This is a genomic window from Natrinema sp. HArc-T2 (assembly GCF_041821085.1).
Taxonomy (GTDB): Archaea; Halobacteriota; Halobacteria; order Halobacteriales; family Natrialbaceae; genus Natrinema.
Map to the genome: position 1 here is coordinate 284,645 of NZ_JBGUAZ010000003.1, position 115,343 is coordinate 399,987.

97 protein-coding genes and 2 pseudogenes (1 of these 99 cut by a window edge) are annotated in these 115,343 nt (G+C 61.7%); 46 read left to right on the top strand and 53 right to left on the bottom strand.

Annotated features, from left to right (window positions below; genetic code table 11):
* The first annotated feature begins 142 nt into the window (after window positions 1-142).
* Window positions 143-439, top strand: coding sequence for a hypothetical protein (locus tag ACERI1_RS09060; protein ID WP_373617795.1), 297 nt, complete (start codon window positions 143-145; stop codon window positions 437-439).
* A 203-nt stretch (window positions 440-642) separates the two neighbouring features.
* Window positions 643-1,395 carry a peptidase M10A and M12B matrixin and adamalysin gene (locus ACERI1_RS09065; RefSeq protein ID WP_373618157.1) on the top strand — a complete coding sequence of 251 codons (753 nt, stop codon included), beginning with the start codon at window positions 643-645 and terminating at the stop codon, window positions 1,393-1,395.
* 214 nt (window positions 1,396-1,609) lie between these two features.
* Here ACERI1_RS09065 and ACERI1_RS09070 read toward each other — a convergent pair whose 3' ends face one another.
* From ACERI1_RS09070 to ACERI1_RS09080, 3 genes are all read right to left on the bottom strand, one after another.
* Window positions 1,610-1,960: a winged helix-turn-helix domain-containing protein gene (locus ACERI1_RS09070; protein WP_373617796.1), complete on the bottom strand. Its 351-nt coding sequence runs from the start codon at window positions 1,958-1,960 to the stop codon at window positions 1,610-1,612.
* A gap of 177 nt (window positions 1,961-2,137) precedes the next feature.
* Window positions 2,138-2,953 carry a trehalose-phosphatase gene (gene otsB / locus ACERI1_RS09075; protein WP_373617797.1) on the bottom strand — a complete coding sequence of 272 codons (816 nt, stop codon included), beginning with the start codon at window positions 2,951-2,953 and terminating at the stop codon, window positions 2,138-2,140.
* 3 nt (window positions 2,954-2,956) lie between these two features.
* Window positions 2,957-4,663, bottom strand: a complete 1,707-nt coding sequence (locus ACERI1_RS09080) for a trehalose-6-phosphate synthase (RefSeq protein ID WP_373617799.1) — start codon at window positions 4,661-4,663, stop codon at window positions 2,957-2,959.
* 208 nt (window positions 4,664-4,871) lie between these two features.
* On the opposite strand from ACERI1_RS09080, the gene ACERI1_RS09085 reads away from it, so the two are divergent.
* Both ACERI1_RS09085 and ACERI1_RS09090 read left to right on the top strand, forming a co-directional pair.
* Window positions 4,872-6,017: a M24 family metallopeptidase gene (locus tag ACERI1_RS09085; protein WP_373617800.1), complete on the top strand. Its 1,146-nt coding sequence runs from the start codon at window positions 4,872-4,874 to the stop codon at window positions 6,015-6,017.
* Window positions 6,018-6,274: 257 nt separating this feature from the next.
* The gene (locus ACERI1_RS09090) at window positions 6,275-6,694 is read left to right on the top strand and encodes an ester cyclase (RefSeq protein WP_373617802.1); all 420 of its coding nucleotides are present in this window, start codon (window positions 6,275-6,277) and stop codon (window positions 6,692-6,694) included.
* 113 nt (window positions 6,695-6,807) lie between these two features.
* On the opposite strand, the gene ACERI1_RS09095 is transcribed toward ACERI1_RS09090, so the two are convergent.
* The 3 genes from ACERI1_RS09095 to ACERI1_RS09105 all read right to left on the bottom strand — a co-directional run bounded on the left by ACERI1_RS09095 (window position 6,808) and on the right by ACERI1_RS09105 (window position 10,650).
* On the bottom strand, window positions 6,808-8,013 hold the full coding sequence (locus ACERI1_RS09095; protein ID WP_373617803.1) for a Cdc6/Cdc18 family protein: 1,206 nt from the start codon (window positions 8,011-8,013) through the stop codon (window positions 6,808-6,810).
* A gap of 1,248 nt (window positions 8,014-9,261) precedes the next feature.
* Window positions 9,262-9,438, bottom strand: a complete 177-nt coding sequence (locus ACERI1_RS09100; protein ID WP_373618163.1) for a hypothetical protein — start codon at window positions 9,436-9,438, stop codon at window positions 9,262-9,264.
* A 108-nt stretch (window positions 9,439-9,546) separates the two neighbouring features.
* Entirely contained in the window at window positions 9,547-10,650 is a 1,104-nt protein-coding gene (locus tag ACERI1_RS09105) for an iron transporter (RefSeq protein ID WP_373617804.1), read from the bottom strand.
* A 203-nt stretch (window positions 10,651-10,853) separates the two neighbouring features.
* On the opposite strand from ACERI1_RS09105, the gene ACERI1_RS09110 reads away from it, so the two are divergent.
* The 6 genes from ACERI1_RS09110 (at window position 10,854) to ACERI1_RS09135 (ending at window position 17,878) form a co-directional block, all read left to right on the top strand.
* Window positions 10,854-11,567 carry an SCO family protein gene (locus tag ACERI1_RS09110; protein WP_373617805.1) on the top strand — a complete coding sequence of 238 codons (714 nt, stop codon included), beginning with the start codon at window positions 10,854-10,856 and terminating at the stop codon, window positions 11,565-11,567.
* Window positions 11,568-12,137: a redoxin family protein gene (locus ACERI1_RS09115; protein ID WP_373617806.1), complete on the top strand. Its 570-nt coding sequence runs from the start codon at window positions 11,568-11,570 to the stop codon at window positions 12,135-12,137. It begins immediately after the preceding gene.
* Between the two features lie 2 nt (window positions 12,138-12,139).
* Window positions 12,140-12,823, top strand: coding sequence for a cytochrome c biogenesis CcdA family protein (locus ACERI1_RS09120; RefSeq protein ID WP_373617807.1), 684 nt, complete (start codon window positions 12,140-12,142; stop codon window positions 12,821-12,823).
* Between the two features lie 186 nt (window positions 12,824-13,009).
* Window positions 13,010-13,432 carry a universal stress protein gene (locus ACERI1_RS09125; RefSeq protein ID WP_373617808.1) on the top strand — a complete coding sequence of 141 codons (423 nt, stop codon included), beginning with the start codon at window positions 13,010-13,012 and terminating at the stop codon, window positions 13,430-13,432.
* A gap of 199 nt (window positions 13,433-13,631) precedes the next feature.
* Complete coding sequence (locus ACERI1_RS09130; RefSeq protein WP_373617809.1) at window positions 13,632-16,844, top strand: bacterio-opsin activator domain-containing protein; 3,213 nt, start codon at window positions 13,632-13,634, stop codon at window positions 16,842-16,844.
* Window positions 16,845-17,134: 290 nt separating this feature from the next.
* Window positions 17,135-17,878, top strand: a complete 744-nt coding sequence (locus tag ACERI1_RS09135; protein ID WP_373617810.1) for a helix-turn-helix domain-containing protein — start codon at window positions 17,135-17,137, stop codon at window positions 17,876-17,878.
* A 102-nt stretch (window positions 17,879-17,980) separates the two neighbouring features.
* Here the strand turns inward: ACERI1_RS09135 and ACERI1_RS09140 are convergent, their stop codons facing one another.
* Window positions 17,981-18,163, bottom strand: a complete 183-nt coding sequence (locus tag ACERI1_RS09140) for a DUF5786 family protein (protein WP_008011878.1) — start codon at window positions 18,161-18,163, stop codon at window positions 17,981-17,983.
* Window positions 18,164-18,868: 705 nt separating this feature from the next.
* Here ACERI1_RS09140 and glmS point away from each other — a divergent pair.
* Together glmS and ACERI1_RS09150 are read left to right on the top strand one after the other, a co-directional pair.
* Window positions 18,869-20,680 (top strand): glutamine--fructose-6-phosphate transaminase (isomerizing), encoded by a 1,812-nt coding sequence (gene glmS / locus ACERI1_RS09145; RefSeq protein ID WP_373617811.1) that lies wholly within the window; start codon window positions 18,869-18,871, stop codon window positions 20,678-20,680.
* Window positions 20,681-21,300: 620 nt separating this feature from the next.
* Window positions 21,301-21,507, top strand: coding sequence for a hypothetical protein (locus tag ACERI1_RS09150; RefSeq protein ID WP_373617812.1), 207 nt, complete (start codon window positions 21,301-21,303; stop codon window positions 21,505-21,507).
* Window positions 21,508-21,583: 76 nt separating this feature from the next.
* Here ACERI1_RS09150 and glmM read toward each other — a convergent pair whose 3' ends face one another.
* Window positions 21,584-22,909, bottom strand: coding sequence for a phosphoglucosamine mutase (glmM, locus tag ACERI1_RS09155; RefSeq protein ID WP_373617813.1), 1,326 nt, complete (start codon window positions 22,907-22,909; stop codon window positions 21,584-21,586).
* Window positions 22,910-23,183: 274 nt separating this feature from the next.
* On the opposite strand from glmM, the gene ACERI1_RS09160 reads away from it, so the two are divergent.
* Window positions 23,184-23,468 carry a MarR family transcriptional regulator gene (locus ACERI1_RS09160; RefSeq protein ID WP_373617814.1) on the top strand — a complete coding sequence of 95 codons (285 nt, stop codon included), beginning with the start codon at window positions 23,184-23,186 and terminating at the stop codon, window positions 23,466-23,468.
* A 45-nt stretch (window positions 23,469-23,513) separates the two neighbouring features.
* Here the strand turns inward: ACERI1_RS09160 and ACERI1_RS09165 are convergent, their stop codons facing one another.
* Both ACERI1_RS09165 and ACERI1_RS09170 read right to left on the bottom strand, forming a co-directional pair.
* On the bottom strand, window positions 23,514-24,524 hold the full coding sequence (locus ACERI1_RS09165) for a lipid II:glycine glycyltransferase FemX (protein WP_373617815.1): 1,011 nt from the start codon (window positions 24,522-24,524) through the stop codon (window positions 23,514-23,516).
* Complete coding sequence (locus ACERI1_RS09170; protein WP_373617816.1) at window positions 24,521-26,149, bottom strand: alkaline phosphatase family protein; 1,629 nt, start codon at window positions 26,147-26,149, stop codon at window positions 24,521-24,523. Before ACERI1_RS09170 ends, ACERI1_RS09165 begins: the two co-directional genes overlap by 4 nt.
* A 233-nt stretch (window positions 26,150-26,382) precedes the next feature.
* Between ACERI1_RS09170 and ACERI1_RS09175 the strand changes: the two genes are divergently transcribed.
* Window positions 26,383-27,498: a DegT/DnrJ/EryC1/StrS family aminotransferase gene (locus ACERI1_RS09175; RefSeq protein WP_373617817.1), complete on the top strand. Its 1,116-nt coding sequence runs from the start codon at window positions 26,383-26,385 to the stop codon at window positions 27,496-27,498.
* Between the two features lie 39 nt (window positions 27,499-27,537).
* On the opposite strand, the gene ACERI1_RS09180 is transcribed toward ACERI1_RS09175, so the two are convergent.
* Together ACERI1_RS09180 and ACERI1_RS09185 are read right to left on the bottom strand one after the other, a co-directional pair.
* Entirely contained in the window at window positions 27,538-29,235 is a 1,698-nt protein-coding gene (locus tag ACERI1_RS09180) for a helicase HerA domain-containing protein (protein ID WP_373617818.1), read from the bottom strand.
* Between the two features lie 107 nt (window positions 29,236-29,342).
* Window positions 29,343-31,259: a DEAD/DEAH box helicase gene (locus ACERI1_RS09185; protein WP_373617819.1), complete on the bottom strand. Its 1,917-nt coding sequence runs from the start codon at window positions 31,257-31,259 to the stop codon at window positions 29,343-29,345.
* A 112-nt stretch (window positions 31,260-31,371) separates the two neighbouring features.
* Between ACERI1_RS09185 and ACERI1_RS09190 the strand changes: the two genes are divergently transcribed.
* Window positions 31,372-31,548: a hypothetical protein gene (locus ACERI1_RS09190; RefSeq protein ID WP_373617820.1), complete on the top strand. Its 177-nt coding sequence runs from the start codon at window positions 31,372-31,374 to the stop codon at window positions 31,546-31,548.
* Here ACERI1_RS09190 and ACERI1_RS09195 read toward each other — a convergent pair.
* Window positions 31,541-32,500, bottom strand: coding sequence for a transcription initiation factor IIB family protein (locus ACERI1_RS09195; RefSeq protein ID WP_373617821.1), 960 nt, complete (start codon window positions 32,498-32,500; stop codon window positions 31,541-31,543). The genes ACERI1_RS09190 and ACERI1_RS09195 overlap by 8 nt on opposite strands.
* A gap of 719 nt (window positions 32,501-33,219) precedes the next feature.
* On the opposite strand from ACERI1_RS09195, the gene ACERI1_RS09200 reads away from it, so the two are divergent.
* Both ACERI1_RS09200 and ACERI1_RS09205 read left to right on the top strand, forming a co-directional pair.
* A complete protein-coding gene (locus tag ACERI1_RS09200; RefSeq protein ID WP_373617822.1) occupies window positions 33,220-33,813 on the top strand; it encodes an ArsR family transcriptional regulator in 594 nt (197 codons plus the stop codon).
* A 407-nt stretch (window positions 33,814-34,220) separates the two neighbouring features.
* The gene (locus tag ACERI1_RS09205; protein WP_373617823.1) at window positions 34,221-36,047 is read left to right on the top strand and encodes an asparagine synthase-related protein; all 1,827 of its coding nucleotides are present in this window, start codon (window positions 34,221-34,223) and stop codon (window positions 36,045-36,047) included.
* 290 nt (window positions 36,048-36,337) lie between these two features.
* Here the strand turns inward: ACERI1_RS09205 and ACERI1_RS09210 are convergent, their stop codons facing one another.
* The 4 genes from ACERI1_RS09210 to ACERI1_RS09225 all read right to left on the bottom strand — a co-directional run bounded on the left by ACERI1_RS09210 (window position 36,338) and on the right by ACERI1_RS09225 (window position 42,578).
* Window positions 36,338-38,101, bottom strand: a complete 1,764-nt coding sequence (locus ACERI1_RS09210; protein WP_373617824.1) for a hypothetical protein — start codon at window positions 38,099-38,101, stop codon at window positions 36,338-36,340.
* Window positions 38,102-38,678: 577 nt separating this feature from the next.
* Window positions 38,679-40,487, bottom strand: a complete 1,809-nt coding sequence (locus ACERI1_RS09215) for a hypothetical protein (protein ID WP_373617825.1) — start codon at window positions 40,485-40,487, stop codon at window positions 38,679-38,681.
* Window positions 40,488-40,995: 508 nt separating this feature from the next.
* On the bottom strand, window positions 40,996-41,946 hold the full coding sequence (locus ACERI1_RS09220) for a hypothetical protein (RefSeq protein WP_373617826.1): 951 nt from the start codon (window positions 41,944-41,946) through the stop codon (window positions 40,996-40,998).
* A 491-nt stretch (window positions 41,947-42,437) separates the two neighbouring features.
* Window positions 42,438-42,578: a hypothetical protein gene (locus tag ACERI1_RS09225; protein WP_171052344.1), complete on the bottom strand. Its 141-nt coding sequence runs from the start codon at window positions 42,576-42,578 to the stop codon at window positions 42,438-42,440.
* A gap of 56 nt (window positions 42,579-42,634) precedes the next feature.
* On the opposite strand from ACERI1_RS09225, the pseudogene ACERI1_RS09230 reads away from it, so the two are divergent.
* A pseudogene (locus tag ACERI1_RS09230) lies at window positions 42,635-43,914 on the top strand (RNA-guided endonuclease InsQ/TnpB family protein).
* A 49-nt stretch (window positions 43,915-43,963) separates the two neighbouring features.
* On the opposite strand, the gene ACERI1_RS09235 reads toward ACERI1_RS09230, so the two are convergent.
* Window positions 43,964-45,799 (bottom strand): hypothetical protein, encoded by a 1,836-nt coding sequence (locus tag ACERI1_RS09235; protein WP_373617827.1) that lies wholly within the window; start codon window positions 45,797-45,799, stop codon window positions 43,964-43,966.
* A gap of 361 nt (window positions 45,800-46,160) precedes the next feature.
* Between ACERI1_RS09235 and ACERI1_RS09240 the strand changes: the two genes are divergently transcribed.
* A complete protein-coding gene (locus ACERI1_RS09240) occupies window positions 46,161-47,468 on the top strand; it encodes a hypothetical protein (RefSeq protein WP_373617828.1) in 1,308 nt (435 codons plus the stop codon).
* Window positions 47,469-47,485: 17 nt separating this feature from the next.
* On the opposite strand, the gene ACERI1_RS09245 is transcribed toward ACERI1_RS09240, so the two are convergent.
* The 3 genes from ACERI1_RS09245 to ACERI1_RS09255 form a co-directional block, all read right to left on the bottom strand.
* On the bottom strand, window positions 47,486-49,102 hold the full coding sequence (locus ACERI1_RS09245) for an alkaline phosphatase family protein (protein WP_373617830.1): 1,617 nt from the start codon (window positions 49,100-49,102) through the stop codon (window positions 47,486-47,488).
* A gap of 251 nt (window positions 49,103-49,353) precedes the next feature.
* Window positions 49,354-50,364, bottom strand: coding sequence for a lipid II:glycine glycyltransferase FemX (locus ACERI1_RS09250; RefSeq protein ID WP_373617831.1), 1,011 nt, complete (start codon window positions 50,362-50,364; stop codon window positions 49,354-49,356).
* 254 nt (window positions 50,365-50,618) lie between these two features.
* Window positions 50,619-51,203: a metal-dependent hydrolase gene (locus ACERI1_RS09255; RefSeq protein WP_373617832.1), complete on the bottom strand. Its 585-nt coding sequence runs from the start codon at window positions 51,201-51,203 to the stop codon at window positions 50,619-50,621.
* 118 nt (window positions 51,204-51,321) lie between these two features.
* Here ACERI1_RS09255 and ACERI1_RS09260 point away from each other — a divergent pair, with 118 nt between their 5' ends.
* The 4 genes from ACERI1_RS09260 (at window position 51,322) to ACERI1_RS09275 (ending at window position 54,378) form a co-directional block, all read left to right on the top strand.
* Window positions 51,322-52,608, top strand: a complete 1,287-nt coding sequence (locus ACERI1_RS09260; protein WP_373617833.1) for a DUF1616 domain-containing protein — start codon at window positions 51,322-51,324, stop codon at window positions 52,606-52,608.
* 170 nt (window positions 52,609-52,778) lie between these two features.
* Window positions 52,779-53,006 (top strand): DUF1616 domain-containing protein, encoded by a 228-nt coding sequence (locus ACERI1_RS09265; RefSeq protein ID WP_373617834.1) that lies wholly within the window; start codon window positions 52,779-52,781, stop codon window positions 53,004-53,006.
* On the top strand, window positions 52,946-53,179 hold the full coding sequence (locus ACERI1_RS09270; RefSeq protein ID WP_373617835.1) for a DUF1616 domain-containing protein: 234 nt from the start codon (window positions 52,946-52,948) through the stop codon (window positions 53,177-53,179). The genes ACERI1_RS09265 and ACERI1_RS09270 overlap by 61 nt, the downstream gene beginning before the upstream one ends.
* 107 nt (window positions 53,180-53,286) lie before the next feature.
* The gene (locus ACERI1_RS09275) at window positions 53,287-54,378 is read left to right on the top strand and encodes a glycosyltransferase family 4 protein (RefSeq protein ID WP_373617836.1); all 1,092 of its coding nucleotides are present in this window, start codon (window positions 53,287-53,289) and stop codon (window positions 54,376-54,378) included.
* A 381-nt stretch (window positions 54,379-54,759) separates the two neighbouring features.
* Here the strand turns inward: ACERI1_RS09275 and ACERI1_RS09280 are convergent, their stop codons facing one another.
* From ACERI1_RS09280 to ACERI1_RS09300, 5 genes are all read right to left on the bottom strand, one after another.
* Window positions 54,760-56,985 carry a right-handed parallel beta-helix repeat-containing protein gene (locus ACERI1_RS09280; protein ID WP_373617837.1) on the bottom strand — a complete coding sequence of 742 codons (2,226 nt, stop codon included), beginning with the start codon at window positions 56,983-56,985 and terminating at the stop codon, window positions 54,760-54,762.
* Between the two features lie 481 nt (window positions 56,986-57,466).
* Entirely contained in the window at window positions 57,467-58,612 is a 1,146-nt protein-coding gene (locus tag ACERI1_RS09285; protein ID WP_373617838.1) for a hypothetical protein, read from the bottom strand.
* A 293-nt stretch (window positions 58,613-58,905) separates the two neighbouring features.
* Window positions 58,906-60,378 carry a flippase gene (locus ACERI1_RS09290; RefSeq protein ID WP_373617839.1) on the bottom strand — a complete coding sequence of 491 codons (1,473 nt, stop codon included), beginning with the start codon at window positions 60,376-60,378 and terminating at the stop codon, window positions 58,906-58,908.
* A gap of 4 nt (window positions 60,379-60,382) precedes the next feature.
* Window positions 60,383-62,218: an MFS transporter gene (locus tag ACERI1_RS09295; RefSeq protein WP_373617840.1), complete on the bottom strand. Its 1,836-nt coding sequence runs from the start codon at window positions 62,216-62,218 to the stop codon at window positions 60,383-60,385.
* A 120-nt stretch (window positions 62,219-62,338) separates the two neighbouring features.
* A complete protein-coding gene (locus ACERI1_RS09300; RefSeq protein ID WP_373617841.1) occupies window positions 62,339-63,331 on the bottom strand; it encodes a sugar phosphate nucleotidyltransferase in 993 nt (330 codons plus the stop codon).
* A 363-nt stretch (window positions 63,332-63,694) separates the two neighbouring features.
* Here ACERI1_RS09300 and ACERI1_RS09305 point away from each other — a divergent pair, with 363 nt between their 5' ends.
* Window positions 63,695-64,825: a WD40/YVTN/BNR-like repeat-containing protein gene (locus ACERI1_RS09305; RefSeq protein ID WP_373617842.1), complete on the top strand. Its 1,131-nt coding sequence runs from the start codon at window positions 63,695-63,697 to the stop codon at window positions 64,823-64,825.
* A 22-nt stretch (window positions 64,826-64,847) separates the two neighbouring features.
* Here the strand turns inward: ACERI1_RS09305 and ACERI1_RS09310 are convergent, their stop codons facing one another.
* The 3 genes from ACERI1_RS09310 to ACERI1_RS09320 all read right to left on the bottom strand — a co-directional run bounded on the left by ACERI1_RS09310 (window position 64,848) and on the right by ACERI1_RS09320 (window position 68,843).
* Window positions 64,848-66,206, bottom strand: a complete 1,359-nt coding sequence (locus ACERI1_RS09310) for a sulfatase (protein ID WP_373617843.1) — start codon at window positions 66,204-66,206, stop codon at window positions 64,848-64,850.
* A 129-nt stretch (window positions 66,207-66,335) separates the two neighbouring features.
* Window positions 66,336-67,349, bottom strand: a complete 1,014-nt coding sequence (locus ACERI1_RS09315) for a GNAT family N-acetyltransferase (protein ID WP_373617844.1) — start codon at window positions 67,347-67,349, stop codon at window positions 66,336-66,338.
* Window positions 67,350-67,526: 177 nt separating this feature from the next.
* Entirely contained in the window at window positions 67,527-68,843 is a 1,317-nt protein-coding gene (locus ACERI1_RS09320) for an antibiotic ABC transporter permease (protein ID WP_373617845.1), read from the bottom strand.
* A 253-nt stretch (window positions 68,844-69,096) separates the two neighbouring features.
* On the opposite strand from ACERI1_RS09320, the gene ACERI1_RS09325 reads away from it, so the two are divergent.
* Entirely contained in the window at window positions 69,097-70,215 is a 1,119-nt protein-coding gene (locus ACERI1_RS09325; protein ID WP_373617846.1) for a DUF354 domain-containing protein, read from the top strand.
* A 93-nt stretch (window positions 70,216-70,308) separates the two neighbouring features.
* On the opposite strand, the gene ACERI1_RS09330 is transcribed toward ACERI1_RS09325, so the two are convergent.
* From ACERI1_RS09330 to ACERI1_RS09355, 6 genes are all read right to left on the bottom strand, one after another.
* A complete protein-coding gene (locus ACERI1_RS09330) occupies window positions 70,309-70,437 on the bottom strand; it encodes a hypothetical protein (protein ID WP_373617847.1) in 129 nt (42 codons plus the stop codon).
* Window positions 70,438-70,537: 100 nt separating this feature from the next.
* On the bottom strand, window positions 70,538-71,863 hold the full coding sequence (locus tag ACERI1_RS09335) for a PGF-pre-PGF domain-containing protein (RefSeq protein WP_373617848.1): 1,326 nt from the start codon (window positions 71,861-71,863) through the stop codon (window positions 70,538-70,540).
* Window positions 71,864-71,867: 4 nt separating this feature from the next.
* Entirely contained in the window at window positions 71,868-72,917 is a 1,050-nt protein-coding gene (locus ACERI1_RS09340; protein WP_373617849.1) for a polysaccharide deacetylase family protein, read from the bottom strand.
* A 1-nt stretch (window position 72,918) separates the two neighbouring features.
* Complete coding sequence (gene wecB, locus ACERI1_RS09345; RefSeq protein WP_373617850.1) at window positions 72,919-73,974, bottom strand: non-hydrolyzing UDP-N-acetylglucosamine 2-epimerase; 1,056 nt, start codon at window positions 73,972-73,974, stop codon at window positions 72,919-72,921.
* Between the two features lie 178 nt (window positions 73,975-74,152).
* Window positions 74,153-74,386, bottom strand: coding sequence for a hypothetical protein (locus ACERI1_RS09350; protein WP_373617851.1), 234 nt, complete (start codon window positions 74,384-74,386; stop codon window positions 74,153-74,155).
* Between the two features lie 403 nt (window positions 74,387-74,789).
* The gene (locus ACERI1_RS09355; RefSeq protein WP_373617852.1) at window positions 74,790-76,382 is read right to left on the bottom strand and encodes an alkaline phosphatase family protein; all 1,593 of its coding nucleotides are present in this window, start codon (window positions 76,380-76,382) and stop codon (window positions 74,790-74,792) included.
* Between the two features lie 268 nt (window positions 76,383-76,650).
* Between ACERI1_RS09355 and ACERI1_RS09360 the strand changes: the two genes are divergently transcribed.
* From ACERI1_RS09360 to ACERI1_RS09375, 4 genes are all read left to right on the top strand, one after another.
* Window positions 76,651-77,589 (top strand): polysaccharide deacetylase family protein, encoded by a 939-nt coding sequence (locus ACERI1_RS09360; RefSeq protein ID WP_373617853.1) that lies wholly within the window; start codon window positions 76,651-76,653, stop codon window positions 77,587-77,589.
* Between the two features lie 181 nt (window positions 77,590-77,770).
* Window positions 77,771-78,883, top strand: coding sequence for a Gfo/Idh/MocA family protein (locus tag ACERI1_RS09365; RefSeq protein WP_373617854.1), 1,113 nt, complete (start codon window positions 77,771-77,773; stop codon window positions 78,881-78,883).
* Window positions 78,880-79,809, top strand: a complete 930-nt coding sequence (locus tag ACERI1_RS09370) for a DUF362 domain-containing protein (protein WP_373617856.1) — start codon at window positions 78,880-78,882, stop codon at window positions 79,807-79,809. Before ACERI1_RS09365 ends, ACERI1_RS09370 begins: the two co-directional genes overlap by 4 nt.
* Before the next feature lie 5 nt (window positions 79,810-79,814).
* Complete coding sequence (locus tag ACERI1_RS09375) at window positions 79,815-80,786, top strand: NAD-dependent epimerase/dehydratase family protein (RefSeq protein WP_373617858.1); 972 nt, start codon at window positions 79,815-79,817, stop codon at window positions 80,784-80,786.
* Between the two features lie 42 nt (window positions 80,787-80,828).
* Here ACERI1_RS09375 and ACERI1_RS09380 read toward each other — a convergent pair whose 3' ends face one another.
* Window positions 80,829-81,818: a glycosyltransferase gene (locus tag ACERI1_RS09380; protein ID WP_373617859.1), complete on the bottom strand. Its 990-nt coding sequence runs from the start codon at window positions 81,816-81,818 to the stop codon at window positions 80,829-80,831.
* A gap of 228 nt (window positions 81,819-82,046) precedes the next feature.
* Here ACERI1_RS09380 and ACERI1_RS09385 point away from each other — a divergent pair, with 228 nt between their 5' ends.
* Together ACERI1_RS09385 and ACERI1_RS09390 are read left to right on the top strand one after the other, a co-directional pair.
* Entirely contained in the window at window positions 82,047-83,147 is a 1,101-nt protein-coding gene (locus tag ACERI1_RS09385) for a DUF354 domain-containing protein (protein WP_373617860.1), read from the top strand.
* Between the two features lie 117 nt (window positions 83,148-83,264).
* Complete coding sequence (locus ACERI1_RS09390) at window positions 83,265-83,477, top strand: hypothetical protein (RefSeq protein WP_373617861.1); 213 nt, start codon at window positions 83,265-83,267, stop codon at window positions 83,475-83,477.
* Here the strand turns inward: ACERI1_RS09390 and ACERI1_RS09395 are convergent.
* The 5 genes from ACERI1_RS09395 to ACERI1_RS09415 are packed head-to-tail and all read right to left on the bottom strand — an operon-like array spanning window position 83,462 to window position 88,820.
* Entirely contained in the window at window positions 83,462-84,526 is a 1,065-nt protein-coding gene (locus tag ACERI1_RS09395) for a glycosyltransferase family 2 protein (protein ID WP_373617862.1), read from the bottom strand. The two genes, ACERI1_RS09390 and ACERI1_RS09395, sit on opposite strands and share 16 nt — an antisense overlap.
* A complete protein-coding gene (locus ACERI1_RS09400) occupies window positions 84,519-86,003 on the bottom strand; it encodes a nucleotide sugar dehydrogenase (protein WP_373617863.1) in 1,485 nt (494 codons plus the stop codon). The genes ACERI1_RS09395 and ACERI1_RS09400 overlap by 8 nt, the downstream gene beginning before the upstream one ends.
* Window positions 86,003-87,028, bottom strand: a complete 1,026-nt coding sequence (locus ACERI1_RS09405) for a Gfo/Idh/MocA family oxidoreductase (protein WP_373617864.1) — start codon at window positions 87,026-87,028, stop codon at window positions 86,003-86,005. Before ACERI1_RS09405 ends, ACERI1_RS09400 begins: the two co-directional genes overlap by 1 nt.
* Entirely contained in the window at window positions 87,025-88,233 is a 1,209-nt protein-coding gene (locus ACERI1_RS09410; RefSeq protein ID WP_373617865.1) for a DegT/DnrJ/EryC1/StrS family aminotransferase, read from the bottom strand. Before ACERI1_RS09410 ends, ACERI1_RS09405 begins: the two co-directional genes overlap by 4 nt.
* Window positions 88,230-88,820 (bottom strand): acyltransferase, encoded by a 591-nt coding sequence (locus tag ACERI1_RS09415; RefSeq protein WP_373617866.1) that lies wholly within the window; start codon window positions 88,818-88,820, stop codon window positions 88,230-88,232. Before ACERI1_RS09415 ends, ACERI1_RS09410 begins: the two co-directional genes overlap by 4 nt.
* A gap of 469 nt (window positions 88,821-89,289) precedes the next feature.
* On the opposite strand from ACERI1_RS09415, the gene ACERI1_RS09420 reads away from it, so the two are divergent.
* Window positions 89,290-89,826, top strand: a complete 537-nt coding sequence (locus tag ACERI1_RS09420) for a hypothetical protein (RefSeq protein WP_373617867.1) — start codon at window positions 89,290-89,292, stop codon at window positions 89,824-89,826.
* A gap of 108 nt (window positions 89,827-89,934) precedes the next feature.
* Here the strand turns inward: ACERI1_RS09420 and ACERI1_RS09425 are convergent, their stop codons facing one another.
* The 3 genes from ACERI1_RS09425 to ACERI1_RS09435 all read right to left on the bottom strand — a co-directional run bounded on the left by ACERI1_RS09425 (window position 89,935) and on the right by ACERI1_RS09435 (window position 92,043).
* Window positions 89,935-90,915 carry a DUF1616 domain-containing protein gene (locus ACERI1_RS09425; protein ID WP_373617868.1) on the bottom strand — a complete coding sequence of 327 codons (981 nt, stop codon included), beginning with the start codon at window positions 90,913-90,915 and terminating at the stop codon, window positions 89,935-89,937.
* 286 nt (window positions 90,916-91,201) lie between these two features.
* Window positions 91,202-91,477 carry a PadR family transcriptional regulator gene (locus tag ACERI1_RS09430; RefSeq protein ID WP_373617869.1) on the bottom strand — a complete coding sequence of 92 codons (276 nt, stop codon included), beginning with the start codon at window positions 91,475-91,477 and terminating at the stop codon, window positions 91,202-91,204.
* Between the two features lie 233 nt (window positions 91,478-91,710).
* A complete protein-coding gene (locus ACERI1_RS09435; protein WP_373617870.1) occupies window positions 91,711-92,043 on the bottom strand; it encodes a helix-turn-helix domain-containing protein in 333 nt (110 codons plus the stop codon).
* A 1,280-nt stretch (window positions 92,044-93,323) separates the two neighbouring features.
* Between ACERI1_RS09435 and ACERI1_RS09440 the strand changes: the two genes are divergently transcribed.
* Window positions 93,324-93,827, top strand: coding sequence for an ArsR family transcriptional regulator (locus ACERI1_RS09440; protein ID WP_373617871.1), 504 nt, complete (start codon window positions 93,324-93,326; stop codon window positions 93,825-93,827).
* Window positions 93,828-94,047: 220 nt separating this feature from the next.
* On the opposite strand, the gene ACERI1_RS09445 is transcribed toward ACERI1_RS09440, so the two are convergent.
* The 3 genes from ACERI1_RS09445 to ACERI1_RS09455 form a co-directional block, all read right to left on the bottom strand.
* Complete coding sequence (locus tag ACERI1_RS09445) at window positions 94,048-95,844, bottom strand: hypothetical protein (protein ID WP_373617872.1); 1,797 nt, start codon at window positions 95,842-95,844, stop codon at window positions 94,048-94,050.
* A gap of 153 nt (window positions 95,845-95,997) precedes the next feature.
* On the bottom strand, window positions 95,998-96,498 hold the full coding sequence (locus ACERI1_RS09450) for a helix-turn-helix transcriptional regulator (RefSeq protein ID WP_373617873.1): 501 nt from the start codon (window positions 96,496-96,498) through the stop codon (window positions 95,998-96,000).
* 473 nt (window positions 96,499-96,971) lie between these two features.
* Entirely contained in the window at window positions 96,972-97,955 is a 984-nt protein-coding gene (locus ACERI1_RS09455) for an NAD-dependent epimerase/dehydratase family protein (RefSeq protein WP_373617875.1), read from the bottom strand.
* Between the two features lie 297 nt (window positions 97,956-98,252).
* On the opposite strand from ACERI1_RS09455, the gene allB reads away from it, so the two are divergent.
* The 3 genes and pseudogenes from allB to ACERI1_RS09470 all read left to right on the top strand — a co-directional run.
* Window positions 98,253-99,623: an allantoinase AllB gene (gene allB / locus ACERI1_RS09460; RefSeq protein ID WP_373617876.1), complete on the top strand. Its 1,371-nt coding sequence runs from the start codon at window positions 98,253-98,255 to the stop codon at window positions 99,621-99,623.
* A 295-nt stretch (window positions 99,624-99,918) separates the two neighbouring features.
* Window positions 99,919-101,256, top strand: a complete 1,338-nt coding sequence (locus ACERI1_RS09465; protein WP_373617877.1) for a SipW-dependent-type signal peptide-containing protein — start codon at window positions 99,919-99,921, stop codon at window positions 101,254-101,256.
* A 264-nt stretch (window positions 101,257-101,520) separates the two neighbouring features.
* Window positions 101,521-102,158, top strand: a pseudogene (locus ACERI1_RS09470) (IS1595 family transposase); the annotation flags it as partial.
* 65 nt (window positions 102,159-102,223) lie between these two features.
* On the opposite strand, the gene ACERI1_RS09475 reads toward ACERI1_RS09470, so the two are convergent.
* The 4 genes from ACERI1_RS09475 to ACERI1_RS09490 all read right to left on the bottom strand — a co-directional run bounded on the left by ACERI1_RS09475 (window position 102,224) and on the right by ACERI1_RS09490 (window position 105,310).
* Entirely contained in the window at window positions 102,224-102,706 is a 483-nt protein-coding gene (locus tag ACERI1_RS09475) for a hypothetical protein (protein WP_373617878.1), read from the bottom strand.
* Window positions 102,703-103,383 carry a signal peptidase I gene (locus ACERI1_RS09480; protein WP_373617879.1) on the bottom strand — a complete coding sequence of 227 codons (681 nt, stop codon included), beginning with the start codon at window positions 103,381-103,383 and terminating at the stop codon, window positions 102,703-102,705. Before ACERI1_RS09480 ends, ACERI1_RS09475 begins: the two co-directional genes overlap by 4 nt.
* Window positions 103,374-103,979: a hypothetical protein gene (locus ACERI1_RS09485; RefSeq protein ID WP_373617880.1), complete on the bottom strand. Its 606-nt coding sequence runs from the start codon at window positions 103,977-103,979 to the stop codon at window positions 103,374-103,376. The genes ACERI1_RS09480 and ACERI1_RS09485 overlap by 10 nt, the downstream gene beginning before the upstream one ends.
* Before the next feature lie 257 nt (window positions 103,980-104,236).
* Complete coding sequence (locus ACERI1_RS09490) at window positions 104,237-105,310, bottom strand: quinone-dependent dihydroorotate dehydrogenase (protein ID WP_373617881.1); 1,074 nt, start codon at window positions 105,308-105,310, stop codon at window positions 104,237-104,239.
* A gap of 210 nt (window positions 105,311-105,520) precedes the next feature.
* Between ACERI1_RS09490 and ACERI1_RS09495 the strand changes: the two genes are divergently transcribed.
* On the top strand, window positions 105,521-105,685 hold the full coding sequence (locus tag ACERI1_RS09495; protein ID WP_373617882.1) for a hypothetical protein: 165 nt from the start codon (window positions 105,521-105,523) through the stop codon (window positions 105,683-105,685).
* 42 nt (window positions 105,686-105,727) lie between these two features.
* Here ACERI1_RS09495 and ACERI1_RS09500 read toward each other — a convergent pair whose 3' ends face one another.
* Entirely contained in the window at window positions 105,728-106,060 is a 333-nt protein-coding gene (locus tag ACERI1_RS09500; protein WP_373617883.1) for a ferredoxin, read from the bottom strand.
* Between the two features lie 311 nt (window positions 106,061-106,371).
* On the opposite strand from ACERI1_RS09500, the gene ACERI1_RS09505 reads away from it, so the two are divergent.
* Genes ACERI1_RS09505 through ACERI1_RS09545 form a run of 9 tightly spaced genes read left to right on the top strand, consistent with a single transcriptional unit; the run spans window position 106,372 to window position 114,796 of the window.
* Window positions 106,372-107,439, top strand: a complete 1,068-nt coding sequence (locus ACERI1_RS09505; RefSeq protein ID WP_373617884.1) for a monovalent cation/H+ antiporter subunit E — start codon at window positions 106,372-106,374, stop codon at window positions 107,437-107,439.
* Entirely contained in the window at window positions 107,439-107,717 is a 279-nt protein-coding gene (locus tag ACERI1_RS09510; RefSeq protein ID WP_373617885.1) for a cation:proton antiporter, read from the top strand. Before ACERI1_RS09505 ends, ACERI1_RS09510 begins: the two co-directional genes overlap by 1 nt.
* The gene (mnhG, locus tag ACERI1_RS09515) at window positions 107,714-108,070 is read left to right on the top strand and encodes a monovalent cation/H(+) antiporter subunit G (protein ID WP_373617886.1); all 357 of its coding nucleotides are present in this window, start codon (window positions 107,714-107,716) and stop codon (window positions 108,068-108,070) included. Before ACERI1_RS09510 ends, mnhG begins: the two co-directional genes overlap by 4 nt.
* Complete coding sequence (locus tag ACERI1_RS09520) at window positions 108,067-108,606, top strand: DUF4040 domain-containing protein (RefSeq protein ID WP_373617887.1); 540 nt, start codon at window positions 108,067-108,069, stop codon at window positions 108,604-108,606. Before mnhG ends, ACERI1_RS09520 begins: the two co-directional genes overlap by 4 nt.
* Window positions 108,607-109,116, top strand: a complete 510-nt coding sequence (locus ACERI1_RS09525) for an MnhB domain-containing protein (RefSeq protein WP_138780925.1) — start codon at window positions 108,607-108,609, stop codon at window positions 109,114-109,116. It begins immediately after the preceding gene.
* Window positions 109,109-109,480, top strand: a complete 372-nt coding sequence (locus tag ACERI1_RS09530) for a cation:proton antiporter subunit C (protein WP_373617888.1) — start codon at window positions 109,109-109,111, stop codon at window positions 109,478-109,480. Before ACERI1_RS09525 ends, ACERI1_RS09530 begins: the two co-directional genes overlap by 8 nt.
* Window positions 109,473-110,987 (top strand): proton-conducting transporter membrane subunit, encoded by a 1,515-nt coding sequence (locus tag ACERI1_RS09535; protein ID WP_373617889.1) that lies wholly within the window; start codon window positions 109,473-109,475, stop codon window positions 110,985-110,987. The genes ACERI1_RS09530 and ACERI1_RS09535 overlap by 8 nt, the downstream gene beginning before the upstream one ends.
* Window positions 110,988-112,943 carry a proton-conducting transporter membrane subunit gene (locus tag ACERI1_RS09540; protein ID WP_373617890.1) on the top strand — a complete coding sequence of 652 codons (1,956 nt, stop codon included), beginning with the start codon at window positions 110,988-110,990 and terminating at the stop codon, window positions 112,941-112,943. It begins immediately after the preceding gene.
* A complete protein-coding gene (locus ACERI1_RS09545; RefSeq protein WP_373617891.1) occupies window positions 112,943-114,796 on the top strand; it encodes a Na(+)/H(+) antiporter subunit D in 1,854 nt (617 codons plus the stop codon). Before ACERI1_RS09540 ends, ACERI1_RS09545 begins: the two co-directional genes overlap by 1 nt.
* Before the next feature lie 33 nt (window positions 114,797-114,829).
* Here the strand turns inward: ACERI1_RS09545 and ACERI1_RS09550 are convergent, their stop codons facing one another.
* On the bottom strand, window positions 114,830-115,343 hold the 3' end of the coding sequence (locus ACERI1_RS09550) for a tyrosine-type recombinase/integrase (RefSeq protein ID WP_373617892.1). Its footprint extends 596 nt past the window's final position; the window shows 514 of its 1,110 coding nt (coding positions 597-1,110); its start codon lies beyond the right edge, outside the window — the gene reads right to left on this strand; its stop codon occupies window positions 114,830-114,832.

Genomic DNA, 115,343 nt, shown 5'->3' on the forward strand with positions numbered 1-115,343 from the left:
CTGACGGTCACGCGAACTCGAGTCCCAGTCTTCGAAGACCGTCACGGATTCTTAAACGTCGTCGATATGAACCCGAGCGCCAATACGCGTGACAGTCAGTCGATCGAGTAGTAATGATCGAGACGACAGTCGCCGCCCGATCGTGGGGGACGGGGTGGCCGTGGTAGCGCTGCCGTTCGAGACCGTGTTCGAAGGCTCGGACGGTCGGTACTATACCGACTGGCAGGTTCGCCACCGGCTTCGGACCGGCGAGTGGACGTTTTGCATGCAACAGCGAACGCCGCACCGACGACTGGTCGAAACCGACGACGATGCGTTACTCCTGTTGGTCCCGATCGATCCAGAGAAGTTGCCGACAGGACGCGAGATCCGCGTTACCGGACGCTGCTCCCGTGTCGTCGATACCCGGCGCGTGCCGTCTGATTATACTAGCCACTGAACGTCACTGCACACCAGATCGCACGACGGGAGCGCGGTTCGAAGCGACGACGTGAGCGAGACCCGCAGACTATGCGGTCGATGTGTAACTCGGTTCTGTTGTTACGATAGCCCTGTGAGGCGGCGGCCACCCACACCGCGATGATTTAATGCACGTTCATGTTCACCCACAGGAACTGGGTGTCTGCTGCAAGAGTCGCGCTCGTGAATCGGCGCGCGTTCCTCGGCACGGTCGGATCGACACTCTCGCTCGGAACGTTGGCGTATACGACACGCGGAGCCACCGACACGCTCGAGGTGTGCGTCTGGCTTTCCGAGCAAGCCGCCACCTACGACGGCGTCGCCGAGCGAATCCGCGAGTATCTCACCGCGACTCTCTCGCTCGAGTCGTGGACGCTTGCGGTCTCGATCGGTGGGGCCGTTTCGGTCTCGAGTGAAGACGCCGCTCGACTCACCAGCCGCGGCGAGTGGCCGATGGCCGTCGCGGAGGGGGCTCTCGGCGGGCGCGACATCGAACCGGCGTCGGACGTCAACCTGCTGGTCACGGACGGGAGTATGGAAACGGCACCCACCGGGTACGGCCTCCCGCACGTCGCATCGGTCGGCGGAGCGAGACATATCGCCGCCCTCGAGCTGTTCGCGACGCTCGTTGATGACGGGCCGCGATCGATCGCGCCGAATACGACGCCGGCACACACGATGCACGTCCTCTTGCACGAAGTCGGCCATGCGCTCGGCCTCGGCCACGAACACGGCACCGCGTTCGTCGCCGACGACGCCGTCGTCGCGACGCCGATGCTCAGTAGCTATGCGTGGGATCCCGAGTACGATCGCGAGCGCTCACAGTGTGGGACGACGATTCCAGATACGACGGGGCGCCACCGAACACTCAGCTTCAGCTTTTCGTCGTGCGCTCGTCGTCGGCTCGCAGCCTACGATGGCGAGGTCTCTCTCTGATCGAGCAGTCAGGCGAAATCGAACGCTGAATCGAGTTGTGATCTCTCGAGGCGGTCGAATTCGGCGCGGCGACCGACCAGAGACCGCAGCGGCTCGTCATACGACCACGTTGGAAGTCATACGGTCTGCTGTAACGAGTTACCAGTGCAACCGCGAGTTGCCCTGCGGTTGCACTGGAACTGACTGACAGGAGTCCGTATCAGTCCCGACGGTATCACTCGTCGTCGTCGGTGTCCGTGTCACCACGGGCGAAACTCGTCTGCGCTTCCCCGTCCGTGTTGGCGCTGGCATTTGGCCCCTGGATGAGCGCTTCGAAGTCGTCGGCTTCGTCGTACTGGTCCTGGTAGACCAGCGCCGCTTTGCCCATCGAGGTGATCTCGTAGAGCCCGGAGCGCTCTGCGGGGCCGATCTTGCGGACGAGCCCGTAGTCCTCGAGCACTGGAAGTCTCGTGTTGATGTTCTTCCGGCTTTTCCCCGTGTGCGAAGCCAGATTCGTTGCGACGTTGCGGCCCTTGTCCTCGAGCGCCTCGAGGATCAGGAAATCAGTTGGTTGACGGAGTTTCACGTGTGTTCACTCTCGTACCGCACTATATTTCCAGTGGTAACTAATACTTTCGGCTCAGATATGTTAATTGGTATTAGTAACCGCCATCAGTATCCATGTGTGCTGAGCCGATGACTGCCGTGTCTTCGGGAGCGACAGTCCCGCCAGTTTCGCCCTATCGAAGGTCGACAGTACGGCTCACTCGAGTAAGTCGACGCCGGTCGAGCCGAGCCACGAGAGAAAGTCCGCGACATCCGCCGGCGACTCGACGCGGGCGGACGCGCTCGAAGGCTCGTCGCCGCCGACCCTGATTCCGAGTCCGTCCGGTTCGACGGCTCGGAACGCCGACTCGTCAGTGACGTCATCACCGACGTAGATGACGGTCGTCTCGGAGGGTTCGTCGGCAGCGATCACCTCGACCGCGTCGCCTTTCCCCCACGTCAGATCCGGTCCGGTCTCGAGGATCTGCTTGCCGGGGGAGAGCTCGAGGGTGTCGCCACCAAATCTGTCGACGATGTCGTGAGTGAGCCGACGGACAGTCGGGACGGCTGCCGACGGAACGGCTCTGAAGTGGACCGTCCCGGTCAGGCGCTTGTTTTCGACCCGACAGTTCGGAACGGGCGCGAGGGCGACCTCGAGGACGGCACAGAGACGTTCGATGCGGGCGGCGTGCTCGCGTGCGACCGGGTGGACGGAGATGTCTCCATCACGGGCGAGCTCGAGCCCGTGATTGCCGGCGTAGATCGACGGCCCCTCGAGACGCTGGCGGACGTCCGACAGGGCCCGACCGCTGATGACGGCGGTCGTTATCTCGGGCGTGTCCACGAGCGTGGCTACTGCCTCTCGATTGCGCTCGGTCGGCATCGCTGCGTCGGGATCCTCGACGATCGGTGCGAGCGTGCCGTCGAAGTCCAGGCAGACGAGGATGCCGGTGGCGTCGGCGATCGTCGCCCGAATCCGTGGCCACTGCTCCTCGAGCGGTCGCGGTGGTGATGGTGCGTTAGGCGCTCCCATCGGTCACACTGGCGGCGTGGGCTCTCGGGAGTCGGACTCCGAGTCCGTGTGCCTGCTGGTTCGGCCAGACTCGTCGGAACTCCCGGCGTCGTCATGTACGCGACGGATCCAGTCGAACTGTGTCGCCATCCACGACTGAATGTCACCGCTGAAGACGCGCTGGCGGAGCGTGTTCAGCCGGCGCTGGCGCTCGTAGGTCGACATCGAGAGCGCGTACTCGAGCTGAGCTGCAACCCCGTCTGCGTTGGCGGGATCGATCGTCAGGGCGTGCGAGCCGAGCCGCTCGTGAGCCCCGACTCGGTTGCTCAGCAGTAACGCGCCATCGCTATCGATGCTCGCTGCAACGTACTCCTGGGCGACCAGGTTCATCCCGTCGACTAGCGAACTCACGAGCATCACGTCGGCGTGGCGATAGAGCGTACAGATGTCGTCCCGTGGCAGGACGTCCTCCGTGTAGACGATTGGCTGCCAGTCGGCAGTCCCGAAGCGGCGGTTGATCCGCTGGACCTCGCTGCGGACGAACTCGCCGTATTGCTGGTAGGTCCCGATTTCGGTCCGTGAGGGCGTCGCCTTCTGGAGGAACGTGAACGCGCCGCGCCAGCCGGGATTGCGCTCGAAGAATCGCTCGAGCGCCGCCAGACGTTCCGGAATCCCTTTCGTGTAGTCGAGGCGATCGAGTCCCAGTCCGAGTGTCGTTCCCTGTGGAATCCCGTACTCGTCGAACAGTGCAGTGAGGCGGTCGCGGTCGGTCGAGCGCGCGTCACGGTCGTACCCCTCGGCGTCGACACCCATCGGGGTCGCGACGACGCGGGTCGTTCGCCCGTCGTAGCGAATCGTCCGCTGGGTGCGATCGACGGTGGCAGCCGGGAGGAACCGGTCGACACAGTCGAGAAAGCGGTCGGCGTACCCCTCGACGTGGAAGCCGAGCAGGTCGTTGCCGAGCAGTCCTTCGAGAACGTGGCCGCCGGCAGGACAGTGCCGAAACGTCGACGGCGTCGGCCACGGGATGTGCCAGAAGTGGGCGACGGTCGCACCGTCGGGGACTGAGTCCTGAATCAGCCGCGGCGCGAGCGCGAGGTGGTAGTCCTGCAGCCAGACCACCGCGTCCTCGTCGGCGTGGTCGCTGACCGCCTCGGCAAACTGCTCGTTGACCGTCTGGTACCACTCGAAATCCGTCGGTCGATTCTCGATCAGATCCGGAAAGCCATGACAGAGCGGCCAGAGCACGCGGTTGCTAAAGCCGTAGTAGTAGGAATCGACCGCCTCCTCCGAGAGGTCGAGTCGCCGCAGCGTGTAGGCCTCCTCGTCCGGTGGGACGGCCACGCAGTTACGGTCGTCCGTGACGGCAAAGTCCGCGTCGCCGTCGCCCCAGGCGATCCAGGTTCCGTCGGTTTCCTGCACGACGGGGTCGAGGCCGGCGGTCAGTCCGCCGGTCGGCTCGTCGACCGTGATCGATCGTTGGCGCTCTGCTCGAGCGAGACCGCCGTCGGCTCCAAATGACGGGGTCCCGTCGCTGCTGGAGGGATCCGAGACTGACTCGTCTTCGTACTCGTGGCGGTACGGCTGGCGGTTCGAAACGACGATCAGCGACCCGGGACAGTTCGGGCCGTCACCCCCGGACGCGTCGTCCGTTCGTCCGCGGTCGCTGCCTCGAGTTCGATACTGTCGATCGGACACAGTCGTCGTCGGCAACCGCTCTGGAACTCGCATTCGCTGAAACAGCACAGCCTCTCCACTGGTTGCTTCGCGGCCTGCACTCGCTGGTGGGTTAATAGGTTCCCACTAGTCCCCACGGATAGCAGACTGTCCGCTCGCGGAGACAGTCTGCCGAAACATGGATCGCTGGCGCAATCTGATGACCGCGCTCGTAACCGAGGGTACCCAAACGTTGATTGGTCGGTCGAGCGAACCCGTCGCCATGACGCCGTTCGAGCGCCGGATAGCCGCCTGTCAGGACCGGCTCGCAGACGTCGGAGCCGACCTGCTGGTCTGCTTTCCGAGCCCGAACTTGACCTATCTGACCGGCTTTGCGGAATCGCCGTCCGAACGTCACCTGTTGCTGTTCGTCCCCCGAGACGGCGAGCCCGCGATCGTCGCGCCGGCGATGTACGAGACACAGCTCGCTTCGCTGCCGATCGCGGAGCTACAACTGCGCTGCTGGACCGATTCGGACGACCCGCTCGATGATGTCGAGCGCGTGTTGGCGGATTACTCGCTCGAGGAGGCAAACGAAGCGACCGTTCTCGTCGATGACCGGATGTGGGCGACGTTTACGCAGGATCTCCGAGACCTGCTGCCGGACGCCGCGTTCGGACTCGCAAGTACCGTCCTCGAGTCGCTCCGCATCTGCAAGGACGAGGTCGAACTTGCGGCGCTTCGGCGGGCCGGCGAGTTGGCGGACCGCGTCGCACTCGAGATTCGCGAGCGTGGCGACGAACTGCTCGGCATGACGGAATCGGAACTCGCAAGCGAGATCGACCGGCTGCTCGCCGCAGAAGGCGGCGACGAGCCAGCCTTCGACACGATCGTCGCTGCCGGACCGAACGGGGCCCGCCCACACCACCACAGCGGCTCGCGACAGATCGAAGCTGGCGATCCCATTGTGCTGGACTTCGGTGCGTTCGTCTCAGCCGACCTCGAGGCTGGCACGGGTCGCTATCCGGGCGACCAGACGCGCACGATCGTCGTCGGCGAGCCACCGGCGGAGTACGAGCGCGTCCACGACATCGTCAGGGAGGCCCAGCAGGCTGCGATCGACGCCGTCGAACCGGGGGTCACGGCAGGGTCGATCGATCGTGCAGCCAGATCGGTCATCGAATCGGCGGGCTACGGCGACGCCTTCGTTCACCGGACCGGTCACGGCGTCGGCCTCGAAGTCCACGAACCGCCCTACATCACCGCAGGCAACGACCGCGAACTCGAGCCCGGCATGGTCTTCAGCGTCGAACCGGGAATCTACCCCGAGGGCGAGTTCGGTGTCCGGATCGAGGACCTCGTGGTGGTTACCGAAGACGGCGCCGAACGATTGAACGACACGCCGCGTGGCTGGGAGACCGGTCTGTGAGTCGACGGGCCTCGCTCGAGTCGATCGAGACACCGTGTTTCCGGTGAAATGGAGGCTATGGAAGCCGTGATCCGACGGCTCTGTCGGCTTTCCAAAATCAGGGAGGCGAGCAACAGGGAGTTCAGAAAAGGGAGACGGGTGCGGCGGTACAGGCGAATCAGTCGGCACCGGTCGATACCCGGTCTGCGCTCACCGTGAATTGACAAGGCATATAGTTATGTTAACAAACATTATAGAATAACTTGGGGTGGGAGACAGTGGCAGAAACCACGGAAGATGCGGCACAGCTCGCCACCGAGTACGTAGAGATCTGGAACGAGCAGGAGTTCTCGAGATTGCCCGATGTCGTCGCGGAATCGTTTACGTTCACGTCTCCGACCAGTGGCACGATACAGGGCCGTGAGGACTTCGAAGCGTACGCTCGGGAAGTCGTCGACGCGTTTTCCGACTTCCAAATAGCCGTCCACGAGATGCTCGCGGACGAGCAACTGGTCATGGCAGAAGGAACGCTTTCGGGCACCCACGACAGTGAGTTCGACGGGATTCCGCCGACCCACGAAACGTTCGAGGTCCGGGATATGGCGAAGTTTGTGGTCGAAGACGGCAAACTCCAAGAGGAGCGCGCGTTCTTCGATCAGCACGACTTCCTCGGTCAGCTCGGGCTCCTTGAGGAGTAACGCTCGCCCCCTCTTTTCGGTTATTTATACTATCAGCCGTGACGTATCTCGGTCTCTCACGATCGGTTCTCGTTGTTACTGAAATGGGTATCAGTGGCGAGACAAGCGCAGACTCAGGCGTCGTCAGTTTCGACGAGGACCGTCCGGACGACCTCGGGGTCCTCGAGCAACTGGTGTTCGGTATAGCTGCCTTCGGCGCTGCCGCCGCTTCGGCGAGCCTGCTCGAGTATGTCGAGGAAGGCGTGTTCCTTGAGGAGGTCTCGAACCCGCCGCAGGGAGAGCGGCTCGGACCGTTCCTGCCGGCAGATCTCCTCGTAGACGTCGTAGATTTTCGTCGTCCGGAACCCGTCTTCCTCGGGCGTGTTGAGCGAGAGGACCGCAAGCGCCTGCAGGACGTACCGCGAGTGTGGCGTCGAACCGCGGATGAGTTCCCGAAACCGATCCGTTTCGGCCCGCTCGCGGGCCTGAACGACGAACTCTTCCTGCACGGTCTCGTTGCCGTTCGATTGGGCGATTTCGCCGGCGTACCGGAGAATGTCGATCGCCTTGCGGGCGTCGCCGTGTTCGCGCGCTGCAAGCGCCGCAGCGCGAGGGATAACGGAGGGCTCGAGGACGTCGTCTTTGAACGCGTCGCTGCGGGCCTGCATGATCTCGCGGAGCTGGTTCGCGTCGTAGGGGGGAAAGACGAACTCGCGTTCACAGAGACTGGACTTGACCCGCTCGTCCAGTCGGTCCTTGTATTTGATCTTGTTACTGATCCCGATGACGCCGATCTTGCACGACTCGAGCTTGCCGGCCTCGCCCGCGCGCGAAAGTTGCATAAGAATGTCGTCGTCGTCGAGCTTGTCGACCTCGTCGAGAATGACGAGGACCACGTCGTACTGGGTATCTAACACCGTCCAGAGGCGCTTGTAGTACGTCGAGGTACTGAGACCTTTGTCGGGAATCCTGATATCGGTGACTGCTGGTTCATTGAGCGTGTGGGCGATCGTCTGGACGGCCTGGGTTTCCGTGTTGTCCTGTGCGCAGTCGACGTAGGCAAACGCCGACGTGACGCCTTCTTCTCCCGCAACACGGACCAGCCGCTCCGAAATGTACTTCGCACAGAGGGACTTCCCCGTCCCAGTTTTTCCATAGATCAGCAGGTTACTCGGGCTCTGGCCGAAGATTGCGGGGTTGACCGCGTTTGCAAGTTCCGAAATCTCGTCATCGCGACCGACGATCCGACCCTCTTCGGGAAGGTGGTTGATCTCGAGGAGTTCTTTGTTCTCGAAGATCGGATCGTCGCGGGTGAACAGGTCATCGCCGGAACTCGACATAGAGGGACACCGTGTTTCCGGTGAAATAGCTGTTCCGTTTGTCGGCGACGAGCCGGTGCCGAGGATGAACCGCTTTCAGACGCTTCGAGCAGGCCGAACGCGGTCAATCGACCAATTTGATCGACGCGATACGCCCCCCGTTCGGTGACCGCGAGGGTCGGTCGATGGCTGACGACACACACACCGGGTTTCCGGTGAAACGGTGAAAATCCGTGTAGGGGTGCAGTCGAAGCGGAGGGGCCACCGTCACTGTTTCACCGGAAACACGGTGTATGATGTGCAGAAGTATGCGAGATTTCGTGGCAACAGACGGTATCGTCTTGATCGCCGTCGTGACCTCGAGGCTGTCGCCGTACCGACAATCGCAGCCGAACTACTCAGTGACCGCACTCGAAGTGAATCGTCAACTGGAGGGCATCGGTTCGGTTGCAGCAATGTCTAATCGACATTTGAATTACATTATTAATTTACTTAGTGAACTATACTCACATACGTTACTTATATATTTCTCTCTTGGATAGATGTGAAAATCAGATGGCCAACACCAAGCGAAGATCACGGCTTTCTCACGCCGTTACGGGTCGAAGTCTCGTGTCGTTGGCTGGTTTCTGCTTCTGGTGGGTATTCGTCCGACGTTTCGACGTGTTTCTACTCGTTTCACCGGAAACCCGGTGTGTGTTCGTCAGTGTGGCTGAGTACGACTGTCGGCTGTTCGTCCCGTTTCACCGGAAATCCGGTGTGTGTCCGCTCGAGCATGGTACCTCGAACCGTGTGCGTGACACTCGTGAGAATCACTGTTCCAGTCACGGCGGTCAGCCGGTACTCTCGTTGGCGACACGAGATCGGCTCTCGAACTGACGCAGTCGAGCCGCTCGGTTCTTGATTCGTCAAAGTCGGTCACAGCCACTCACCGACGAACCAAATTCACCGGAAACACGGTGTGATTGCTTGATGTCGGCTCTGGAGACGGACACGATCTCGTTCACCGGAAACCCGGTGTGTGCCAGCCACGGGACGGCACCGCCGTGTTTCGGTTGGCGGAGCACTCGCCGATCGCTCGAGGATGCTTCTGTGCTCACGACGATTTCACCGGAAACCCGGTGTGTGGGTTACAGCCACGGTATGTGGGCCCCCGTTACATCGAGACGATGGCGGTGCCGTCGATTCAGACGGACGCCTGTCAGTAGGTGCTGGTGGGCCCGCGACCAGCCATACGGGTTCGCTGGGACACCATGACAACAGCTCGTCTCAGTAGTAGTAGAGCTCGAGTTCGTGGCCACAGTTCCGACAGTGAGTCTCTTTTCCGAGTAGTCGGTTCGAATCGCTTTCCCTGTGAATCCCCGGGCCTGGCGGGATGGATGTCGCGATCGTCGCATCGCACTCCGGACAGCCGATATCCATGTCTGCATTTCCTGTCCGAGACATACCGTAGACGTATTCGATCGTCCCCGATAGTTATCGCAATCGTACGGTGCAGACAGGGACTCGTTTCATTCCGTTCACTCGCGGTACGGTGCGCTTTACACGTCCGCTTCACACAGTATAGGTCACGTCGTCGAAGTCGAAAAACGCCGTCTCGTAGCCGTCGTGTCGTGACACCTGCGGCGGTGAGTCGACGGTCACCGTCACGCGGTCGCCGGATGCAAGCGTGTCGAGTGCGACGCCGTAGTGGTGGCCGATCTCGTGATCGAGCGCCTCTGTAAGCTGCCCGTCGTAGATGGTCTCCCCATCCCGCTCGACGGTCGCGGACAGGGACGTGAACGGAAGAATGATACCGTTGTACGGGGTCCTTGGGCAGATCGCCAGATACGAGCCACCGTCCGTGAGCCGGTCGGCGTCGGCGACGAGCGCGGCGAGCGTTGCGTCACCGCTGTGCTGGGCCTCGAGTGACTCCCCGGGCAACTCCTCGAGTGGCGTGGCTTGCCCCATCGGCGTGTGCCCGCCATCATCACCACCGTGTTCCATTTTCATGAGTGACAACGCCTCGCGGTTCCCCCGCTGTGATTCGGGGATCGTCTCGAACGAGAGGTCGTGAATATCTGACCGGACGTACTCGAAGTCGATCTCGAGCGTTCCAATCGATTCCAGTCGGCCCTCGAACGAGCCGGTTCGCTCGAGGCTGACCGGACCGGCTTGAATCCGGGCCGTGTATGTTCCTTCGCCCGGGAGCTGGATGTTATCTCCGTAATGAAAGCCCATCCGCTGGGAGATCATCGGCCACAGCGAGGAGGTGCCGATATCGACGAAGTCGCCGTCCTGTCGAATTTCGAGGCGCGTGTCCACCGGAAGGACGGTGTGTGTCTCGCGGTCCCAGACAGTGGTCATAAGATGGAGACTGTCGTCGGCGGTGATCTCGACGAGCTCTTTTCCTTCCTCGGTGGCTTCGACGGTCCAGAACCGGTGGGGAAAGGTATACGAGAGCATGGCGGCGTAGTCGCCGTCGGTCGCCATCCCATACATCCCCATCCCGTCGCGTGAGGAGGGCAAGTAGACGGCGTCGGGTCGGTTCTCGACGAGCGGCGGGTTGGCAAAGGCAGATTCTTCTTCGAACCCGAGTTGCTCGAGACAGCCGGCGAGACCGGCGGTTCCGGCGGCTCCGGCTGCGGCTGTACCACGGAGGAAAGCCCGGCGATTCATTACCCGGTGGTTGGAAACCCCCGACAAAACGCCTGTTGGTTCACTGGTCGAACGTGATACTCGAGTTGTCGCTGCCGGCACGTGTTTTCCTTGGGTTCAGCTCCCGTGTCTTTCAGGATCGATTTCAGTAACTGACTGCTACACGGCCCCCGTTCGTGGGGCGAACCAATGAACCTTTCATCGACCGCTTCTAGAACCCGGATATGGACCGGCGGACGTATCTCGGCACAGTCGGAATCGCAGGGCTTACCAGTGTTGCCGGCTGCCTCGACGGAACGGTCGGCGGCGGGGATACCGGAAACGGAAACTCCAATACTGGAAGCCCCAATGCCGTTCTCGAGCCGCCGGAGACGGATTTAAGCGAGGCGTCACATCCGAGCTACGGTGACGAGTTCCCGGCGGTCAGCGTTCCTGATCCGCTGACCGGCGAGACTATCTCGACCGACCAGTTCGAAGACGAGCGGGTCATGCTGCTGACGTTCTTTTATACGAACTGTCCTGACGGTGTCTGTCCCCTGCTGATAGAACGCTTGCGATATGTCCAGAGCGCCGCAGCCGAGAACGGATACAGTGACGAGGCAGCGTTCCTTGCGATGACGTTCGATCCGGAACGAGACTCACCGGATGCGATTCGGACGTTCGGGACCCAACGAGGGGTCGACCTCGATGCCGGAAACTTCCATTTCCTGCGACCGGAATCGTACGAGACCGCCAAACAGATCGTCGCCGACACGTACGGCCTACCACTCAAGAAAGAGTACGATCACGACTACGACAACCTCGAGTACAAGTTCCCACATCTCCCCTACATTTTCCTCGTCAACAAGCGAGGGTATCTCGAGCGTGTCTACCTGCAGGGATCGAGGATGGATATGACACGGCTCGCCAACGATTTCGAAACGGTGGTGAACGGATAGATGCGCAGGCGAGAGGTCCTGGCTGGCATTGGGAGTCTGGGCGTCATTGGAGGCGGCGCAGCGGTGGCGATGAACGGTCTCCCAGCACCATCCTCCGGCGATGAAACGAACGAGACGGAGACGACGAGTGACGCGATTAGGATAACGGACCCGATTTCGATCCAGACACTCGACGCACCGGGCAGTACGGCTGGTGAAGTCGACCTGCCAGCAACGGACCAGCCGACGTTTATCGATTTCTTCGCGACGTGGTGTGATCCCTGTAAAAAGCAGATGCCGGCACTTGCCGAGGCACACGAACGAATCGGCGACGACGTGCTATTTATCTCGGTTACAAATCAAGATATGAAGGCGAGCAAAGTCGTCGAATGGTGGCAAAACAACAATGGGAATTGGTTGCTTGGTATGGACCCGGATCAGCAACTGACGAGTAAACTTCTCAGAGGCTTCTTCCCTTACGCCGTCGCGATTGACGCGTCCGGAACCGTTCAGTGGTCGGATCAGGGTCGCAAGAATGCGGATCAACTCGTCGCGGGAATCGAGCAGGCACTCGAGGGAGGAGCCGAATAAGGATGGTCGACGCTGCGCTGACCACGTCGATCGTGTTCGGGCTCTCGACCGGAGTTGCAACGTTCTTTTCCCCGTGTGCGTACCCGCTGTTGCCGGGCTACGTCGGCTTTTACGTGAGCCAGACCGACGGCGAGCAGGCGTCGCTCGGCGGTGCGTTGAGTCGCGGGCTGTTCGCCGGCCTCGGCGTCCTCGTCACGTTCACTGCGCTGCTCGGAGCGACGTTCTGGGTTGGCCAGTCGATGATCTCGTCGATCAAGTGGTTCGAAGCCGCTGCCGGCCTCGTCCTGGTCGTCCTCGGCGCGTTGATCGTTGCCGGTCGCGCACCGTCGTTTTCCGTTACCCTCCCGAAACGCCGCTCGAGCGTGTTCGGCTTTTCGATCTTTGGCGTCGGCTATGCGCTCGCGTCGGCCGGCTGTGTCGCGCCACTGTTTATCAGTGTCGTCACCCGTGCGCTTTCGCTGTCGATGGCCGATGCGCTGGTCCTGCTTGGCACTTATGTCGGCAGCGTCGTCGTGTTGATGGTCTCGTTGACCGTCGCAACAGGGATGGGTCTGATCGCCGGTGCTGGCCGATTGACGGCCTACTCCGGCCTGTTGAAGCGAATCGCGGGCGTCGTGATGATCGTCGCCGGGATCGGGCAATTGTATCTCGCCCTCGTCGTCTTCGATTACTTCAATCTGTTCTGAGCGGCGGTTGGACAGTTCGATTCACGCCCAATCGCGTGCGACCGTCATCGACGCCGGTGGCAACGCGCTGTCGATCGTAACCGAACCACAGCGGTCTGGCGGTGACGTGACGGGGAGAGACTGACGCCCGCTGGGCAGGCAACGGCAGGTCCGGGATGTAAACCGCAGTCGCTCGAACGGACGACCATGTATCAGGAGCTGCTCCTCGCAACAGACGGAAGCGACGCCGCTCACCGGGCGACCGAGCAAGGGGTCGAGCTCGCGGCCCAACTCGATGCGACCCTGCACGTGCTGTCGGTTTCGGAGGACGGCCCACAGGCGGAGACCAAACAGGACCAGCTACGTACCGATCCGGAGGAAGAAGCCGCCACAGCCGCCGAGGAGGCAAACGAAGCGGCGGCTCGAGAGGGAATCGACGCGACCACGGACATCCGTCACGGGGTCCCACAGGAACAGATCGTCGACTACGCGGAGACGAATCCGGTCGATATGGTGATCGTCGGGACAGCCGGTCGCTCCGGGCTCGATCACCTGCTCTCGGGCAGTGTCGCCGAAGAAATCGTGCGAAACGCCCCGGTTCCTGTTCTCACGGTCCGGGACCAGTCCTAGCGATTTGCAATACGGTTGTACCGCCCTCTAATCCACCGCTACGTCCGGGTACGGCACTGATACTTAACCGATACGGGAGTGACGCAGCCGCTATCGTGGCCGGTCAGGTAGCTCGCTGTGCTGTTCGCGTCCCATGTCCGAGAGCCGTGTCGACACTGAGCACCGGCACACAGTGGGGCTTGTTCGGGGTGGTCGGCGAGTGAGCGAGCGGACCGCGACCGTCGTCGGCGACACACCCAGCGTGCTTGTCGTCGGCGATGATCCTACTGCCGACGATGCGCGGGATGCACTCGCTGCACGATTCACGGACGCATCGATCCTCCGAGAGCGGACGCTCGAGGGAGCTCGCGAGCGACTCGCCGATCGCGACGTCCACTGTTTGCTCTGTCCGTTCGATGCGGCTGCGGTCGATCGATTGGAGGGGGAATCGATGCTCGAGCGACTCGCCGCCGAATCGGACGAGCGGCCAATCGTGGCCATCACCAACGGTACGGATGCAGATCACGCGCTCGCCGCCGGCGCGAGCGATGTCGTGGCTCGCGACGAGTCGCCGACGGTGCTGACCGCGCGGGTTCGAACTGCAGCCGAGCGAGAGCAATATCGGCTGGCCGCCGCGGCCTCGGACCGCCGCCAGCAGTCGATCCTCGAGAGCGCTGCTGCCGTCGTCTGGGTGCTCGATGCCGACAGCGAGATCGAATACGCGACGCCGGCAGTCGAGTCACAGCTGGGGTATACGCCAGCCGAACTCGAGCGGACGCCGATCGACCGGATCGTCCATCCCGACGACCGCACGGCGATCCGCGAGACGCTCGCAACCGTCATCGACGCGCCGGTCGGCGCGACCGAACGCGTCACCCTGCGGCTGGGCGACGTCGACGGCACGTGGCACGTCTCGGAGCTGACCTGCACGAACCGACTTGCGGATCCAACCGTCGAGGGCGTCATCGTGACTCGAACCGGAGTCGGCGCGATGACCGACGTGGCCGCCCCCTCGGCCCTGCGCGTGGGCGTCGACCAGCTCACGGACGCGTTTTTCGTCCTCGGCCCACAGGACGAGCTGCAGTATGTCAACGACGCGGCGACCGCGCTGTTTACCGGCCCCGACGGTCGCACGCCGGATCGCACCGAGCTGACTGGAACCGTCGTCTGGGAACTCCTTCCGGACGAACTGGGCGAGGCGCTGTTCGACCACGCGCGTGCCGCCCAGACGACGGGCTCGGTCGAAACGTTCAACACGACCGTTCCGTCTCTCGAGGGTCAACTCGTCGTGCGCGTCCACCCCGACGACGACGGCGTTTCGGTCTATGCGAGCGAAGGGGCCGTCGACGCTGCGACCGCGCCGGACCAGGAGCGACTCGAGTTACTCGAGGCTGTCGTTGACGCACTCGACGATGGAATCGCCGTCCTCGAGGGGTCGACGATTCGGCTGGCGAATCCGGCACTTCGAGACCTCGCCGACGCGGACGCGCTCGTCGGTCAGGACCTCGAGACTGTAGTCGACGATGACCTCGCGTCGGCGATTCGAACGCGAGCCCGCTCACCGGTCGTCAGGTGGATGGAGCCGATCACGGGCACGCTCGCGACCGACGAGGCTCCGCCGGTCGACGTCTTCGTCGTGCCGCTGTCGATCTCCGATCGAACGCTCTGTGTCGTCCGCGACAGACGCGACTCTCGCGCGGCCACCCTGTCGAGAGTCCACGATACCGTCGCGACCATCCGCCGTGCCGAGACGCCGTCAGTCGTTCGCGACGCCGCGACGGATGCCATTCGTGAGCATGCGGGCGCTGACGTGGCCGTCTGGTATCGCGTCGCCGACGATCGGCTGCATCCGGCAGCGCTAGCAGCAGCCGACCACGTCGGTGCCGACCACCGCTCGATCGAACCACCGCCGATCGACCTCGACGACACACCGCTGGCAGCCAGCTTCGAGGAGGAAGCGGCGACCGTCTACGAGCGCGCGGACCTCGAGGCCGTTCTCGCTCAAACCGGACTCCGCGCCGAACGGGGCCTGTCCGTCCCAATCACGACGCAGGCCGTCGTCCTCGCGACCAGCACCGACCCGATGGCGTTCGACGGACTCGAGCCGGACCCGATCGAGACGGTGTCGGACGCCGCCGCAGTCGCCCTCGAGTCGCTCGAGCGTGCCGACAGCCTCCGGACGTGTCGGCACGACCGCTCGCGTCTCGAAGCTACCGCCACACAGACCGAACGGGTGTTGGACGCTGGCGGGGCGATGCTGACAGCTGAGACGCGCGACGCGGTCGAACAGCGCCTCTGCGAGGCAGTCTCCTCCGTGTCGTCGCCCGAGACGACCGGTGGTGACGGAATCACACTTGCGTGGGTCGGCCACGCGGATGACGGTCGCGAGACAGTCGTGCCGACGGCCTGGGCCGGACGAGATGGCGAGTTCCTCGAGTCGGCGACGGTTCCTATGGGAGCGGACGCCGACACGCCGACGGGGACAGCAGCGGCAACCGGGAAACTGGTCGTCGTCGACGACCTCTCGAGCGACCGGGAGACACACAGCGACGACGGGCGATCGTGGCGACGACGGCTCCTCGAGCGAGGAATTCAGTCCGCGCTCAGCGTGGCGCTGACGGCTGACGGGGTCCGCTATGGGACGCTCACCGCCTACGCGGCGGAGCCGTCGGCGTTCGACGACCATACCCGGCGTGCGTGCCAGCATCTCGCTGCGATCGCCGGTGCTGTGATCGGTGCGATCGAGACGAAACGCGCACTGCTCGCCGACCGGATCACCGAACTCGAGGTCGTACTACGAGACGACACCGAACCGCTCTCGGCGATCGCCAGCCGACTCGAGCAGCGACTGACGGTGCGCGCGATCGTACCGCGGACGTCCGGCGGATCGACGGCCTTCTGTGCCGTCGATGGCGGTGTCGACGACGCGACTCGCGAGACAGTCGAATCGCTGTCGGCGGTCGATTCGGTCTCGATCGTCGAGCGGGGCGATGACGGCGTCCTCGAAATCGGCGTCGCCGAGCCCACCGTCGCGGAGACGGTCGCAGACCACGGTGGCGTTCTCCGGTCGCTGACGCCGGTCGACGATCGAACTCGACTCGTGATCGAACTCGGCGAGCCGGTCGATGTCCGCTCGTTCGTCCAGCACCTCGAGCGAATCCATCCGGGAACGGAACTCGTCGCTCGCCGACAGCGCGACCGACCGCTTCGCTCGCCCCGTCCGTTCGACGAGTTACACGACCACCTGTCCGACCGCCAGCGTCGGACGCTCGAGGCGGCCTACTACGGCGGCTTCTTCGAGTGGCCCCGCGAACACACCGGTGAAGAGGTCGCTGAATCGCTCGGCGTCTCCCAGCCGACGTTCAGTCGGCATCTTCGGCTGGCCCAGCGGAAACTGTTCGCGCTGCTGTTCGACGAGCCGACGGCAGACTGAGTCGCGACTGTGTCTGGACCCCGTCGACTGTCGAGCCGCTCTCGAGCGAAGATGGGCCGTAGATCGGCAGCGACGCGCGGTATAAGTACCTTACCTCGACCGGAACGGTCAGTAATACCGTGTTTCTTCATGCTTCCTGACTGATCACGAAATCTAGCGATGAATCAGTATTGAGTGCTGGGACGGAACTGATTCCGTGTATAGCGCCTACGATCATGTCCCCAGCATCTAATAAGCTATTCAATGAGCGTGTTCGAGGTAAGCGATAGTTACAGCGGCCGTCTCCCCGGATGGCGGATGCATTCGTGAGCATCGATTTCGCCGACCCGAACGAGAGCCTCGAGAAGCTCTCCGATTCGCCTGACGATCGGTCCCCAGTTCGATCACAGGCTGACGGCGGGATCGTCGCGCAACTCAGACTCGATCACCCGGACCTGTTTTTGGGTTCGACGCTCCGGGACGCACCGGATGTGACGGTCGAACCCGACTACTGGACGACCGTCGAGCCGGGGCGGACACTCGTGTTCGTCACCGTCTACGGAACCGCGTTCGACCGGTTCGAAACCGGCCTCGAGACGGATCCGACAGTCACCGATCCGGTACTCGTCGATCGATATCCCGACAGACGCGTCTATCGAGTGGCGCTTACCGACCGCGCGGTGACGTTTACCGCCACCATTGCCGCCGTCGGCGGTCGACTGCTCGAACTCTCGAGTTGCCGGAACGGCTGGCAGGTCCAGCTTCGGTTCATCGATCGGGAGCAACTCGTCGCGTTCAACGACTACTGTCGCGACCGAGACATCTCCGTGACTGTCGATCACCTCCGCGTCTCCGATGACGGTGACGACGGCGTCGTCGCCCTGACGGCGAAACAGCAGGAACTGCTCACGGTCGCACACGAAGAAGGCTATTTTGACGTGCCGCGTGGGATCTCCCAGGACGAACTCGCGGACCGACTCGACGTCTCGAAGTCGGCAGTCTCACAGCGGCTGCGGCGAGCGATCGGCGAGCTCTGTGCGTCGTCGCTTTCCTGATTGGAGACACCGCTCGCGTTCGATTGATTCGACGACGAGAGGACAGCTTCGAACCCGTCACTCAGCGACGGCTGGCGGGTCGACGATGGTCGAGCAGTCGGCTTACTCGTCGGCGTCGTCGTCTTTCATCGAGCCGAGCTGCGAGACCAGTTCGTCCGTCGAGACGTCCGACTCGAAGGACATCTCTCCGTGATGATCGTTTTCGTGGACGTTGACGGCCTCTACGTCCTCATCGTTAGTCGTCTGCTCTTGCTGTTCGGACTCGTCGTAGCTTCCAAAACCCATACTTACACCTCCCGGCCTACCGCAAAAGGTGTGACGGTTCGCTCCGTCTGTCCGTCCAGACCGGCTTCCAACGCGGGTCGCCCAAACTGACTGAGACGGACGCCTGTCAGTGGGTGCTGGTGGGACCGCGACCGTCCTGCGGGCTGCGGGCCCACCGGTCACTCGGGACAGCAGACCGGCTGGCTCATCGACCGCCGTTCCAGTGGTCGGTCGATCCAACTCAGTGAACTGTCATCTAATACTGACTGTTCACCGATCCTACTGACGTTGGGCGATCGCTAGCGAGGATTTGTCTTCCCGTACTCGAGCGTCGGTTCCCTGTTCGTTTGACATACTTTTGATAGGAGTTCGATAGCACGTGTGTTTTGGACGCGAGAGCGGCTCTTCTCCGACAGTTCGTCGCCGGTGTCGGCTCGAACGTCGGTGTCATGCTGTGACTGACAGTCATCACAGTCGATGGCACGTGACAGAGTACCCACTGGCTACGCCGTTCAGTAGTCCGTCTATAGTAATGGCTTCCGGAAGTCTGACTTCTGCTCATGGTTGCATACCGTTCGTCGTCTCGACCACGTATTTCGACGGGATCGGCTCCTACGGGATGGTCACCGTCGTCTGCACAGCGGAGGCTGGCTGGTGTCCCGTCCGCGAACTCTGTGATCGTCTCCGGGCCATCCGCCCAGCGGCCCACCAGGCGGTGAGCAACCGATGTGTGGAATTATCGGTCGCGTCGGAGACGGAAACGCCATCGAGCCGCTGTTGACGGGGCTGGAGAACCTCGAGTACCGGGGCTACGATTCGGCTGGCATCGCCGTCCAGAACGGCTCGGGCATCGACATCGAGAAACGCTCAGGGAAGGTCGAAGAGCTGAAAGAATCGATCGGCGACCCACCGCGGGGCGAGGTCGGCATCGGTCACACCCGCTGGAGTACCCACGGACCACCGACCGACGCCAACGCGCACCCACACACAGACGAGAGTTCGGACGTGGCCGTCGTCCATAACGGCATCATCGAGAACTACGCCGAGCTCAAGGAACGACTGGCTGCCAACGGCTACGAGTTTACGAGCGACACCGATACCGAAGTCATCCCGCATCTCATCCAGTACTACCTCGATGCGGGCTTCGACAGCGAGCGCGCGTTCCGCCAGGCGGTCAGCGAACTCGAGGGCAGTTACGCCGTCACCGCGATGGTGTCTGGCGAGCACGTCCTCTATGCGGCTCGACAGGGCTCGCCGCTGGTCGTCGGAATGGAAGACGGCGAGTACTTCCTCGCCAGTGACGTGCCCGCGTTCCTCGAGTACACCGACAGCGTGGTCTATCTCGAGGACGGCGATGTCGTCATCGTCGACGAGGACGGCGTCGAGTTCTCCGACCTCGAGGGGAACCCAGTCACGCGCACGTCCGAGACGGTCGAGTGGGACCCCGAACAGGCCGGGAAGGGCGAGTACGACCACTTTATGCTCAAAGAGATCCATGAGCAGCCGACGTCGCTGGCCCAGGCGATCGAGGGTCGGATCGACCCCCGAAACGGTCGGATCGCGCTCTCGGACTTCGAACCGGGGACGTTCGACGACGTCGAGAGCGTCCAGTTTATCGCCTGTGGAACTTCCTATCACGCTGCGCTGTACGGCTCGCTCGGGCTGAATCAGGCCGGCGTCCGATCGACTGCGCTGTTGGCCAACGAGTACAGTGTTGCCGCACCGCCGGTCGACGACGATACCCTCGTGATCGCGGTCACCCAAAGCGGTGAGACCGCAGACACCCTGAATGCGCTCCGGCAGGCTACCGCTGAAGGTGCGCGGACGCTGACGGTGACGAACGTCGTCGGTTCGACGGCCGCCCGCGAAGCCGACGATACCCTCTTCATCCGCGCCGGGCCGGAGATCGGCGTCGCTGCCACGAAGACGTTCTCCTCACAGGCTGTCATGCTCACACTGCTGTGCCAGCGCATCGCCGCCGACCAGCAGGGTGAGCCGCCGGCTGACCTCGAGTCGTTGCTGCCAGCCGTCGAGTCGATGCCGAGCGCGCTCGACGAGGTGCTCGATTCCTCCGACGCCGCGACGATTGCCAGACGGTACGACGACAGCCAGTCGTACTTCTTCATCGGCCGCGGGCTCGGGTTCCCCGTGGCGCTCGAGGGCGCGTTGAAGTTCAAGGAGATCACCTACGAGCACGCCGAGGGCTTTGCCTCCGGTGAGCTGAAACACGGGCCGCTGGCACTGGTCACGCCCGAGACCCCGGTGTTCGCGGTCTTCACCGGTCAGGAAGACGAGAAGACCCTGAAAAACGCCGAGGAGGCCCAGACCCGAGGTGCACCCGTCGTCGCGGTCTGTCCCGACGATCATCCCGCCGTTGAGGTGGCCGACGAGCACCTCGCGATTCCGGACACCGATTCCGAGCTGGCGGGGCTGCTGGCGAACGTCCAACTCCAACTCGTCTCCTATCACGCCGCCGACCTCCTCGATCGCCCGATCGACAAACCGCGAAACCTCGCCAAAAGCGTCACCGTCGAATAAGTCGGCCAGCGGTCGGCCGATCTGCTCACATTCACATTCGTGAGCGCTCCCCCGCTCCATCGTCTGGCCACGATGACCTCCTTCAGATCCCGGTGAGCGACGAGTCTGGGCCTCGAGGCCGCAGGACCGAGGCTACCCCCGTCGTCTCGAGTCCACACGGCCTCGGCAGCGATGGCCCGTACTCGGCTGTGTCGAACGCGGGTCGTCACTGTGGCGATCGACGTGCGGTGATGATCTCACCGCTTTCGTGAGTATCGATCACACTCTCAAGTTGAGATAGGTATTCGTCGATGCATAAACACACTTGATTACTCAGGGCGACCGGCGGGGCCAGCTGTGTACGGCTATCCCATAATAGCTACAGATCAGGTTGGCCGGACTGACGGGGGTCACCCGTCCCGGTTCGACGGCACCCAAATGTCGCCTGGAATACAGTACTCTGGCCCGAAATACGGTATTTCGAGAGGGTAATATTGTATTTCTCCAGAGAGCAGCCCTGATACGTCCGATATCCAGAGTGTTTCTTTCCGGTGCTAATAGTCACCAACTGCGCGACCGAGTGGCAGACTCATCGATTATGCGGTCTATAGTAAATACCGTTCTGTGGGTATGGACTGTTGATGTCGACGGACCCATCCGCGAAGTGGACGCCAATGACGTCCGGCCAGCAAACGACTGCCCCTCGGTGTGTCAACTGTGGGAACCAAGTGACTCGACAGTTCGCTCGCGTCTTCGGCGACAATCGTGACGTCGTCCACGCCTGTCCCGACTGCGCGACGTACCGTGAGATGAAGACGTCCGATTTCATTCCGAAAGACGCCCGATAACTGGTCGTGCCAGTGGTGTCTGTCTGCCAGCACTCGTCGATGATTCCCTTCACGCGGACTACCCCGAACCGGTCAGTTAAGGCCGCCTCGTGACGGTTTCGGTCACCAGTGTCTGTGCGTCCGCGAACAACGTTTCGGCGTCCGCTGCCGACCGCGCTTCTGCCGTCACGCGGATCAACGGCTGCGTGCCGCTCGCGCGAAGCAGGAACCACCCGTCCTCGGTCTCGACCCGGACGCCATCGAGCGTCTCGATGTCGTCGTAGCGGTCGTGGACCGCCTCGCTGACCTCGGCCATCACCGCCCCTTTTTCCGTTACCTCGATCGACGTGCGCCGGATGGGATAGCCCTCGATCTCGGCGACGAGTTCCGAGAGCGGCCCGCGATCGGCGACGAGTTCGACCAGCTTACACGCCGCGAGCGGGCCGTCGGGACACCGCGTTTTGTCGGGCCAGATCCACGCCCCGCTGGGCTCGCCGCCGAAGACGACGTCCGGCTCGGTCGTCCGTTCGGCGACGTAGACATCTCCCACCTGCGTTCGGGTTACCGACGCGCCGACAGCCGCCAGTGCGTCGTCGACGGCGAGGCTCGTATCGACCGGTGCCGCGACGCGATCCCCGTCGCCGGCTGCCTCGCGGGCGAACAGGGCGAGCAAGGCGTCTTTCGGGACGAACGTGCCGGTTTCGTCGACGGCGACCATCCGATCGGCGTCGCCGTCGTGGCCGATCCCCACGTCGGCATCCGTCGCCGCGACCAGCGTCTCGAGCGTCTCGAGGGTCTCCGCGTTCGGCTCGCTCGGGCGGCCCGGGAAGGCACCGTCTTCCTGGCCGTTAAGCGTCCGGACCTGACAGCCCAGCTCGTCGAGCACCGCCGCGGTGACGCCGCCGGCACCGGTGCCGAGATCGACGACGACGCTGAGCGGACGCTCGAGATCGACCGCTGCAGTGAGTGCATCGGCGTGGTAGTCCTGAACACCGTCGTGGCTCGTTCGATCGCCGACGCCGTCCCAGGCGGCCAGTTCGTAGTCGTCCTCGCGAATCCGTCGTTCGATCGCGTCGCGCTGGTCGGGGCCGAACGCCTTCCCTGAGGGGTTCCAGAGCTTGATCCCGTTGTCCGTCGCCGGGTTGTGCGAGGCCGTCACCACGACTCCCGCGTCGGCCTCGAGGCGTTCGATCGCCCGCGCGACCGTTGGTGTCGCCTCGACGCCGACCGTGACGACATCCGAGCCACACTCACACAGGCCCGCGCTGACTGCGTCGACGAGCATCGCACCGCTGTCTCGCACGTCACGACCGACGACGACCCGTTCGTACCCCTCCGAGGCGACTGCACGACCGACGGAAAGCGCCAGCCCCGCTGTCACCTCGTCGCCGACGCGACCGCGAATGCCACTAGTTCCGAACATATCGGCCCTGACACGGGCGAGTGCCTTACTATGCGCGGATTACTGGTGCTGCAGTCTCGCGGTTGGCCGTCCGCCCTCGTCAGGCCGTGTCCAACCGACGACGATCGCTGGCCCGCTCGAGCGACCGTCCGTTAGCTGTTGCCTGTTTCGGTGAACTGTCGGTGACGTATATATGACGCACGCAGATATACGCGGATGAACATGCATTGTGACTGTCTCGTGACCTCCCAGTCGAATCGGTCAACGGACGTGGTGACCACACTGAGCGATAGCCATGAGCGCAACTGAACCGGATTCCGAAGAGAGCGTCGAGGCCGACGACCAACACGGAGGATGTGACGAACTGGCGATCGGAACCGACCTACCGCCCAGCGCCAAACTGGTCTACAAGGTCCTCGAGTACGAGGCCCCGCTGACACAGGAAGAACTCGCCGCCGAATCGCGGCTCTGTCCCCGAACCGTCCGGTACGCACTGGGACGACTCGAGGAACAGGGTGTCGTGACAAGCCGCGCCTGTCTCGCGGACGCGCGACAGTCGAAGTATCGGATCGACGACTAAGCCCTCTGTCGGTAGATCGACAGTCAAACGGCTACAGCGCGTGCGCTACCGATGTTTCTGATACTGATCGACCAGTAAGTCGATCCCGAACGCGCCCGACGTGATCTCGTAGTGGGTCTCGAGCCGCGGGTTGAACTTCGCCTTGTATCGGTTGATGCTCGGAACACCGGCACCGACGAGGTCGTACTCTTCGATTCCCGCGTGGAGGCCATCGCGCATGACGTGCCAATCGAGCAAGTCGTTGATCGCGATGTCGATGTCCACGTCCGGTTTGACGCCGCCCTGCCATCGATACCGCGTCCGGTCCGATTCGACGACGAGAATCCCGCCGAGGAACTCGCCGTCGACGCGACAGACGTAGGGACGGATCGCGCCGTCGGGAAGTTGTTCGTGGACTGCCCTGGCGAAGTCGACGCTCAGCCGGAACGGCTGGCCCTGGCTCTCGTAGCGCTGGCGGACCTTCTCGACGATACGTTCGACGTCGTCGGTGTCTCCCTCCTCGATGGTGTAGCTGTCTTCGTCGGCGTTTCGGATGTTGCTTCGTGCGTCGCTACTGAACCGGTTTAGCAGGTCGTCTTCGGAGCCATCGAGGTCGACGACGTACGTGTGACTTGGCTTGACGTCGTAGTCGTTCCAGACGAACGGTCGGACGTCGTCGAGCTTGCCGGTGACGAACTTGCTATACAGCGGCGAAAGTTCGGTCTCGATCCACTCGAGACAGCCGTCGATGAACCGTTTGATCCGGCGGTCGGCCTTGCGCTGTTTGAGCTTGTCGACGTTCAACAGGGCCGGGCCGAGATACGTCGTCCACGAGTGGGGGGCAGGGGAGAACGCGCCGGTCACTGGCCCCTTGGTGTATTCGAAGATGGGAAAGATGCCGACTGCTTCCTGACCTTTGAAGCCCGCGAGCAGGTGCGCTGTCGTGTCGGTATCGACGGCCTGCAACCGGAGCGCTTCCGCCCGAAAGAACGGGTTCGAGTCGGCCGAACGCTCGACGTACCGATTCCACTCCTCGGCATCGGCGTGTGGATTGAGGGTGCGGATTTCGACGCTCATAGATACCCCAGGTCGGAGAGTCGGTCTTCGACGGCCCCATCGTCGGTCGCCGTGATCGGCTCGGGATCGTACGCCGGATACGATCGCTCAGTGCTGCTCTCGATGATCGACAGTGGATCGCCGTCCATCGCAGCGTCGATCGGAACGTCGAACAGCGAGCAGATCGTCGGCGCGATATCGAAGATCGTCGCCCCGGAGAGCGCGGCAGACTCGTCGAACGCCGACCCAGCGGCTGCGACGACGCCGGTTCGTTTGTGGTTCCACGACTCCATCGGCTCGCCGAACTGGCCGTTCCCCAGCGACGCGGCGATCGCGTTGTCGAACTCCGCCGGCACCGTCAGAATGTCGGGTGCGTTCTCGAGATAGGGTCCCTCGAAGTAGGTCTCTCTGGGTTCGACGGCATCGAACATCGGGTCGCCGTCGGGCGTCCGAACTGCCGACAGTTCGTCGATGAGCTCTTGGCGGACGAGCTCGTAGTCCGACGCCGGCACCTGGCCGTTTGGCTCGCGGCCCTCGAGGTTGATCCGGACGCCGAGTTCGCTCTTCGAACGGACGTACGCCCGAGAGTTCGGGAAGTCGACCTGCTCGCTTGCCGCCCGGATCATGTCGTTTGGCACCCGCTTGCCGATCGGCTCTTTCAGTCCGACCGTATCGAGTGTGTTCGCGACCCGCTGGGTCGTAATCCCGACGTTCGCAGCCAGGTTCATCGCCCGCTCGAGCGTGCTCGGCCCGTCGTCGCCGGCGTCCGATCCCTCGAGGAGATCGTTCTCCCAGGACTTCGACCAGTCGGGCATCCCTTCGCCCCCACTCTGGGCGCTGACATAGCCTTCGGACCGCAGGTACTCGTTGACGCGGAACTCGTCGCCGGTCACCTTCCCCATGCCGTGATCGCTGACGACCAGGACGTTCTCGGGGTCCGTTCGCTTGATCGTCTCCTCGAGTTGACGGTCGACCGCCCGATACACGGCCTCGATCGCCGCCTTGTCCCCCGGTCGCTCGTGAAACACCGAGTCGGTCTGCTGGAACTGGAGGAAGCCAAAATCCGGCGCGATCCGCCGACAGAGGTACCGAAAGGCTTTCCCCCGGAGTTCGACCGTCCGCTCGTAGCTCTCGATCGACTGGTCGGGTTCGGGGCTGTTCTGTGGATAGATCCAGTAGTCGCCGCCACAGGCCAGCTTGACGTCCTCGAGGATCCCCTCTGGGTGACAGTCCGGGTCCTCAGGGGCGGTCAGTCCCGGAATCAGGGCCCCATCGAACGCTCGAGCGGGATGGGTCACGGGCATGTTGACGACGACGCTCGCAAAGCCGTGCTCGCTCAGCAGCTCCCAGACCGGCCGTTCCCGAACGTGGGTCGCGTTGACGACATCCCAGTCGTAGCCGTCGAACGAAAGGAAATCGTAGACGCCGTGTTTGCCCGGGTTCTTTCCGGTGTACATCGACGGCCACGCGCTTGCGGTCCAGGGCGGAATCTGGGACTCGAGTGGGCCAGTCGTTCCCAGCTCGAACAGCCGCTGGATGGTCGGCACCTCGCCCGATTCGAACAGGGGCTCGAGTATCGGTCGACACCCGGCGTCGAGTCCCACGACGAGCAGACGAAGGTTTTCTTCGTCCGTCGAACTTGCCATGGGTGCGGTATGTGGTCGGTTGGGCTTTGTTATGCAACTGCTGGGTGGCTGTAACCTCGTACTGGCTGGCTGTACGGTCGGAATAGCCTTCGCGCCGGTGTCTCTCGCCGTGGCTGTAAGGGTCGATTGTCACCCGTTTCAGGCGAGTATCGTCCGCATCACTAAGGTGTCGGATGGTACCGTATTACGTCGATGATCGCCGTTACTGGTGGTCGTCGACACCGATTCGATATATGATCAGTGCCACCCCCTCCGTGTTCGACGCGTCGCTCTCACGGTCGGGGGATGCAGGAATCGACGCGTTCGTCGACCAGCACGCCCCTGACGTCGAATACACGTACTACGGTGCCGGTAAGGTCGCGCTCCGCGACGGTCTCGCTGGCCTCGTCGAGCCCGGCGAGAACGTTCTCGTCCCCGCTTATCTCTCGCCCGCAGTCGTCGAACCCTTTTGCGACCTCGGGCTCGAGCCCCGGTTCTACGCCATCGAGGAGACGCTTGCACCCGATTTCGCCGATCTCGAGAACCGGATCGACGACGACACGGTTGCCATCATGTCGGTCAACTACTTCGGCTTTCCACAGCCCGGCCTTGAGCGGCTTGCGTCGCTGACCGACGAGTATGGCTGTTACCATATCGACGATAATGCACACGGATCGATCAGCGTTGCAGATGGGACGCTCCTCGGGACTCACGGAGATCTCGGGATCACGACGTTACGGAAACTGCTTCCGGTTCCCGACGGTGCGATACTCTATCGTGTCGCCGACGAGGTCAAAGCGGAGTTCTCCCCGTCGCCGCTCGCTGGCAGGGCAGGTCAGGTTACAGCCACCGACTGTCGGTTCGTCACCACGTCTGTCGCCGAAACCGCCTTTGGCTCGCTCTATCGGTCGATCGAGTCGGTGCTCGACGATGGGGCAAACGATCCGTCGTCCGTGGATCCGGGTGGCCGATACGAAGCCACCAAAGCCCCGATGTCGAAACTCACTGCGATGGTCACCGACGCCGCCGATCCGGACGCGATCCGAACTGCCCGCCGAGAAAACTACCGGACGTGGCAACAGGTGTTGGCCGACCGCGATGACATTACGCTCTTCTACGAGCGGCTACCGGAGGGAATCAGCCCATACGAGTTTCCCGTTCGTGCGCGCGATCCGGACGCGTTTCTCACGGCGCTTCACGACTGTGGCGTCGTCGGTGCGCATACCTGGCCGATACTCCGCCAGTCCGTATTCGAGGCCGACAGCTACGACACGGCAACGCGTCTCTCACAGGAGGTTGTCACGCTGCCGGTCCATCAGGGCATCGAGCCGGCAGCGATCGAGACGGTCGGCGACCGACTGCAGCGCTGAGCCGCTCCTCGAACCGCCGTGCGTTCGGTCGTCGTGTCCCTATTCGGTGGCAGCCGGCGGCGACAGTTCCGCACGAACGTCGTCGCTTAACGCGTACCGCCGGTCAGCCGTCCGCTCGAGGACGCCTTCCGTCCGCAACTCCGAGAGCAGACCCTGGACCGCGACCCTCGACCGCTCGACTTCTGCTGCGAGGGTTGCCGCTGCGAGCGGCCCGCGCTCGTCGAGGGCGGCAAGTACCTCACGTGCCGTCTCGGCCGAACATTGTGAGCCCTCGCACGCGCGATCGACGCGGTCACGAATGTCTGTTTCCTCGAGTACCGTCTCGAGGTCGCGTTCGTCGGTGCTGGTTGGCGTCGGCTCGTCGCGTGCGGGTGTGGCTGTCTCGTCTTCCGCGTCGTCTGCAATCGATGCCGTGGCCGCGTCCCAGTCGACCGGCGTGTAGCCGAACTCGAGGTCGTCACCGCCGGCCTGCAGGATCGTCGATTCCTCGTCGGTTTCGGCTGTGGCTTCGCGCTCGTTGACGGTCTCCTGTAACCGCTCATTTCCGTCCCGGAGGTGGCGCAGTTCGTCCTCGAGGGTTTCGATCCGGTCGTCGCGCGCCTCGAGTTGCTCGCGGAGATCGTCGCGTTCGGCCTCGAGGTCGGCGATTTCCTCGTGAAGCCGGCGCAAGTCCTCGCTGCCGCCAGGCAGTTGTGACTGGACCGTCTCGGTGTTCTGCAAGGCGTCTGCCATCTGTTTCGCTGCGCTCGAGACGTCCCGCGCCGAGGAGAGTTCGTCCTCTAAGGTCTCGATGCGCGTTTTCTTCTTCTCGAGTTCGGCCTCGAGTTCCTGGATTCGATCCTGCTTGCGGTCCTTGCGCTCGGAGATCTCCTGGAGATCGCCGACCAGCGCATCTGAGACGGACTTGAGTTCGGGACGCTCGAAGTCGTCGAGCCCCGGCGTCGCGCCGGCGTCGAAGGTCCGCTTGCGGCGAAACTGGACCTTGCGCACGTCGGTTTCGGTCCAGTCGGTCTGGACGAACGCCTGCCCGTCGTCGAGTTCCGAGACGAGTTCCGAATATTCGGTGTCGATGATCCGCCCGACGACCTTGGTGTCGTTATCCCAGGTCAGCCGGTGCCAGACGAGCCAGTTAGCCTGCGTGATGAAGTCCTTCTTGACGTCGGCCGGTCGCTGGCTGATTCCCAGGATACCCAGGCCGTGTTTGCGCCCGCGTTTGCTGATCTTGATCAGTAAGTTGCCGGTCTCGCCAACGCCACCGCCCTCCGGGATGTACTCGTGGACCTCCTCGACGACCAGCAGGAACGGCTTCTTGAGCTTCTTCTCTTTGACGAACAGGTTGCGGGCGACCTCCCGGAGCAGTTCGTCGGCCACGTCCTCGTCGAGATACCCCGAGACGTCGAGGATGACGGGTACGTTCTCCTCGAGTGCGATCGTCGCCATCTGTTCGGCGTGTTCAGGCCCGATCTGGATGTCACACTCCTCGTCGGCCCCGGCGTGGAGCATCTCGTATTCCTCTTTGAGCCCGTAGTACTCCCCGTCCGTGTCGACGATCAGGAGGGGATAGCCGGCCTCGAGCAACTCCTCGGCGATGACCGACGCGGTGTTCGACTTCCCGGAGCCGCTTTTCCCGGTCGCGAACCCGCGTCCGGTGAGGATTTCGATGACGGGGAGCTTCAGATCCGCACCGCGTGCCGTCTCGCCGACGCGGATCTGTCGCTGTCTGGTGCCGTCGCTCACCGGTCGATCACCTCAGTGACGCGCGATTCGGTCATGATATCTGTACAGTCCGAACACGCGACCTTGAAGATTGGCCTCGCCGCGGTCGTCCCGAATATTGTCTTCTGTCAGTCCTCGTTTCGCTCGACCGTCTGCTCGCGGATCGTCATCCCCTTGCGACCGAGGTGCTGAAGCTGTTTTCGCGCGAAATCTTCCTCGCGCGTGCCCCGCGTCGCGAGCACGTAGACGAGTGCACCGCCGGCTGGCCGCATCGTCCGGCCCGCCCGCTGGGTTCCCTGTCGACGCGAGCCGCCCAGCCCGGAGGCGACGATCGCCAGGTCGGCCGTCGGCAGGTCGATCCCTTCGTCGCCGACCCGCGAGATGATCAGCAGATCGCGCTCGTTCCGTCGGAACTCCTCGAGCAGCCGTTGTCGTTCGTAGTGGGGCGTCTCGCCGCTGAGGAAGGGGGTCTCGAGCGCGTCGGAAAGCTCACGGCCCTGCTCGAGATAGTCCACGAAGACGATGGCCTTCGCGTCGGGGTGTGCCGACAGCAGGTATCGTACCTCGTCGATCTTCCCGCGATTCTTCGCCGCGATGCGGTACTTCTCGCGACCGTCGGCCGAACCGTAGGCGTTGGCCTGTTCGTCGTCGCCCCACGGCACGTAGCGGATCTCGAGTTCGGGTTCGGCGACGAAGCCGGCCTCGAACAGCGCCTCCCAGTCGGTCCCGATCGGTGGGCCGACGAGCGTGAAGATCTCGGTCTGGCGGTCGTCCTCGCGGATGGGACTGGCGGAAAGCCCCAGGCGGTGCTTTGACTGTAAGTGCGTACTCCGTCGATACACGTCCGAGGGGACGTGCTGGCACTCGTCGAAGATCACCAGCCCCCACTCGCGGTCGTCAAAGAGCGAGCGGTGGCGATCCATCCCCGCGATCTGGTAAGTCGCGATCGTCACCGGGCGGACCTCCTTGCGACCGCCGTGGTACTGGCCGATCTGGTGGGCCTCGAGCGAGGTGTACTCGACGATCGCGTCGGCCCACTGCTGGGCGAGGTCGCGACTCGGCACGAGGACGAGGGTTTCGCCCTCGACGTGGGCCATCGCGCCCATCGCGGCCACTGTCTTCCCGCTACCCGGTGGGCCGACGAAGACGCCCTCGCCGGCCTCGGCGAATCGGTCGACCCAGTTCTGCTGGTAGTCGCGCAGTCGAACCCCCAGTTCGATCGGTAGCTCCTCTCCGGAGGCGAGTTCGCGGTGGTCCTGGACCGGATAGCCGGCTTCGTAGAGGATTCGCTTGATCGCAGCTTCCGAGCCCTCGCGGACCCAGTCTTCCGTCTCCGAGATCGGCGCGTGGACGTGTTCCTCGTCGAGTTTCTGCCGGGCGACGTTGCCCATAATCTCGGGCGTCTGGGCCTCGAGCATGGTATACCCCTCCTCGTGGGTCACGAGCCGGAACTGGTGGGCCCGGTCCCACTGGCTTTCGACCCACTCCTCGAGTTTCTCGGAGCGCTGGCCGAGCGCCTGACGCATCGTCCGTGCCAGATCCTCGAAACTATCGTGGGGCGTACTCCAGACGTCTTCCGGGCGGACGACGTAGCGATAGCCGTCCTCGCCGTTGGCATCCGCGAGGTGGGCGAACTGGGAGAGTTGCGCGCGGGTAAACTGGTCCGGTCGGTCGACGATGATCTCGCGGCGTTTCGGGAAGACAACGACGCGCTCGCGATCCGTCAGATCCTCGAGTTCGCTGGGATACCAGACGACGGGGTCCGTGGACACGGAGAGTCGCTCAAGCGAGCCCGACTCGGCGAGCGTCTCGAGTCGGTCGCTGGCTGCTTCGTGGGGAATCTCGAGGGCACGGGAGACGGCTGCCGCGGTGAGCACCGGTCGACCGGCCTGCTGGCTGGCGTCGTGGAAGTCGGCGATGGTGAACGCCTCGCCCCCCTCGTTCTCGTCGGACTTCGCGCTGGCGTCGGCCGTCGCGTCCCTGGCCGAGTCGTGAGAGTCGCTTCGCTGCTCGTCGGAAGCCGCCGAAGAACGTTCGTCAGTCACTGCCGGGTCGTAGCGGCGGTGTGGGTAAACCCATTTCGCTCGTGGCTCGAGTACGGGACAACCGTCTCGAGCGAGAACAGCTATATTTGACGTGCTAGCGTTACAAACTCACATGTACCACGCGATCCTCCCAGAGGGACAGATCGTCTGTGAACGCTATGATCACACCGATGACGGGCTCGAGCTGTACGACGCTGATGACAACTTCCTCGCGTTCGTTCCCTATAGCAACCTCCACGCCCTGCTCGACGAGGAGATCTACGAGTCGGACGACCGCTCGGTCATGTAGCCGGCTGCTGGTCGATCGCCTCGAGTTGCTCGCGATACCGGTTGCGGACGGTGACGACGGTCGTCTGGGCGGTCTCGGCGACCGCTCGCTGTGGGATCGTCTCGTCACAGAGCAGGCCGGCGGCGTAGATGGCCGCGGCGGCGAAGCCCGTCGGTGATTTGCCCGAGTGTAGCCCCTGGTCGGTCGTCCGGTCGATGATCTCGATGGCCTTGGTCTCGACGTTCTTGCCGACATCCAGCTCCGAACAGAACCGTGGGACGAACTGTCGGGGGTTCGTCGGCTCCAAATTAATGTCCAATTCGTCCGCGATGTACCGATAGGTGCGACCGATCTCGCGCTGGTCGACGCGTGAAACGGACGTTACTTCCTCGAGACTGCGGGGAATTCCCTCCTTACGACAGGCGGTGTAAAGCGCACTGGTCGCGACGCCCTCGATCGAGCGTCCGCGGATGAGGTCTTGCTCGAGTGCCTGTCTGTAGATGACGCTTGCCGTCTCTTTGACCGGCTTCGGGACGCCTAACGCGCTTACCATCCGGTCGATCTCGGAGAGGGCGTATTTGAGGTTGCGTTCGCCTGCGTTTTTCGTTCGGATTCGTTCTTGCCAGACGCGCAGCCGATGGAGTTGGCCATGTTTGTCCGCGGACATCGAGTGGCCGTTGGCGTCCTTGTTGCGCCAGTCGATGGTCGTGGTCAGTCCCCGGTCGTGCATCGACTGGGTCAGCGGTGCGCCGACCCGCGAGAGGTCGTCGTGTTCCTGTGCGTTGAATGCCCGCCATTCCGGGCCGTAATCGATGGGATCCTCCGTAAGGACGAGGCCACATTCCTCACAGACCCGCTCGCCGCGGTCCGGATCGTGGACGATCGTCTCGGTCTCGCAATCGGGACAGCGGTCGACCTCGACCGCCTCCGACTGCGATTCGTTGCTGGCGTGTTCGATAATAGACCGCGTCATCAGTATCCGACCGAAGCCGTGCAGCCATTGTAAGGGGATACCATGGTTTCGTGGGAAACACCGATTTACTCTGCTGCCGTCAATAGACGAATAAAAGAAGGGTAGACGAACGGTCCGATCATCGGCAGTCTCGGAGACGGCGACGACAGTCGCGTCCCAGCAGTCGCGTCCGGACACAACGACTCCTGGTCGGTCGATTCGCCCCGTTGCCATTAATCGATGTATGGTACATGAAACATGCAGATCGGGATGTCGACTCGAGATGGTAAACCCTGTTTTCGCGTACGAACTGTCACTCGAGTTTATATCCGTTGAGTCGAACGGTCAGTACTGGTGCCGTGTCGTCAGACAGTCGTCCAACTCCACGTCAGTGTCCGATCTCGTTTCGGTCAAGTCGGTTGTACGCCATGGATACACGCGGACAGTCGGTTGATACCATCCAAACGATCGGGCGGTCACAATCGACTGCCATGGCGATGGAACGTCGCCGCTGTCAGCCGGTCGCGAAGTCGCTCCGTACCTACTTTGCAGCCGGTGCGAAACGTGGCTGTGCTTAAGAGTATCTATATTGGTGTACAACCTGGTGTGTCAATCGTGAGTTCGACCCGTCGTTTGAACGTACAGCGGTCGCCGCTACGCCGAGGCTTCGGTGACATCGGCCACCGGGGACAGGAGACAGCGAGTGCGAATGGGGATGCTACAGGTAGGTGGTTCAAATAATGTCCTCCATCGATCAGTCGCTGCCCGATGAAATAACGTCGGTCGCCGCAGACGAGGACGAACGACTCTCGAAGGACGTTATTTTCGAACTCTTAAAGAATCGACGTCGTCGTGAAGTGCTCGCATACTTGCTCGAAGCCGACGAAACGGTCACACTCGGTGAACTTGCAGAACAGATCGCTGCCTGGGAGAACGACACCAGCGTAAACGCGCTCAACTCCGACCAGCGCAAGCGGGTATACGTCGCCCTCTATCAGACCCATCTCCCGAAGATGGACGACGCCGGAATCGTCGAGTACGATCAAGACCGTGGGCTCATTTCGCTTGCGGACAACGCCGACCTGTTGATGATGTACCTCGATACGGATTCCCATCGCCAGGATCGGTGGGACCGATGGTATGCTGGACTCAGTGTGACTGGTGCCACCCTGCTGGGCGCAGCACTCCTCGGGGTGCCGCTGCTGTCGGCCATCCCGATACTCGCCATCTCGGGTGTCGTCATCGCTGCCTTCCTTTGTCTCTCCGCCGCACACGTCGTTCAAAACCGTCATCAGGAACGCAACGTCGACGGGAAACTCTCGCGTATCGACTGAGTGTTCGTTTCGTACCGTGGTGCCGTTTTCTAGCGCATCATTGTTTGTCAGTCATAATCTACCAGATATCGGTTTTATATATGGGTGGATGACGGAATCGGACCGCTGTACTGTGGCGGCTTCCCGCTGCCCGCCAAGAAGACTTTTTACCACTCGACTTCGTATATTCGGACGGCTCCCGACGACCGTCATCCAGTACCGGAACAGTCGCGTGCCAGCAGCTGTTCTCGGCGCGGGGGCCTTCTAATGCGAACCGATCGTCGACTCGAGCGAGTTTGTCTCGAGTGACAGCGATGCCAAGTCGGTGAACACCCCTGTCGCTGCTCGACGAGACTGGATTCTGTAGCCAGCAACTGACACTCGTAAACGCCGACATTACAATGGTGTCCACTCACACGGGTACTGCTATGGTCGGTCTCACTGGGCGAACACCTGCGACAGACGAGCAGTCGTTCGCCACCTCGCTCGAGCCACTCGTTCACACCGATCGGTACGAAGCCGACGTCGTCTTCGAATCAGCGTCGCGCTCGATCGGGACGACGGCGTATCCCGAATATCCGATCCGGATCGTCGAGAACGACGACCGGTGGGTCTGTCTCGAGGGCCGTATCTATGATCGCGACGATGAGACACTCGAGCGCGAACTGCTGACGGTCGCCGCACACGTTCTCTCGGCTGACGGCGACGACGAGTTCCTGACCGAGTGGCTTCTCGAGACCGACGGGGAGTTCCTGCTCGTTGCCGCCGACAAGGAGAGCGATCGGTTCGGGCTGCTCAACGACCCGCTCGGTCGCCTGCCGACGTACTACTTCCACGACGGGGAGACGGTGCTGTTCTCGCGTGAGCTGCGATATCTGATCAACGAAGCGCCGATCGAAGGGTTCGATCCGATGGGGGTCGCCCAGTGTCTGCTCTTTGGCTATTCGCTTGGTGACCGGATGCTCGTCCACGGTGCGAACCGACTGCGTCCGGGGACGAAACTCACTGTCGATCCGGAGCGTGGTGCGGTCACGGAGACGGCGTTACACCGATTCGACTTCGGGGAGCCGGCCTTTGCCGATCGAAGTCGAACACGAAACGCCGCCGAACTCGTCGACCGGTTCAGACAGGCCTGTCGCCAGCGGTCGGGGGATGGCACTCGCGACGTGATCTCGTTGAGTGGCGGACTCGACTCCCGATCCGTGCTGGCCGGCTACCACGCCGAGGGGATTCCGATGACGGCAGCAACGATGGCGTCCGACGACTTCGTGCCACCGTCCGACGTCGAAATCGCCCGGCAGTTAGCCGACGAGTTCGACGTCGACTGGCGTCAGTACGAGGTCGGTCCGCCGGACGGCTCGGATCTGGATCGAATCATCAAGACGAAAAACGGACAGATCGGCCTCCTGACTTCGTTTATTCTCGAGTTCTTCCGGCAACTCCGGGAGGAGTACGACGCCGGCCTCACCTACGTCACCGGCGACGGCGGGGATAAAGCCCTCCCGGATCTCACCCCCGCGAAGCCGATTTCGGACGACTCGGAGCTGGTCGACTATATTATCTCGGAGAACTCGTTTCTCTCGCTCGAACAAGTGGCTAGGATCACGGGGCTGTCAGCCGAGTCGATTCGACGGAGCGTCCGCGACCGCCTTCGCATGTATCCCGAGACGGATCCGGCATCGAAGTACGTCCACTTCCTCGTCTACGAGCGGGGCGTCAACTTCCTGTTCGAGGGCGAGGACCGCAATCGGTTCTTCTTCTGGAGTACGACCCCGTTTTACTCGATCGAGTTCTTCCGGTATGCGATGAACTGCCCGACCGACCAGAAGGCTCGCTACAACCTGTATCGGTCGTTCCTCGAGGAACTCGAACCTGCAGCCGCAGACCTGACACACCCGGATTACGGCGTGCCCGTCTCGTCGACCCGCCACGAAGTTGCGGCGTTCGCAGACGAGTTGCTCTCGCGGTATCCACGGCTGTTCGATGCAGTGCGACCGATCGTCAAATCGATCAACAGCCTCGACACGGACTCGCAGCTACAACCGGATACGGTCGACTGTATTCGCACGCAGATCAAACAGTGCGAGGCTGTCGACGACGTCCTCGTAACCGACGAACTCCGTCGCTTCCTCGATTCGTACACCGATCACGACCGGACGTCCGTGTACCGTCTCTTCGCGATTACGTCCGTCATCGACGACATCCACTCCTCACAGAGCGTACTCGAGTCGCGGTGCGATGCTGTCTTCAGCTGACCGCTTAGCCGAGCTGCTGTCACGGTGTCCAGAGCGGTCTACAGGACGGTCGCGGCCCCGCCGACACCCACTGACAGGCGTCCGTCGCAGTTCGTCGCCGATCTGCCCTCCACCCCTCGTCGGCGTGATGACGAGCTGGCCGACTGCTGGCTCAGAGAGCAGAACAGAACCACGTTCCTACAGCAGTCGGGACTCTCGAGGAATCGCAGCTACCCCACTTCGTCGGCTGGAGAACACACGAGCAAGCCGACTCGTTCGATGACGGGCGTGAAAAACGGAGTCGAGTCCGATCAGTTACTTCGGGCGTTGTATTCGATGTCGACGTTCGCGTTTCCGCTGAGTCGGAAGTCATCGATGTCGCCGTCGAACCAGTAGGCATCGAGTCCATTGTCGACCTTCCCACTGACAGAGCGACCGTCGATTTCGTCGCCAGGATTGATCGATGCGTCGCGATAACTCGAGGTGAGCACCTCGCCGTCGACGCTGAACGCATACGTGGTCCTGCCGTCGGTCTCGGTCCCGTCGATCACGATGGCGTGGGGGAGCAGTTCCTGCTCGCTGTACTGTTCGGGATCGATCCGCTGGTCGTCGACATACACGTGTGCTGAACCACCGAGGAACGTGATGTCGGTGAGCGTCCCGGAGAACCGGAACCGCTGGGCATCCCGTTCGATCGACCCTTCGACCGTATTTCCGGACGATACCGTGGCGTGCTCTTCAGAATTGTCGCCCGCGATCGTCTCGATCGTCCCGTCGACGGTGAGCTCGTAGTTCGCGGTCGTCCCGTTTCCGACCAGCGTCAGCACGTGTGGCTTTTCCTGGCCGTAGTCAGCGGGATCGACCTGCTCGCCGTTGACGAACACCCGCGCGTTGCCGTCGACGGTGAGTTCCTCGAGGTCGCCCGCAAAGCGGAAGCTATCGCGCCAGCCGGCGACGCTGCCCGTGATGTGGCCGCTCTCAATGGTGTCCCCGTCGTCCATCGTGGCTCCCTTGACCGTCGCTTTCTCGACAGCCCCGGAGACCGTAAACTCGTAGCGCGTGCCGCCCGACGTGCCAACGCCGTCGACCAGCAGCGTGTTCTCGAGGGTGTCTGTGCTCTCGTCGGCGCTCGAGGAGCCACTTGAGGGCGTACTGCCGCCGCTGGCAGCCGCTTCGGGGCTCTCGGGACAGCTATCCGGGACGAAGTGCTCGGGGCCGCTGTGGGTCCCCGTGCCGTCGTCGGTGTACACGTGGTCCATATCGATGGACGGGGAATTGTGTGTGACGATGCCGCCGCCAGCGCCGTTGGTCACGACGTGGGTGTTTTCGATCGTGGCACTGTCACCGTAGTTGCCCGACCAGACCCAGATTCCGCGGTTCGCGGCTCGCGTGCCACTCTTGTAGACGACCGAGTCGGAGATCTTACAGCCGTTGTCACCGATGCGGAACGCCGTGTGGTGGTTGTCGTAGGCATAACAGCTGTCGATGTGGATCGTCCCACCGTTGCCGTTGTACGCGGGCGCGGACCCGTAGATCCCGTTACACCCAGCATGACCGAAATGCACGTTCTTGACATCGAGGTGGCCACTGTGGTCGGGGTCGACCCACATCATCAGCGGGCGCTCGTTCGACGGTCGGTCGGGGTTGCCACGTCCCCAGAAGATGTTCTCGAGCGTGGAGGTGCCGTCGCCGGTGTCGGCGATTCCGAAGACAGTCCCGCTGTTCGGTGCCGTGCCCGTCGCGCCGAGCGTTCCGCGGAACCCGATGTTTCGAACGGTCCAGTTCGTTCCCTTGGCGATAATCGTGATCGTGTTCCCGCTTCCGAGGTCGATGAGCTTGTTCTCCCAGGTCTGGCCGGAATCGATGGTGATCGTCTGGCCACGCGCCTCGATGACCTCGTAGTCACCCTCGGCTGCGTGTGCCGCGCTCGTGCCAACGGTCGCCGCGGCAGCCGTCGCGCCGGCTAGCTTCAGGTACGACCGTCGATCCATCAGACTGGCGCCGTTCCGTTCGTCGTTACTCGCTGTCTGTGCGGCGGGACCCGTAGTGTCCCGTCCCGGTTCGTCGCGTGCCATGCGATCTGAGAGGGGACACTACCGAACTATAAACTTTCCCACCTCAGCATCAATAGAACTTCGTGATTTTAATAGAATCTGTACCAGAATATACTGCAATTACCGGTTCTATTCTTGATTTCTTATACGACAAATCGAGAGGCGGCAGCGAGACTCCGAATATGCTCCACGCCGGTCGACAGTATAAAAAGAGCATATCGATATCGCCACTATCTCCACTCGAGGAACGAACGCAAACGCCAGAATCGAGACCTGACGGTTCGACTGTCAAATAAGGCCGCTGATACGGACGCCTGTCAGTGGGTGCCGGTGGGGCCGCGACCGCCCTGCGGATTCGCCGGGATACCGCGACAGCAGCTATCTGAGAAACACAGCGGACAGTGTACTGGTCGTTCGTGAGACCGAGGGCGCCATCGTAGATGGCGCGACAACACCGACAGGAGCAGCTACCAGCCCTAAACGAAGCCGCTGATTCCTGCGGCGACACCCGTCTCCACGGCTCGATAGATGATCTTCGTCGTGCTCGAGTCTCGCCACTCGAGCGGGCAGCGACGGGAAAGCGGGAAATCAAACGCAGTTACTGATCGCGCGCGTTGTACTGGACGTCGACGTTCGCATCGCCACACAGCCGGAAGTCGGTGATATCGCCGTCGAACCAGTAGGCGTCGATCCAGTTGTAGACAGCGCCGCGAACGGTCGCCTCGTCGATCACGTCGCCGTCGTCCATCGAGGCGTCCCGATACGTCGATTTGACGACCGTGCCGTCGACATCGAACGAGTACGTACTCGGCCCGTCGGTATCAGTTCCGTCGATCACGATGGCGTGGGGAAGCAGTTCCTGGTCGCCGTACTCACTCGGATCGATCTGCTCGCCGTCGAGCGTGACGGCAGCTTCGCCGTCGATGAACGTAATGTCCGTCAGTGTCCCCGAGAACCGGAAGATCTGAGTTTCGTCGGTGAGCGAACTCTGGACGGTCGTCCCCGAGATCGTCGTCGCCTCCGCTACCGGCTCGTCGGTCGATGCGAGCTCGATCGCCCCATCAACCGTGAGTTCGTAGCTCGTCGGCGTCCCACGGCCCGTCACCTCGAGGACGTGGGGGAGCTCTTGGCCGTAGTCGGCGGGGTCGACTTCCTCGCCGTTGACGAGCACCGAGCCGGGGCCGTCGACGGTGAGTTCCTCGAGGTCGCCCGCAAAGCGGAACGCGTCTTTCCAGTCGGCAACGCTGCCCTGGACGGTCGAGCCGTCGATGGAGTCTCCATCGTCGATCGACGCGCCCTTGGCGTTGGAGTGTTCGACCTCGCCGCTGGCGGTGAACTCATATCGGGTCGCATCCGATGGACTGCCGTCGACGAGGAGGAGATTCGGCAGGTCCGGCTCGTCGCTCGAATCCGTGTTACTGGAACTGCTCGAGCCGGTGCTTCCCGATCCCGATGCAGCCTCCTCGGGCGAGGTCGGGACGCCGTCGGGGACCGAGAGGTCGGGGTTTCGAGAGACGTCGCTGCCGACCGAGACCGTCGAACCGCTCGCACGCTGGATCCGACCGCGATAGCCGCCGCTCTGGAAGTCGACGCTGCCGGGCGAGCCGTTCGCACCGGCCACGAGCGCGTACGGGTAGGGGCCGTCGGCGAAGTGCGAGTCGCGGATCGTCACGGTGCCACCGTTCCAGACCCAGACGGGGCGACCGTTGGTTTCGGTGTAGCCACCGTAGCCGCGTCCGTAGTCGGTGGTGTCGTTGTAGGCGACGCAGTTGACGATCTCGTCGTCCTCGCTGCCACACCGGAAGGTGGTGACGCCGTTGTTCTTGCCGAAACAGCTCTCGAAGCGAACGCTGCCGCCGACGGGCGTATTGGAACAGTAGAAGCCGTTGTTTGGGAATCCCTGTACGTTGCAGTGACGGAACGTGAGGTCCGCCTGACTGCCTTTGTGCATGAAGACGGCACCGGGGCCGTGTACGAAATCAGCACCTTCCTTCGTCGCGCCGTCACCGAGATAGATGTTCTCAAAGAGAATGTCGCCCTGTCCAGCGTCGATCGAGATGACGAACGAGGCACCCCGGTAGAGTCCTTTGAAGCCGATGTTCCGAATCACCGAGTTCGCGCCCTCGACGTAGATCAGGAAACTCTCACCGGTGGTGAAGTCGATCAGTTTGTTCTCGAAGGTGTCGCCTCGGCCAACCCGGATCGTCTGGCCACGGGCTTCGATGACCTCGTAGTCGTCAGCCGCAGCACTCGCAGTTCCTGTCAGCGTCGCCGCGGCGGTCGTCGCGCCGGCAAGCTTCAGATACGATCGTCGGTGCAGTAATCCGTCGTTACCACTGTCGTCGATCGTCTCGCCGTCACGAGAGAAAGACGACTCGTCATCCAGTTCCGAAAGGTCGCGTGCCATGCAATCGGGTAATTCGACACTACCGCAATAAACTTTCCCAATTACAGAGCCTAAAATTTACAGACTTTATCTATTATCTGTACCAGACATAGATGTTTGAGTGGTAAATCACTTAGAATCTTATTTCTATACTATTCCGAATTCTCTGGTGGTAAGCGTATATTACCAAGCCGTGACGCCCGAAAATCAGGTCGTGTCGACTTGGGATATCGAATAATACGATATTACCACCGGATTCAACACCGCTTCCCGCTCTCGAGTCCGATGGAAACGACAGTCCGATCCCCTGTTGCAGCCGCCCCACTCGAGGATGAGTCGGTCGGCAACGAAATCGGAGAGAAACGATGATAACCGATGGACCAGCGGAATCGTTGCTACGACGAGCGCGCACGATTCCACTGGGGAGGGGGAGTCGCGTCAGCGGGGACGGATTACGGATGGCAGTACGTCAGCGGAGCCGAATTCGGGGGCTAGAGTGTCTCTCTACCGTCCGTCAAAAGGGAGCGAATCAGTTCGACGCGCCAGATGCGGCTTCTTCCGGAGAGGTCGGGACGCCGTCCGGAATGACTGCCTCGGGGCTGGTTCCGACCTTCTGACCGAGTTTGACGTTCGAGCCGGAGTGTTCGGCGATGCCCGCCTGCTTGTCGTAGTCCGACTTCTTGACGACGACCTCGGTCGGGTTGCCGTTCGCACCGGCGACGATGGCGTTGTTCTGGCCGTTCATCTCGAGCTGGCAGTTCTCGACCTCGATCGTCCCGGGGGCCCACGCCCAGATGCCGCGGCCGACGTAGCCCTCGCTAGAGTCGACGTAGACGCTGGAGTTCGTGATCTTACTGCCCTCGGTGGCCAGTCGGAAGTGCGAGACGTAACAGTTCGCGGCGAAACTGCTGTCGATGTGGATCGTCCCGCCGCCTTTGTTGCCGGGTGCCGAGCCGTAAATCGCGTTGTCCGCGAAGCCCTGGATGTTGACGTTTTTGAAGTCGATGTGGCCGGAGTGGTCGGGAGCAACCCAGAAGGCGGTCTGGCCGTGCCCGTTGGGGTTGCCGTTGCCCGTGCTCGCACCGTCACCGAGGTAGACGTTTTCGACGGTACAGGTGCCGCCAGCGGTGTCGGAGATACCGAAGGTAGCGGTCCCGGTCGCGGACTGGTTCTCGCCCTTGAATCCGATGTTTCGGATCGTCCAGTCACTGCTGTGGGCGGTGATGACGATGTCCTGGCCGGTCGTCATGTCGATGAGCTTGTTCTCCCAGGTCTGACCGGCGTCGATGGTGATCGTCTGGCCCTGGGCTTTGATGACCTCGTAGTCGTCCTTGGCCGCAGCGGAGCCGGCCCCACCGATCGCGGTCGTCGCAGTCGCCACCGCAGCGAGCGAGCGAACGTAGTTTCGGCGGGTTAATCCGGAATTACGGCCTGTCATCGGAGCGGATTCCGTTTCGGACGTACGGGGATTCTGCGCCATACAATTCCGTAACACCACCTTACACTCATAAACTTTTTCTTGCCACTATCTCGAGGATTTCCAGACAATATTTCTAACACTGAATAAATACACACAAACTACGAGTTATCTGTCTCGAAGTTACGAACGAATCAGCAGCCGATAGCCGTCAGGAAACTACAGCGTTCCTCGAGAAATACGGGAATACATCGAACAGAGACGCTGTTGCGACGGAATTCGGCGACCGGCTGTTGGACTGTTACACAGCGGTTGGCGTTGTTTCACACGGGCAGCAATGTATTTCGCGAGTCGAAAGTAGCACTTACTGGCGGTCGAATCGGCCACACGCGTCCAACAGCTGCCTGCTCGAGCGATCGTGCGAGCTGTCTGACACCAATAGCGACGATGTGGTTCGTCACGTCGGTCGGCGGCGATCCTACCTTTCAACAGCGAGAGAGTCCTGCCGTTCACGGCGGGCGTGAATCGCGTCACTCGACGACGCGAACCACCGGTTACTCCCCGACTGGAGTCTCCAAGTCGTCGGCGGCGTGGATCAACATCCCGCGCCACGTCAGACCGTGTTCGTTTTTCACGCGTTTGATGCGCTCATACTGTTCGTCGTCGGGGACTTCGATGTTAACGTAGTTCGACACAGTATCTACGAGAATCCGTATATTTATGTTAGTTATGCTCGTGCATAGAAGTAGCGATGAAGCGCACCAACGAGTTCGAAGTAGTTCCCCAGTCCGATGCGGACGAGGAGTTGCTTCGACGGCACTTGGACGCTTCAGCCGCTCTCTGGAACGAGATCAATTATCAGCGTCGAACCAACTTCGAAGACCCGGACGGCGACGTTTGGGAGATCGACGAGTACCGCGGACAGTACGGCGGGACGCTCGGCGCGTCAACCGTTCAGCAGATCGAACGCAAGAACCGCGAAGCGTGGCGCTCGTTCTTCGCACTCCAAGAGAAGGGAGAAGCCAACGGCAAGCCCGGCTTCTGGGGCAACCAAGACGAGGGTCGCGAACTGCGGACGTACATCCGAAACACGTCGTACTCGGTCGAATGGGGCCAACACTCTCGGCTCGAGATTCTTGTCGGCCAAGACCTGAAAGAGGAATACGGTCTTGGATACGGCGAGCGTCTCCGGCTCGAAGTTCGGGGCAAACCCAACTGGAAAGAGTACGACAAACAGGGCCGATTGGAACTGTATTACGACGATGTGAGCGAGACGTTCAGAGCCTTTCAGCCAGTCACAATCGACAATTCTCGACTGGCACAACCACTGGCGGACGAAACCGCCGCTCTGGACATCGGCGCGAACAATATCGTCGCCTGTACGGTTTCAACCGGCGAGCAGTACCTGTACGAAGGGCGCGACCTGTTCGAACGGTTCCGCGACACCACGCAACGAATTGCCGATCTTCAGTCAAAACTCCGCGAAGGGCGGTATCGTTCGACTCAAATTGACTCGCTGTACCGGCGACGGACCCGACGACGCGACCATGCACAGGATTCGCTCGCCGGAATCTGATCGAACGTCTGTACGACCAAGGCGTCTCCACGGTGTATGTTGGCGATCTTACCGACGTACTTGAGACGCACTGGTCTGTTCGGACGAACGCCAAGTTGCACAACTTCTGGGCGTTCCGGCGATTCGTCGGACGGCTCGCCGATACCGCCGAGGAGTTCGGCATAACCGTCGAAGTCCGCACGGAAGTGTGGACCTCGCAGACGTGTCCAAACTGCGGCTCAACCAAGGACACAACGCGGCATCAAGACACGCTCACCTGTCGTTGCGGCTTCGAAGGCCACGCGGACCTCGGCGCAAGCGAGACGTTCCTGAAACAGCACGAAGACGTAGCACGGCCGATGGCACGGCCCGTGTGCCTCAAGTGGGACAGCCACGACTGGCTGGAGTCACCACGCTCTCCCCGTCCCAACGAGGAGCACACGAACCCGCAAGTTGCCTCCGTGGACTCGGCGTAGCCGAGACTCCCAGCGAGAGGAAACCCCGGCGTTCACGCCGGGGAGGATGTCATGCCGTGGTGGTGACTGCTGTGTCGTTGGTCGGTGTCCTGTTGACCGTCGTGCCGTTGACCGTATACATCGTGAACTCGTCGTTCGAGATGACCTTGTTCACGTCCGGTTCGGTGTCGAGTCCCTCGAGTGTGGCACGGTCGTAGTTGAGCTCGTTGTAGATCTCGATCTCTTTGGTCCGGTCCCACTCCGTGAAGACGAAGTAGTACTTGTCGGCGGGATAGGCCCCAGTGTAGTTGCCCGTCGAGAACACGCTGGCGTTGACGGTTCCAGTGATGGCCGACGCGCCGGCGTTGCTACTGCCGCCACCGAGTCCGTTGAGAGCGTGGTCGTATCGGTATGGATCGTAGCCCATCCCGGCGTAGGGAACACCCTCTGCGCCGTGATCTAACGCGTCCTCGTAGCCGCTCATCATCTCGTCAGTCACGTGTTGGCTGGGGTTGTAGATCAGCGGCGACGTAAACACCGTCAGCAGTCCGAGGACGAGACAGGCACTGAGTACGAGCGCGGTGACCGCGTTCGCACCCGGTCTCGTAATCACGCTCGAGAGGCCGCCGGCGAACTGTGCGAAGGCGATCCCGGCGAGGATCGTCAGGAGCACGTAGATAAAGCCCATCTGTCGGAACGCCATCGTCGGCGTCCCGACGAAGTAGACGACAAACATGCCCGACAGCGGGAACAGCGAGAGCGAGATGTAGTTGACGAAGGATCTGGTCTCGTCGTCGAGGCTCGACCGGCCGAGCCAGACGACCAGAATGAAAAAGCCGACGAAGATGGCGATGACCGCCTTGTCGAGGAACATTTTCACGAACAGCTCGGTGAGGCTCCCACCGATCTCGGTCAACGACGTTCCACGCTGGTTGACCGTCGAGCCACCGCCGATGTCCTGTGAGAGGAGCCCGGTGACGAGTGCGGCGACGGCCTGTCGGAACCGCTCGTTGCCGAGCGCCCAGAGGCCAAAGAGGGCACCGAGCGAGATCGTATGGACGTAGGTCGTCGGATGCTCGAGCATCGGATGGTCATCGAAGCGTCGTCGCGCGAGAAACTGAACGCCGCTGATCGCGCCGACGAGGACGACGACGTTGAACATCTGCTGGGGGTGGACCAACAGGAGTGCAAGCCCGGTGAAAAAGACGAGGGCGCTGAAGGGGGAGATGTCCAGGGGAAGCTGTTCGACCGTCGAGCGCCGACGGAGGTAGACGACGAACGCGAAGACGACTGCCGGGACGAGAAACAGCGCGTTCGAGTTGGTGTGGACGGCCATGTGTGTCGCGATGTTGTTGACTGGCAACACCATCCAGGAGATGATCGCAGCGAGGCCAACTGCCAACCCGCTGCCGGCCATCCCGCGGACGGCAAGGGGGACGAAGATGACGAACGGGACGAACAGGACGACCATGCCGATCAAGAGGCTTCGCTCGATCGAGATGCCACCGACGAAGTGAAACACCGTCGCGAGTGCGTGCAATCCGGGATAGAAGAATTGGTGAGGTGCGCTAACGCCAGTAACGATGTCTCGCGTCAAGCCCAGATGCGTGAGCGCATCGCCCATTCCGGAAAACCGATAGTTCCGAACCAATGGCAGGCTCACGAGAGCTGTCACCGTCAGTGCACCGAGGCCGATCCCGACGCCCTGGCGGCGACCACGACAGAACAGCGCCGTCCCGACCGCGATCGCGAGTGCGAGCGCGAACCCTGCCCAGGTGATCACCGGGGTCCCCACATAGATGGATGGTTCGTAGGCGGTTGCAGGGTTCGCTCTTGCCACGAGAAGGCCGATCGCAACCGAGAGAAAGCCGATCGCGACCGTCATGTCGATCGTCGACCGTCTCATACGCCGTCACCGAGCGCGGCTGGATCAGTCTCGAGACGCATGTATTGGCCGACTCGTCGGCGCTGGTGTGGATTGTTATAGGGTTCATACCCACGAACGCAGCCGACGGCGACGCTCGCGTGACTGCCGTGTAAGCCACGCCGTACCGGAGTTCTGTTGGCTTGGGCCGTTCAAGATCACGCTCGTCGCACGCCGGGTCGAGCGAGCGTCTGGGTGGTCGCTCGAGTCGAGATAGGCTGTCCCTGTCGATGGCGGGCGATCGGCTACGGATCGACTTCTCGGCAAGCGGTCGTTCAACGGTTCTGGTGGTTTTTGTAGCCGGTCGTGGTCCTGTCGGGACGACTCGAACGCGCACTTCCCTATGTCATCGATCATCATCGACGAGCTATCAGCCCACGACGACCGCCTCGAGTGTTCGGTCCGCACCTCGACCGACCTCGAGCGGTTTTTCACCGACGAACCGTTTCGCACCAGCTACGACGTGCCGATCGGGGACGTCCCTGACGGCGTGCTCGCTATCCCGGTGCTCGCACAGGTCTGTCCGGTCGCGTGGGCCAACGGGGCCGACGTCTACGTCGACGAGGTCGACGCAACGTTCGCCCGCGCACTCGAGGACGTGCAAGCGTCGCTCTGTGAGATGTACGACTTCCTCGAGGGCGGGACGCTCTATGCGCGGCGAACGATCGAGCCAGACCCCGAACCGGGCGACGAGAGCGGCCTGTTGTTTACCGGCGGCGTCGACTCGACGTGTTCGTACGTCCGCCATCGTGAGGAGTCGCCGACGCTGATCAGCATCAGGGGGTGGACGATCACGCCGGACGCAGCCGACGACAAAAAGTGGGGCGCCCTCCGCGAGCGCGTCTCGCGGTTCGCCGCCGACCACGATTGTGAGACCGCCTTTGTCGAGTCGAACATGCTCTCATTTCTCGACCATCCCATGCTGTTGGCCCACTACAAACGCTACGTCGATGGGGGCTGGTACAGCTCCGTCGGGCACGGGCTGGGACTGTTGGGCCTCTGTGCACCGATGGCCTATGCGCGCGGGATGACCGACCTCTACGTCGCCGCGACTCACTGGGAGGGCATCGACCTCGAGTGGGGCTCGCGTCCTGACATCGACGAACACGTCCGCTGGACCGGCACGGTCTGTCACCACGACGCCTACGAACTCACCCGCCAGGAACGCCTCGACGTCATCGCCGACTACGTCCGCAGCGAGGACCCGGATCTCCAGTTGCAGACCTGTAACAACCGAATGGACGGCAACTGCGGCGAATGCGAGAAGTGTTATCGCACCGCCGTTGGGCTCCGTCTCTCCGGGCTCGAGCCGACGGCCCACGGCTATTCGTTCTCGGATGCGGAGTACCACGATCTCCGGCGGGCCCTCGAGCGCGGCGACTGGGTGCTCGGTCAGGACGAACGCCACATGTGGGCCGACATTCGCGAGCGCGCACGCGAAACAGAACCTATGTCACCGACCGAACGGACCTTCTTCGAGTGGCTCGAGACCGTCGATTTAGACGAGCTGGTCTCGTCGTCCGAACCGCCGTTGACACATCGACTCTTCTGGATCGGTGCGAGAAACACCCCGAACAGCGTCTACAGTACGATGTATCCGGCGTGGCGGACGGCAAAAGCCGGCCTACAGATCGTTCGATCCGATCGATAGGCACCTCACTTCGACTGTCACTCGAGATAGCCGAGATCAGCGAGTCGTTTTTCGACGCCCTCGTCTGCCGTCTCGACCGAGCGCGCCTCCTCTAGCCGTGGATACTGGCGCGTTCTGGTCGACGCGACACACGGCAAGGGATCGCCGTCCATCCGTTCGTCGAACGGAATCCCGAGCGTCGAGAGGACAGTTGGCGCGATATCGAATAGCTGGGCATCCCCAACGCCGGCGGCGTGATCGATATCGTCGCCGTACGCTGCGACCGTTCCCTCGAGCTTGTGGTTCCAGGGCTCGCTCGGCGGGCCGAACTGTTCGTCTCGCAACGTCGCCGAGATGAAGTGCTGGAAGTCCGCCGGGACGGTGACGATGTCGACGGCATGATCGCTCTCGGGGCCGTGGAAGTACTCTTCTCGAGGCCGAACTGCCTCGAAGACGGCATCGCCGTCGGGCGTCGTGACCCCTCGTAAGGCGTCGATGATGTCGGCTCTCACTGTCTCGTATTCCGCCGGCGGGACGACGCCGTCTGGTTCTCGGCCCTCGAGATTGATCCGAACTCCGAGTTCGATCCGCGAGCGAACGTAGGCACTCGATGCGCGGAAATCGACCTGCGTTGCCCCTGCGCTGACGACCCCGGCCGGGGCGTACGCCGCAACGCGGTCATCGAGGCCGAGGCGCTCGAGGATGGCACCGAGCCGCTGGCTCGTCAGCCCGACCCTCGCGGCGGCAGCCATCGCCCGTTCGGCGATCCCGGGCTCGTATTCCGTGGCGTCCTCCCCTGCTTTGAGATTATCGTCACGAACAGTCGCCCACGTTGGCATTCCTTTTCCGCCGCGTTCGGTCTCGACGAACCCTGCCTCGCGGAGGTACTCGTTGACCCGGAGCTCGTGGCCGTCGTACGGTCCCATCCCGTGATCGCTGGCGACGATTACGTTCGCCGGCTCGTGGGTCTCGAGGATCTCGGTGAGCTGTCGATCGACCTCACGGTAGATGGCGCGGATCGCCGCGTCGTCGTCGGGTCGCTTGTGGAAGATCGAATCGGTCGCCTGGAACTCGACGAACCCGAATTCGGGATCGAACTGGTCGGCGAGATACCGAAACGCTTCGCCTCGCATGCGCACGCAATCACTATATCTAGTACTGAGATCGGCAGTATCGTCGTCGTCAGGATAGACCCGATACTCCCCGATCGCATCTCGAACGTCCTCGAGCACGCCGTCAGGATGACAGTCCGGATCCTCCGGCGCGGTGTAGCCCGGTATCAGTGCGCCGTCGAACGCCCGTGGCGGATACGTGACTGGGACGTTGACGACCACGCTCGTCACACCGTGACGATCGAGCAGTTCCCAGAGGGTTCGCTCGCGAACGTCGGTCGCGTTGACGACGTCCCAGTCGTAGCCATCGAACGAGAGAAAGCCGTAGACGCCGTGTTTGCCGGGGTTCATCCCCGTATACAGCGATGGCCACGCCGAGGCTGTCCAGGGCGGAATCTGCGACTCGAGCGGGCCGCTCGTTCCGTTTCGATAGATCGACTTGAGGGTGGGTACCTCGTTGTCTTCGAACAGCGGTGCCAGTACCCGATCACAGGCAGCATCGATGCCGACGAGGAGGGTTTGGAGGGAAGATCCGTCGTCCATCGTCGACTTATCCACCCCGATACCCCTTCGTTATGAGCCCGATTATCCCTAAGAAAAGACTGTGTTCGGATCCGAACTCGAGCGGCGGCCACGGTCAGGTGCTGCTGTGTCCTTGTCACCCGAAGTAACGACCATGTCAGCGGTCTCGTGGTTGTGCTGTTCGACGGTCTCATACGGTCCCCTGTCAGTCAGCTCCGCTGCACCCGCGATCGTCCTGCGGGTGCACCGGGACATCGGGACAGCAGACCGCATCACTTCACGCTGTCGTACAGCGACGCGATCGTTTGCATCCCCCACGTGCCGGTCTCGAGGCTGTAATACGTCCGCAGCCCGGGGTTGAACTTCGCCTTATACCGGTTGATCCGGCGCGTATCAGCACCGACGAGGTCGTACGTCTCGAGTCCGCGCTCGAGTCCGTCTTGCATGATCGCCCAGTCGAGCAGGTCGTTGGTCGGTACGTCGACGTCGGCGTCGGTCCGGACGCCACCCATCCACCGGCCCGTGGTGTCACCGTACTCGAGAGCCAAGATGCCGCCGATGAACTCGCCGTCGACGCGGAGTGTGTACGGTCGGACGTAGCCGTTGGGCGAGTGCTCGGCGAGGTCGAGGACGAACTCGACCGGCACACCAAAGCTGATTCCTTGCGACTCGTACCGGTTTTTAACTTGTTCGTGGATCAGGCGGCGTTCCTCGGGGCCGCCGACCGTAATCTCGTAGGCGTCGTCGTCGGTGTTTCGGATGTTACTCCGCGCATCGCTGCTAAAGCTCATCAGCAGGTCGTCTTCGTCTCTCGTGAGGTCGACTATGTACGTGTACTCCGGCGTCACGTCGTACTCTTGCCACTTGAACGGACGTGCGTCCTCGAAGGCCGTCGCGGTGCGAACGTGGCTGTACTTCGGATTCAGCTCGGTCTCGATCCACTCGAAGCAGCCATCCATGAACCGCTGTCGTCGCCGTTCGCGCTTTCGCTGCTTCAGTTTCCCCATGTTCAGAAACGCCGGTCCGAGATACGGCACGCGGAGATGTGGCGGCGGCGAGAACGCCGTCGTCACGAACTGTTTTCTGATCTCGAAGACGGGAAAGAGTCCGACCGGTTCCTGTCCCTTGAACCCGATCAGCGGGTGCACCGTCGCGCCGGCATGGTCGGCCTGGACCCGTAGCGCCTCGAGTTCGTGACAGAGCGTTCCATGTGGGGATCGCTCGACGTATCCGTTCCACCGGTCTAAATCGTCGTCCGTCGCGACCCGGATGTCGATGCTCATCGGCGTGATCCCTCGCCCTCGGTTGGCTGACGTGGGTGTCCGGTCACAGCGCAGTCCATAGGCATCGACTCGCCATAGAGGCACTTTGTAAGCAACTTGTTTCCACTCTCGTCAGTATTCGATTCTGACCGGTCTGCTCGCTCGTGGGTGCCACGATCGCTGTTGCCGGAGTTACGCTGCTCTTACTCGTGGAGACTCGAAGGGCAGCCAGCACAGCACTTTTTTGTCGGATCCGGTGCGGTACACCACAGCACTCAACTGAGCCGGTCGTACACCAGCCGATTCCAGCGAACGACGAGTCGATAGCCCGGCCAGCCGTCGACGATCCAGAGTACGAGTGCAGCGAGGCCGAGACAGAGTTGGAGAATCAGATACGGCGTCGGCTCGAGTGCGAGCACCTCCTCGAGGTACGGGACGAGGTTGTGACGAACCCCCTCGAGCAGGCCACCATGGCTGCGCCCCTCGATGACGACAATCGGCCAGAGGAGGTGGGAGATCGCCCACTCGCCGCTCGAGAGGTAAATCGGGATCACGTCACCAACGAGATGAAGGAGATACCCGATGCCGAACGCGAGTCCGAGTTTGGCCTGTCCGTATCGTCGAGCGACCAACCCCACGACGATCGCGAGTGGGATGACAATGAATATCGAATGGGCGAGCGCGTAGCCGGAGTGAAACACATCGAACTGCCAGGACAGCGTTTTGTCGATCACGTCGGGAACGATGGATGCGAACAGGACGACTGCCGTTTCGTACTCGCCGGGTGCGGTCCGATAGTACGTACGACAGAACAGCGAATAGATGACGTACGCAAAAATCGCATGCTCCCACGGCCACATGCATCTGCACACGCCGCTGCTGCTATTGGTAATGGAGATGATACGCGACCGTTCGGACTCGTTATCTAACAAGTAACAATGGCTAGGGGTAGCGAGCGACCGATAACTACCAAGTACAATGAAAGGCCTTCCGTTTCAGCCCGTTTCGACCTTGCGTCGGCGAAGCAAGCGCCTCGCCACAGCGGTCCCGGTCGATCTGGTTGGTGTCGTGGGATTCACCGTCGTCGCGACCGTCCTCTTGGGTATCACGGACGTGTCATCAACGGTGGTGCGTGCAGCGGTCGGATTTCCGCTCTTGTTTCTTGTGCCAGGCTACGTGACCGTTTCGACGCTCTTTCCGCGGTCGACGCCTGCTCACGAATCGCAGACCGGCACCCGACAGCTCATCACACAAACGCAGACGCTGACCGATGTCGAGCGGGTGGCACTCTCGTTCGGCCTGAGTTTTGCGATCTTGCCACCGCTCGGGCTAGTCGTCGCTGCGACACCGTGGGGGTTTACTGGCCCAGTCGTCAGTAGTGCAGTCGCCTGTTTTTCCATCGTTGGCGCGAGCCTCGCTACCATCCGACGACTGTCCGTCCCCGAAACTGATCGCTACCGGGTGGGTTTCGGTCGACGGCTCGAGGCGGCTCATACCGCAATATTCGGCCCGAAATCGACACTGCAGGTTGCTGTCAACGTCGTGCTCGTTCTCAGCATGGTACTTGCGCTGACGACGGTCGGGTATGCACTCGTCTCCCCACAAGAAGGTGAGCAGTATACGAGCCTCCGATTGCTCACCGAAAGCGAGTCGGGAGAACTCGTTGCCTCCGGATACCCGTCGGAAATCGAGCCGGGCGAGCCGGTTCCGTTCGTCGTTGGTGTCGAGAACCAAGAACACCAGGAGATGTCCTATACTGTCGTCGTGCAGGAACAGCGGTTCGTTGACGGTGAACTGGTCGAGCGCACGGAGTTGCAACGGACCGACACGCAGGTCGGCCAAGGGACGACCGATTACATCGATCAAACCGTCACGCCAACGACTGAGGAGGGAACCGTTCGAATTGCTGTCCTGCTGTATCCTGACGGAGTACCGGAAACGCCGACGCTCGAGAACGCCTATCGGAAGACGTACTTCTGGACAACCATAACCGGATCCGACAGTCCCGGTTCTGAAGCCGGCAGTGGTGAGGACGGATCTGATGATACTGTCGTGGATGACGATCCGTTCGACGGCGTGTTCGGCGACGAAGGAACTGCTGATACCGACGGTGAAACCGAATCAGCCGACGGAAGTGATGATGATGAGACGGTCGACGAAGATGATGAAGCAGCGACGAGCGACGACGAAGCCACGGATGAGGGGGCAACTGGAGGCGCCGACGTGACTGGCGGAAGTGACGCCGGTAACGCAACGGCGACCTAAGACCGTCAGATCGGCGATTATCAGTTGTCGTTGTCCACCGATCCTTAGCTGATAGTGGCTCTGAGACGGCTCGAGGCCACTCACACGGCGATACCCGGCTCGAAATCGACGTATGTATCGCCGTCAGCATCGCGCACGTCGCTCCTCAGGGCGGCCAGCAGTACACGAGCTTGCAACTCCTGACCGAAGACGAGACTGGCGAACTCGTCGCATCGGGGTATCCATCCGAAATCGACGCCGGTAACTCGATCCCGCTCGTCGTCGCCGTCGAAAATCAGGAAGGACAAGCCATGGGGTACACAGCTGTCGTCAGGAACAACAGCTCGAGGACGGAGCGGTGGTCGAACGGACGGAGTTACAGCGACTCGATTACAGTCTCGGTGACGGAGACGACGTGACCGATGTTCGGAACGTTACACCGGTGACCGAAGGCGAAACGGTTCGGTTTTCCGTTCTCCTATACGAGAGCGACGACGTTCCCGAGACACCAACTAACGAGAACGCATACCGTCATACCTACTTCTGGGTAGACGTGATTGAAGAGACCACGCCAACGCTATTCGGTTCTTGATACTGCAGCCGGTCTTGCATTTCACCTCCGAAAGACGGTGATACTCGAGATTCGCAGCCGGCAACCGTCGCATAACAAAACGTCTCGTTCAGAACTGTGATCATAGTATGAGCACGCGACACCCTGACGTCCTGATCGTAGGTACGTACGGTGGCGGTGGCGTCCATCAGTACGTCGAGGAACAACATCGGCGGCTGGACGATCGGCTCTCAGTGTCAAGTTACGATATGCGGATGCCTCCCAGTGGAAGCGGCGTCTTCTGGGTCATGCGTGCGGTACTGATGGGGATCTGGGCAGCAGTGAAGTTCCCGTTCCGATCACGCCCGGACGTTGTGCACGTTCACACGTCCTACCGATTTTCGTTTTATCGATCCTCGCTGTACGTCCTGTGTGCGAGGTACATATGGCGACGTCCGGTTGTCTTACACATTCACGGATCTTCGTTCGACGACTTCGTCGCCACGGATTCTTCGGCGGTCGCGAAACTGCAATCGCTCGTCTTCGATGCAAGTGACCGAATTATCGTTCTCTCGGAATACTGGAAGGACGTGGTCGCGACTCGAGCGGACGAGGATTCGATAACCGTGCTTCCGAACGCCGTTGATCCGGATAACTACCAGCCGACGTTCGACCACGACGTCCCCCACCTCGTCTTTATCTCGAACCTGATCGAGCGCAAGGGAGTCTCGGAATTGATCGCCGCGATCGACGAACTCAACCGCACGACTGAGATCGAGTTTCGTGTAAGTATTGCAGGAAAAGGCCCGCTCGCTGACCAGGTCGTCGACTTCGCCGATCAGTACGACGACGTGACCTACCACGGCTACGTCTCCGAAGCGAAAAAGCAGTCACTGCTTGAGAACGGATCGATCTACGTCCTCCCGACCTACGCAGAGGGGTTACCGATCGCGATGCTCGAGGGGATGGCCGGTGGAAATGCTATCGTTTCGACGACCGTCGGGAGTATCCCGGAAGTCATCGGTGAGGACAACGGCGTGCTCGTCCCGCCTGGAGACGTCGACGAGTTGCGGGAGGGACTCCGGGAACTGCTCATGTCACCGGATCGAGTGGACCGAATGGGTCGCGTCAATTACGAAACTATCCAGGAGGAATACTCGTGGGAAGAGGTGACAGAGGACTTGTTACGGATCTACGATACGAATCGATCACATAGCGCGGGGTCTGCAGCCACCGCGTGACGCGGGCGAACCGTTCGTTTCCAACCCGGAACCACTCACACGCCGAACTCATGTGGCATGTTCGATCTTCAGCATCATCTGTGATGCCCTTGGCCGATACACATTCGTCTAGTGTCGCCAGTGTTGCTGAACCGAGAATCGTTCGACTCGTCACCGATAATTCATGATTCATAGTGTCAGTTCGTTCCGGATGTCACTCGGGTGAGCTTGAAAAAATAGCGACACTCGTGATAGAAGCGTCCGTCTCGACGTTCGTATCGGTGGCTAAATTGACTTCCCACTCGAAACCGACCAGCGTCTCATACGGTTTACTGTCACTGGTTACCGGTGTACCCGCGACCGTCCTGCGGGTGCACTGGCGCTGACTGCCAGCAAACCGTCTCAGTTGATGCGCCGGGGATCGACGACGACGCCGTTGACGGAAATGGTCGGGCCGTCCTCGATCTCGAGAGCGGCTAACTCCCCGGTAAACCGGAAGCCGTCGACGCCACCGCGAACGAAGCCTTCGAGCGTGCTGTCGTCGACGAACTCGCCGCCAGTGCCGTACTCCGAGAGGGCTTCGCTACGCTCGATCTCGCCATCGACCTCGATCCGGTAGTTCGACACTTCCGAGCTCCCTTCGCCGTCGATCACGAGCGTGCTCTTCGCCCACGTGGGGGTTTCGGAGCCGTATTCGTCGGGGTCGACGACCTGCCCGTCGACCGCGACGGTCGGGCCCTCCTCGACCTCGAGCGCCGTCAGCTCCCCGGTAAACCGGAAGCCGTCGACGCCGCCACGAACGAAGCCTTCGAGCGTGCTGTCGTCGACGAACTCGCCGCCAGTGCCGTACTCCGAGAGTTCCTCGCTGCGTTCGATCTCGCCATCGACCTCGATGCGATAGTTCGATTTTTCCGAACTCCCCTCGCCATCGAGTGTCAGCGTTTTCCACTCCTCGCCGTCGCCACTCCCGACCACTTCGACGGTGCGAGTGTCCGAACCGTCGGAAGTCTCGACGGTCACCGAGAGTTCGGCTGGAGCGTCGACCGGTTCCGTTTCGTAGCTGAGCGTCGTCGTTTCCGTTCCGTCGGGACCGATCGTCACCGAGGTCGATACTACCTCTTGTGAATCGGGGCCAGCAAGCAGAACGATGTCTCGTTCGACCGTCGATCCGCCGGTGTTCTCGAGTGAGACAGCTACCTCGAGCTCTTCACCGCCAGTGACGGGAGCGTTTGTCCCGTCGATCGAGATGGTTACGTGGGCGTCCGGCTCGGTGGTATCGTCGTTTCCTCCGTCACCGGTCAGGTCCGGATTGGGGTAGGAATGGGCCCGATCCCAGTCGAAGGCCGTATCACTGTAGTCCGGGGAGACGGACCCTGAACTCAGGCCGTCGTTGACGCCGACGTTTGTCGTATCGTAGCTCCCGCCGGACGTACCCACGGTCGCTCCTGAATCGTTCGACGTGTGGAACGAAACGTTGTTTAGCTGGGCTCGTCCGGAACTGTGCCACGCGAACGCCGGAATGTGTGGGACGTCAAGGAGGAACTGACAATCAGTAAAGTCGACCCATTCGTTCTCAAGGAACCGGATCACACCGGAGGCGTTTGGAGCATCGCTGAAGATAAACGAGCAGTTTTCGACGTATCCGCCGTTCGATGCCTGACTTCGGTTGTCCGCCATGATCGCTGAGACGTTCGTTTGGCGCTCGTTGTTGCTGTGGGTCGATCCGTCCAGAGAGAGATCGGTGTAGAACGTACAGTCGCGGATAACCTCGTTCTTGCCACCCAACCGGACGCTAGTCGGACTGTTGTTAGCAAAGACGCAGTTTTCGATCACCATCGGTCCTCGCATGCGGGTGTAGACCGCATTGTTCGGGAAGCCTGCGAGAACTGAGTTGCGGATAGACAGTTTTCCGGCGCGAGAGCACCAGACACCGACACGTCCGTTTCCGCCGTTGTAGTTCGAAACGTCGCCATTGTTCTGACAAACGATTCCGTCCATCTCGAGGTGGCCACTCGACGACTCTGCCCCGACGCGGAACGCATATGTGTGTTGATCCCACGTAGTGGGGCCGTCGCAGGCGATTTCGATGTCCCGAATCGTGGCGACGTTGTTGACGATACAGCGAAAGCCCACGCCCGGTCTGCCGTCCGAATCGAACGTGAGGTTGTCCAGAAGGACATTGTCGCCCGACACGTTTAGCACGTCCTCGCCCTGTCCGTGCCGACCCCAGTCACTGGGGACCATGATCGTAACGTCGCCGTCGCCTCGGATCCCCCAGTTGGTCCGAGAGAATGAGAGCTGTCTGTTCCACTCGTAGGTCCCGCTGGGAACCACGAGTAACTCGCCGTCGCTCGAGTTCGCGACGTGTGAGGCGAGATCATCGCCGTCGGTCACGTCCAAAACCCGCTCCGTCATCTGACTCGGATCTGCAGCTTCGGGAGCTGATCGGGCGTCGGTCGCTGCTGCGGCACTGGACAGGGGATTGATCGCCGCCACACTCGCAGCGACGCCGGTCAGCTTGAGGTACGATCGCCGATCCAGTAATCTATTATTACTCCCTATTTCGCCGCTCTCAGCGGTCTTCTTGACGCTCTCGTCTGCATCCAATACTGTATTGTCGCGTGCCATGCGATCTGGAAAAGATATCATAACATGATAAATCTTCTGTTAATAGGCTGATTTAATTAATATATCCAGACTATAATGGAATCTTGATAGTATTTTTTTCGTAAATATTGGGGTTTTTGGAACGGCGTAATTCAACTGAGAAGACTATCGCCGATCGGCAGTGATACCGAGTGGAAACTGCGAGTTCAGGGTATAGCGGTATTCACGACTCTCCGGTTGACCTCGTGGAATCCTGCTGGCACACGGTGCTTCGTTCGGAAGCGGCTACGGAACGATAATACTCTTCAGAACGCTTCCTGTCGACGGCTGTGAGCGACCGGCGGTCTTTTGCTCACTGGCGCGATCGGAATACGGCTACCCCTCGTGGTGCTCTGGACCAGCGTGTACTGCTGCCCGAGGTTGATCCCTTCGAGAATAGCTAGTGTTGCTGCGGATATCGATCATCCGTACCACGATCACGACGGGTCAGTGGGATACTCCGCTAGCTGACGTATCCGAGTTGTTGGAGTCGCTCCGTAACGACGTCGTCGTCTGTGTCGTCGCTAGCTTCAGTGGGTGTTTCAGCGACGATTTCCTTGCGTGGCCCGTTTTCGTAGACGAGCCAGGGAACCGAAACGAGCTCGGCTGTATACGTTCCTGGGGGATGTCCCCATTCCGTAATCGGCAGTGGTGATGACCGCTCACCGATCATGTTTCCGTGATCCGATGTCACGACTGTACGACCGGACAGTTCAGACAGTAAGTCCCGTACAACCGGCAACACGATATCCAAGTTTCGACGATAGGCATCCCACACTGTAGCCGCCGAAACAGCCGTATTTCCGGTTCGGAGCTCGTTCCAGATATCCCGGCCAGTCTCTTCCTCATTGCCAAACGTTCTAGGATTCAGATTCTCGCCAGCCCCGATGAACGGGTAGTGTGGCTGCAGAAAGTGGCCGATGATCCGTTTGTTCGGATACTGCTCTGTCGCCTCATGAACGTGTTCTGCCATCGTTTCAGGCCGGACGGTTCCATGTTTGTCCGACCACCCTTCTTCGCGCCAGACGTTTACGACAGCGTGAAACTCCGCGTCAATCCTGTCACGCCAGCGGTGCAGCTGGGGACTTGCAGTCACATACACTATGTCGTGAAGGCGTTCATTCCCGAAATTCGCCACGAGGAACTCCGTGGTGTGTGAGCCTCTTGACTCTCGTTTCACCAATCGTCCCGGGAGGTTGTGTTGGCTCTCAAACATATCGTACCGACAGGCATCGAGAATGAGCAGAGTATCCCAGTCCTCGTCGACGACGTTGACGCCGTTCGGGTTGTAATCACGATGAGTGAGCCAACGATAGTAGTGACGATTGATTTCGCGCGCGAAGATCGATGGGTCTGAAATTCCGCGCCGAACTCCACGTCGAATCTGCCCGAGTGAGTACATTGATTCCGGGTTGTAGAACGATCCTAATTGTAAGGATGTAATTACTCGGCTGTTACGTATCGACTCGAGATAGAGTCTCTGTAGAGTAGTTCGAGACGCGAGCGGGCCAGCAGCCAATTCGGATACACCGTTCGTAGACCAAGCAGCGAGTGTTACACGACGGAATTCGATGCGTCCTGGCAGCGCATGCGACCCACCGATATCCATGAGAACGGTGCTCCCGTATAGCCCAGAAGAACGCTTCGTGTTCCAAGGTCGGCAAAGCCATCAGCGGGTCGCCGCTGATCTCAGGTGTACACTGGGATCGACCTCAAGTCGAGATCGGGACTACACCAGTCACTCAACGGACAAACGACGGCGGGGGTGGTACGCTGGACAGTGCCTTTGTTCCAAGAGGGCGTGGTTACCGCACCGATTGACTGCCACTGATACACTCGAAGCAATTTCCAACCAGAGTGTCCCGTTGGGGATTCGACAGCCGATCCCATATCCGATAACGGTCAATTCGAAGAGATCGCGTTTCGTATTAGGGTGGCGTCGATAGCTCCAAGACTGAACAACAGGACGATCCAGATTGAGACGCTGAGGAGAACGACTGCGACGAGAGAAACCACTCCGGTTATATATGGTGAGAACAGCCAGATCGAGATCGTCATGCCGCCGGTGACGACCCCCACTTTCGAGAGGTCGGACAGCAACCGTTCCACGTTTAGTGGTAATTCCTTGTACACGATATAGACCTTTACTAAAACGTAAAAGGTGTGCGTGATGGCCGTCGCGATCGCCGCGCCAACGACACCAATTACTGGGATCAACAGGACGTTCAGTCCGACGTTCAGCAGTGATGCGGTGATCTTGGCGATCGCTCTCTCTCTCGCTCGTCCGAGGTAGTCCAGTGGGTTGTCGGTGAGTTTCGTAATGGCTTGCAACACGACGTAAACTGAGAGGATCTGGAGGACGGGAACGGCACCCGAGTACTCGGCTCCGAAGACTAGCTCGATAGTTGGCGACGCGACGAAGATAATCCCGACTGCTGCAGGAACGTATAGTAACAGGACGTGTTTCAGCGATTCTTCGTACATTGTCGCTGCGGTGTCTAGTCCACCGGTGTTTTTCTGTTTGCTGTAGGTCGGCGAAATAGAGAAACCGAGAGCGGTTGCCGGTACCTGTAGGAACTCGACGATCTGCTTGCTCAGAACGTAAAAACTGACTGCGAGCGGATTAAGGAAGAAGCCGACGAGGATCGTGTCGATCTCTTTGTCTATTTTGCCGGACATGCTCGTCACGGTGAGCGGAACGTTGTACTCCAGTATTCGTCGCGGTATTTCCGAATCGATAGCTGACGCCTTTGGCATGTTGCTGTACTGGTTTTTGTATACTGTGTAGCCGCCTACGAGAGCGGCCAGACACGAGCCGGTGATGAATCCACCCAGTGCCCCGAGCGCACCGTACCCGAGACCAACGAGCGCGAGGGCAAACAGGAGACGGCCACTCCTATCGACGGCATGAATCGTTGCTGCGAGGCCGATATCCTCCAGACCCTGGGCGATCATGCGGAAGTACGTGGTGAGCGTAGCGACCGCGATGAATGCGAAGCCGAACGCGAGAAGCGGAGCGAGTTCGGGTTCACCGACTGCGCTCGCTATGACGTCCGAGCCGAGCAAGAACGTGATCGAAACGATCACGATGGACACGCCGTTGTACAGGAATGATCGTTCGATTATGTATGGTATCTGACTAGGGTCCGTCACTCGATAATCGGCGACATATCGAGCAGCAGATTTCGCTAGCCCTAGCTTGCTGAATATTTGAGCAACCGAGAAAACGGACATGGCGAGGAACAACACCCCGTATTCGTCCGGTTTCAGAAGCCGAGCCAGCATCACCATCATGATCGCACTCGAGACAGTCGCGACCACCCTGCCCGCGAATTCAGTCTTAAACCGGGAACTGAGACGTGCAGCTAGACTCATATGCTCACTCGGGTGCTTCGTTGGTCACGAGGTACTGCCTGAATTCGCCGTTCGACTGTACTCGAGCGATGCCGCGCTGGGTCTGCAGGGAGGAGAGTTCAGTTCGGCTATACCGGAGTCCCTGGTAGGCGAGCAGTTCTCTCTGGTAGTCAGTAGTCGTGAGAACGGCGTAGCGATCCGACTCGTACTGTAACGACCCGTCAAGATCGGATTCCGTTACCGTCCCGTGGTGATGTGACCGATTCTCGTTACCGTATATTGCATCGTCGTATCGATTCGGCGCATCTCGAAGCCCGACGAACCCTATCCCATCGGCTTGCGTGTCAAACGCCGTTTCGTATCCCTGCATCTCCTGTTCTGTCACGTGCTGCGATTGGTTGTAGATGTACGGTGACGGGAAGACGGCGATCAAGGAGAGTACGAGCAAAAGCGAGAGTCCGACTGCCAGTACGGGAGTAACGGTTCCCGAACCAACGTATTGCGCGAACCAGTTGGTACCGAGATGGAATGCAGTCGCGCCGAGAACGGTGACGAACACCATCATGAGCCCGAACACGCGGAAGTACATCTCCGACGTCTCACTGACGAGGTACATGACGAAGACGACGGAGAGTCCAATCAATCCCACCGCAAAGAGAATCGCTACCGCGGTCACGCTGGGTAGCTCTGGCGACGTGCGACGGAACACGGTATACAGGATCAGACCACCCGCGAGCAGTGAAAAGATGACTTGGGCAGCGAAGATTTTCAGGAAGATCCCTTCAATACTGCCACCGATAGCTGCTAGTGACGCCCCCTGCGTCGAGATAGACTCGCCAGCAGAGCCGTGACCACCCACGAGATACATCGCCGCCGAGATGATCGCATCACGGACGAAATCGGAGAAGAACCCGTAGTTCGCCGACCAAATAAAGAACATACCGATCAGAAGCATCGTCTGTCCGTACAGTGGTCGCGTTTCGACGATCGCCGTCGAACCGCCGCCCACACGAGCGACGATGAACCTCACGATACAGATTCCGGCAAAGACGATAATCATGTGAGCGACGAATTGCGGATGATAGATGACGGCCCCCATCGAAACGAGTGCGAGGGTAGTGCCGATCGCAGTGATCGACCGCCGCTCGCGGTTGAGCGCCGCACGGGACGCATCACGGTTCGGAACGAGATATTTCAGCAGTACGTAGACGAACAGCCCGGCATAGAGGATTGCGACCGACATCGCGTGAGGGTGCAAGTGTGTTGAGAGTGTGGTAATCGGCAAGAGGAGAAAACCCGAAAATGCCGCGACGACGATCGCTGATGGAGACGGGACGATCGTCCTGACACAGAGCGGAACGAACACGAAGAACACGACCGCGGCGAGAACGACGACGAGTAGCAGTGACTGACGGAGCGAAACCCCAATGCTCGAGTGAACGATCACCGAGAGCGTATGCATGGCCGGATAGAACAGCTCGAGCGGCGAGAGCGCACCGTCGCGGATCGCGCTTGCCCACCCGAGGTGGGTCAGCGAATCGTTCTGACCATAGAAGTAATAGCCGCGGATGATCGGCAGTCCGACGAACGCGACCATCGAAAGTCCGCCGAGTCCGAGTGCGGTGGTTCTGGTGGCCCGATCCGTCGCCGCCATCGAGGCTACTGCGACGGAGAGAGCGCTGGCCATCCCGGCGATCAACCCAATCCAGACCACCCGTGGCGTCATAGCGTACAGCGATACCTCGTACCCCGTCGCCGGGTTCGCGCGTGCGACGAGTACGGCGCTGGCGATGGAGAGAAATCCGAGGGCCAGCAGCCCCCGTCGATAGCTGTCGGTTCTACTTGTCGACTGTCGTGACATTTGGTTCACTTTCAGGAGTGTTTCATCATCCAATTGTTATCCATCGCTTGGGACTGGGTAGGTCCGTTCTACGTCCCTGAACGAGATCCAGTCAAACCGAGAGTAGCGCGCGTGAGTTCGCTAGTCAGATCTCGGATCTGCGGGTCCCTCTCCATTGCAGATGCGCGTATGGGCCCCGATGAGTGCATCTTGCAGGTTCAGTTCGGTGAGAGTCGTCTCCCGATCGATAATCGACGACCTGATCTCGCAGTCACGGATCGTCGTGTTCGGGAAGACGACCGAGTGCTCAAGGCGCGTATCGATCACCGCTGCGTCGGCCATGACCTGGACGTTCTCCTCGAGCGTTGCTCCCTCCACAGTCGCACTCTCGGCGACGTGCGTTCGACCGTCAAGGGACCACGCCAATGCATCCAGGTAACTCTCGGGTGTCCCGATGTCGAACCAGGCGTCGTCGAAGGTGAACGCAAAGGCGTCTTCGCGTTCCTGCAGCCACTTGACGAACCAGCCGGGTTCGTCGGGATTGTTCCCCGCCTCGAGATACGTCTCCAGCTGATCGAGCGTTTCGGCTGGGAACCCGTAACAAGCGATCGAGACGAGGGTACTATTCGGGGTCTGGGGTTTCTCCTGAAAGTCGGTCACGCGCTCGCCCGCCAGTTCGACGACGCCATAGGACGACGCTCGCTCGACGGTTTCCACGTCGTAGGCCGCGATGCAGGGTGCGGCGGCACGTTGGAAGAAGTCGACGAACTCGCCCACGTCGAAACTGAGCAGGTTGTCTCCTGCGATCACCACGGTGTCCTCGTCGATCGCCTCTCGGTCGACCAGTTGTGCCAGAGCACCGACGACGCCGAGTTTCTGGGTCTCGGCAGTCGTCTCCTCGACCGTCAGCGTCAGCTTCTCGAACCGGCTGTCGGCGATGTACTCGCGGAAGTGACCCGCGAACTTCTGGTTCGTACTGACGAACACCTCGTCGATCCGATCGTCCGCCTCGAGTTGGGTGAAGATCCGGTCAATGACGGTTGCGTCGCCGATCGGAAGGAACATCTTCGGGCGATGCCTCGTGATCGGCCATAATCGCGTCGCATACCCGCCTGCGAGAACGATTGCCTTCATAGATCTGTTTTGTAGTACCTGAAAATAAGGTATAGTTATGACTCTGATAACGATCCATCGGGTCGTCTGGGAGGCAAGGTGGTGATGAGGGGGGAGATCGTTCGACAGGGTAACGTGGATATCGTGGGCTCGAGACGTGTGAGTTACTTTTCATACGCTGCCACGTATGCGGCAGTCAACCGAACGGCGGAAAGCCGTCTCTTCGCCGGTCGGATCGGCATGGACGGGCGATCGAAACAAGCACATAACCAAGACCGTGTTACACGAATTGTAACCGTTCGCAGCTAAATAGCCCTTACAGTCCCTCTGGAGTGATTTCAGTGAACTTGCGGTACCTGAGGGACGCTGACCCGGAGAAAACCGATGCGACTACATGGATGCTACGACGGGACGCTGTACGGGACGCGGTATCGCACAGTCTTCCGAGAGTCGTCGACCGAGAGTGGGTCGTTCAGTGCGGTCGGGAGGCTTCCTGTACCCGACTCAGCCACGGGAGCGACTGGACTCTCATACCGTCTCAAGACGACGAAGGGCTGGAAATCGGCGGTCACTCGAGTTGTCGGTCGGTTCCCGTCGGCCAACCTCTGGCCGATAACCGACACGGACCTGCTCGCAACTGCTGACAATTATGTGTTCGTCTCGCGAGACGGTGGCGAAACGTGGACAGTGAGTCTCACGCTTCCCGAGTCCTCGAGCCCGATGGGGGTCCTGCCAACGGGTGTGTGTATTCACGACGACACGATCTATCTCGGAGAATATCCGCTTGCATCCTCGACGACACCGCGGGTACTTCGATCGACCGATCGGGGCGCGACGTGGGATCCTATCGCCGAACTCGACGGGGTCCGTCACGTCCATTCGATTCAGGTTGATCCTTATACCGGCGACCTCTGGATGACGACAGGCGACGCGGATTCGGAGTGTCGGATCGGACGACTCTCCGACGGTGACTTCAAGACCGTCGGTAGCGGTGGTCAAACGTGGCGAGCAGTCGAACTCGCGTTTACTCCCGACGCGATCATCTGGGGCGTGGATAGTATCTATCTGGAGACGAATCCTATCTTACGACTCGATCGGTCGAATCTTGACGGGGGCCGATCGCCGGACATCCTCTACGAGGCGTCGAACTCGATTTATTATGCGACGTCTGTTTCGATCGACTCAGTGCAGTGGGTCGTCGTTTCGACGGCGATGGAGGCCGGTACGGATAGCACTGGTCCCGCCGATCAGGCCGTCCATTCAGATCGAGCGAAGGTTCTCGCGTCGTCGGCAGCGACTGGTTTCACGACATGGCACGAACTCGCCACTTACGAGAAGCGATCGATGCTCGTTGACTACTGGAACCCACGGAATCTCGCACCGACCGCCAATGCCTACGTCTTTCTGGCGGCGGATCCAGATAGAGGTATTGTTACGAACCCTTACAACACGTCGCGAAACGACGGCGAACTCGTTTCGTACCCACCCGAGTACGTCGCCGATCTCGAGTCGTAACCGCACTGCCGGGGCATTCCGTTTAGAGATAGCCGAGATCCTTGAGTTGTGCTTGAACGTCAGAGTTGATCCTTCGTTGGCGTGATTCCGTGCTTTCCTCTTGATTGAACGCTTGCACTCGATCAGAGAGGGTTTCACGGCATTGATTGAGGACGGCTTCAGCTGGATCGGATACCAACTTGTCTGTCGCCCGATCAAATAGATACTCCGAACTCGAGTCGTTTCGGACGTACTTGTACTCGGGATCGGCAACGATTCGCCACCGAGTGATGTCGGCAGGCGTCTTGCGTCCGGCGTGTGGGATGAAGTCCTCAGCCATCGCTACGTCACGAGTGTATCGTCCCGACCGGCCGCCACCGTCACGGACAAGCGTAAATAGATCGGGCAGTTCGAACATGTCGTCGACGGTCTCGCCGTCGCGCTGGCCGGGCCGTTTGATCCACAGCGGCACGTTGAGGTTGATATCGCGGACGTAATGGGGCGGTCGTTCTGTCCGCGGATAGTCACCGAGCGTCTTCCCGTGATCGGAACAGACGACGACGAGCATGTCGTCGAACAGCCCCTCGCGCTGTAACAGCCCGAGCAGTTCCGCGACCTTCTCGTCCTGGTAACGCGCGCTCGCGTCGTAGTACTCCATGACACGCCGTTGCGTCTCTGGTGCGAGATCGGATTTCCCCATCACATACGCGAGCAGTTTCGTGTTGAGAACGCGCGGTTCGATGGTCGACGGCTGCTCGAGGTCGAGCGACTTGAAGGCCCGTTTCGGCGGGAAGTATGGACTGTGGGCCTCCATGAGGTTCAGGAAGGTAAACGTTGGTGCCGACGGCTCGGCCTGCTGGGTTAGCCAGCGTTTCGCCCGGCTGACGAGACTGTCGGTGAAAAAGCGCCGCTTCAACAGGAACACCGGCTGGCGGGCTGCTTTGCCGAGAGCAGGATGCAGCCGGGAGTAGAGGTCGTCGCGGGTCGTGTGGACGCCATCGGTTTCCGACCGCGATATCTCGAGGTCCCACTCGACGAACTCGTCGAAGCCACGATCGAGGCCGGAGAGCTGACCGACCCACGGATTGTTCGAGAAACCGGCAGTGCGGTAGCCCGCATCCGAGAGGTGTTCGGCGAGCGTCGTCCGGGATTCGGGGAGCCGGCTCATGCCGTCGGAAAAGCCATTCGTCACCCCGTGTTCGGACGGGAACACGCCAGTGAACATCGACGTGTGAGAGGGCAGCGTCCAGGGGGCCGGTGTGAACGCGTTCTCGTATCGCGTCGCGTACGTCGACAGCGCCGACAGAGTAGGGGTCGTCTCGCGGTCGTGATCGTAGGCAGAGACGCGATCCTTGCGCAGCGAATCGAGTACCAGGAACAATACGTCCGGTTTGTTCGACATACCGCTACCTACGTGAAGACAGACTTTGTTACAGACCTACTAACTCCCGTTCGAATGAACGGAGTTGCACACCGATTTTCGATTCGTCGGCTCTCGTCGCATCGACGTGGCAACAGCGTGCTCGAGGTGTTACTTGATGCTTGCGAGTGTCTGATAGGCTGACTTCGCAAGCGACATCTCGAGGCCCGCGGACTCGACGACGTAGTACTGGCGGAGATCGCTGTTGAACTTCGCCTTGTATTCACAGAGGCGCTCGGTGTTCGCACCGACGAGATCGTAGCCGGTCACTGACTCGAGTTGTGGATCGGTACAGATATCCTCGATTATTGCCCGGTGGAGGTGGCTGTTGACGCTGATCCCGTCGTACGAGGCGGTAACGCCACCCTGCCAGAAGTACGCGAGATCCGGGGAGTAGAGAGTGATGACGCCGCTTTTGTAGTCTCCGTCGGGTGTTCGCGCGACGTAAACGCGCCAGCGGTCGTCATCGAGTGACGAGAGGAGATCCCGGAGGAACGACCGCGACAACGGGGCTGGATCGTCGTACTCCTGGTACTGGGCGACGACGTCCTCGTAGATTCGCATGGCCGCGTCGATCCCTTCCGTCTCGATCGAGAGATCGATCTCATCTTGCTTGCGCATTTCCCGCCGCAGGCTCTTGCTAAAGCGTTGTAAAACGTTCTCGAGGGTAGTGTCCTCGAGATCGATGATGTATGTGAACCGAGGCGTCAGCGATAGGTCCTGCCACTCGTATGGCCGCGGATCTGTATACCCGATCGGACAGCTCATTCGGAACAGCGTTGTTCGCGTGTCGATGTCGACGGTCTCGATCACGGCCTCGGCCAACTGCTGGTTGATCCGCTCTTGCTTCCGGCGTTTCGGACTGTTTGGATCGATGACGGGCCCGAGTCGGGGAACGCTGAACGAGACTGGCGGAGAGAGAACCGTTCGACCGATCGGTCGCTCGCTGACGAACACTGGGAGCAGTCCGACCGCCTGCTGACCCTTGTACGCGCCATATAGCTGTAACTCCGCGTCTGTGTGGTCATCGAGGACGGCGAGCGCGTCCGGGTCGTGGAACACTTCGTACCCATCGGCCGGCAGCGCCTCTCGCCAGGCCTCGAGTCCGATTCGATTGACGTCCATACGCCTCTCCTGTTCCGACGACAGCCCTTGTTATTCTCCCAGTAACCGATCGATGAGTGTCATAGAAAGCAACTCCCAGATACGTCTTCCACTGCTTGCCGGCAGCGATCGAGTCGTGATGCTTCGTCGATTTCCAATTCCGAAGGTGGGGAAATCTTCCCCCACTGAACATGCCAATCAGGTATTGTCGAGTGGCCCTTCGTCCTGCGCCGCGAGCAAAACCTCCGATAATGCGTAGGCCATCCATCCCTGACACCACCGCATCAGCGTCACCCGCTTCGTGTGGTGGCGGTACTTCCGGTAGTAGAAGCGTCCTTCATCTGCCTGCAGGTTCGCGAGGACCCACCGGAAGATTCGATCGGCCAACTCGAGATCCTCCTCTCTGGTAAACACCAGCATCCCCTGCGTGCTGGCGTGGATATCGCGGGGATAAGCGTTTTTTTCGTCGAAGTTGGGTGCCCCGTCCAGTTCGAACAGTTCGCTCCGGTAGAACTCGAGGGCTGACGACAGCGTGTCGGTGTATCGATCCACGTCGACGACGTCGCGGTAGCGCTGGAATGACTCGATGATGAATCCGTTGTGGTGGCTATCCATCGAGAGGTGTGACGCCGAAGTCGGAATTCGATAGGGCCACCCACCCCGTTCGGTCTGCTGGGCAGCGACGTGGTCGAGGATCTTCGTCGCTCGCTCGCGGAGTGTGTCGTCGCCGAAGTACTCGTAGAGGTCGACGAGCATTCCCGCACCGATTGCAGCTGAATTGAGCGTATAGGAGTCGTCTGGGTGATTCAGGTGATAATCGATCTTCGCACCCTCGGGCACTTCCCGGTAGTTTAGCTCATCGACCAGAAACGAGGTGGCAGTGCGTGCGATCTCCGCGTATTCCTCGTCGAGTCGGGCGGCACGCAACAGCGCTTTCACCGCGTATGCGGTCGACACGATATCGGGATCGTTCGGTACCCCTTTCGTATGGAAGTGCTGGATTTCGTGACGATGGCCCCCACAGAAGCCACTGTATCCAGTACACTGTTCCTCGACGAGCCAGTCCGCGAGGCGTTTCGTTTCGGCAAGCGGATCGAATTCCGGGTCACTCGCTGCGTCCTGTTCGGCTCGCAGTTTGGCATAGTTTAGATTCGCCATCGAAAAGAGGGCACCCCCTTTGTAGTTTCGTCGGGGTTCGACGCGGAGCAGCGGTCTAACGTCGACGGGGGCTCGTTTGACGGTTTCTTGGACGGCAATGTTGAGCCATCTGTTTTCGACTGGCAGTGCTTGCAGGAGGGCGCTGCTCATTCCATCGCCGTAATCCGGCCCAACGTAGTCTCGCTTGCGAGCATACTCGAGCGTTGACTCGAGCACGGACAGGTAGCGGTCAGTCGGATGAACGGTCGCGTCTGGGCCTGATCTCGCCGTCGACTGGCTGGTCTGTGCTGTCGGTGATGTGGGAGCGGTACTCGAAAGCCGCTGGACGTCGAGCCACGGAATCTCTTCGAACTGCATCTATCGTCGTCTGGACACGTATCGCCATTAGTATATGATGACTACCGAGACGCCACGACGCGAGTAAACCGACTTGCGTGGCTGATGCTGCCGATTGGAAGTCAGTTCGGATACACCCGCGAGCCACTCCGACAGTTGTGTCGGTAACCAGTTACAACCGGTATTGTGAACTGTCCCTGTCGAACTGGTATGAGCGAGATAACAATTGTGGTTGATTATATCATTCTCCGTCACGGAACGGGTGGTTTCCAAGATGAGATATCTGTTCTTCACGAACACGCCAGCACACGTTCACCTGTACAAACACGCCGTCCGGTCCCTGCGTGATGACGGCCACGAGGTCCGCGTCCTCGCTCGAGATTACACCTGCACGACTGACCTCCTCGAGTGGTACGATCTGCCCTACGAGGTCTACGGCTACTGTGGGACGTCGAAACAGTCGCTGCTGAGTCGCCTGCCGGCTCACTACGTCCGCGCGATCCGGCAGGCGAGGCGGTTCGATCCGGATCTGATCTTCGGAATGGGTGGATATGCGGCACATACGGGTGCGATGGTCCGAACGCCGACGGTGTTGCTCATCGATTCCGAACCGGCGTCGTTCGACCACGCGATTTCGACGCCGTTCGCTCGCGCCATCCTCACACCGAATACGTTCCAGAAGGACCTCGGGGAGAACCACTACGTGTTTTCGGGCCTGAAAGAGTGCGCGTATCTCCATCCGGAGATCTACGAATCGAACCCCTCGATTCGTGACCGACTCGGCGTCGCCCCCGACGAACCGTACGTGATCCTCCGACTCAACGCGTTCGGCTCACAACACGACGTGGGCAAAGACGGAATCACCCACGAGCAGTGCCACCAGCTCATCGAGCGACTGAGCGACGACGCGACGATCCTTGTCTCCGACGAGGGCAAGGATGTCGATCTCGAGGGCCTCCCGGCACGGTCGTTCGACCTCCATCCCGCCCTCATCCACGACGCGCTCGCGGAGGCGACGTTGTTGATCGCTGACACGCAGACGATGGTCACCGAGGCGGCGCTGCTCGGGACACCGGCGATTCGATCCAACTCGTTTGTCGGCGACTCCGATATGGGGAACTTCGTCGAGCTCGAGAACCAGGGATTGATTCACAACGTGGCTCGCTTCGCCGATATCGTCGATCTCTCGACGACGTTGCTTCGCGACGAGGGTATCGACGAGGAGTGGACGCGGCGACGAAACGCCTTCCTCTCGGACAAGGCGAATCTCACGGAATTGCTCGTCGACGTCGCGACGGCACGTGGTCGTGTCGACGACCTCGACGCAGTCCGCCAGTTCAGTCGGGGGACGCCGCCCGAATCGAAGCCACCTGTTGGCGTCGGCAGCGATTGATATCACAGGCCACCTGTTGAGACACGGTCGTCGGTCGTCGCCCGCTTGATTCTCGAGAAAATCCCGCCGTTCACTGATACTGTCGGACAGGAGTCAAGACGAAGTCATCGCGAATTCGTAGCCGTCACCGGTGTAGACGGCCACAGCAGAGTGGCCCATCTTCGCGTCGTTCTGTCTGGCAGTATGAATCAGGATTTGCTCGTCGTTTCGCAGTGCTACCATCTCACAACCTGAGCAGATAACAGGACAACAGGCAGTGCCAACGCAGTCACAGTGCGTGGCTCGTCGTCACGAGCGACGACGAATCTCTATCGCGGTGCGATCAGTCACGGGCGCGCGTCGTCATCAGCCAGCCAAGGCCCAGCACGGCGCCGGCAGCGAGCCCCACTCCGATCCCGATGAGGCCGATCGAACCCGCGCTGGCCGCATCCGGGTTCGGTGCGACGGCGAGTCTCGAGAGCGATGTCACGTCCGCTTCGAAGTGATATGTGTCGTCGGACTCGTCGCTGACCGTTGTTTCGACGGCAGTCCACTCGTCACCGTGTTGCTCGTAGAGTGCAACCTCGTCCGCCTCGAGTCCGCGCTCCTCGAGACGGTCTTTCGAGACGGTAAACGAGACCGTCGCCGACGTGTTATCGGTCCCTGACTGCTCCGCGACCGTCAGATACGAAAGTGGCTCGACGTCGGCAGGTGGTGTCTCGGAGAGTTCCGAGAAGCGGCTTTCGAACGTGAGCGACGCATCGCCGTCGATACCGGTCAGCTCGAGCCGTTCGAAGCGAACGCCGTCGTCCGTCCCTGCCGTCGGTTGCACGCCGACGGGGTCGTCCGGCGCGGCGTTTGTCACGGTTGCAGTGATCCCGTCGCTGGTCCGGTCGTGCGTCACGGACGGCCCCTCACAGGTGCCGGTTCGGATCGTGACTGGCTCGTCGAGCGACGGAAGGGATGTCCGATCCGGGTTCTCGGCGCTGCCGGAGAGCACGTCCCACTCTTCGATCCCGCCCGTTTCTGGTATTCCGGAAACAGGCAGGTCTGCCCCTGCAAACGCCGAGTTCTCGTTGAATCGGGGGTGGACGGTTACGGCGAATTCACTGTCGAGGCCGCCTCGCAGCGCACCACCGTCAGTTCGACCGTCTCGATACGCCCAGGATGCAGACGCCCACCCATCACCGCGATCGAACTCGTCCATTCTCGTTTCACCTGTGTAGTTATCGTCTTTTACGGCCCACTCGCTCTCGTGTGGCAGGCCAACGAACTCGAGCGTGACGAGCGCTCCATCCGACTCACCGCCAAGCCGATCGTGGACCATCCCGAGGCTCAGTCCGTCTGGCCCCTGATAGAGGAAGAGGGTGCTCGTGTCATCACGCTGGAGCTGTGTCGTCCCGTACGAACTGTAGCGTCGTTCGACATCGTCTGGGTGTGTTTCGTGGCTCCGATACTCGTAGAACGATTCGATCGTCCCGTCGGACGACAGCGGTTCGATCGGTTGACAGAACGAACCTTGTTCGACGACGTACGAGTCGGCTGGTGGCGAACGCACCTGTGCCGACGACGAGACAGCCGGTGAATGGGACTGGCCGGTAACGCCGCCGGTACTGCCGACGACCAACATCCCGATGAGTACGGCGATCGTTACGTGCTGTTTCTTCATGGGTTTAGTCTCTCGTGGGTGAAGTGGAATTTGCTGGCTGTCGCCTCTGTACGACTTGCTTGGATCGGCCCCCTTCATCATCAGCGCACAGCGCTCGAGGTGGTCCGATCCACGCACCGAGGTCCGCCGCTCGCTCGATGAGCCACCGATACAAGCCCCGGTACCCGGGAAACTCTCGTTCGTTGAAATACCGCGGATGCCAGAGGACCGTCATAGCGGCGCCGTTCGCTGCGGCTTCCTGCAGGAGCCGCTCGCAGGTCTCGCGGGCAGCCTCGAGATCGGACGCCGGATCCGGCAGTGCTTGCTCCATGATCGTCAGCGGGAAAACGAGGAAGTCGTCGTCGAAGGGACGAAGTGGGTGGTAGCCGGCGTGGAAGCCACATTCCGTACTCGAGCCAAGCGTCGCGTCGTACGAGAGGCCGATCGCGCGGTGGTACTGCCACGTCTCCGGCACGGTGAGATTCAGGTAATGCTGTCGACCGCCGGTGATGGGGCCGCCGAGGACGTCCTCGAGCAGCGTTTTTTCTTCGTGGAGCCGCAGTAGGTCGTCTGCGGAGTGATACGAACCGTGCAGGCCGACTTCCCACCCACTGTCGGCTAAGTCGCGGATAACGTCGACGAGTTCGGATGCGGTCACGTCGTAGCGGCCAAGATGCTGGACCCAGTGTGTCGGTGAGACCCATTCGCCGATCGGTCGGTCGGCCAGCAGGTGTTGTTCGTTCAGGAAGTAAAACGCCGAGCGAACACCCAGGTCGTCCTCGAGGGCCATGATGTCTTCGAACTGCCAGTAGGGATTGGCCGACGAGAGTGCGGTTCGCAGATGATATGTAGGGCGTTCTCGAGCGGCGTAGTAGAACGATCGAATCCCCTTGTACGGTCGATCGACGTCGTGTGTCAGACAGAGTGCGAACGTCGCATCGTCCGGAAGCAAACCACGAGCTCGCGGTAGATCGTCGATGAACTCAGCTGTCGAAGCGGGCAGTGCAGACGAACGAGGGTGCGTCTCCGTGACTCTCGAGTCGGCGTGCGATCGCCGGGCGGTCGTCTCACTCATCTCAGCGAACGCTCCGTTCGAGTTGGTCGACGATACGAGCGGCTGCGTTCCCGTTGCCGTACAGATCCGGCTTGGCCGGCGGATCGACGGCAGCGCGAACGGCGTCGACGATTTCGCTCGTCCCTGCGCCGACGAGGGTGTTCCAGCCGGCGTCGACCGTTTCGATCCATTCGGTCGTCTCCCGCAGGGTGACACACGGCGTATCGAGGTAGAACGCCTCCTTCTGGACGCCGCCGGAGTCCGTCGCCACACAGACCGCGTCCTCGACGAGCGTAATGAACTGGCCGTAGGTGACGGGATCGATAACGCGAGCCGACTCGGTCGCTCGATCCCAGAGTCCGTACTCCTGTAGTGCTGTCACTGTACGCGGGTGAGCGGGGAAGACGACCGGGACGTGTAACTGGCCGAAGGCGTCGATGATCGACTCGAGCCTGTCCCGATCGTCTGTGTTCTTCGCCCGGTGGACGGTTGCGAGCACGTATTCGTCGGGGACATCGAGTCCGGTCTCGATGCCGTAAAGCCGGTCTCGGATCTGTAACAGCGTATCGTACATGACATCACCGGGGACGAACACGTTCTCCGAAATTCCCTCCTGTGCGAGGGTTTCCTTTGCGTGCTGGCCCGGCGCGAAGAGGATATCTGAACAGTGATCTGTCAGACGGCGGTTGACCTCTTCGGGCATCGACCAGTCGTACGAGCGCAAGCCGGCTTCGACGTGTGCGAGCTGGGTCGACGATTTTGCCGCAACGAGCGCGGCTGCGAGCGTCGAGTTGGTGTCTCCGTAGACGAGGACGACGTCGGGCGACTCCTCGTCGACGATCTGCTCTAACTCGATCATCATTTCGGCGGTCTGGGTGGCGTGGGGACCGGACCCGACGCCGAGGTGGAACGCCGGCTTGGGTAACGCGAGTTCCTCGAAGAACACCTCGGAGAGTTCTGGATCGTAGTGTTGGCCAGTGTGAACGAGGAGTTCGTCGTGAGCGCCGCGAAGCTGCTGTGAGACGGCGGCTGCCTTGACGAACTGCGGCCTCGCACCGACGACCGACAGAACGTTCATCGAGCGGTCACCCCGTCCGGTTTTACGACTGCGTGCTGGATCATAGTCTGGTTGAACTGTATCTCGAGTGACACAGAGACAGTGTTAGTAAATAATCGCGTAACCGAGTTTCAGCTTGTACTGTCACTCTGGCAGCTCGAAACGACGATGACTGCCGGACTAGACGGAAACAGCGAGACTACGGCAGTCGGAAAATCGGGTCAACGTGGCGTTTCGCCGACTCGCGACGTGTCGTCGCTTGAGACGAGTCGCGACCCGACGCCACATCGGTTTGATCGAACTGTACAGTCGTGGGCGACTCGGAGCGGTCCGACTCCTGGCTGTTGTGCGAGGCGAACACACCGGAGCCGAGCAGTGCGAGGACGCCAAGTACGACGCTTGCGATCCCGAACAGGATTTTTCGTATGTTCATTGACATCACGTTGTTGGGGGACACGCTCGAGGGGGCCACCACGATTTCGCTCTCGTCGTCCGCGTTCGATCGAGGTGGCGTCTCGGCATGTATACGAAATCCTGTCTTCCCGGCGATGCTTAATTATACAATAGCTTATGTTCGACACGCATCACTTGATGGGCAATAGCTGCGTCCTACGCTCAGTAGCAGCACGCTACGCTGTCGTGCCGTTCGCTTTGGGGATCCTGGTATACTCTTTCCAAAACGCCCTCTGCTCAGGCGGTCCGCTGGCAGTCAGTGCCGGCGGATCCGTGACCGCCCTGTGGGCCCACACCGGGACAGCGTGACGACAGCTCGGCCCATTCAGCACAACTGTGACAACCGGCCCGATCGTCGGCTCACGTTCCTCACCGCGGAACCGTTACTCCATGTAACCGAGCCCCTTCAGCCGGTCCTCGACGTCGTCAAAGTCCTCGTCGACGTCGCCACCGGTGTCGATCTGGGCGACGGCTGCGCGCTCGACTTTCGTCGTCGCAGGGGACGTCTCCGCGGCGAACGCGTCGAACAACACTCTGCCGTCGGCGTTTTTCGGCACCGGCTCGCCGATTCCGTGCAGCAGGGTCGGTGCGATATCGACCACGCGCGCCCCGCGAAGCGTCGCGCCAGCGTCGATCGACGGCCCGCGACACAGCATGATCCCCTCGCTGCGGTGGCTCGCATCGTAGACACCGGTGTCGCCGAGGACCTCGTCGGAGACCGTGCTGCGTGACTCGTAGGTCTCTCTGCCACAGACGACCAGATCGGGAGCGTCCTCGTCGGTCGGGAACAGTTCCTCGCCGTCGAAGACCTCGAGCAGTGGCGTGCCCTCGTCGTCGGTCGCCGACTCCAGGGCAGCTTTAATATCCGCTTTTACCCGTGGGATTTCGCTCGGCGAGACGATGCCATCCTCGAAGCGGTCGCTGTCGTTGATATAGCAGTTCCCGGTATCGTGGACGAACGCGACGGTGCGGTCGAAGTCGACGTCGTAGAGGGCGTGATCTCCGGGGATCTGTGCGGCCACCGAGTCGACCAGCTGTCGGGGCAGCGACTCGACGAGCGTCTTTTCAGTGATTCCCACGCGACTGAGCGCGCTGGTGATCGCGTCCCGAGAGATCCCGAGGCTTGCGAGTGCGCCGCGCGTCCCGTCGTCTTCGCGGCGAAACAGGTAGCCTTCTTGCTCGAGAATCCGGTTGACGTAGACGAGCTGGTCGATCGGACCGAAGCCGTGATCGGAGACGACGTAGAGGTCCGCGTCGTGGTCGTCGGTGTACTCCATGACTTCGCCGAGGATTTCATCGAGTTGCTTGTAGTGTTCTAACAGCCGATCCATGTCCCAGATGAGGTGCTGGAACCGGTCGGGAGCGGTGTAGACGAAGAAAAACAGCTGCCAGTCCTCGCCGGCCCGGTCCATCTGGAGACGCATCAGGTCGCGGCGTTTCGCCAGCATGTCGTCGACGGCGACCTCGAAGTCGTCCAGCCGGTCGCCGTACTTGTGATAATCGAGACTGATCTCGTAGTCAGGAATCCGAGATTCGATCTCGGCTTGCAGGTCGGGTGGCCGCGCGAACTCCCGATCCGTCGAGGGCGTCATCATGCCCGTGACCATGGTGCCGTCGATCTCGCGGGCCGGATACGTCATCGGAACGTTCCCGACGTGAGAGGGGCCGAGCAGATCCCACAGCGCCGGCTGTGCGAGGTCGTGGCTCGTGTACATCTCGTGGCTGTACTCCGACGAGAGGTTTTGAAAGCCGTAGATGCCGTGTTTGTCCGGCCAGACTCCCGTTGCGATCGACGGCCATGCGAGTGGCGTCGTCGGCGGACGAGTGCTCTCGAGCGTGCCCGATGCGCCCTCCTCGCGCATCCGGGCGACGTTCGGGAGTTTGCCCTCGTCGCTCCATTGCTCGATGAGTCTCCACGGCACGCCGTCGAGTCCGAGCACGAACGCTCGCTCGGAAGGGGCTGTAGGTCCGCTCATGATTACAGTATGAGACGTCGAAGACGCCTGCTGTCCCCCACGTTGGCCGAGTTCCGCTTTGTTATAGAGATGATTCACCACCCAGGGCAACTGACGTGTCCCTGTTCGATGGCATTAATACACGTCTCAGGGGCTGTTCTGCCCCGTTCTACGCATGTTATCAACACACATGCTGGTGGGCGTCGCCGGCTGTGAAAAGACGGGCATAACAAAGCCCGCTACGGGTGACGGACCCGGATATGGCACCGGTTCAAACCAGGTGGTTGCTGTGGGAAGCGTAGTGCTCTCTCTCGATGCAGAACTCGGCTGGGGATTTCACGATCTCCCGAATCCGCCAGCGAAACGGGTTGCTGCCGGTCGTCGGGGCTGGTCAGTCATGGTCGATCTGCTCGAGGAGTATCGGATTCCGGCGACCTGGGCAGTCGTCGGCCATCTCATGCTCGAGTCCTGTGATGGGAGACATGCCGATCACCCAGCCCCCGATGGCTGGTTCGAGCGGGAACGAACCGACTGGCAAGATCGGGAAGAGATCCGCTTTGGCCCCGATCTCGTCCGGGACGTCCTCGAGTCGGACGTCGATCACGAGTTCGCCAGCCACTCCTTTTCGCACGTCCTCTTTGGACGCCCGGAGACGGATCGCGAACTCGCGGTCGCCGAACTCGAGCGCAGCCTCGAGATCGCCGCTGACTGGAACCAGTCGGTCGACTCGTTCATCTATCCGCGCAACGCAGTGGGACATCGAGACGTGTTGGCTGAACAGGGAATTACGGCCTATCGCAGCCGGTCACCGACCCGATACGGTATCCGGTGTATCTTCGACCTGACGGTGCTTAACAAGTCGTTGCTCGTGACACCGACGATCGATGAATACGGACTCGTTGACATTCCAGCCTCGCTGTTTCTCTTCGGATTCGAGGGCTCTGTACGGACGGTCGCTGAATCGGTCTGGGACGATCCGATGGTTGCGCTCGCTCGTTACGGCATCGATCAGGCGACAGACCACGACGGGATCTTCCATATGTGGCTCCATCCCAACAACCTGACACACGAGCGTGATGACCGGCGCATGCGGGCGATCCTGTCCTATCTCGCACAGCGCCGTGCCGAGACCGACCTCACCGTCGAGACGATGGCCGACGTCGTCCACCGCGTGACTGGCGGGATCACTGCTGAAGCCGACGTTCGACCGACGATGAGCCGGAGCTGACGCAGTTCTTTTGGTCTCGCCTGTTTTGGATGCCGGTCCGTACAGATTCGCTCGCGAGTTGCGTCGGATCGACCGCTCCCTCGTGTCGTTCGGCGCGCTCAATGAATGAGCACACTACACGAGTGCCACGAACAGATACGACGCCGATAACAAAGCCCGCTGCCGCCCCGTGTGCGAGCAGATGGCACCAACGCTTCTGAATCGGTTGACAGACTCGAGCGCGCTGTCGCTTGGCATACTCGGCGTCGGGAACATCGGGCTGGTACACCTGAAGTCGGCAGTCGCGATGCCGGGCGTCGAGGCCGTCGCCGCTGCCGACGCCGTCCCCGAGAACCGCGATCGAGCCGAACGCGCCGGCGCTTCGCGCACGTACGACGATTACACGACACTGCTGGCCTCGGAGGAGCTGGACGCGGCAGTCGTTTCCCTTCCGCCGTTTCTCCATGCCGACGCGGTCGAGCAGGCTGCCGATGCCGGTGTCGATGTCTTCGTCGAGAAGCCGCTGGCGCGCTCGACAGACGAGGCCGACGAGCTGCTCGCGACCGCTCGCGAGGCAGACATCGCCGTCGGCGTCGATCACACGCTGCGCTACCAGCCGGATATGGCCGGTGTCAAAACCGCCTACGACGAGGGTCGGGTCGGCCACGTTCCCTACGCCTCGATCACCCGACTCAACGACGGACCGCTCGGCCGACCGCCGGCAGAGCGCGCACCGCCGTCGTGGCCGCTCGACCGGGAGGCGGCCGGCGGCGGCTCTTTACTCGAGCTCGGCGTCCACTGCTTCGACGTCTTGGAATGGCTGTTCGGCGAACTCGAAGTGCGTGATGCGTCGATGGGACGAACGCTCGAGGTCGACGTCGAGGACGCCGCGACCGTGCTCATGGACGCCCCGGAGACGGGAACGACGGTCACGCTCCATTGTGGCTCCTACCAGTGGGAACAACTGCCCGAGGTCAACACTCGACTGCGTCTCGAGGGCATCACTGGTACGATCAGCAATCAGGACCACTTGCCCGAGAACTTCTATGCCAGCGCGGCCAAATCCGCCCTCTCGAACGTTGCGAGCCGATTCACGCGTGACGAACCTGCTGTCTTCGGGCCGACGTTCTACCTGCAGGCCCACTACGACGCGCTGGCGGACTTCTGTGATGCGATCCGCGAGGACGAGACGCCGCCGGTCGACGGGGCCGACGGTCGACGCACGCTCGCACTCGCCGAGCAGGCCTACGAGTTGGCCGCACAGAAGAGCGACGCTGACGCCGACACACTCGAGCCGCCGGAGGTGACCCTATGAGCGCGGCGTCGGTCCGCGCGGTCGCCGTCGACGCGGCCCGCCGCGGCGGCTGGATTCCGGACATCGATGCCCGGCTGACTCACCTCGAGTCGTCCATGCGAGATGTTTTGTCCCCTTCGCTCGAGGCGCTCGCCGACGCCGATCGGATCACGCTCGTTCCCGACGCCCACTACCCGTTTCACCCCTCCTCGGGAATGGTCACCGATCCAGCCGTCATCGGCGCGATGGTCGCTCATCTCGAGGACGAGACCGATGCCGAGATCGCCGTCGCGGGCGCGAGCGACGACCGGATCGCGTTCGACCGAACGGCGGACTATCTCGGCTACACGAGCCTGCTCGAGCGATTCGACGCGACGCTCGTCGATCTAGCGGACGAACCTCGACTCGACGAGGTCTGCTCGGTCGACGGGACGCCGGTCGCGCTCTCGGTTCCCGAGCGGCTCGTCGAGAGTACCGTCGTGGTCGTCCCGTCGCTTCGACCGACTGCCGCGGGACCGGTCGCCGGTGCGATGCGCACGCTCGCGGCGTCGATCGACTGCGACGCGACGCCGGCTCGCGTTCCCGTCGCAACGAGACCCATCGTCGACCCCGCGGTCGCCATCGTCGACGCGACGACCGCCTACGGCGGCGAGCCGGTCGCGGCAAACGTCCTGTTTTCGGGTTCGCCATCGGCGGTCGACGCCGTCGCGAGTTCATTACTCGGGCGCTCACTCGAGACCGACGACGCGCTGAAGACGGTCCGCGAGGACGAGGAGCCGGTGTCTGTCGAAAGCGAGACCGTCGATTTCGATCGGCTTCGGGCCACGATCCCGGACGGCGATCTGCCGCCTTCGGATTCACCACATCCAGCCGTCTCGACCGCCTACCGCGTCTACGCGGCGGTCGCGGGCGACGCCGTCCCGCCACAGATCGAGGGAGGTCAGTGACCGCGATGGCCGACACACCGACTGCGGCGGTCACGGGCGCGACCGGCTTTCTCGGCTCGCAACTCTGTGAGCGCTTGCTCGCCGAGGGTTGGGAGGTCCACGGACTCAGTCGACCGACCTCGGATCGGGACGGGCTTGAGGGGGTCGAGTGGCACGTCGGCGACCTCGCCGACGACGAGACGTTGCGCTCGCTCGTCGACGGGGCCGACGTCGTCTTTCATCTCGCGGGGATCGGTCTCTGGAGTGCTGGCCCCGAGACCATCTGGGAAGTCAACCGTGACGGGACCGAGCGGGTGCTCGCAGCCTGTCGCGACGGCAGCGTGGGACGGGTCGTCTTTACCAGCACCGCCGGGACGCGCCGACCGCAGGGGGACGACGACGTCGCCGACGAGACGGACGTGGCCGACCCGATCGGAGCCTACCAGTCCTCGAAGGCCGCGGCTGAAGAGCTGGTCGACCGCTACGCACGAGCAAATGGGGACGCCGTCACCGTCCACCCGACGTCGATCTTCGGCCCTGGCGACGAGGCGTTCACCGCCCAGCTGCTCGCGATGGGTGTCGAACGGACGATGCCGGCCCATCTCCCCGGCGGGCTGAGCATCGTCGGCGTCGCGGATGTCGTCGACGGACTGGTGGCAGCCGCCGAACACGGCACCAGCGGCGACCACTACATCCTCGGCGGCGAGAACCTCACCTTCGATCGCGCGGTCGCCCGGATCGCCGACGCGACCGACGGGTCGCCAGCACGGATTCGTGTTCCTGCGACCGCGATCCGCGCTGCCGGGCCCGTCGCCGAACTCGTCGGCACCGTCGCCGATCGGCGCGTGTTCCCCTTCGATCGAGAGATGGCCGACCTCGCGACCCAGCGGCTGTTTTACACCTCGAGAAAGGCAAACGAGGAGCTGGGATACGAGTATCGACCGCTCGAGGCTCACGTGCCTGACGCGATGGAGTGGTATCGGGCGGACGTGCAGTAGCGTCGAACGACAGCGTCTCCGTTCGTCGGGCTCCGAGTGGCCCTACTCGAGCCAGACCCCTCCCTGTACGTGCCGTGTCTCGCTTTCTGTCCCAGTCTCGACTGCCTGTCCCGTGGCCGCCTCGTAGACCGCGAGCATTCGATCCGCTGTCCGGTCGATGCTCACCTCGCGGGCAGCCTCACGACCGTTCGATCGCTCGTCGCGCTCGAGAACGTCGATGAGCCCCCGAAGCAACTCCTCGTCGCTCGAGGCTACGTGGGAGGGTTCGACGCCGGCGAGTCGTTCCTGGACGTCGCCGACGTCCGTGGCGACGACGGGGCAGTTGCAGGCGAGCGCTTCTTTCACCGAGTTGGGCGAGCCCTCGCTGTCGGAGGTCAACAACAGCGCGTCGGCAGCGTTCATGTAGTCCGCAACGGCGTCGTGGGCGACGCCGTGGACGGTTCGGAGCCGCACCGGTCGCTCGAGGAGGTTGCCGACGACTGTCACGATCCGTTCGGCCCGCGGGTGGTTTTTCACCTCGCGGGCCGGCGGGTAGGGAAAGAGCACGTCGGCGGCGTCGGTGTCGTCCCAGCCGACCCGGCGTTTGGCCTGTGCCTGTGGCTTCGGCGTGAATCGCTCGAGGTCGACACCGTCGGGAATCACCCGACAGTCGATCCCGAGTGTCGTACGCATTTCTTCGGACATAACGACGACTTCGTCGCACAACCGCGCCGACAGCCGGCTGATGGGGGCGACGGGACCGTGGACGTCCGAGCCCCACAGCGAGAGGACGACCGGTTTGCGAAGCTGGGCGAGTGCCATCGGCCCCGTCAGCCCGTAGTGGGCGTGGATCAGATCGTAGTCGCCGGTTCTCGCCTCCCGGATCACCCGCGGGACGGTCCGGAGGTAATCCGTCGGGCTGCGGTCGACGTCGGCGGCGACCTCGCCGGCCACCGAGAGCGTCGAAAACGAGACGCCTCGTTCCTCGAGTGCAGCCATCTGCTGGGTCATAAACGGCGCGTCCGCGTACGTGGTGAGGGTGAGGACGTCCATGTCGACTGCCGGGCGAAACGGCCCGCCCGCGTTTTGTTATCCGGCGTGGTGCAGGCGCTGACGCGCTGGTCAATGCGTGAATACGCATCTCGTCCGCTCGGCGGCGCAGCCAACGGCGATGGTTTCTCTCACGTACACGGACCTGTTCGAGTCGCAGACGAGCGCGCTCTAGCGGGCCCGCCTGTAGCGATCCGATTACAAAGAGCTGCGGACGGGTACTCGAGCGCGATGCGGATCCTCGTCTTGGCGAATACGCCAGCCCACGTCCATCTGTATCGACACGCCGTCGACCGCCTCGAGCGAGCGGGCCACGACGTACTCGTGCTCACCAGGGAGTACGCCTGTACGATCGACCTACTCGAGTACTTCGAGTTGCCCTACCGGGTGTATGGTGACCACCGGACGGAGGGGTACTCGAAACTCGGATTCGCTCGCGAGGTGGGTGGGCAATTCCTGACGATCGGTCTCGAAGCGCTCCGGTTCGATCCCGACGTCGTCTTCGGGCGGGGGCCTTACGCGGCCTACGCCGGCACGCTCTCGCGGACGCCGATCGTCCTCGTCCTCGACGACGAGCCCGGCGACTTCAACCACACCGTCTCTCAGCCCTTTGCCGACTGTATCCTCTCGCCAGCCGTGACACGCCGCGATCTCGGCGACGCCCACTACACCTTCGACGGCTTCAAAGAATGTGCCTATCTCCACCCCGACGTTTTCGAGCCTACTACCGACGTCCGGACATACCTCGACGTCGATCCGGACGAGCCGTACGTGCTGGTTCGATTCAACGCCCTCGATGCACTGCACGACGCTGATCTCGAGGGGTTCCGTCCCGACCAGCGACGGGACCTGATCGAACGACTGAGCGAGGTCGCGACGGTCTTCGTCTCCGACGAGGGCGACGAGTTGGACCTTCGAGAGTTGCCGGCACGGCCCTACGACCTCCATCCCGCGTTGATCCACAACGCGATGGCCGACGCCGAGTTGCTGGTTGCCGACACTGGCACCATGGCCACCGAGGCCGCGCTGCTTGGCACCCCGGCGTTCCGGTATCGCGGCACCGACGACCACGAGTACGGTGAGTTCCAGGCACTCGAGCGCGCCGGCCTCGCCGAGCAGTTCGACAGCTACGAGGCGGTTCGGGATCGTTCGCTCGAGGTGCTCGCCGACGACGAGATCGCCGAGCGGTGGGAGCAACGCCGACAGGAGTACGTCGGCGACCTCGTGAACCTGACCGACCTGCTCGTCGACGTGGCAGAATCCCGCGGCACCGTCGAGCGACTCGACCGATCGACGAAGCAAGTGTTACAGCCCCGATCACGGACGATATAACGTCGCTACCAAGGTGTGACGCCGGGGCGGTCGAACTGATCTGCGAACCAGACAGTGGTCGATCTGTCACGAAAAACTTATATCGATCTCCAGAAAAGAGCCGGGTAGCTCCGTTCTATGAGTCTCTCTACACTACTCACTGGCCTGTTTTCGGAGACTGAGACCGCGACCGAGCGGTCGAAGATCGACGCAGCTGACGAGAGCGGTGACGGCGTCGATTCGGTCACGGTGGTCTGTGAGTGTCGACACTGCGGAACGAACGTCCCGACCGGAACCGCCCAGTGTCCGACCTGCGAAAGCAACGAGATCGTCACTTACTCCATCGAGTAAGCCGGCGCTCGAGCGTCGCCGTCGCTTGGCTGACTGTTCTCGTCACACGACACCTCGAGGTCCTCGTTTGCCTCGGCATCGAGCCGGATGGCACTGCCAAGCGAGACGAGTCCGAGCAGGGTGGCGACGAACGACGAAAGACCGCCAGCAAAGGCATCGTCGCCGCGGACCGCTCGGACAGCCGAGCCGACGAGGCCAGCCAGTCCGCCGGCCAGTCCCAGCGAGCCGACAGCGTAGTAGACGACGGCCGGGTTGAACGAGCGGACCACATATCGGGTCTTCAACCGCCAGTAGAAGCTCCGCAGCAACAGCAGGGAGACGAACCGGATGAACGGGCCGTATTTGATGCTGCTGTCCTCGTCGCCGTAGATCGCCGACATGGGAACGTCGGCGACGCGACACCCTGCGACGTTTAAGTGTGTCAGCAGGTGATTGAGGAAGCCGTACTGGTCAGTAATCTCGTCGAGTTCGAGTCGTTCGATCGTCTCGCTCGAGATGGCGGTGTAGCCGTTCTGGGGATCGCCGAGCGACCAGTAGCCCGACGCGAACTTCGAGAGGCCGGTGAGCATCGCGTTCCCGACAAAGCGGAACGTCGACATGTCCTCGCGGTCGTCAGCGTGAAGCAGCCGATTCCCCTTGGCGTAGTCGGCTTCACCGGTCACGACCGGGTCGATGATTCGATCGAGGATTGTCGGGTCCATCTGCCCGTCGCCGTTCATCACTGCGACGACATCGATATCGTCTGCGACGGCGCGGCGGTAGCCGGTTTTGACCGCCCCGCCGTAGCCCCGGTTTTCCGCGTGGCGGATCGGCACGACGCGTCGCTCGTCGCCACCGTCGGTCGCCGTGAGCGCCTGATCGGCCACCTCGCTCTCGGCGTTGACTCGCGTTGCGACCCGCTGGATCACCTGCCAGCTGCCGTCCGGCGACGCATCGTCGACGGCGTAGACCCGATCGACGAAGTCGGGAATCGTCTCGATGACGCGACCGACGAACGCCGCCTCGTCGTAGGCTGTCACGACGACAGCGATCCGTTTTCCCTTATACATCGTTGCCTCCGTCGGTTGTCGCGCTCCTCGGCCCGGCCCCATCCCGGGTGGCGCTGTCGCGGCCACGCGAGCCACGCGGCGGCCGTCCGCCGCTCGAGCCCGCCAGATCGTACTCCCGATGGGCGGTCTCCGAGAGGTCAACCGCGTCCCGACCGTCGACGACGACCATCGGCTCGAGGGCGGGCCAGTCGATTCGCTCGAACGCCGCGTGGGGCGTGACGAGGACGGCAGCGTCGAACGCCTCGTCGGGGAGCTCGTCGATCGCCACCGACCGTGCGCCGTAGTCAGCTGGGTCGACCAGCGGGTCGATGCCGGCGACCTCGGCCCCGCGCTCGGACAGCGTGTCGATGACGCCCAGTGCCGGGGAAGCGCGCGTTTCCTCGACGCCCGGGCGGTACGTGACGCCGAGGACGACGACCGACGCGTCCGCGAGGTCGGTGTCGATTGCTGCGAGTTCTCGCTCGAGGCGGTCGACGACGACTGCGGGCATCTCGTCGTTGACCTGGCGGGCCGTCTCGGTGACGGCCATCGGCTCGTCGGTGCGACCGAGCAGGAAGTGTGGGTAGTACGGAATGCAGTGGCCGCCGACGCCGGGACCGGGATCGTGAAGCTGACACATCGGCAGGTCGTTAGCCGTGTCGATCGCTTCGCGGACCGAGATCTCGAGTTCGTCTGCGAGCCGGCCCAGTTCGTTTGCCAGCCCGATGTTGACGTCCCGGTAGACTCCCTCGAACACCTTGACCGCCTCCGCGGTCGTCGCGTCCGAGACAGGGTGGACGTCGTTGTCCGAGAGTTCGTCGTAGACGATCGTCGCTGCGCGCGTACTCTCCGGGTCGAGACCGCCGACGACCTTGGGGTACTGGCCGCGGATGTCGCGCAAGGCGGTGCCCGAAGACGTCCGTTCGGGACAGAAGGCGAGCCCGAACGTGTCGGGCTCGAGGCCGCTCTCGCTTGCGAGATGGGGTTGTAGCACGTCACGGCAGGTTCCCGGCGGCAGGGTCGACTCGGCGATCACTAAATCGCCGGGTGCGAGCCCGGCTGCGATGTCGTCGACGACCGACTCGACCGTCGTGAGATCGGGCTCGTTCTCGTCGTCCAACAGCGTCGGGACGATGATAACGTGAATCTGGGCCGCCGTGGCTGCCGCCGGGCCGTCGGTCGTGGCCACGAGCCGCCCCGAATCGACCTGCTCGGCGACGAGGGCATCGAGTCCGGGCTCGCCGACGACGTGACTCTCACCGTCGGTGATCGTCTCGACGACGGCAGGGTCAACGTCGACGCCGGTCACGTTCCCCGTCGTCTCGGCGTAGACCGCCGCCAGCGGCAGCCCCATCTTGCCGAGTCCGTAGACGGCGACCGGAACCTCGCCGCTTGTCAGACGCTCGCGCTGTCGGTCGGGCGACAGCCTCGAGCCGTAGAGCCGGTCAGTCGCCTGGGTGCCGGTGCCAGCGCTCGTGTCGGTCGAACGCTCCGCCATCAGACTTCCACCTCCGGTTCCCGTGACGACTCGCCGTCCGCATCGTCGCTTGTCCCCATCGCGAGCCGGTCGATCAGCTGGACAGTTTTGAGCGCCTCGATCCCGTCTTCGACCGTTACCTCGGGATCGGAGCCGGTTCTGGCTGCCTCAACGAACGACTCGAGTTCGTTGCGAAGCGGCTCGCCGGTGTCGACGCGGGGCCGTTCGACGACGCTCTCGTGGCGATACCGGGATTGACCATCGTCCGCGAGGTATTCGGGATAGGAATCGCGGTGGATCAGCACTGACTGCTCGAGATAGTCGACTTCGACGAGACACTCCCGAGCGGTCACGGTGAGCCGGCGTACTTTCTTCTGGGTGACGCGACTCGCCGTCACCGTCGCGACGACGTCATCGTACTCGATCGTCGCGGTAGCATACTGGCCGTCGTCAGTGCCCATCGCGGCGACGGAGTGGGGTCGCTCGTCGAGGATCGCGCCGACGACGTCGACGTCGTGGACCATCAGGTCGTAGATGACGTTACCTGGTGCCACGCGATCGATCGGCGGCCCGAGTCGTTCGGCTGCAACGCTGATCACATCTAAGTCGTCGATCAGCTCCGCGACAGTCTGCACTGCCGGGTTGAACCGCTCGATGTGGCCGACCTGCAAGACCAGCCCCGCGTCGTGTGCCTGTTCGGCCAGCTTTCGACCCTGTTGGACGGTTTCGGCGATCGGTTTCTCGACCAAGACGTGAACGCCAGCCTCGAGACAGGTCGAGACCGTCTCGTAGTGAGCATGTGTCGGGACGGCCACCGTCACGACATCACAGCGCTCGAGAAGCGACTCGAGCGAGACTGCTTCGGTGTCGTACTCGTCGGCGACGCGGCTGGCAACCTCGTCGTCGTGGTCGGTGACGCCGACCAGTTCGACACGGGGCAGTTCGGCGTACACCCGCGCGTGGTTTTCGCCCATCGAGCCGACGCCGATGACGCCGGCCCGGGTCTGTTCGTCGGTCGTCGCGTCAGCTACTCGATCCGTACTCATTGGGTGGTGAAGTGATCTCGCACTGCTTCGACGACGGTTCGCCTGTCGCCGGTCGATAGCTCCTGATGGACGGGCAGTGACAGCACCTCGTCGGCCGCCCGTTCTGCCGCGGGGAGCTGTGCCGCAGCGGTGCTGACCGTCTCGTAGGCCGGCTGGCGGTGGATCGGTGTCTCGTAGTAGATTCCGGTGCCGACATCTCGTTCCTCGAGCGTCGCCGCGAGCGCGTCCCGGTCGTCCGTCCGCACCGTATACTGGTGATAGACGTGTCGTCGATCGGTCGGCACCGTCGGCGTCTCCAACGGGAGGTCGGCGAGCTCCTCGTCGTAGAACGCGGCGTTCTCGCGGCGTGCGCGGTTGCATCTGGACAGTTGCTCGAGTTGGACGCGACCGATCGCCGCTGCGATACTGGTCATCCGGAAGTTGTGCCCGAGGGCGACGTGGTCGTAGCCGCCGGTCCCGCTGACATCCCGACCGTGATTGACGAAGCTCGCTGCGCGGTCAGCGATGTCGTCCCGGTCGGTGACGACCATCCCGCCCTCGCCGGTGGTCATGTTCTTGGTCGGGTAAAACGAGAAACAGGCCGCATCACCGCAGGTGCCGACGCGGTCGCCGTCGACTTTGGCTCCGTGGGCCTGGCAGGCGTCCTCGACGACGAACAAGTCGTGCTCGTCGGCGATCGCACACAGGGCGGGCATGTCGGCTGGCAGTCCGTAGAGGTGGACCGGCAAGAGCCCGACGACGTCGTCCCGGTTTGCGAGAATTCGTCGGACGTCGGCGGGATCGAGCGTATACGTCTCGGGATCGATATCGGCGAAGACGGGCGTGCCGCCGGCAAGTCGAATCGCGTTCGCGCTCGCGACGAACGAAAACGGCGACGTGATTACCGCTGCGCCGTCTTCGAGCCCGACCGCCTCGAGTGCGGCGTGTAACGCGGTCGTCCCGTTCGACGTCGCGACCGCCGCGTCGGTCCCACAGTAGGCCGCGAATTCCTCCTCGAAGGCTCTGACTTCCGGTCCGTCGGCGAGCCGACCGTCCTGGAGGACAGTCTCGACCCGCTGGATGGCCTCGTCGCTAAGCGTCGGGTCGGCGATCGGAACGGGCGTCGACGCCCGTCCAGTCTCACCGTCGGCCGTCGGATCAGATTCAGGCCCGGTCCCGGCGTCGATGCTGGACTCGGCCTCGGGGTTCGTATCGGTGTCCGTCATGCGAGCTGATTTGCCCTATCGAGCGGGTCCGGAAGTGGCTGGACGGTCGCCGGCGTGCCGACAGCTAACGTGTTAGCCGGGACGTCGTCGGTGACGACCGCGCCGGCGGCGACGAACGCGTTCTCGCCGATCGTCACACCCGGCAACAGCGTCGCGTTCGCACCGATCGACGCGCCGTCGGCGATCGTCGGGCCCTCGAGTCCGGCGTCGGTCCGGATCGGATACTCGTCGTTCGTCAACACGGCACCCGGGCCGACGAAGACGTTGTTGCCGATCGTCGTCTGCGTTGGGACGTAGACGTTCGTCTGCAGGCTGACGTGTGAGCCGATCTCGGTTTGGCCGTCGATAACCGTCTTGGTGCCGACGAGCACGTCGTCGCCGATCGTCGTCCCTTCGCGGACTAAGACGTCGTGTCCCGTCACGAACCCGTCGCCGATCGTCACGTCGCTGTAGACGATCGAACCGGCTCTGATCGTCGCACCGTCACCGATCCGAGCCGGCTCGTCGAACTCGCCGTAGCCGACCGTCGCGTCGTCGTCGATCGTACACCCATCACCGGAGACGACATCTCGTACCGTCTCGCTCATCGAATGCCACCTCCAGTCCTGTCGTGGCTTCCCCAACGGTCGCTCGAGCGACCGTGACGGATAATCGAGGGGGACGTTTGAGCCGCTCCGTGGCGTCGTGAGTGGTCGCGTATTCGTTGCATAGTCTAATCGATACCCGCGTGGGTGATCGTGCAGACACAGCCGGTAACGAGGCTTTGTTATCCCCGGCTTGCGGGGGGTGTAGCCACGAACTACGGTATTATCGGAGTGGTTCCTCGCGCAAGCGGCGTGAGCAGGCCGCGTGCGGCCACGAACGAACGGATCGGTCCCGTTCCCAGCTAGAAACATTGGATTGAGCGTCTGTCACGGGCGCTAACTGGTACAAATCCCTTTCGCGAGGGTAGTCGAGTGATAGTAAAGTGTCACAGTCTGGCACTCGGTGGTGTGAGGTATCCGAGTACATTCGTCCGCCGGAATCGGTACCGGAGACGACGGGACGAGGGGAGCGATGTCTGAGACCGAACTCACCCAGGCCAAACTGTTCGACGTCTTTAGCAACGCGCGGCGACGACGAACAGTTCAGTTCCTCAAACGACAGGGCGGTTCCTGCGATCTCGCGCCGCTCGTCGAGCAGGTCGCTGCCTGGGAAAACGACACCGATCCCGACGACGTGACCCGAACCCAGCGCCGGCGGGTCTACATCTCGCTGTACCAGACCCATCTGCCGATGCTCGAGGATCACGGTATCGTCGACTGGGATCCGGAGGGGCACGAGATCGAGTTGCTCCCGAACGCGGAACGGTTCGAACCCTACCTCGATCGGCACCTCGAGAGCCAACACGCGTGGCACCGCTTCTATGCGGTCGCCACGGCTCTCGGCGTCGTCGCGTTCGGGCTCTCGTGGCTCGCGGTCGGGCCGTTGACGACGGGCCTCGCGCCGATCGTGGCGCTGGCACTCTGCATCGTCGTGTTCGCCCTCTCGGTGGCCCAGCACGTGTCACGTCGTCCCCTCGCCGAGCTTCCGCTTGGCCGTACGAGCCGGTAGCCCGTCTGAGATCGTAGCAAGACCTCGAGTGTCCGTCACTCGAGGCGCGAAATCGAACCTCCTCGCGGGCCTCGACTCGCGGAAAGTCCGCACTCAGCGCGGCGGATATCACCCCTCGGTCACGTTCACCCAGAAGTGAGTTTCCTCTGCCGCGTTTTCGTTCGTCGGGGTGGCTGGCGGTTCGTCGTGATAGAGTAAGACACTGATCCGAACCGTTTCGCCGGCTCCTGCCGTCGGTGTCACCGATCGCTCGTTGCGTGCGGTCGCACCGTCCGCGACGGTCGTGTTGAACCGTTGTAACTCGGCTCGCTCGACGACGGCATCGTCCTCGAGGGTCTGTTCTTGGATGACAACCGTGTAGTCCTGCTGAGCTCGTTCGTGATTTTCGATCGCGACGGTCACGGGAATCGATGTCCCTGGCGCGACCTCGCTCGGGAATTCGCCGGCGACCAACTCGCCGTCTTCGGTTTCGCTATACAACGCGAGTTCCGTGTATCCACCCGCCGAGACGGGCAGCAACACCCCTATGAACAGTGCGCTGACTGCCGCCCCGATCGCGATCACGAGGACGACTGACGACAACGTTACATTCGCACTGCGGAGTCGCCCGAGACTCCTGATCGGCGCGACGGTAAAGCGCTCGGTGTCCGGGGTTCGAACCCGTCGCACGACGCCGAGTTGTGCAAACACGACCGTCACGAGTGCAAGCGCCGCGGTGATCGACGCTGCGGTCAACCCCCAGTCGGTGACCGGCAAGACGAGGACGATCACCGGCGCGATCGCAAGCGATAGGACGAAGGCCAGCCCCATGCGTTCGGTGACGTCGATTCCGCGGGGGCGGGCCTCCGCTGCCGTCGCCGCCGTTCTGTTCGCGCGTCGCTTGTCGGTCGGAAACAGTGTCGATACGAACGCATATCCCGGAAGAAACAGGACAAGCGGCACCATCGCAAACAAGCGGAGCTCGCTTTCGGTTCCGAATCGCGTCACCAGCAGATACGCGACGACCGCACCGACCGAGACGGCTGCGAGATCGAATGGGTAGCGGCGAACGATTCCAAACCGCAGCCAGGTTCTCGCTCGATGACTCATCGACGGTTCACCGGCTGTCGCTGTTTGGCATCCGAGTTCGGTCCCTGTACGGAGAAGACGAGTGCCATACTCGTTGGAGGATGCAGTCTTCCGTGCTTTGTTATGACCGTGTTACCGACACGACCGGCTCGTACGGGCTGCTGTCACTGTGTCCCAGTAGGTCAGCCTGACGGGTCCGCGACCCGCAGACACCCACTGGCAAGCGTCCCTCTCAGTGTGGTCAGTCGTCCCAACACTGTCGCTACCGCGTTACTCGCTCTCGGTATCGTCTTACCGAACGCCTGGTTTAGAAGTCGACGTACTGTTCCTCCCACTCCCGGCGAGCTTCGATCTGTTCTCGACCGGCATCGGTGATCGCGTAGTAGTTCGTTCGTCTGTCGAGCTGTCCTTTCTCGACCAGCTCTTTATTGACGAGCGTATCGAGATTGGGGTACAACCGCCCGTGATTGATCTCCGAGCTGTAGTACGTCTCGACCTCGTCTTTGACGGTCTGTCCCGACGGACGGTCAGCCCCTGCGATCACGTACAGCAGGTCGCGCTGGAAGCCGGTCAGATCGTGCATTGCTCAATCACACTGACCGTTCCACTGAGTGGATATTTGTTATCCGTATCATACAGTGACCCTTCCGTCTGTTTACACTGTGTTACTCGAGCGTAACTGCGGTTTCTCGTGACAGTCACTCGATCGTCAGCGGGGCCGTTGTGACGGAGCTCGAGAGAGATATCGGCTAGGCAACGCTACTGGAGAGGGCAGTGAACGAATAGCCATCACGTCGGTGATACGCTCGTCGGCTGTCAGCTGTCTCTCTCTGCCACCGCGACGTTGATGCCGTCCGCATCGATTCGAACCTGAAGGACGTCGACGGTCGACTCGTAGGCAGTCGTATGCGAGCCGTCGTCTTCGAACCGCACGCATTCTTCGATGAGATCGCTCTCGAGGAGATTGTTGATCCGTCGGTACACCGTCGCCGACGAGCTCTCCGTTCGTTCGGTCAGTTCCTTTGCCGTCTTTGGCCCTTCGCTCGTTGCGATGAGGATCGTCCGGGCACAGTCGTCTCCGAGGACGTCGAGTTGGGCCGCTGGATCGGCGGTCGATTCCGATCGGGTGTTACTCGCTTGTGTTGACATTATTGTGATCACCCGTCTCCGTTTCAGACGGGGCGCGTCTGTTCGCTCTGCGAGAGGTGTCGATTCGAGAGGGCCGAGATACTGCCGACCGTCACCGGACGTGAGAGTCGCCGAGACCGTCCGGCGAACCCACCGTACGGACAGCCCACAGTATCGCTGGACCACCACTGCCGGGGATACCACGATTACATTCCGACACGAGAATCGGTAAGCGATAGTGGTATTTTATAACGATGTACCTTACAGACCGCCGCCACTTCGTTACACGACGTAAGATCGTATTTCGAGTCGGAAACTACAGCTTTCAACACCGTCCCCGCGTCGTCAACGAATGGTTTGATCACTGAATAGACGCCAATACGGCTGAATTCGGATTGAGGTCGAACGGCTGGTACTCGACGACAGTCAGGGTACAACCCTGCTACTGGCCGATATCGGCCAGCAAGGGGTTGTTTCCAGGTTCCCGAAACCAACACCTTCCATGAACAGTCAACGTCCTTTATTCGCGTTTGCTTCCCTCGATACGACGATGCCCGGACGGGTATTACGCTGGATGAACGGTCTCGTCGCTGGATCGGAGCTGAGCGTGACTGGTTCCGCTTGCGGCGAGACCATCGATACCCGTCCGAGTACACACCCCCCAAACCCATGAACGCCAACCAACACGACTGGAAGCCTATGGAATCGTCGACAGCCGGCGCTCGATGCCGAAACTGTGGGTCACACGTCACACAGCAGTTTGCTCGAGTCTTCGGTGACAACGGCGATATCGTCCATGGCTGCCCGTCCTGTACGACGTATCGGGAGATGCAATCCGGCGGCCATCTCCCCAGGGAATAAGTGCACGACCGTCCGCGTGTTTTCTATAGGAACAACTGAACTCGTTCACACACGGACCTACAGCAATCGTGCGAGCAGGTGCGCACTGATGGTCAGTGGCAACTGTAGCAGCCTTCGCTTCTCGAGCGTACCAACGCCCCGTTCTTCGAGCCCACATCTTCGATCAGTGATGGGCACGGCAGACTGAGACGGACGCCTGTCAGTGGATGTCTGCGGGGCCGCGACCGCCCTGAAGGTGATCGATATATCGGAATAACAGACCGTCTAAGTGCCTGTCTGTACCGTCTTCCTACCACAGATCACATGGGTCTCGATCACGTGGGCTCCGTCAGCATCCACCGTAACCTGCAAAAGTTAAAGTTAGTGGTCAGTGAAGTGGGGATACATGGTCATTGGTGGTGGACGGTCCCTCGAGAACCCTCGCGTCTTCTCTCTCATCGATGTCAGTTCAAACGAACAGAACTGAGCCGCTCGAGGAGAGTGAGGTCTTTCACATCCTCGGCAACGATAGGCGGCGGGCTATCGTCCAGTTGCTCGCAGCGGAGGGTGGGCAGATCGACGTCTCAGACGTCGCGACCGAGATCGCCGCGACCGAGTCGGATACCTCGTCCGTTCCGAACAACCTCTATAAGAGCGTCTACGTCTCTCTCCAACAGACACATCTCCCGCAACTCGAGGAAGACGCCGTGATCGAGTACGATTCCGACGCGAAGACGATTCGACCTGGCGACCACTTCGACGACGTTCTCCAGTACGTCGACGGCCACGCGGACGACTCTTCCCGCGTCTTGCAGCTCCATCTCGGACTCAGTACCATTGGACTTGCGATCATCGCGCTGGCCGGTCTCGAGGCCCCTGTGTTCTCGAGTCTCGATCCGGTGCTCTCGAGCGTCATGATGTTTCTCGCCGTTGCCGCAAGCAGCCTGTATCAACTGCTCGGGTAGACGAGTCGGTGACCACTGAGACGGGCTCCTGTCCGTCGGTGTCGGCGGGTCCGTGTCCCGCTGTGCGGTCCCACCGGGAATCAGTCACCGCAGGTTGGCTGACGGCTCGCTGGCTGCACGGCGGTCGAAGCCGACTGTCCAGTCCCCGCTCACGTCGACTGCGAGAAAAGACGCGTGTCCGGTAGTGCGGCAGAGTGGTGACGAACCGAACTGTAACCGATTAGTCGGCCGTCATGTTGCTATCGGCTCCGTCATCGAAACCGTCGTCGGTTCCGTTGATGCCGATCTCGTCTTCGTCCGTCTCGTTTTCGTCGACGCCTTCTTCGACACCAACACCGTCAGCTTCGGTCAACTCGATCGTCGCGACTTCGCCAGCTTCGTCACCCAGCACCATGTGGATGTACTCGCCAGGCTCGAGACCGGTCGTGTCGACCTCGAACTCGACGATTTCGCTGGCACCGCTCTCGAGAGTCACGTTCTGCTCGGCGACGAGGTCACCCTCGAGACGGAACTCGATCGTCTCAGTGCGTTCCGCATCGGTGGGGTTCGAGACGTTTGCCGTCACGGTGATGTTCTCACCGATCGTGGCGTTCTCTGGTGCCTCGAGATCACTGATGTTGAACGCGGTCGCCTCGAGACCGTCCTCGACTTCTACTTCGTCAGTGGCGTTCTCATCGGCGACTTGCTGTTGACCGGTGACGTTGTCGTCGCCGAGGTCGTCGTCAGCCGGTTCTTCCTCGGAGGCGTTGTCTTCGTCCTCCATCATGTCGTCTTCAGCGACTGGCGCTTCTTCGGAGGCGTTGTCTTCGTCCTCCATCATGTCGTCTTCAGCGACTGGCGCTTCTTCGGAGGCGTTGTCTTCGTCCTCCATCATGTCGTCTTCAGCGACTGGCGCTTCTTCGGAGGCGTTATCCTCCTCAGTGAGGTTGTCTTCATCGTCTTCCATCTCGTCTTCGACCGTCTCTTCGTCGGCTGGCGTCTCCTCAACAGTGACGTTGTCAGCTGAGACGTCGCCGTCAACGATGTTGTTTATCTGATCGATGATCCGATCAGTGTCAACATCTTCACCGACGACGGCCATGTATACGGTGATGTTCTCGAGGGTTACGTCCTCGATGGTGGGGTTCTCGACCGTGATGAAGATCGGCTGTCCCTCACCGTCGACCGGGGGTTCAGCCACCGGCATCTCGTCAGCTGGTTCCTCCTCGGAGACATTATCTTCAGCTTCGGAGACGTTGTCTTCGTCATCCATCGTCTCGTCTTCGGCGACTGGCTCTTCGTCGGAGACGTTGTCCTCCTCAGTGGGAGTGTCTTCCTCATCCATCATGTCGTCTTCGGCGGTCGGCTCTTCGTCGGAGACGTTGTCTTCCTCATCCATCGTCTCGTCTTCACCGACTTGCTCTTGGGTGACGGTATCCTCAGCTGCACCCTCGACGGTGACCACTGCCTCGTCGGTCACCGGTTCGCCGTCGGGCGTGAGGAATGGAACGTCTTCCTCACCCTCAGTTTCGACGAAGTCGTACGTCTCGTTCTGGTTCGTATCGCGATGCGGCATCGCGATCAGGGTCTCACTCTCCTCGAGCGGGTCGTCGAGCGTCACGGTGACGTTCTCGTGCGTGCCCGCTTCGAGGTACTCGGAGGTACCGATGACGCTGCCGATAGCGTCGCCAATGAGGAGGCTACTGTTGTGGATCGTCACGAACCCGGGGCTCGCCAGCGTGACGTTCTCGACGACGACCGTCTCGCCGTCGGTCGTCTGATTGTTGAACGTCACGTACGCGGGCTGTTGGGCGGACTCGTTGTCCGCGGCATCAGTTTCGTTGTCGGCGGCCGGTTCGACAGCTCCCGTCTCGTTCGTTGTTTCGTTTGCCGTTTCGTTTGCTGAGTCGTACCCGTCCGCGCCGGTGTCGCTGCTCTGAATGGCGTTGCCGCTCGTTGCGGCTGTCACCATCGCCCCGCTCGAGCAGACGAGCATCAGCGCAGTAAGTACGACGAGCACCTGATTGCGTGCGTTCATGGTTGCCGTAAAGGCATCTTCCCCGTCGTTCGTACAGCGGATAAACCAGCAGAACCATTACGCTGAGAAATCGGATACTACGGCTCAGCGGGCGCGTACACAGTGGCAGCTTCGCTCACGGAAAACAACGATTGTTGATAGGAACGATCCCCGCTAGTCGTCGTAGGTCTGTTCGGACGATTTCGAGGCCGTCGGTTCGTGGCCCGGCAGACAAACCAGATTTTCCCGCCCGAGACGCAGTTTCGTGACCTGATCGTCCTCCTCGAGGTCGGCGAGCAGTCGGCTGACCTTCGCTTTCGACCAGTCGACGGAGTCAACGATGTTCGACTGTTTCATCCGGCCGCCGTTTTGCTGGAGCAGTTGACACACACGCTCCTGGTCGGTCAGAAACTCCTCGTGGTCTGTCTCCGGATCGGTTGTGAGCGAGGCTGCGTCCCCGTATCGGTTTCGTGCGACGAGTACCGCTCCGAGAAGCGCAAGCGCGAGCATGCCAACGAGCGCGGCGAGATGGGCACTGCCATCGAGTTGGAGCGGTCGGATCGACCACGATGCGAACCCTGCTCGAGAGCCCGTGCCCGCGACAGCGACGATCGCGTCGCTGGTCGACGGAATGAACGCTGCGATGGACGCTCCAACCCAGTGATAGCTGCTCATGGCTGTGGGGAATCCGTAGTCGCCTCGTTCATGTCCTGTACGGTCGTGACCACTCTACAAATCCTTTTTTATAGCACATATGCTGTTAGTATTCTATCTGTATCTCTTCCCGAACGTGAATTCCGCTCGACCAACCGATACCGAGATGCTGTTGTCGCTGGCCAGCCACTCCGACTGGGAAGCCGTCGACTCGGCCCGCAATCGTCCGGGCGAAACAGTCGCCAATCATGGGATAGACCGCCTTTGTTCAACGAACCGAATAAACTAGACCGGACGTTTGAGACGGTTAGTGCGGATTTGCCTCGGATTTCCGGAGTAAAGAACCGTTGGTGAGACTCTCTCCGAAGCAAACACGACGCGACGAGTCGCGCGTCTCGGTCGGTTCTGACTCCGTTCCTCATCGATTTCGTGTTCGACACACCGACGAGCGTCAACCGGCGGCGCACCGATCCTGTCGGACCGAAGGACCGAATTCAGCTATACGACTCGCTTCCGCGGTGTTCGTTGGCTGGGCCGGCTTCCTCGTCGGTCAGTGCCGTCTCCTCACCGACCAGTGACCGAATCCCCGACTCGAGGCCGACTCGGCTCTCGAAGCCGAGTTCGCGCGTCGCTTTCGACGTGTCCGCGCCGCTGTGTCTAATGTCGCCAGCGCGGGGTTCGCGGTGGACGATCGGCGACGACGATCCGATCGCGTCGCGGATCGTCTCGGCTACCCCCTCGATCGTCGTTCGCTGACCCGTACCGACGTTGTACGCTTCGCCGACCGCGTCGGTCGTCGCCGCCTGCAGGTTCGCTCGGACGACGTCGCTGACGTGAACGAAATCACGGCTCTGCTGGCCGTCTCCCTCGATCGTGATCGGCTCGTCAGCCCGCGCCTGCTCGAGAAACGTCGAGATGACGCCGCTGTAGGGCCCCTGCTGGCGCGGTCCGTACACGTTGAAATATCGCAACGCGACGGTCTCCAGTCCGTACAGCTCCTCGTAGAGGCGGGTGTACTGGTCGAGTGCGAGCTTCTGGACGCCGTAGGGCGAGGTCGGATCCGTGCGTGCCGTCTCCGACACTGGGAGTTCGTCGGGGTGTCCGTAGACCGCCGCACTCGAGGCGACGACGACCCGGGCGTCCTCCTGACGGGCCTGCTCTAGGAGTAGCAGGCTCGCCTCGAGATTGGTTTGGTTGCTCCGTCGGGGCGCGTCGACGCTCTGGGAGACGCTGACGAGCGCGGCGTGATGGAAAATGATGTCGACGCCGCGGGCGGCCTCTTGGAGGGCGATCGGGTCGCGAACGTCGCCCTCGATCACCGTTACGTCCTCTGGGAGGTAGGCCCGATCACCGGTCGTGAAGGTGTCGAGGACCCGAACCTCGTTGTGCGGGCACAGGGCGTCGACGAGGTGGCTGCCAATAAAGCCTGCACCGCCGGTCACGAGCACTGTTCGGTCGCGAATCGCTGGCGAGTCCATCCCGCCTCGCTACCAGTACCTCGCTGTTTAGTATCCGACTCGTACCCCCTGTCTCTGCTGTCGGTCTCGCGCGGAAGGCACTGCCTACAGGGCCGTCTGTCGCCAGTGTACAACGACACCTGGCGACTCGAGCGGCCCCACGATTCGTGTTTGTTATTACATATGTTGTTACGCGTGCGAACGCGAACAACCCAAATAAAACGAGCCGACGAACTGTGTCGCCCTCCGAGCCGTCCGATCCAGTAACGCGAGTCGTTTGGGGAAGCTATATGCGCGGCCCTCGGCAACTCCCGGGCAATGACCGTCGATCTCGTCGTGCGCAACTGTACCGTCGTGACACCCGCGGGACGGACACCCAACGCGGGCGTCGCAGTCGAGGACGGCACGATCGTCGCCGTTGGCCGCAGCGACCGGCTCCCCGACGCCGACCGCGTCGTCGACGCCGACGGGAACGTGCTGGTTCCCGGCATCGTCGATGGCCACATCCACAACCGCGAACCCGGCCTCGAGTACAAGGAAGACTGGGAATCCGCGACGCGAGCAGCCGCCGCCGGCGGTGTGACGACCGTCGTCGGCATGCCCAACACGGACCCCGTCATCGACCGACCCGACCATCTCGAGTTCAAGTTCGAGCGCGGCGAGGCGTCGGCCCACGTCGACTTCCAGAGCTACGCGGTCGTCACTTCCGAAAACATAGATCAGATTCCGGCGATCGACGAGGCCGGCGCGCTCGGCTTCAAAATCTTCCTCGGCTCGACGGTCGGCGACGTGCCGCCGCCGAACGACGGCGAGATTCTCGAGGCGATGGAACGCATCGGCGAGACGGGCAAACGGCTGGGCTTCCACGAGGAAAACGGCGAGATCATCGACCACTACACCGAACGGTTCCAGGCCGAGGGCAGAAACGAGCCGATCGACCACTCTCACTCCCGGCCCGTGATCGCCGAACAGGAAGCGGTCGAGCGGATGCTCACCTTCGCCGAGGAAACGGACGCGAAGATCCACATGTTCCACGTCTCCTCGGGCTCGGCGGCCGAAGCCGTTGCGCGCGGGAAAGCCCGCGGCGTCGATGTCACCGCCGAGACCTGCCCGCACTACCTCTGGTTCACCGAGGAGGTCATGCGCGAGAAGGGCAACGTCGCTCGCGTCCAGCCACCCATTCGGGACGCCGACGAGCAGGCCCGACTCTGGAACGCACTCGAGGACGGCGCGATCGACACCATCGCTACCGACCATGCACCCCACACGCCCGACGAAAAGAAAGTCGACGACCCCTTCGGCAACACCTGGGACGCGATTTCGGGCTTTGTCGGCCTCGAGACCGAGGTCCCCGCCATGCTTTCGTTCGTCGATCAGGGGCGGTTCACGCTCGAGGAGTGGGTCCACCACCACTCGACGCGCCCGGCGCGAGTCTGGGGTATGTACCCCCAGAAGGGGTCGCTGCAGGTCGGCACCGACGCCGACTTCACGATCGTCGACCCCGACGCTGAGTGGACGCTCGAGGATCGCGAAACCCTGCACTCGAAAAACTGCGTGACGCCGTTTGAGGGCGAGTCCTTCACCGGGAAGGCGGTCACGACGATCGTCCGCGGCGCGGTCGTCTACGAAGACGGCGACGTCGTCGGCGAGTCGGGGTATGGGACGCGTGTCGACGTCGATAACAGCTAGCTACCGGCTCGCCCCGTCGTTTTAGCGGCTACTTTCGCTTACAGCCCAGTGTGAGCCAACTGCCTGCAGTCTGTTGTTTGTGGTGATTTCCGATCCGTTCAGCTCGATCGGCTGTTCTCTCGCGTGACAGTCATCGCAACGTATCCGCTCGCTTCCGATTCGAAGGACTGTCCTAGTGACTGTCATGGCTGTGTATATATACCTCCCATGGACGGGATGTAGCTACTACGTCCCAGATGGCACACGGCGGTTCGACTCCGTCGCTGGGGTTCCCCTGGATGGGGAAGAGAACACAATGGCAGAAGATAATGATTCGATCTCGAGACGGAACGTATTGGCAGGACTGGGCACGATCGGTGTCGGGGGCGCGCTCGCGGGAGCAGGCACGAGTGCGTTCTTCAGTGATAAAGCGAACCTCCCAGACAACCAGTTGACTGCGGGGGAGCTCGCACTTGTCGTCGACTGGGAGGAATGGTACGACATGGGTGATGGATTCGAATTGATCGATGTTTTCCCAGACCCAATGGGTGAGGGTGAACAAAACTTCGATCCGATCAAAGGTGGTGTGTGTGGTGCTGTCGATGAGGCACCCCTTTCCTCGGATTGGCGAACTCTCAGAAATTACGGTGAGCAGGATTTTAGACGTCCAGACTCTCAAGATCCTGAACCACTCGTCTATCTTAACGACGTCAAGCCCGGCGACTGTTGGGAGACGACACTGAGTTACCACCTCTGTGACAACGATGGCTGGGTCTGGTTCCGGACCAAAAACCAACGGTACGAGGACGCTGATCGCGACAACAAACCCAGTGGACACCTCGCTGACTGGGCCTGGGCCCGTGTCTGGTACGATATGGCCGACGGGTCTTACGAGATCCCCACGTTTGATGAAGACGGCGAAATCGACGGCTATGAGCGAGTCGAGGCTAGCCCAGGAGACAACGAGTGGCTCGAGGGTGTCGAGCCACTCATCGCACAGGGGACGTTACGAGAGGTACTGAACGAACTTAACGAAGGAGTGTTACTCGATCCTGATCCGCTCATCACGCCTGTTGACAATAATGGGGGCTCCTCTGAGCAGTGTGTCCACATCGATGATCGACTCGATGAGCACCCGCAAGATGAACTCAGAGATCATTTTGACAGTGGGGACCCACTCGTATTCGAAGACAGCAACGATAACAAAGTCAAACTCACGATAACGGGACTTCATTATCAGGACGGTCCTGATGCGCCTGACTCAGAAGTCGTCGGTTTTGACTGGGAGAGCGAGTCTGGAATCTGCCAAATCGACGTCAAGGGCGGTACGCCGACGAAATCCAATCCATATAGCTGTGCGTTCGAAGGGACCGCGTTCTCCGAGTTCGGTGCAGGGAGCGGGAGCAAGCGATATGGTATCAGTTGGATTGAGGTCAGTTACTGTCCTGACGTCGAAGAGGAGCCCACGGAACCCGAGTGTATCCCTGCTTCGACGACCCACTACATTGGATTCGAGTGGTGTCTTCCGGGTGTGCCCGGACAGAAAGCTATCAACGAGATACAGGGAGACCGACTGTCGTTCGATCTGCAGTTCTACACTGAACAATGCCGCCATAACGACAATCCACCTATGGAGTGGCCCACAGAGCGGTGAACTACCCTGAGGTCAAGCTTGGAGCCACCCATAGATTTAACATGAACACTTCCTGCTGTCTACCGGTCTGACAACCCTGAACGGACGACGAGGAATGCAGCCGGCCCGTCTACGAGGCTCGGCACCACTCACCGCAACCGCAGCGCGGTGTTTCGAAAGGTGGCGCAGTTCTCTGGACGGACGCTTCTCATTAGGGTTGAGGTCAAGTCGTTCGAGAATGGAGAGATTCCCGTGATCACGGGAATCCTCGGGTTTCCAAACAACTCGTTACTTCGATTAAACACGAGTATCCACTAGTTAGTGCTGAAACCGACGTTCCCCACTGAACGCTTCACCGGCGCGTTGAGCAGTTCGCTAGAACGCTCGACGCGCCAATCATCTCTCTTGTTGGCCCAGTCGAGGTTGATTGGTTTTACGTTTCTGCCGGGAAGAAAGGCCGCGAGCGCGACCAAGAGCCGCGCTCGCGTGGTATCTCGAAACGCGGACGAGGAACGTATGACGAAGACAAGCCGCTAGTATTCACGCTCGTGGATCGCGGGAGCGATCAGCGATACGTCGCCCCGGCGAAATCCGCGACCGAATCGATTGTGCGACTCCCCTTGGTGAGTGTCGAGGAGGAGTCGCTAACCGTCTACACGGACGGATTTCGGGCCTATGTCCGATAGAAGACGATGAGAACTTCACCGGGAAGCAGTGATTCACGGAGACGGTGAATACGGAGATGGTGATGCACACGTCAAACCTGCGAGAGCCGCGTCGCTGGCGCGCCGGTGGCTCTCGCCGCATCGAGGTGTCTCAAAGGACAGACTGACAATGTATCTCAGGCCGTTCCAACTCCGACGACAACCCCTTGGTAAACCGAGTTGAGAACGCTCCAACAAATCATTCGAGCAGTTCTCTAATTCACCAACAGCGTGCTTCACAAGAGCGAAAACGAAAATCATTGCAGCTGTTCCTGCAGGACGATTTAGCGCTCGTTATAATCCGAACTGTCCGCATTCCCGTTCTCGTCATTACCAATAACAGCTACCACCCCTTCAGCTTCTTTATCAGCAGCAGTGACGACGTATAGATGCTCGCCGGTACCGAGCTCGTCAGCATCAACTGTGAATGTAACACTATCGGTTTCGCCACCTTCGAGTATCACCTCTTGATTCTCGGATTTGTTTTTGGTCTCGAACTCGACCATCACAGCCTCGGTATATCGATACTCGTTACTGAGCGTCGCTGTGATCTCGAGATTGTTGCTACTGTTTTCGGTCAGCTGGAGGTCACCTCCGTCGTCAACAGCGAGTTCTATACCCCAGTTGTCTGCCGCACCAAGATTATTGTCCTCGAGTGACTTCGCATCCGAGAACTGACTGCCGGTCGGCCCGATCGATGTCGCTCCGACAACCGTTCCGAAGAGGACGAGCGCAACGGTCAGTCGAACGGCGTGTGTTCGTATCATGTTCCACTCTCCGTGTCGCTGGTGTCATCATCGCCTGGTTCTTGATCTATTTCTGACCCGGATTCTGCACCCTCTGTATTGTCGCCTTTGAGCACCTCCTTGTCGGCTGGCTCCAGTGCCGGTGGACCGTCAGCTGCCTCGAGCTCGGGCGGTTCGCCGTTTGTGAGGTAACCGAACTCCCGAAGTAACTGATAGCCACCTGAAACAACGAGTGCGAGTCCCGGTCCAATCACGAGGACGAAGAGGCCGAGGCTCGAGCGGGCGAACAAAAGCAAGTGGCCGAGATACGGGATATGCCAATGGAGCTCTCCCTGCGCGTACTCGGCCGGAACGAGTCCTTCGTCTGGGTTATCATTGGCGTCACCCTTCGTCTTGAAGTACCGTTCGCCGTTTTCCTCGCGAACCTCGATGACGCGATGGGTGACGTAGCCTCGGTCGGTGTTGCTGTCCGCGTTGAAGGTGACGACATCACCGCTCCCGATCTCGTCGGGCGAGACGTCTTTCGTGACGACGACGTCGCCTGGTCCGATCGTCGGCTGCATACTCCCTGACGTGACGATATAGGCGTCGTCGCCGCCGACGATCCCGGGGACGGTGACGACGGCGACGAGGACGAGCATCGCGAGAAGCAACATACCGCTAACGGTGTAGACGACCGATTTCGCGTTCAGTCCCATTGGTCGTCACCTCGTTGTCTCGGTGGCGGACCGTCCGCTCCGAGCCGCATGCGATCATCGTAGCGGACGTGAACCGTTGCAGACACGGTAAACAACGCGGTGATAAACCCTGCTCCGGCGAGTGGATCGATCGCTCCGAACGGAACGATGTTGGCCCACATACTGAACAGGAATCCCGTACAGAGCACGCCGAGCCCGGCGTAGTACTTGCTCCACGGGATGTCGTCGTGTGGAACGACATCGAGGTACACCTCGAGCTCCGAGGCCGCATCGGTGAGTTCGACGATGCCGCGGTCGCTATCGAACCTGATGACGCCACCGTCGTCCAGTTTCGGCAGGTGTGCCTGTCGAAGCGCGGTATACACCCGCATTCGCTGGTCGCGCGTGACGGACGCAGTTGGAACACCGTTTTCCCAGGCGGCGACCTGCTCGACGAGGTCGCGGACCGCGACCGGCTGACTCGGTCGTTGTTTCAGATAGTGCATGACGTAGCGTCGGCGCGGGCAACTCAACAACTCGAACGCGACGTCCTGTGACAACTCGGAGGTGTGGCTGCTCGAGCGGGTGACTAGCCGCCGGAATGTTGTCGACGTCATCGGTTCCCAGCGCCGCCGAGGTCGCGTGCCTCGCCGAGATCCGGTGACAACAGGCCGTCCCCCCCGTGAATCGAGCCGATCGAGTTACCGTTCGTGATAGTCCCCATCGATCGGACAGTCCGCTCACGGTCGAATTGTTATTAGTTGAATAGAAGAGGGTAGTTCGCTGCTAGAGCCGAGCGGACTGCGGTAGTTCGCTACTAACACGGGACGGGGCGGGTGCGGGCCGATCCGGGCCCGAACTCGACTCGTCGTGATCAGTTGGCGATATCGACGCCGACCGCTTGCTCGACCGACGAAAAGCCGTCACGCTCGAGCAACTCGACGAATCCCTGATTGATCTGCTTCGCCGTCGACGGCCCCTGGTAGACGAACCCAGTATAGAGCTGGACGAGCGAGGCACCAGCACGGATCTTCGCGTAGGCGCTGGCTGCCGAGTCGACGCCGCCGACGCCGATAATCGGCAGTTCTCCGTCGGTGTATTCTGCGATCGACCGGATCATGGCTGTCGAGCGACGTTCTAGCGGCTTCCCACTGAGGCCGCCCCACTCCTCTTGCGAGGGTGAGACCAGTCCGTCGCGACTCGTCGTGGTGTTCGTCGCGACGATGCCGTCGAGGCCGAACTCCTGGACGATGTCGACGAGGTCGAAGACGGAGTCCTCGGGGGAGTCCGGCCCGATCTTCACCAGTAGCGGGACGTCCGCGTCGTTTTCGGCCTCGAGCGTCTCGAAGATCGCTCGCAGATGCTCCGGCGAGCCCTCGTCGAACTCCTCTGGCGTGTTCGGACAGGAGACGTTGACGACGACGTAGTCGGCAAACGGCGAGAGTCGGTCGAAGACGCGCCGATAGTCTTCGATCGCCTCGCGTTCGCTCGAGGAGTTCATCTTGCCGACGTTGACACCCAGCGGGATGTCGGGGGTACCATCGGCTTCGAGCCGGGATTTGACCGCTTCCATTCCCTGCCCGTTGAAGCCCATTCGATTGACCATCGCCTCGTCTTCGCGCAGCCGGAACAACCGGGGGCGGTCGTTCCCGTCCTGTGCGTACGGCGTGACGGTGCCGATCTCGACGAAGCCAAAGCCAAGCGCGGCGAGTGCGTGGGTCACTTCGGCGTTCTTGTCGAAGCCGGCGGCGATGCCGACCGGATTCGGGAACGTTGTATCGAACAGTTCGACCTCGAGGGCGGGATCCTCGTACTGATAGGCAGACGAGAGCGCCCGCTGTGTCGGCCAGGTCGATTGGGCTGCCCGGAGCGTCCGCTTGCCGAGTTCGTGGGCCGTCTCGGCCGGCAACTTGAACGCGAGGGGGCGAACCCGAGAGTACAGCGTCATTGCCCCCACGTGAGGACGGCCCACACGTAAACGTCTCGAAGCACTCGAGGGGATCTCTCACGACGACCGACCGTGACCGCCCATCGATATTCGACAGACGATAGTAATATCCAAACTGAGGGAACAAATGTCTAGTTCTAGAATGATAAAATAAACAAATATCCACAAAGTATTTGCCGAGCGACTTTCGAAATCCATTCGAAATCACGAATGTCTTCCCTTGATGAACTGATCAGCGTCATCGGGATCGGTCGCGGGCCGACCGAGCAACCGCCCATCCACTACGAGTGTCGTCGGTGTGGCAAGACGCTCTCGAAACGCGACACCGCCTGTCCGCTGTGTGGTTCGACGGATGTCGCCGAAATTCAACTGTAACCGGACTCCAGTTTCGACCGTCTCTTTCGTCTCTCGACCGTCTTAGCGCTCGTCGCGAATCCGTTCTGCAGCCGGTCCGAACGCTGACTCGAGCACCGCTGGCACGTCCGCCGGCTGGACGTCCGAGTACCAGACGTTGTGAGGCTGAATCGTAATCGCGGTCCCGTTTTCACTACAGAGCCCGAGACACGAGGTCTCGGTGACCGATACCGCAGTCCAGAACGCGTCTCGTTCCCGCAGCCACGCTTTGACCGCCTCGAGAGTCGCGTCGGCCCCCGCCGCGCCACAACTCGCGTATTCGGCGTCGCGGTCAGTGGTACAGACGAACACGTGTGCGTCGAGACGATCGCGCTGGTGGGCTGTTTGCTCTTTCATGGGCTCGGTAGCAGATCGTTGCGGCGGTTGGTTGCCGACTCGACGCTGGCCTGCGCCTGCAACCACGTGAACCTTGGTCGTGACCGGGTTCGACCGCCATACAAACTAACCGTTCCTACTGAAAGTCTGGTTGTAAAACTGCCGATCTCTCACCGACGCCACCGGTGTCGCTCTTGTCGATTCTTTAACGAAGCCGCGACTGAAATGTCACGAATGTCCAGCGGAATCCGCGGGAACACGCGACTGCTGGCCGATAACGAAATCGTTTTCCCATGGCTACCGTTTGAATCGACTAACAACGACAGTCATGAATGTCCACCGACGGTCACCAGGAGGGAGCCACCGTGGCGGTTGAGCGCCTGCTCGTCCCGCTGTCGGACACGGTGACCGTCCGGCAGACGGTCGGATACGCCGTCCAGTCCGGACTCGAGGTCGCCGATTCCCTCGAATGTCACCTCGTCGTCGCGATGCCGTACGACGCCGACGTCCCCGAGAGCGAACGCCAGCGAGAAGACGCCGAAGACTTGCTCTCGCGGGCCCAAAGCTGGGTCGAGGAAGACGCCGGCAACGCCGACGTGACGATCAAGACAGCGACGCTCGGCCTCGACGAGTACCTCTTCGGGCCACGGGACTACGCCCAGATCTTCGACGCCTACGCCGACGACCATGGGATCGACCGGGTCGTCATCGACCCGGAGTACCAACCCGGTGTTACCGCACAACTCCTCCAGCCACTCGAGCGCGAACTCGAGCGGGTTGGACTGGCCTACGACGAAGCACCGGTCGAGCGACCAGCTCGCCGCGGCCGACTCGTCGGCGGGACCGAGGATTTCGACCGTCTGTTCGCGACGTTCTGGATCTCGTATGGGTTCTATCTCGTGCTCGGCGATCCGACCTACTGGTTCGATCTCCTCACCGGTGCGGCGGTCGCCGGCATCGTCGCCGTCTCGCTCGCGCAGGTAACCTTTACTGTCCCGCTTGATCGCGTCCAGTCTCCGCTTCGCACCGTCCGCTTTGCCATCTACGTCCCGTACCTGCTCTGGGAGATCATCAAGGCCAACATCGCCGTCTCGGCGGTGATCCTCAGACCGTCGATGCCGATCGAGCCCTCGCTGAGTCGCGTCAATTCACGCGTCCGGAGCGGACTGCCGCTGACCGCGCTGGCAAACAGCATCACGCTCACGCCGGGGACGCTGACGGTCCGGGCGACCAACCAGGAGCTGCTCGTCCACTCGCTGATCGCCGACGCCCGTGAGGACCTGTTCGATGGCGGCTTAGAGCGCGGAATCCGCTTTGTCTTCTACGGTCGCGACGCCGCGGCGATCCCCTCGCCACGAGAACGCGACGACGCCGAGATCGTCGGGGGTGAGGAACTGTGATGCCGTGGTCGCTCGAGACGGTGTTCCTCGGCGGTGCGACCGCGTTCGTCCTCCTCGCGATCGCGATGTTTTATCGCGCCGTCGCTGGCCCGACGACGCAGGACCGGCTGCTGGCGGTCAACGTCCTCGGGACGAACACGGTCGTCATCCTCGCCCTGCTGGCTGCGGGGCTCGATCAGGCGTGGTTTCTCGACGTGGCGCTGATCTACGCCCTGTTGAACTTCCTGATGTCGATCGCCATCTCGAAGTTCACCGTCGAACGGGGTGGTGTGCTGTGATCGAGACGCTCCGGTTCTGGACGATCGTCGTCCTCCTCGGCCTCGGTGTGTTCTTTACGCTCGTCTCGACGGTCGGCGTGCTCCGCCTGCCGGACATCTACGCGCGAGCTCACACTGCCTCTCAGACGGACACGCTCGGCGCGGGCTTTGCGCTCGCTGCCGTCGCCGTCGCCTTCGGCTGGCAGCAGGCGGCGGTCTACACCGTCCTGTTGCTGTTTTTCGTGTTCATCACGAACCCCACGGCGGCTCATGCGATCGCACGCTCTGCAGCCGAGACGGGTGTCGAGCCCATCCTCACGGAGGAACCCGACGACGCCGACACCGCTGTCGAAAGCGAGGGTGAGACGCAATGAGTGTCCTCGCGTACACGCTCGCGGTGTTTATCCTCTTGACGGCGGTCGCGACGGCGCTGTTCCGGGACGTGCTCTCCGTGATCATCGTCTTCGGAGCCTACAGTCTCGGCATGGCGATCCTCTATACGTTCCTGCTGGCACCCGACGTGGCGATGACCGAGGCTGCGATCGGTGCCGGCGTGACGACGCTGCTGTTGTTACTGACGATCGCCCGGACGACACGACCCTCGACCGACAAGCTCCGCGAGCGGATTCACCTGCCGGCGGTCGCCGTCGTCGGCGCGCTCGTCCTCTTACTGTGTGTCGCCGTCGTGCCCGAGATGTACCCCGTCGGAATCACGGAGACGCCAGTCTGGTCGAATCCCGACGTGACCCAACACTACATCCAGGAGACGTACGCCCAAACGGGCGTCGAGAACGCTGTCACCTCCGTGCTCGCCGCTTACCGTGGGTTCGACACCTTCGGCGAGGCGGTCGTCGTCTTCGCCGCTGGCGTCTCGACGCTGCTCGTCTTGAAACGCGAGGTGTTTGCCTGAATGTCCGATCCCTACGACGATACCTACACCGAGAGCCAGGTGATCATGACCGCCGTGAAGATCATCGCACCGTTTACGCTCACATACGGGCTGTTCATGACCTTCCACGGGGGCGGTGCCCCCGGTGGCGGCTTCCAGGGTGGGACCATCGTCGGCGTTACGGTCCTCATGCTCGCCTTTGCCTTCGGCATCGAACCCACCCGCCAGTGGCTCCGCAACTCGTTTCTCGTCGGCCTCATCACCGGCGGCGTCGTCATCTTCGGCGCGATCGGTCTCGGGATGATCGCACTCGGCGGAAACTTCCTCGAGTTCTACCAGCTCAAAGAAGTCTTCCACATCAAACCCAAGTGGGGGCTCGAGGCAATCGAGATTGCCGGCATCTCGCTGATCGTTTCGGGTGTGATGATCTCCCTGTTTTTCTCGATGGCGGCCGGGTTCACACCCGAGCGCCCGAGTGGAACCGGTGGCCGCGAGGCGTCGACCGACCGGGAGGTGAGCGACGATGATTGAGTTCCTGACGAGCTACTACACGTACGTCTTGGTGTTCGTATTGCTCGGGATCGGGATCTACATGACGATCGCCAGCGAAAACCTCGTGAAGAAACTGATCGGTGTGAGTCTCTTCCAGACGGCCATCTTCCTGTTTTTCATCTCGATGGCCTACATCGAGGGCGGCTCGGCACCGATCGTCCCTCACGCGGCAAATCCCGGCGAACTTATGGTCGCGAGCCCGCTGCCACAGGTCATCGTGCTGACCGCCATCGTCGTCGGCATCGCGCTGACGGCGGTCGGACTGGCGTTGGTCATCCGCATCTACGCGGAGTACGGCACACTTCGCGAGGACACGCTTCGGGAGGTGCGTGCCGATGAGTAGCGTCGAGTTGATTCTGCCGCTGTTGATCGCCGTGCCGCTGCTCGCTGCGACGCTCCCGATCGCCCTCGGCCTGTGGTTCGACCGGACCGGGTGGTCGGTTGCCGCGATCACGACCACTGGCCTCTTCGGCGCTGCCGTCGCTCTCGCGAGCGCCGTTTACACCGGAACCGACGCTCCGGTCACTCACGAACTGGGCGGCTATCCGCGGACCTATGGGATCCAACTCGTCGCCGACCAGTTCTCGGTCCTGATCGCCCTGCTCGTGACGGCAGTCGCCACCGGCGTCCTCGTCTATACGCGCCAGGGCGGGCCGCGTGGAAACACGTTTTACACCGCCTACCTGCTGCTGACGGGTGGACTGCTCGGGATCACCCTGACCGGCGACGTGTTCAACCTGTTCGTCTTCCTCGAGATCACGAGCATCGCGACCTACGCGCTGGTGGCAAGCGGCAACGGCCCCGAGTCGGCGGTCGCCGCCCTGAAGTACCTGATCTTGGGGACGATGGCTGCGTCGATGTACCTGATCGGCGTCGCCTTCCTGCTGATGGCGACAGGGACGCTCAACATGGTCGAACTCGCGACGGCGATTCCGGCGGCGGAACGGCCCACACTGATCCGGACCGGATTCGGGTTCATCGTCGTCGGCTTCGCCACCAAGGTCGCCCAGTGGCCGCTGCATACCTGGCAGCCAAGTGCCTATCAGCAGGCCCCCGACGGCGTGACGCCGCTGATCGCCGCGCTCGTCTCGACGGCCTCTGCCTACGCCTTCGGCCGGCTGATCGTGACCGTCTTCGGTGTCGACTACCTCACCGCGATGCCGAACGCGGCCGCGGTCGTCCTCACGATCGGCTGTGTGAGCGTCCTCGCTGGAACGGTGCTGGCCGTCATCCAGACCGAGGTCAAGCGAATGCTCGCGTACTCGTCGGTCTCGCAGTTCGGCCTCGTCATCGCGGCCTACGGCGTCGTCATCGCCGGCAACTCCGAGACGGCCTTTATCGGTGCCGCGATCCATCTCATCGGTCACGGGCTGTTGAAAGCTGGGCTCTTTCTGGGGGTCGCACTCGTCGCGCGGAGTTACGGAGCCCGCACCGTCGACGAATACGCCGGCCTCGCCAAAGCACGGCCGGTCGTCGCCGGCGCGATTGCCGTTCTCTTGCTCTCGCTCGTCGGCGTCCCACCGGGCGTCGGCTTCGTCGGCAAGTGGTATATTGCGCTGGGGGCCGTCCAGTCGCAGCTGTGGCCCGTCGCCGCCGTGATCTTCCTCAGTACCATGCTTACCCTCGCCTACGCTGCTCGACTGCTCGAGAAGATGTACTTCACGCCACCGGCGGCACTCGACTGGCCCCGCACGACGGAGCCGGTCGCGACCGACGGCGGTGACACGGACGTCTCGGTCGGCATGGTCGCGGTCGTCGTCGTCGCCGCACTCGGTGCTGTCGCACTCGGCTTCGCCGGCGGAACGATCGCCGGGCTGCTCGAGCCGTTCCTCATGGAGGTGTTCAACTAAATGGTTGCAGACATCCGACCGCTCGCCGCTGTGCTCGTCTCGGCCGTCGCGATCGCCCTGATCGTTGCCTCGCATCGCCGCCCGAACCTTCGCGAGGGCTGGTCCGTGCTGGCTGCCCTGACGAAGTTCGGGCTCGTCGTCAGCATGCTCCCCGCGGTCATGGACGGCACCGTCTTCCGGTGGAGTCTCAAAGAGTCGACGGGGATCCAGTTCCTCGAGGGCATCGACTTCGCCCTGCGTGCCGACCCGCTGGGGATCTTCTTTGCCCTGCTGGCGAGTTTCCTCTGGATCTTCACGTCGTTCTATGCCGCGGGCTACATGCGCGGGCTGTCCGAACACAGCCAGACCCGCTTTTTCGCCTCGTTCGCGGCCAGCCTCTCGGCTGCTGTCGGGATCGCCTTTGCGGCGAACCTCGTGACGATCTTCGTCTTCTACGAGTTGCTGTCGCTTGTCACCTATCCGCTGGTCGCCCACAACGAGGACGCCGAGGCCCGCATCGCCGGTCGGAAGTACCTCACTTACACGTTCTTCGGCGGCGGGGTGTTCCTGCTCGCCGGGACGGTCATGATCTACTGGCTAACGAGCCTGGTCGGCGGGCCGACGCTCGCCTTCGAGGCAGGTGGCATGGACGCACTCGCCGCCGCCGCGCAGGCCGAGCCGGTCTACGCACAGGCCGCGTTCTTCCTGCTGATCGCCGGCTTCGGCGTCAAGGCCGCGCTGATGCCGCTGCACTCCTGGCTCGCCGACGCGATGGTCGCGCCGACGCCCGTTTCCGGGCTGCTCCACGCGGTCGCGGTCGTCAAGTCCGGTGCGTTCGGCGTTGCTCGCGTGATCCTCGAGGTCTACGGTCCCGGCCTAATCTACGACCTCCCACTTGACGTGCCTGGCATCGGCGAAGTCGGGCTGAACATCCCCGTGGCCATCGTCGCCGCGTTCACGCTGACCGCGGCGAGTATCATCGCGATGCGCAAAGACCACCTCAAGCGTCGGCTGGCCTACTCGACGACGGCACAGCTCTCTTACATCGTACTCGGACTCTCGATGCTCCACCCCTACGCCATGGTCGGGGCGCTGTTTCACATCCCCGCACACGCGTTCGCGAAACTCACCCTGTTCTTCTGTGCCGGCGCGATCCACGTCGAGACCCACACCGATTACATCAGCGAGATGGCCGGCATCGGCAAGCGGATGCCGCTGACGATGACCGCCTTCACGGTCGGCGCGGCTGGGATGGCCGGCCTACCGCCGATCGCCGGCTTCATCAGCAAGTTCTACATGCTGATCGGGGCCGGTGCCATGGGCGATGAGTACTGGCTGTTCGCCGGTGCACTCCTGCTCTCGGCCGTACTCAACATCGCGTACTTCTGGCCGGTCGTCTACACCGCCTTCTTCGAAAGCGAAGACCGCCACGATGCCAAACCGCTGCTCGAGTTCCCGGCGGGCGGTCTCATCGAGTCGTACGCTGCCACGTCGGACGACGAGAACGTCGCCGCTGATGGCGGCGAACCCGCTGACACGTCCGGCATCGAGAACGAACCACACACGGACGACACGGATGACTACGACTACGCTGTCGACAAATACCCGAGCGATCATACGACCGCCGACGGCACGGACACACCGAACCAATCCACCGACGCCAGCACCCGCGATGACCACGACGATCACGACGAAGCCGTCGCTGCCGTCGATCACCATGGCGACCACGATGACCACCTCACTGGCGGCCCACCGGTCGGCGGCTGGCCCCGTCGCTCGCCGTGGACAGAGAGCACGTGGCTCATGCTCGCACCGATCGCCGTCATCGCCACGGGCGCGGTCGTCCTCGGAGTCGGCCCCGATTATGCGGTCTTCCTCGAGTTGGCGATACGGATCGTCGAAGGCGTCTTCGAGACGCCCTTCGAACAACTGGGGACCGTGCCGTTCGACGCGCTCATGACGGAGGTGACTAACTGATGGCATTCGACATCCTGTCGCTCGCGTATCCGCCACTGTTGGTGTTTGCAGCGGCGCTGCTCGTGCTCGTCCTGCCCCGACTTGCCGGCTTCACCGTCGGTGCACTGAGTCTCGCTGCCGTGCTGGCGATCTCGCTGGTCGCACCCGAAGGCCAGCACTTAGCTGGTACCTTCCTCGGCTTCGAGGTTGTTCCTTACTACGTCGACGACTTCTCCCGGATGGTCGGGCTCGGACTCGGCTTTCTGGGGATCTGTAGCGTCATTTACGCGTACTCGAGTGAGGCCAGCGAGACGCTCGTCGCGTTGGCGCTCGTCTATGTCTCCTCGTCGATCGGGGCAGCCTTCGCCGGCGACTGGCTCGTGCTCCTGTTCATGTGGGAACTGATGGCCGTCACCAGCACGCTCGTGGTCTGGCACTACGGCGGCGAGGCGGTTCGGGCTGGCTTCCGGTATGCCCTGTTCCACGGTACCGGCGGCGTGCTCGTGATGCTGGCGATCGCCGCTCACTACGTCCAGACCGGGACGTTCATTTATACTGAAACAGGGATCGCAACCGGCATTCCGGCGCTGCTGGCAGTGCTCGGGATGGGCGTCAACGTCGCTTTCATCGGGGTCCACACGTGGCTGCCGGACACCTATCCGCGACCGCACTTCGCGGCCTCGGTGTTCCTCTCGGTGTATACGACCAAGACGAGCGCGTTCATCCTCTATCGAGCGTTCCCGATCGGCAGCGAGAGCGATCTGGCGATCTACGTCGCGTACATGGGCGGGCTGATGGCCGTCTACGGCGCGACCTTCGCCCTGCTCCAACACGACATGCGCGCGCTGCTGTCCTACCACATTCAGGCCCAACTTGGCTACATCGTGGCCGGGATCGGTATGGGTGCGGCGATGTCCTCCGAGATCGCCGTCGCTGGCGCGCTATCGCACCTGTTCAACAACATCCTGTTCAAGAGCCTGCTGTTCATGGCCGTCGGCGTCGTCATCTACCGCACCAGCGAGGAGGACCTCTACAAGCTCGGCGGGCTCTGGCGCGAAATGCCGCTGACTGCGATCGGCTTCGGGCTCGGCGCGCTCTCGATCACCGCGATTCCGGGCTTCAACGGCTACGTGAGCAAGGGGATGCTCTTCGACGCGGCGAACCCTGACCCCCACTACTACGGCGAACCGGAGTTCCAGGCGCTGTACTGGCTGCTCTGGCTCGGCGCGATCGGGACCCTGCTGTCCTTTATCAAGCTCGGCTACTACGTCTTCTTCCACGGCGAGAGCGACTACGAGGTCGCCGACGCCAAGCCCGGCCAGACCGTCGCGATGCTTGGACTGGGCGGTGCCTGTCTCCTCTTCGGCGTCTGGTGGGAGGGACTGGCCGATCTCGCGCCGACACTGCACGCCCACGGCGGCCACTTCACGTTCGCATACCCCGGTGGCGAGGGGACACTTCATCCCTACAGTCCGAGTCACCTGCAAACCACCGGCATCCTGACCGGCGTCGCGGCCGTCACCTTCGTCCTCGTCCGGAAGCCGCTCTCGAAACTCGACCTCGGTGATCCGGCGATGATCGTCTATCCCGCGACCTACCACGTCAGCCGGTGGACGATGCTCGCGGTGACGGAGACGTACGCCGCCGTCGACGCCGCCGTCGTCGGCGCGGTCAAACGCTGCTACTGGGCCGGGAATAACCCCGTCCTCGCCGCCGATGCGGCCGCGCGCCGACTCCCGCTGGTCGACGTCGACGACCGCCAGCCGACCGACGGTGGTCGCCCGTCGACGATCCACCTCCGGGCAAGCATCGGCACTACCGTTCTCCTGTTGACGCTCGTCCTGACGATCATCCTGTGGCTGCTCGTGGTCTGACTGGCTCGAAGCGAACCGAGAATAGAACGAGAATCAGTCGTTTTCTGTCGACTCCTCACGCTCTCGAGCAACGGGAGGGCTCTCGTCGGAGACGACGATCGACTGCTCGAGCACCGACGCCCGCAGCGTCGGCTTCGAACTCGTCGCCTCTCGTCTGTAGGACTCCGCCGATCGATCCCGGCGGACGCCACGTGGCGTCAGATAATTGCCGTCGACGTCGATACCGGCCTCCTCACAGAGCCGCCGCAGCACCGACCGCGCCCCCTCGGTCGTGATCGCTGGCGGCGCGATCGCCCGCTCGCGGGCGAGTTCCGCCGCCGTCGCCTCCTCGAGCAGCGACTCGATCGTTTCGTCGTCGAAGCCGCGGTCGCGCAGCACTGATCGCACCCGCCGGGCGATCGACGGCGCGTGGCCCGTCGGGAACAGCGGCCAGTCGGTCGACGGCGGATCGAGCACGACCCGGTAGCGCCGCAGCGGCGTTCGGGCGCGTGCAGGCACGGGCACGTCCTCGAGTCGCTGGGATTTCCCGAGGACGCGGATCGTCCCC

Coding starts and splice junctions, on each gene's coding strand:
- otsB (WP_373617797.1), bottom strand. CDS start 2,953: ATGGGAGCGCCTAACGCACCATCACCACCGCGACCGCTCGAGGAGCAG.
- ACERI1_RS09080 (WP_373617799.1), bottom strand. CDS start 4,663: ATGCGAGTTCCAGAGCGGTTGCCGACGACGACTGTGTCCGATCGACAG.
- ACERI1_RS09085 (WP_373617800.1), top strand. CDS start 4,872: ATGACGCCGTTCGAGCGCCGGATAGCCGCCTGTCAGGACCGGCTCGCA.
- ACERI1_RS09095 (WP_373617803.1), bottom strand. CDS start 8,013: ATGTCGAGTTCCGGCGATGACCTGTTCACCCGCGACGATCCGATCTTC.
- ACERI1_RS09100 (WP_373618163.1), bottom strand. CDS start 9,438: ATGTCTCGGACAGGAAATGCAGACATGGATATCGGCTGTCCGGAGTGC.
- ACERI1_RS09105 (WP_373617804.1), bottom strand. CDS start 10,650: ATGAATCGCCGGGCTTTCCTCCGTGGTACAGCCGCAGCCGGAGCCGCC.
- ACERI1_RS09110 (WP_373617805.1), top strand. CDS start 10,854: ATGGACCGGCGGACGTATCTCGGCACAGTCGGAATCGCAGGGCTTACC.
- ACERI1_RS09115 (WP_373617806.1), top strand. CDS start 11,568: ATGCGCAGGCGAGAGGTCCTGGCTGGCATTGGGAGTCTGGGCGTCATT.
- ACERI1_RS09120 (WP_373617807.1), top strand. CDS start 12,140: ATGGTCGACGCTGCGCTGACCACGTCGATCGTGTTCGGGCTCTCGACC.
- ACERI1_RS09125 (WP_373617808.1), top strand. CDS start 13,010: ATGTATCAGGAGCTGCTCCTCGCAACAGACGGAAGCGACGCCGCTCAC.
- ACERI1_RS09135 (WP_373617810.1), top strand. CDS start 17,135: ATGGCGGATGCATTCGTGAGCATCGATTTCGCCGACCCGAACGAGAGC.
- ACERI1_RS09140 (WP_008011878.1), bottom strand. CDS start 18,163: ATGGGTTTTGGAAGCTACGACGAGTCCGAACAGCAAGAGCAGACGACT.
- glmS (WP_373617811.1), top strand. CDS start 18,869: ATGTGTGGAATTATCGGTCGCGTCGGAGACGGAAACGCCATCGAGCCG.
- ACERI1_RS09150 (WP_373617812.1), top strand. CDS start 21,301: ATGTCGACGGACCCATCCGCGAAGTGGACGCCAATGACGTCCGGCCAG.
- glmM (WP_373617813.1), bottom strand. CDS start 22,909: ATGTTCGGAACTAGTGGCATTCGCGGTCGCGTCGGCGACGAGGTGACA.
- ACERI1_RS09160 (WP_373617814.1), top strand. CDS start 23,184: ATGAGCGCAACTGAACCGGATTCCGAAGAGAGCGTCGAGGCCGACGAC.
- ACERI1_RS09165 (WP_373617815.1), bottom strand. CDS start 24,524: ATGAGCGTCGAAATCCGCACCCTCAATCCACACGCCGATGCCGAGGAG.
- ACERI1_RS09170 (WP_373617816.1), bottom strand. CDS start 26,149: ATGGCAAGTTCGACGGACGAAGAAAACCTTCGTCTGCTCGTCGTGGGA.
- ACERI1_RS09175 (WP_373617817.1), top strand. CDS start 26,383: ATGATCAGTGCCACCCCCTCCGTGTTCGACGCGTCGCTCTCACGGTCG.
- ACERI1_RS09190 (WP_373617820.1), top strand. CDS start 31,372: ATGTACCACGCGATCCTCCCAGAGGGACAGATCGTCTGTGAACGCTAT.
- ACERI1_RS09195 (WP_373617821.1), bottom strand. CDS start 32,500: ATGACGCGGTCTATTATCGAACACGCCAGCAACGAATCGCAGTCGGAG.
- ACERI1_RS09200 (WP_373617822.1), top strand. CDS start 33,220: ATGTCCTCCATCGATCAGTCGCTGCCCGATGAAATAACGTCGGTCGCC.
- ACERI1_RS09205 (WP_373617823.1), top strand. CDS start 34,221: ATGGTCGGTCTCACTGGGCGAACACCTGCGACAGACGAGCAGTCGTTC.
- ACERI1_RS09210 (WP_373617824.1), bottom strand. CDS start 38,101: ATGGCACGCGACGAACCGGGACGGGACACTACGGGTCCCGCCGCACAG.
- ACERI1_RS09215 (WP_373617825.1), bottom strand. CDS start 40,487: ATGGCACGCGACCTTTCGGAACTGGATGACGAGTCGTCTTTCTCTCGT.
- ACERI1_RS09220 (WP_373617826.1), bottom strand. CDS start 41,946: ATGGCGCAGAATCCCCGTACGTCCGAAACGGAATCCGCTCCGATGACA.
- ACERI1_RS09235 (WP_373617827.1), bottom strand. CDS start 45,799: ATGAGACGGTCGACGATCGACATGACGGTCGCGATCGGCTTTCTCTCG.
- ACERI1_RS09240 (WP_373617828.1), top strand. CDS start 46,161: ATGTCATCGATCATCATCGACGAGCTATCAGCCCACGACGACCGCCTC.
- ACERI1_RS09245 (WP_373617830.1), bottom strand. CDS start 49,102: ATGGACGACGGATCTTCCCTCCAAACCCTCCTCGTCGGCATCGATGCT.
- ACERI1_RS09250 (WP_373617831.1), bottom strand. CDS start 50,364: ATGAGCATCGACATCCGGGTCGCGACGGACGACGATTTAGACCGGTGG.
- ACERI1_RS09255 (WP_373617832.1), bottom strand. CDS start 51,203: ATGTGGCCGTGGGAGCATGCGATTTTTGCGTACGTCATCTATTCGCTG.
- ACERI1_RS09260 (WP_373617833.1), top strand. CDS start 51,322: ATGAAAGGCCTTCCGTTTCAGCCCGTTTCGACCTTGCGTCGGCGAAGC.
- ACERI1_RS09275 (WP_373617836.1), top strand. CDS start 53,287: ATGAGCACGCGACACCCTGACGTCCTGATCGTAGGTACGTACGGTGGC.
- ACERI1_RS09280 (WP_373617837.1), bottom strand. CDS start 56,985: ATGGCACGCGACAATACAGTATTGGATGCAGACGAGAGCGTCAAGAAG.
- ACERI1_RS09285 (WP_373617838.1), bottom strand. CDS start 58,612: ATGGATATCGGTGGGTCGCATGCGCTGCCAGGACGCATCGAATTCCGT.
- ACERI1_RS09290 (WP_373617839.1), bottom strand. CDS start 60,378: ATGAGTCTAGCTGCACGTCTCAGTTCCCGGTTTAAGACTGAATTCGCG.
- ACERI1_RS09295 (WP_373617840.1), bottom strand. CDS start 62,218: ATGTCACGACAGTCGACAAGTAGAACCGACAGCTATCGACGGGGGCTG.
- ACERI1_RS09300 (WP_373617841.1), bottom strand. CDS start 63,331: ATGAAGGCAATCGTTCTCGCAGGCGGGTATGCGACGCGATTATGGCCG.
- ACERI1_RS09305 (WP_373617842.1), top strand. CDS start 63,695: ATGCGACTACATGGATGCTACGACGGGACGCTGTACGGGACGCGGTAT.
- ACERI1_RS09310 (WP_373617843.1), bottom strand. CDS start 66,206: ATGTCGAACAAACCGGACGTATTGTTCCTGGTACTCGATTCGCTGCGC.
- ACERI1_RS09315 (WP_373617844.1), bottom strand. CDS start 67,349: ATGGACGTCAATCGAATCGGACTCGAGGCCTGGCGAGAGGCGCTGCCG.
- ACERI1_RS09320 (WP_373617845.1), bottom strand. CDS start 68,843: ATGCAGTTCGAAGAGATTCCGTGGCTCGACGTCCAGCGGCTTTCGAGT.
- ACERI1_RS09325 (WP_373617846.1), top strand. CDS start 69,097: ATGAGATATCTGTTCTTCACGAACACGCCAGCACACGTTCACCTGTAC.
- ACERI1_RS09330 (WP_373617847.1), bottom strand. CDS start 70,437: ATGGTAGCACTGCGAAACGACGAGCAAATCCTGATTCATACTGCCAGA.
- ACERI1_RS09335 (WP_373617848.1), bottom strand. CDS start 71,863: ATGAAGAAACAGCACGTAACGATCGCCGTACTCATCGGGATGTTGGTC.
- ACERI1_RS09340 (WP_373617849.1), bottom strand. CDS start 72,917: ATGAGTGAGACGACCGCCCGGCGATCGCACGCCGACTCGAGAGTCACG.
- wecB (WP_373617850.1), bottom strand. CDS start 73,974: ATGAACGTTCTGTCGGTCGTCGGTGCGAGGCCGCAGTTCGTCAAGGCA.
- ACERI1_RS09350 (WP_373617851.1), bottom strand. CDS start 74,386: ATGAACATACGAAAAATCCTGTTCGGGATCGCAAGCGTCGTACTTGGC.
- ACERI1_RS09355 (WP_373617852.1), bottom strand. CDS start 76,382: ATGAGCGGACCTACAGCCCCTTCCGAGCGAGCGTTCGTGCTCGGACTC.
- ACERI1_RS09365 (WP_373617854.1), top strand. CDS start 77,771: ATGGCACCAACGCTTCTGAATCGGTTGACAGACTCGAGCGCGCTGTCG.
- ACERI1_RS09370 (WP_373617856.1), top strand. CDS start 78,880: ATGAGCGCGGCGTCGGTCCGCGCGGTCGCCGTCGACGCGGCCCGCCGC.
- ACERI1_RS09375 (WP_373617858.1), top strand. CDS start 79,815: ATGGCCGACACACCGACTGCGGCGGTCACGGGCGCGACCGGCTTTCTC.
- ACERI1_RS09380 (WP_373617859.1), bottom strand. CDS start 81,818: ATGGACGTCCTCACCCTCACCACGTACGCGGACGCGCCGTTTATGACC.
- ACERI1_RS09385 (WP_373617860.1), top strand. CDS start 82,047: ATGCGGATCCTCGTCTTGGCGAATACGCCAGCCCACGTCCATCTGTAT.
- ACERI1_RS09390 (WP_373617861.1), top strand. CDS start 83,265: ATGAGTCTCTCTACACTACTCACTGGCCTGTTTTCGGAGACTGAGACC.
- ACERI1_RS09395 (WP_373617862.1), bottom strand. CDS start 84,526: ATGTATAAGGGAAAACGGATCGCTGTCGTCGTGACAGCCTACGACGAG.
- ACERI1_RS09400 (WP_373617863.1), bottom strand. CDS start 86,003: ATGGCGGAGCGTTCGACCGACACGAGCGCTGGCACCGGCACCCAGGCG.
- ACERI1_RS09405 (WP_373617864.1), bottom strand. CDS start 87,028: ATGAGTACGGATCGAGTAGCTGACGCGACGACCGACGAACAGACCCGG.
- ACERI1_RS09410 (WP_373617865.1), bottom strand. CDS start 88,233: ATGACGGACACCGATACGAACCCCGAGGCCGAGTCCAGCATCGACGCC.
- ACERI1_RS09415 (WP_373617866.1), bottom strand. CDS start 88,820: ATGAGCGAGACGGTACGAGATGTCGTCTCCGGTGATGGGTGTACGATC.
- ACERI1_RS09420 (WP_373617867.1), top strand. CDS start 89,290: ATGTCTGAGACCGAACTCACCCAGGCCAAACTGTTCGACGTCTTTAGC.
- ACERI1_RS09425 (WP_373617868.1), bottom strand. CDS start 90,915: ATGAGTCATCGAGCGAGAACCTGGCTGCGGTTTGGAATCGTTCGCCGC.
- ACERI1_RS09430 (WP_373617869.1), bottom strand. CDS start 91,477: ATGCACGATCTGACCGGCTTCCAGCGCGACCTGCTGTACGTGATCGCA.
- ACERI1_RS09435 (WP_373617870.1), bottom strand. CDS start 92,043: ATGTCAACACAAGCGAGTAACACCCGATCGGAATCGACCGCCGATCCA.
- ACERI1_RS09440 (WP_373617871.1), top strand. CDS start 93,324: ATGTCAGTTCAAACGAACAGAACTGAGCCGCTCGAGGAGAGTGAGGTC.
- ACERI1_RS09445 (WP_373617872.1), bottom strand. CDS start 95,844: ATGAACGCACGCAATCAGGTGCTCGTCGTACTTACTGCGCTGATGCTC.
- ACERI1_RS09450 (WP_373617873.1), bottom strand. CDS start 96,498: ATGAGCAGCTATCACTGGGTTGGAGCGTCCATCGCAGCGTTCATTCCG.
- ACERI1_RS09455 (WP_373617875.1), bottom strand. CDS start 97,955: ATGGACTCGCCAGCGATTCGCGACCGAACAGTGCTCGTGACCGGCGGT.
- allB (WP_373617876.1), top strand. CDS start 98,253: ATGACCGTCGATCTCGTCGTGCGCAACTGTACCGTCGTGACACCCGCG.
- ACERI1_RS09465 (WP_373617877.1), top strand. CDS start 99,919: ATGGCAGAAGATAATGATTCGATCTCGAGACGGAACGTATTGGCAGGA.
- ACERI1_RS09475 (WP_373617878.1), bottom strand. CDS start 102,706: ATGATACGAACACACGCCGTTCGACTGACCGTTGCGCTCGTCCTCTTC.
- ACERI1_RS09480 (WP_373617879.1), bottom strand. CDS start 103,383: ATGGGACTGAACGCGAAATCGGTCGTCTACACCGTTAGCGGTATGTTG.
- ACERI1_RS09485 (WP_373617880.1), bottom strand. CDS start 103,979: ATGACGTCGACAACATTCCGGCGGCTAGTCACCCGCTCGAGCAGCCAC.
- ACERI1_RS09490 (WP_373617881.1), bottom strand. CDS start 105,310: ATGACGCTGTACTCTCGGGTTCGCCCCCTCGCGTTCAAGTTGCCGGCC.
- ACERI1_RS09495 (WP_373617882.1), top strand. CDS start 105,521: ATGTCTTCCCTTGATGAACTGATCAGCGTCATCGGGATCGGTCGCGGG.
- ACERI1_RS09500 (WP_373617883.1), bottom strand. CDS start 106,060: ATGAAAGAGCAAACAGCCCACCAGCGCGATCGTCTCGACGCACACGTG.
- ACERI1_RS09505 (WP_373617884.1), top strand. CDS start 106,372: ATGTCCACCGACGGTCACCAGGAGGGAGCCACCGTGGCGGTTGAGCGC.
- ACERI1_RS09510 (WP_373617885.1), top strand. CDS start 107,439: ATGCCGTGGTCGCTCGAGACGGTGTTCCTCGGCGGTGCGACCGCGTTC.
- ACERI1_RS09520 (WP_373617887.1), top strand. CDS start 108,067: ATGAGTGTCCTCGCGTACACGCTCGCGGTGTTTATCCTCTTGACGGCG.
- ACERI1_RS09525 (WP_138780925.1), top strand. CDS start 108,607: ATGTCCGATCCCTACGACGATACCTACACCGAGAGCCAGGTGATCATG.
- ACERI1_RS09530 (WP_373617888.1), top strand. CDS start 109,109: ATGATTGAGTTCCTGACGAGCTACTACACGTACGTCTTGGTGTTCGTA.
- ACERI1_RS09535 (WP_373617889.1), top strand. CDS start 109,473: ATGAGTAGCGTCGAGTTGATTCTGCCGCTGTTGATCGCCGTGCCGCTG.
- ACERI1_RS09540 (WP_373617890.1), top strand. CDS start 110,988: ATGGTTGCAGACATCCGACCGCTCGCCGCTGTGCTCGTCTCGGCCGTC.
- ACERI1_RS09545 (WP_373617891.1), top strand. CDS start 112,943: ATGGCATTCGACATCCTGTCGCTCGCGTATCCGCCACTGTTGGTGTTT.